The 115343-nt window shown below is 71.0% G+C and carries 90 protein-coding genes and 2 pseudogenes (2 of these 92 only partly in view); 45 read left to right on the top strand and 47 right to left on the bottom strand.

Going from position 1 to position 115343, the window contains the following annotated elements; all coding sequences use genetic code 11:
* The 6 genes from OHA21_RS30120 to OHA21_RS30095 form a co-directional block, all read left to right on the top strand.
* A protein-coding gene (locus OHA21_RS30120; protein ID WP_328460561.1) for a magnesium transporter CorA family protein crosses the window boundary here: on the top strand, window positions 1–133 show its 3' portion. Its footprint begins 866 nt before the window's first position; the window shows 133 of its 999 coding nt (coding positions 867–999); its start codon lies off the left edge, out of view; it ends in the stop codon at window positions 131–133.
* 25 nt (window positions 134–158) lie between these two features.
* Entirely contained in the window at window positions 159–3143 is a 2985-nt protein-coding gene (locus tag OHA21_RS30115; RefSeq protein WP_328460559.1) for an FtsX-like permease family protein, read from the top strand.
* Window positions 3140–6208, top strand: coding sequence for a hypothetical protein (locus OHA21_RS30110; RefSeq protein WP_328460557.1), 3069 nt, complete (start codon window positions 3140–3142; stop codon window positions 6206–6208). The genes OHA21_RS30115 and OHA21_RS30110 overlap by 4 nt, the downstream gene beginning before the upstream one ends.
* Window positions 6209–6226: 18 nt before the next feature.
* Window positions 6227–9235, top strand: coding sequence for an FtsX-like permease family protein (locus OHA21_RS30105; RefSeq protein ID WP_328460555.1), 3009 nt, complete (start codon window positions 6227–6229; stop codon window positions 9233–9235).
* Window positions 9232–12255, top strand: a complete 3024-nt coding sequence (locus OHA21_RS30100) for an FtsX-like permease family protein (RefSeq protein WP_328460553.1) — start codon at window positions 9232–9234, stop codon at window positions 12253–12255. The genes OHA21_RS30105 and OHA21_RS30100 overlap by 4 nt, the downstream gene beginning before the upstream one ends.
* Window positions 12256–12478: 223 nt before the next feature.
* A complete protein-coding gene (locus OHA21_RS30095; RefSeq protein ID WP_328460551.1) occupies window positions 12479–13132 on the top strand; it encodes an ABC transporter ATP-binding protein in 654 nt (217 codons plus the stop codon).
* 605 nt (window positions 13133–13737) lie between these two features.
* Here OHA21_RS30095 and OHA21_RS30090 read toward each other — a convergent pair.
* Complete coding sequence (locus OHA21_RS30090) at window positions 13738–14580, bottom strand: ABC transporter ATP-binding protein (protein WP_328460549.1); 843 nt, start codon at window positions 14578–14580, stop codon at window positions 13738–13740.
* A 47-nt stretch (window positions 14581–14627) separates the two neighbouring features.
* Here OHA21_RS30090 and OHA21_RS30085 point away from each other — a divergent pair, with 47 nt between their 5' ends.
* The 3 genes from OHA21_RS30085 (at window position 14628) to OHA21_RS30075 (ending at window position 19392) form a co-directional block, all read left to right on the top strand.
* On the top strand, window positions 14628–15566 hold the full coding sequence (locus OHA21_RS30085; RefSeq protein WP_328460547.1) for a ribose-phosphate diphosphokinase: 939 nt from the start codon (window positions 14628–14630) through the stop codon (window positions 15564–15566).
* 50 nt (window positions 15567–15616) lie between these two features.
* Window positions 15617–17647, top strand: a complete 2031-nt coding sequence (locus OHA21_RS30080) for a hybrid sensor histidine kinase/response regulator (protein WP_328460545.1) — start codon at window positions 15617–15619, stop codon at window positions 17645–17647.
* Between the two features lie 212 nt (window positions 17648–17859).
* On the top strand, window positions 17860–19392 hold the full coding sequence (locus OHA21_RS30075) for a serine/threonine-protein kinase (protein WP_328460543.1): 1533 nt from the start codon (window positions 17860–17862) through the stop codon (window positions 19390–19392).
* A 448-nt stretch (window positions 19393–19840) separates the two neighbouring features.
* Here the strand turns inward: OHA21_RS30075 and OHA21_RS30070 are convergent, their stop codons facing one another.
* Together OHA21_RS30070 and OHA21_RS30065 are read right to left on the bottom strand one after the other, a co-directional pair.
* Window positions 19841–20119 (bottom strand): PLD nuclease N-terminal domain-containing protein, encoded by a 279-nt coding sequence (locus OHA21_RS30070; protein WP_328460541.1) that lies wholly within the window; start codon window positions 20117–20119, stop codon window positions 19841–19843.
* Between the two features lie 252 nt (window positions 20120–20371).
* Window positions 20372–21154: an SGNH/GDSL hydrolase family protein gene (locus tag OHA21_RS30065; RefSeq protein ID WP_328460539.1), complete on the bottom strand. Its 783-nt coding sequence runs from the start codon at window positions 21152–21154 to the stop codon at window positions 20372–20374.
* Between the two features lie 239 nt (window positions 21155–21393).
* Between OHA21_RS30065 and OHA21_RS30060 the strand changes: the two genes are divergently transcribed.
* On the top strand, window positions 21394–21768 hold the full coding sequence (locus OHA21_RS30060; protein WP_328460537.1) for a hypothetical protein: 375 nt from the start codon (window positions 21394–21396) through the stop codon (window positions 21766–21768).
* Between the two features lie 159 nt (window positions 21769–21927).
* Here OHA21_RS30060 and OHA21_RS30055 read toward each other — a convergent pair whose 3' ends face one another.
* A complete protein-coding gene (locus OHA21_RS30055) occupies window positions 21928–22935 on the bottom strand; it encodes a LacI family DNA-binding transcriptional regulator (protein WP_328460535.1) in 1008 nt (335 codons plus the stop codon).
* 133 nt (window positions 22936–23068) lie between these two features.
* Between OHA21_RS30055 and OHA21_RS30050 the strand changes: the two genes are divergently transcribed.
* The 6 genes from OHA21_RS30050 (at window position 23069) to OHA21_RS30025 (ending at window position 30969) form a co-directional block, all read left to right on the top strand.
* Entirely contained in the window at window positions 23069–25024 is a 1956-nt protein-coding gene (locus OHA21_RS30050; RefSeq protein WP_328460533.1) for a beta-galactosidase, read from the top strand.
* On the top strand, window positions 25021–25878 hold the full coding sequence (locus OHA21_RS30045) for a carbohydrate ABC transporter permease (RefSeq protein ID WP_328460531.1): 858 nt from the start codon (window positions 25021–25023) through the stop codon (window positions 25876–25878). Before OHA21_RS30050 ends, OHA21_RS30045 begins: the two co-directional genes overlap by 4 nt.
* Window positions 25875–26702, top strand: a complete 828-nt coding sequence (locus OHA21_RS30040) for a carbohydrate ABC transporter permease (RefSeq protein WP_328460529.1) — start codon at window positions 25875–25877, stop codon at window positions 26700–26702. Before OHA21_RS30045 ends, OHA21_RS30040 begins: the two co-directional genes overlap by 4 nt.
* Before the next feature lie 20 nt (window positions 26703–26722).
* Window positions 26723–28048 carry an ABC transporter substrate-binding protein gene (locus OHA21_RS30035; protein WP_328460527.1) on the top strand — a complete coding sequence of 442 codons (1326 nt, stop codon included), beginning with the start codon at window positions 26723–26725 and terminating at the stop codon, window positions 28046–28048.
* Window positions 28045–30087 (top strand): alpha-galactosidase, encoded by a 2043-nt coding sequence (locus OHA21_RS30030; RefSeq protein WP_328460525.1) that lies wholly within the window; start codon window positions 28045–28047, stop codon window positions 30085–30087. The genes OHA21_RS30035 and OHA21_RS30030 overlap by 4 nt, the downstream gene beginning before the upstream one ends.
* Window positions 30088–30183: 96 nt before the next feature.
* The gene (locus tag OHA21_RS30025; protein ID WP_328460523.1) at window positions 30184–30969 is read left to right on the top strand and encodes a hypothetical protein; all 786 of its coding nucleotides are present in this window, start codon (window positions 30184–30186) and stop codon (window positions 30967–30969) included.
* A 932-nt stretch (window positions 30970–31901) separates the two neighbouring features.
* Here OHA21_RS30025 and OHA21_RS30020 read toward each other — a convergent pair.
* From OHA21_RS30020 to OHA21_RS30005, 4 genes are read right to left on the bottom strand one after another with little or no spacing between them, the layout of a single operon-like run.
* Window positions 31902–32165: a DUF6510 family protein gene (locus tag OHA21_RS30020; RefSeq protein WP_328460521.1), complete on the bottom strand. Its 264-nt coding sequence runs from the start codon at window positions 32163–32165 to the stop codon at window positions 31902–31904.
* Window positions 32166–32921: a ferredoxin reductase gene (locus OHA21_RS30015; RefSeq protein ID WP_328460519.1), complete on the bottom strand. Its 756-nt coding sequence runs from the start codon at window positions 32919–32921 to the stop codon at window positions 32166–32168. It abuts the gene before it with no gap.
* The gene (locus OHA21_RS30010; RefSeq protein ID WP_328460518.1) at window positions 32891–33490 is read right to left on the bottom strand and encodes a sulfite oxidase-like oxidoreductase; all 600 of its coding nucleotides are present in this window, start codon (window positions 33488–33490) and stop codon (window positions 32891–32893) included. Before OHA21_RS30010 ends, OHA21_RS30015 begins: the two co-directional genes overlap by 31 nt.
* A 31-nt stretch (window positions 33491–33521) precedes the next feature.
* Window positions 33522–35135: a S8 family serine peptidase gene (locus OHA21_RS30005; RefSeq protein WP_328460516.1), complete on the bottom strand. Its 1614-nt coding sequence runs from the start codon at window positions 35133–35135 to the stop codon at window positions 33522–33524.
* Between the two features lie 111 nt (window positions 35136–35246).
* Between OHA21_RS30005 and OHA21_RS30000 the strand changes: the two genes are divergently transcribed.
* The gene (locus OHA21_RS30000; RefSeq protein ID WP_328460514.1) at window positions 35247–35681 is read left to right on the top strand and encodes a nitroreductase family deazaflavin-dependent oxidoreductase; all 435 of its coding nucleotides are present in this window, start codon (window positions 35247–35249) and stop codon (window positions 35679–35681) included.
* A gap of 63 nt (window positions 35682–35744) precedes the next feature.
* Entirely contained in the window at window positions 35745–36875 is a 1131-nt protein-coding gene (locus tag OHA21_RS29995; RefSeq protein ID WP_328460512.1) for a DUF5925 domain-containing protein, read from the top strand.
* Here OHA21_RS29995 and OHA21_RS29990 read toward each other — a convergent pair whose 3' ends face one another.
* From OHA21_RS29990 to OHA21_RS29955, 8 genes are all read right to left on the bottom strand, one after another.
* On the bottom strand, window positions 36876–38810 hold the full coding sequence (locus tag OHA21_RS29990; protein WP_328460510.1) for a S8 family peptidase: 1935 nt from the start codon (window positions 38808–38810) through the stop codon (window positions 36876–36878).
* A 105-nt stretch (window positions 38811–38915) separates the two neighbouring features.
* Entirely contained in the window at window positions 38916–40334 is a 1419-nt protein-coding gene (locus OHA21_RS29985; protein ID WP_328460508.1) for a multicopper oxidase family protein, read from the bottom strand.
* Window positions 40331–40765 carry a hypothetical protein gene (locus OHA21_RS29980; protein WP_328460506.1) on the bottom strand — a complete coding sequence of 145 codons (435 nt, stop codon included), beginning with the start codon at window positions 40763–40765 and terminating at the stop codon, window positions 40331–40333. Before OHA21_RS29980 ends, OHA21_RS29985 begins: the two co-directional genes overlap by 4 nt.
* 160 nt (window positions 40766–40925) lie before the next feature.
* Complete coding sequence (locus OHA21_RS29975) at window positions 40926–41219, bottom strand: DUF1540 domain-containing protein (RefSeq protein ID WP_328460504.1); 294 nt, start codon at window positions 41217–41219, stop codon at window positions 40926–40928.
* Between the two features lie 315 nt (window positions 41220–41534).
* Window positions 41535–42728, bottom strand: a complete 1194-nt coding sequence (locus OHA21_RS29970; RefSeq protein ID WP_328460502.1) for an adenylosuccinate synthetase — start codon at window positions 42726–42728, stop codon at window positions 41535–41537.
* 28 nt (window positions 42729–42756) lie between these two features.
* On the bottom strand, window positions 42757–43716 hold the full coding sequence (locus tag OHA21_RS29965; protein ID WP_328460500.1) for a hypothetical protein: 960 nt from the start codon (window positions 43714–43716) through the stop codon (window positions 42757–42759).
* Window positions 43717–43727: 11 nt separating this feature from the next.
* Complete coding sequence (locus OHA21_RS29960; protein ID WP_328460498.1) at window positions 43728–44597, bottom strand: molecular chaperone DnaJ; 870 nt, start codon at window positions 44595–44597, stop codon at window positions 43728–43730.
* Between the two features lie 67 nt (window positions 44598–44664).
* Window positions 44665–45414: an NUDIX hydrolase gene (locus OHA21_RS29955; RefSeq protein ID WP_328460496.1), complete on the bottom strand. Its 750-nt coding sequence runs from the start codon at window positions 45412–45414 to the stop codon at window positions 44665–44667.
* Between the two features lie 371 nt (window positions 45415–45785).
* Between OHA21_RS29955 and OHA21_RS29950 the strand changes: the two genes are divergently transcribed.
* The gene (locus OHA21_RS29950) at window positions 45786–48923 is read left to right on the top strand and encodes a beta strand repeat-containing protein (protein WP_328460494.1); all 3138 of its coding nucleotides are present in this window, start codon (window positions 45786–45788) and stop codon (window positions 48921–48923) included.
* Between the two features lie 243 nt (window positions 48924–49166).
* A complete protein-coding gene (locus tag OHA21_RS29945; protein ID WP_328460492.1) occupies window positions 49167–50417 on the top strand; it encodes an IPT/TIG domain-containing protein in 1251 nt (416 codons plus the stop codon).
* 61 nt (window positions 50418–50478) lie between these two features.
* Here the strand turns inward: OHA21_RS29945 and OHA21_RS29940 are convergent, their stop codons facing one another.
* Both OHA21_RS29940 and OHA21_RS29935 read right to left on the bottom strand, forming a co-directional pair.
* On the bottom strand, window positions 50479–51123 hold the full coding sequence (locus OHA21_RS29940) for a hypothetical protein (protein ID WP_328460490.1): 645 nt from the start codon (window positions 51121–51123) through the stop codon (window positions 50479–50481).
* A gap of 67 nt (window positions 51124–51190) precedes the next feature.
* Window positions 51191–51502 carry a hypothetical protein gene (locus OHA21_RS29935; protein ID WP_328460488.1) on the bottom strand — a complete coding sequence of 104 codons (312 nt, stop codon included), beginning with the start codon at window positions 51500–51502 and terminating at the stop codon, window positions 51191–51193.
* Here OHA21_RS29935 and OHA21_RS29930 point away from each other — a divergent pair.
* Window positions 51489–51800 (top strand): hypothetical protein, encoded by a 312-nt coding sequence (locus tag OHA21_RS29930; RefSeq protein WP_328460486.1) that lies wholly within the window; start codon window positions 51489–51491, stop codon window positions 51798–51800. The two genes, OHA21_RS29935 and OHA21_RS29930, sit on opposite strands and share 14 nt — an antisense overlap.
* A 359-nt stretch (window positions 51801–52159) precedes the next feature.
* A complete protein-coding gene (locus OHA21_RS29925) occupies window positions 52160–54076 on the top strand; it encodes a S8 family peptidase (protein ID WP_328460485.1) in 1917 nt (638 codons plus the stop codon).
* 50 nt (window positions 54077–54126) lie between these two features.
* Here OHA21_RS29925 and OHA21_RS29920 read toward each other — a convergent pair whose 3' ends face one another.
* Window positions 54127–54852, bottom strand: coding sequence for a hypothetical protein (locus OHA21_RS29920; RefSeq protein WP_328460483.1), 726 nt, complete (start codon window positions 54850–54852; stop codon window positions 54127–54129).
* Window positions 54853–55204: 352 nt separating this feature from the next.
* Between OHA21_RS29920 and OHA21_RS29915 the strand changes: the two genes are divergently transcribed.
* On the top strand, window positions 55205–55477 hold the full coding sequence (locus tag OHA21_RS29915; RefSeq protein WP_328460481.1) for a hypothetical protein: 273 nt from the start codon (window positions 55205–55207) through the stop codon (window positions 55475–55477).
* Window positions 55478–56068: 591 nt separating this feature from the next.
* Here OHA21_RS29915 and OHA21_RS29910 read toward each other — a convergent pair.
* From OHA21_RS29910 to OHA21_RS29885, 6 genes are all read right to left on the bottom strand, one after another.
* Complete coding sequence (locus OHA21_RS29910; RefSeq protein WP_328460480.1) at window positions 56069–56833, bottom strand: class I SAM-dependent methyltransferase; 765 nt, start codon at window positions 56831–56833, stop codon at window positions 56069–56071.
* Window positions 56834–56913: 80 nt separating this feature from the next.
* Window positions 56914–58074: a VWA domain-containing protein gene (locus OHA21_RS29905; protein WP_328460479.1), complete on the bottom strand. Its 1161-nt coding sequence runs from the start codon at window positions 58072–58074 to the stop codon at window positions 56914–56916.
* A complete protein-coding gene (locus OHA21_RS29900) occupies window positions 58067–58234 on the bottom strand; it encodes a hypothetical protein (RefSeq protein WP_328460477.1) in 168 nt (55 codons plus the stop codon). The genes OHA21_RS29905 and OHA21_RS29900 overlap by 8 nt, the downstream gene beginning before the upstream one ends.
* Window positions 58231–60480 carry a DUF5682 family protein gene (locus OHA21_RS29895; protein WP_328460475.1) on the bottom strand — a complete coding sequence of 750 codons (2250 nt, stop codon included), beginning with the start codon at window positions 60478–60480 and terminating at the stop codon, window positions 58231–58233. The genes OHA21_RS29900 and OHA21_RS29895 overlap by 4 nt, the downstream gene beginning before the upstream one ends.
* Window positions 60473–61534 (bottom strand): ATP-binding protein, encoded by a 1062-nt coding sequence (locus OHA21_RS29890; RefSeq protein WP_328460473.1) that lies wholly within the window; start codon window positions 61532–61534, stop codon window positions 60473–60475. Before OHA21_RS29890 ends, OHA21_RS29895 begins: the two co-directional genes overlap by 8 nt.
* Window positions 61531–64587 (bottom strand): SWIM zinc finger family protein, encoded by a 3057-nt coding sequence (locus OHA21_RS29885; RefSeq protein ID WP_328460471.1) that lies wholly within the window; start codon window positions 64585–64587, stop codon window positions 61531–61533. The genes OHA21_RS29890 and OHA21_RS29885 overlap by 4 nt, the downstream gene beginning before the upstream one ends.
* 50 nt (window positions 64588–64637) lie before the next feature.
* Between OHA21_RS29885 and OHA21_RS29880 the strand changes: the two genes are divergently transcribed.
* Window positions 64638–65282 (top strand): NAD-dependent epimerase/dehydratase family protein, encoded by a 645-nt coding sequence (locus OHA21_RS29880; protein ID WP_328460469.1) that lies wholly within the window; start codon window positions 64638–64640, stop codon window positions 65280–65282.
* A 21-nt stretch (window positions 65283–65303) separates the two neighbouring features.
* On the opposite strand, the pseudogene OHA21_RS29875 reads toward OHA21_RS29880, so the two are convergent.
* Window positions 65304–66107 (bottom strand): annotated as a pseudogene (locus OHA21_RS29875) (EamA family transporter); the annotation flags it as partial.
* 78 nt (window positions 66108–66185) lie between these two features.
* On the opposite strand from OHA21_RS29875, the gene OHA21_RS29870 reads away from it, so the two are divergent.
* Entirely contained in the window at window positions 66186–66668 is a 483-nt protein-coding gene (locus OHA21_RS29870; RefSeq protein WP_328460467.1) for a MarR family winged helix-turn-helix transcriptional regulator, read from the top strand.
* On the opposite strand, the gene OHA21_RS29865 is transcribed toward OHA21_RS29870, so the two are convergent.
* Window positions 66655–67668, bottom strand: a complete 1014-nt coding sequence (locus OHA21_RS29865; RefSeq protein WP_328460465.1) for a glutathione S-transferase family protein — start codon at window positions 67666–67668, stop codon at window positions 66655–66657. The genes OHA21_RS29870 and OHA21_RS29865 overlap by 14 nt on opposite strands.
* Before the next feature lie 2412 nt (window positions 67669–70080).
* Entirely contained in the window at window positions 70081–70710 is a 630-nt protein-coding gene (locus tag OHA21_RS29860) for a hypothetical protein (RefSeq protein WP_328460463.1), read from the bottom strand.
* Between the two features lie 94 nt (window positions 70711–70804).
* On the opposite strand from OHA21_RS29860, the gene OHA21_RS29855 reads away from it, so the two are divergent.
* The 5 genes from OHA21_RS29855 to OHA21_RS29835 all read left to right on the top strand — a co-directional run bounded on the left by OHA21_RS29855 (window position 70805) and on the right by OHA21_RS29835 (window position 76264).
* A complete protein-coding gene (locus OHA21_RS29855) occupies window positions 70805–72898 on the top strand; it encodes a sensor histidine kinase (RefSeq protein ID WP_328460461.1) in 2094 nt (697 codons plus the stop codon).
* Window positions 72895–73542 (top strand): response regulator transcription factor, encoded by a 648-nt coding sequence (locus OHA21_RS29850; protein WP_328460459.1) that lies wholly within the window; start codon window positions 72895–72897, stop codon window positions 73540–73542. Before OHA21_RS29855 ends, OHA21_RS29850 begins: the two co-directional genes overlap by 4 nt.
* Before the next feature lie 190 nt (window positions 73543–73732).
* On the top strand, window positions 73733–74425 hold the full coding sequence (locus tag OHA21_RS29845; protein WP_328460457.1) for a response regulator transcription factor: 693 nt from the start codon (window positions 73733–73735) through the stop codon (window positions 74423–74425).
* Complete coding sequence (locus OHA21_RS29840) at window positions 74418–75764, top strand: sensor histidine kinase (RefSeq protein WP_328460455.1); 1347 nt, start codon at window positions 74418–74420, stop codon at window positions 75762–75764. The genes OHA21_RS29845 and OHA21_RS29840 overlap by 8 nt, the downstream gene beginning before the upstream one ends.
* A 35-nt stretch (window positions 75765–75799) precedes the next feature.
* Window positions 75800–76264 carry a hypothetical protein gene (locus OHA21_RS29835; protein WP_328460453.1) on the top strand — a complete coding sequence of 155 codons (465 nt, stop codon included), beginning with the start codon at window positions 75800–75802 and terminating at the stop codon, window positions 76262–76264.
* A gap of 9 nt (window positions 76265–76273) precedes the next feature.
* Here OHA21_RS29835 and OHA21_RS29830 read toward each other — a convergent pair whose 3' ends face one another.
* Together OHA21_RS29830 and OHA21_RS29825 are read right to left on the bottom strand one after the other, a co-directional pair.
* Window positions 76274–77044: a DUF5995 family protein gene (locus OHA21_RS29830; protein ID WP_328460451.1), complete on the bottom strand. Its 771-nt coding sequence runs from the start codon at window positions 77042–77044 to the stop codon at window positions 76274–76276.
* Between the two features lie 174 nt (window positions 77045–77218).
* Window positions 77219–80032, bottom strand: coding sequence for a helix-turn-helix transcriptional regulator (locus OHA21_RS29825; protein WP_328460449.1), 2814 nt, complete (start codon window positions 80030–80032; stop codon window positions 77219–77221).
* 177 nt (window positions 80033–80209) lie between these two features.
* Between OHA21_RS29825 and OHA21_RS29820 the strand changes: the two genes are divergently transcribed.
* The 4 genes from OHA21_RS29820 to OHA21_RS29805 all read left to right on the top strand — a co-directional run bounded on the left by OHA21_RS29820 (window position 80210) and on the right by OHA21_RS29805 (window position 87112).
* Window positions 80210–80818 (top strand): adenylate/guanylate cyclase domain-containing protein, encoded by a 609-nt coding sequence (locus tag OHA21_RS29820; RefSeq protein ID WP_328460447.1) that lies wholly within the window; start codon window positions 80210–80212, stop codon window positions 80816–80818.
* A 113-nt stretch (window positions 80819–80931) separates the two neighbouring features.
* Window positions 80932–83013: a DNA gyrase/topoisomerase IV subunit B gene (locus tag OHA21_RS29815; RefSeq protein ID WP_328460445.1), complete on the top strand. Its 2082-nt coding sequence runs from the start codon at window positions 80932–80934 to the stop codon at window positions 83011–83013.
* Window positions 83014–83027: 14 nt separating this feature from the next.
* Window positions 83028–85547, top strand: coding sequence for a DNA gyrase/topoisomerase IV subunit A (locus OHA21_RS29810; RefSeq protein ID WP_328460443.1), 2520 nt, complete (start codon window positions 83028–83030; stop codon window positions 85545–85547).
* Window positions 85548–85813: 266 nt separating this feature from the next.
* A complete protein-coding gene (locus tag OHA21_RS29805) occupies window positions 85814–87112 on the top strand; it encodes a BtrH N-terminal domain-containing protein (protein ID WP_328460441.1) in 1299 nt (432 codons plus the stop codon).
* A gap of 132 nt (window positions 87113–87244) precedes the next feature.
* On the opposite strand, the gene OHA21_RS29800 is transcribed toward OHA21_RS29805, so the two are convergent.
* From OHA21_RS29800 to OHA21_RS29790, 3 genes are all read right to left on the bottom strand, one after another.
* A complete protein-coding gene (locus OHA21_RS29800; RefSeq protein WP_328460439.1) occupies window positions 87245–87766 on the bottom strand; it encodes an RNA polymerase sigma factor in 522 nt (173 codons plus the stop codon).
* A gap of 158 nt (window positions 87767–87924) precedes the next feature.
* A complete protein-coding gene (locus OHA21_RS29795) occupies window positions 87925–88392 on the bottom strand; it encodes an SgcJ/EcaC family oxidoreductase (RefSeq protein WP_328460437.1) in 468 nt (155 codons plus the stop codon).
* A 113-nt stretch (window positions 88393–88505) separates the two neighbouring features.
* Complete coding sequence (locus tag OHA21_RS29790) at window positions 88506–88949, bottom strand: MarR family winged helix-turn-helix transcriptional regulator (protein WP_328460435.1); 444 nt, start codon at window positions 88947–88949, stop codon at window positions 88506–88508.
* A gap of 72 nt (window positions 88950–89021) precedes the next feature.
* Between OHA21_RS29790 and OHA21_RS29785 the strand changes: the two genes are divergently transcribed.
* A complete protein-coding gene (locus tag OHA21_RS29785; protein ID WP_328460433.1) occupies window positions 89022–89396 on the top strand; it encodes a cupin domain-containing protein in 375 nt (124 codons plus the stop codon).
* 399 nt (window positions 89397–89795) lie between these two features.
* On the opposite strand, the gene OHA21_RS29780 is transcribed toward OHA21_RS29785, so the two are convergent.
* Window positions 89796–90761: an aldo/keto reductase gene (locus OHA21_RS29780; protein WP_328460431.1), complete on the bottom strand. Its 966-nt coding sequence runs from the start codon at window positions 90759–90761 to the stop codon at window positions 89796–89798.
* Window positions 90762–90940: 179 nt separating this feature from the next.
* Here OHA21_RS29780 and OHA21_RS29775 point away from each other — a divergent pair, with 179 nt between their 5' ends.
* On the top strand, window positions 90941–91438 hold the full coding sequence (locus OHA21_RS29775; protein WP_328460429.1) for a hypothetical protein: 498 nt from the start codon (window positions 90941–90943) through the stop codon (window positions 91436–91438).
* 9 nt (window positions 91439–91447) lie between these two features.
* On the opposite strand, the gene OHA21_RS29770 is transcribed toward OHA21_RS29775, so the two are convergent.
* The 10 genes from OHA21_RS29770 to OHA21_RS29725 form a co-directional block, all read right to left on the bottom strand.
* Window positions 91448–91648 (bottom strand): hypothetical protein, encoded by a 201-nt coding sequence (locus OHA21_RS29770; protein WP_328460427.1) that lies wholly within the window; start codon window positions 91646–91648, stop codon window positions 91448–91450.
* A 54-nt stretch (window positions 91649–91702) separates the two neighbouring features.
* Window positions 91703–92509: a class I SAM-dependent methyltransferase gene (locus tag OHA21_RS29765; protein ID WP_328460425.1), complete on the bottom strand. Its 807-nt coding sequence runs from the start codon at window positions 92507–92509 to the stop codon at window positions 91703–91705.
* On the bottom strand, window positions 92506–93822 hold the full coding sequence (locus OHA21_RS29760) for a GH1 family beta-glucosidase (protein ID WP_328460423.1): 1317 nt from the start codon (window positions 93820–93822) through the stop codon (window positions 92506–92508). The genes OHA21_RS29765 and OHA21_RS29760 overlap by 4 nt, the downstream gene beginning before the upstream one ends.
* 61 nt (window positions 93823–93883) lie before the next feature.
* Window positions 93884–94867 (bottom strand): ABC transporter ATP-binding protein, encoded by a 984-nt coding sequence (locus tag OHA21_RS29755; RefSeq protein ID WP_328460421.1) that lies wholly within the window; start codon window positions 94865–94867, stop codon window positions 93884–93886.
* On the bottom strand, window positions 94864–95910 hold the full coding sequence (locus OHA21_RS29750; RefSeq protein WP_328460419.1) for an ABC transporter permease: 1047 nt from the start codon (window positions 95908–95910) through the stop codon (window positions 94864–94866). Before OHA21_RS29750 ends, OHA21_RS29755 begins: the two co-directional genes overlap by 4 nt.
* A gap of 3 nt (window positions 95911–95913) precedes the next feature.
* Window positions 95914–96894, bottom strand: a complete 981-nt coding sequence (locus tag OHA21_RS29745) for an ABC transporter permease (RefSeq protein WP_328460417.1) — start codon at window positions 96892–96894, stop codon at window positions 95914–95916.
* Complete coding sequence (locus tag OHA21_RS29740) at window positions 96891–97955, bottom strand: ABC transporter ATP-binding protein (protein WP_328460415.1); 1065 nt, start codon at window positions 97953–97955, stop codon at window positions 96891–96893. The genes OHA21_RS29745 and OHA21_RS29740 overlap by 4 nt, the downstream gene beginning before the upstream one ends.
* A gap of 64 nt (window positions 97956–98019) precedes the next feature.
* Window positions 98020–99705 (bottom strand): ABC transporter substrate-binding protein, encoded by a 1686-nt coding sequence (locus OHA21_RS29735; RefSeq protein WP_328460413.1) that lies wholly within the window; start codon window positions 99703–99705, stop codon window positions 98020–98022.
* Window positions 99706–99864: 159 nt separating this feature from the next.
* Window positions 99865–100866 (bottom strand): LacI family DNA-binding transcriptional regulator, encoded by a 1002-nt coding sequence (locus OHA21_RS29730; RefSeq protein WP_328460411.1) that lies wholly within the window; start codon window positions 100864–100866, stop codon window positions 99865–99867.
* A 115-nt stretch (window positions 100867–100981) separates the two neighbouring features.
* Window positions 100982–101839: an NAD-dependent protein deacetylase gene (locus OHA21_RS29725; RefSeq protein ID WP_328460409.1), complete on the bottom strand. Its 858-nt coding sequence runs from the start codon at window positions 101837–101839 to the stop codon at window positions 100982–100984.
* Between the two features lie 95 nt (window positions 101840–101934).
* On the opposite strand from OHA21_RS29725, the gene OHA21_RS29720 reads away from it, so the two are divergent.
* The 3 genes from OHA21_RS29720 (at window position 101935) to OHA21_RS29710 (ending at window position 104257) form a co-directional block, all read left to right on the top strand.
* Complete coding sequence (locus OHA21_RS29720) at window positions 101935–102339, top strand: hypothetical protein (RefSeq protein WP_328460406.1); 405 nt, start codon at window positions 101935–101937, stop codon at window positions 102337–102339.
* A gap of 82 nt (window positions 102340–102421) precedes the next feature.
* Window positions 102422–103111, top strand: coding sequence for a hypothetical protein (locus OHA21_RS29715; protein ID WP_328460404.1), 690 nt, complete (start codon window positions 102422–102424; stop codon window positions 103109–103111).
* Window positions 103112–103210: 99 nt separating this feature from the next.
* Entirely contained in the window at window positions 103211–104257 is a 1047-nt protein-coding gene (locus OHA21_RS29710; protein WP_328460402.1) for an App1 family protein, read from the top strand.
* A 4-nt stretch (window positions 104258–104261) separates the two neighbouring features.
* On the opposite strand, the gene OHA21_RS29705 is transcribed toward OHA21_RS29710, so the two are convergent.
* Window positions 104262–104423, bottom strand: coding sequence for a hypothetical protein (locus tag OHA21_RS29705; RefSeq protein WP_328460400.1), 162 nt, complete (start codon window positions 104421–104423; stop codon window positions 104262–104264).
* A gap of 17 nt (window positions 104424–104440) precedes the next feature.
* Between OHA21_RS29705 and OHA21_RS29700 the strand changes: the two genes are divergently transcribed.
* From OHA21_RS29700 to OHA21_RS29685, 4 genes are all read left to right on the top strand, one after another.
* Window positions 104441–105091: a hypothetical protein gene (locus OHA21_RS29700; protein ID WP_328460398.1), complete on the top strand. Its 651-nt coding sequence runs from the start codon at window positions 104441–104443 to the stop codon at window positions 105089–105091.
* Between the two features lie 42 nt (window positions 105092–105133).
* A complete protein-coding gene (locus OHA21_RS29695; RefSeq protein ID WP_328460396.1) occupies window positions 105134–107851 on the top strand; it encodes an ATP-binding protein in 2718 nt (905 codons plus the stop codon).
* 35 nt (window positions 107852–107886) lie between these two features.
* Window positions 107887–108447, top strand: a complete 561-nt coding sequence (locus OHA21_RS29690) for a YceI family protein (RefSeq protein WP_328460394.1) — start codon at window positions 107887–107889, stop codon at window positions 108445–108447.
* A 360-nt stretch (window positions 108448–108807) separates the two neighbouring features.
* Window positions 108808–109128, top strand: a complete 321-nt coding sequence (locus tag OHA21_RS29685) for a hypothetical protein (RefSeq protein WP_328460392.1) — start codon at window positions 108808–108810, stop codon at window positions 109126–109128.
* Between the two features lie 1247 nt (window positions 109129–110375).
* Here OHA21_RS29685 and OHA21_RS29680 read toward each other — a convergent pair.
* A pseudogene (locus tag OHA21_RS29680) lies at window positions 110376–111537 on the bottom strand (DEAD/DEAH box helicase); the annotation flags it as partial.
* Between the two features lie 245 nt (window positions 111538–111782).
* Here OHA21_RS29680 and OHA21_RS29675 point away from each other — a divergent pair.
* Entirely contained in the window at window positions 111783–112634 is an 852-nt protein-coding gene (locus tag OHA21_RS29675) for a sigma-70 family RNA polymerase sigma factor (protein ID WP_328460388.1), read from the top strand.
* A gap of 56 nt (window positions 112635–112690) precedes the next feature.
* On the opposite strand, the gene OHA21_RS29670 is transcribed toward OHA21_RS29675, so the two are convergent.
* Complete coding sequence (locus OHA21_RS29670) at window positions 112691–113206, bottom strand: hypothetical protein (protein ID WP_328460386.1); 516 nt, start codon at window positions 113204–113206, stop codon at window positions 112691–112693.
* A 173-nt stretch (window positions 113207–113379) separates the two neighbouring features.
* Here OHA21_RS29670 and OHA21_RS29665 point away from each other — a divergent pair, with 173 nt between their 5' ends.
* Window positions 113380–115343, top strand: the 5' portion of a protein-coding gene (locus tag OHA21_RS29665) for a HelD family protein (RefSeq protein WP_328460384.1). It continues 355 nt past the right edge of the window; the window shows 1964 of its 2319 coding nt (coding positions 1–1964); its start codon is at window positions 113380–113382; its stop codon lies beyond the right edge, outside the window.

Genomic DNA, 115343 nt, shown 5'->3' with positions numbered 1-115343 from the left:
CACCGGCTTCTTCGGGCAGAACCTGCCGTACCCCGGATACGACAACCGCTGGGGGTTCCTGGCGAGCAGTGTCCTCATTGTTACGTCCGCGATCGGTCTCTACGGGTATCTGAAACACCGCGGCTGGCTGTAACCTCCCTGCAAATCGGGGAGGGTGGATGCTTGCGCTCGTTCTCGGCGCGGTACGAGCCCGGACCGCGCAGGCGCTGACCATCATGGTGCTGACGGCGGTGGCCGCCGCGGTCGCGGCGGCCGGCCCCTGGTACGCCGCGGCCGCCACCGAGCGGGCCACCGCCGTCGACCTGGCGTCGGTGCAGGCCAAGCAGCGCGCGATCTCGGTCCGCCAGGGCGCCGACACCGGCGGCGACCTGCCGGGCGCGATCGAGCAGTTCACCAGGACGGTCCGCGACCGGCTGCCGCTCGCCCTCGACGAGCCGGTGTACGGCGGCGTGGTCCCGCTGAACGTGCACAGCGGGTCGACCGACGTGGTGATGCCGGCCGCCTACCGCGAGCAGTTCTGCGAACACGTACGCCTGGACGGACCCTGCCCCTCCGCTCCCGGCGAGGCCGCGATCAGCCAGGAGTCGGCGCTGCGGCTCGGGATCGGTCCCGGCGACCCGCTGGTGCTGCGCTCCACCTCCAACAGCGAGCCGGTCCGGTTGCGCGTCGTCGCCCGGTTCACGCTGCTGGAACCCGACAGCCTGTACTGGAACAACCCGATGTTCCGGGCCGACACCGGACTGGATCCGGCCTTCACACCGGCGGAGACGTTCACCCACAACCTGCTGCGGACGCCGACGCTGACCTACGACGCCAGCCTGCCCGCCGGGCTGCTCCGTGGCGAGGGCGGCTTCGACCTGCGGGACACCCTGCGCCGGGCCGACGAGTCGTTCACCGGCGACCGCCTGCGCCTGGTCACCAGCGCGGGGCCGCTGCTCGACTCGATGGCCCGGAACAGGTTCACGATCCGCGACGGCGTCACCGTCGCGGCGGTGCAGACCCTGATCCTCACCTGGTTCGCGATCGGGCTGGCCGGCCGGTACACCGGGCGCGACCGGCGGCCCGACGTGGCTCTGCTGAAGCTGCGCGGGGTCGGGCGGTTGCGTACGTTGCGGCTGGTCTGGGGTCAGCATCTGCTGCCGCTGCTGGTGGGCGCGCTGGCCGGGGCCCCGGTGGGCTATCTGCTGGCCAGGTGGCTGGCCGGTCCGGTGACCTTCGCGGCCGGGCAGCAGCAGGCGCTGCTGCTGTCCGCTGCGGCGGTGGCCGCGGTGCTGGTCGGTGGCCTGCTCGTGCTGGGTGCGGTGGAAGTGGCGGTGCTGCGGCGGCCGGTCCTCGAGCTGCTGCAACGGGCGTCCGGCGGCCGCGGCGACTGGTGGTCCGGGCTCGCCGACCTGGTCCTGATCGCGGTCGCCGTCGCGGCGGTCTACCAGGCGCGCACCGGCGGTCCGGACAGCGGGCTGGCGATGGCCGCGCCGGGACTGTTCGCGCTGGCCGTGGGCCTGCTGTTCGCCCGGCTGGTGAGCCGGGCGGCGGGCCGGGCCGGCAGCGCGGGGCTGCGGGCCGGACGGCTGCGGTTCGGCCTCACCGCCGTACGGGTGGCCCGGCAACCCGGCACCGACCGGGTCTTCGCCCTGATCGTGGTCGCGGTGGCGCTGTTCGTGACGGCGGCCGGCGCCTGGAACGGGGACCGGCTCGCCCGCGAGCAGCGCAGCACGGCCGAACTGGGCGCACAGCGTGTCCTCACCGTGCAGGCGCCGAACCGGACAGCTCTGGTGCACGCCGTGCGCACCGCTGATCCGGACGGGCGGCAGGCGATGGCCGTCGCGGTGGACACCGACAACACCCTGCCGGTGCTCGCGGTGGACAGCGCCCGGTATGCGGCGGTCACCGGCCAGCAGCCGATCCTGGCTGTGCCGGAGCGCCGGACGGGCGAGTTCCCGCTGGTCACCGGTGAGCGGCTGGCCGCCCGGGTGAGCAAGGCGGGCGACGGCACGGTGGCGCTCACGCTCTACCTGCAGCACGAGGCGACCGGGGCGCCGGTGATCGCACGGTTCGGGGTGATGCGACAGGGGGAGAGCACGGTCGTCGCGCGGGTGGCCGGGTGCACGGGCGCTCCGGGCTGCCGGGTGGTGCGCTGGGAATTGACCCGGCCGGTGGACGAGGTCCGGTCCGGGCCGCCGTCGTACGGAACCTCGGTCGGCGTACGGGCTCTCGACCAGCAGGACCCGCCGGCGCCGATCCTGACCACGGCCCAGCTCGGGGACATCGGCCGGTGGCGGACCGCCAACAACGGCGCGAGTCTGGACGTCTCCGCGGCCGACGGGGTCCTGCGGCTCGGCGGCGACCGGAACGCCACCGAGCTGCCGCAGATGGGTGTCGCGGCGTGGGCGGTGGACATCGAGCTGCCGTTGCCGGTGGTGCCGGTGGGCCCGCGGCCGGAGACATGGCGGCTCGACGATCCGTCGCTCTTCTCGTTCGGAGGCGGGACGATCCCGGTCCGGCCGGCCGGCGGGACGAGCGTGTTGCCGGTTCTCGGGCGGGTGGGCGTACTGGTGGATCTGGAAGCGACCCGGCGGCTGGCCGCGGAGGCCGACCCACCTGGTGATCTTCAGGTCTGGCTCGCCGCCGGCGCCCGGCCCGGCCTGGTCGGCGACCTGACCGCCGCGGGCCTCGACGTGATCTCGGACGAGTCGATCAGCCGGCGCTCCGCGGAGCTCGGTGACCAGGGCCCGGCCGCGGTCGCCCGGTTCGGGATGCTGGCCGGCGTGGCCGCGCTGCTGCTCGCGGCGGCCGCGGTCGCGGTGGCTGCCGCGGTCGACAAGGACACCCTGGCCGGGCAGTTCCGGGCGTTGCGCCGGCAGGGACTGCCGGCCCGGGCCGCGGTCGCCACCGGGTACGCCGGGGTCGCCGTCCCGGTCGCGGCCGGGCTGATCGGTGGCCTGCTGGCCGGATTGCTGGCCACGCCGCTGGTCGGGATCGAGCTGCCACCGTTCACCGACGGCTGGTCGGTGCTGCCGCCACCGGCCACGCTGAACGCCTCGACGCTCGCCGGGGCCGCCCTGGTGGCCGCGGTCGTGCTCGGCGTGACCGGGTGGCTCGCGGCCCTGCCGCTGGTCCGGCGGCTCCGCGGGGGTGACTCGTGATCTCGCTGGTGCTGGCCATGGTCTGGTCCCGGCGCGGGCAGGCCGTCACGCTCGCCCTGCTGGCGCTGCTCGCGGTCGCCTCGGCGGTGGCCGCGCCGGCCTACCTGGCCGCCGTGGACCGGGCCGTCGCGGCCGGGCAGATCGCCACCGCCGTCCCCGCCGAGCTCGGGCTCACGGTGAGCGCCCGCCAGAACGAACGCACGCAGGACGTGGTGGAAGGCCCCTCGGTCGACTTCACCGACGTGGCGGAGGCCCTGGTGCAGCTGCCCGGCTTCACCTACGTGAACTCGAGCGAGTACCCGACGGTCGGCATCGAGCCCGACAAGCAGTACGCCTCCCGCCTGGTGTTCCGTCAGAACGTCTGCGTGCACGTGCAGGTCCTGACCGGCCGCTGCCTGGCCGGCGAGGGCGACGTGCTCCTCGGTGAGCACACCGCGAAGCGGCTCGACCTGGCCGCCGGCGACCTGATCAAGCTGACCTCGGCGATCTACAACGCGGACCCGCGCGATCCCGGTTACATCCCGGACGGCATCCCCAAGGAACTCACCGTGGCAGGCACCTACCGGGCCGCGGACGCCGAGTCGGCGTACTGGGGGACGCACGGCTACTTCACCACGCTCTACGGGCTGGGGCCGGGCGAGCCGGTCTTCACCAACGCCGCCACCCTGCGCGCGATGGACCACGGCAACACCGAGCTGGCGATCGACGGCACCGCCGAGCCGGCCGCCCTGGACGCCGACCGTCTCGACGATCTGCGGGCCGGCCTGGACCGGCTGCGCACCACCTCGACACAGCTCGGCTCGTCCCTGCAGATCAGCACCGAGCTGCCCCGGCTGCTCGACCGGATCGACGCCGGGCGCGCCTCGGCCCAACTGCTGGTGCCGGTGCTCGCGGTGCCGCTGGTGCTGCTCGCCTGCTTCTGCATCTTCCTCGCGGTCGGCTATGGCGCGCAGGGCCGGCAGAGCGAGCTGGCCGCGGTCGCGCTGCGCGGTCCGCGCTGGTGGGTGCGCTGGTGGCTGGCGACCGGGGAGAGCCTGGTGGCCGTCGCGATCGGCGCGGTCGCCGGCTGCCTGGCCGGGCAACTGCTGGTCAACGCGGTGGCGGCGAACCGGTTCCCGGGCGTCGGCGTGGACCCCGGCTGGTCGTCCCTGCGATACGCGCCGGCCGCCGCCCTGGCCGCCCTGATCGCCGCCGTCGCGGCCCAGCGGCGTCCGCTGCTCAGCCCGGTCGTGACCCTGCTGCGGCGCACCCCGGTACGCGGCAACGCCCACCGGGCGATCTTCACCGAGGCGATCGTGGTGGTCCTGGCCGTGGTCGCCGGAATGCAGCTGTCCCTCTCCAACGGCTCGCTGACCGGCATCGGGCTCTTCGCCCCGGCGCTGCTGATCCTCGCGCTGGCCCTGCTCGCCGCCCGGGCCGTCCTGCCGATCGTCACCCGGTACGCCGCCCGCGCCCTGAGCCGTGGCCGGCCCGGAGTCGCGCTGGCCGGGTTCCAGCTGTCCCGGCGGCCCGGTGCGGAACGCCTCTTCGCGCTGCTCGTGGCCACGGTCGCGGTCGTCGGCTTCGCGGTGGCGGGGGTGGACGCCGCGGCGCGTGGCCGGGTGGTCGAGGCGGAGCTGGGCACCGGTGCTGACCGGGTGCTGACGGTGGCGCCGGTCTACCGTACGCAGCTGCTCGAGGCGGTGCGCCGGGCCGACCCCGAGGGGGCGTACGCGATGGCCGCGGTCCGCCTGCCCGACGGCGGGGCGAACCAACCGGGCGGTCTGGCCGTGGACTCCCAGCGGCTGGCCGCCGTCGCCACCTGGCCGGCCGGTTCGCCCGACGCCGGAGAGGTGGCGCGGGACCTGCGCCCGGCGGCTGCCGACCCGTTCGTGTTCAAGGGCGACGACATCAACGTCGTCGCCACCGGCAGCGGACTCCCGGAGGAGGGCAAGGGCATCCGGCTGAACCTCGCGCTCTCCTCGGTGACCGGACTCGGCGACACCCAGGTGCAGCTGGGCGAGGTGCGGGAGGGGCGGCAGACGTACCAGCAGCGGGTGGCGACCTGCCGGGACGGCTGCCGCCTCAACGGGATCGGCTTCACCGCGATCGGCACCGCCCTCGGCATCCGCGCGCGGATCGTGATCAACGAACTGGGGACGATCAACCCGGTGCGGCCGGTGCTCGCGCGGGACCAGCTGGCCGACCCCGGCCGGTGGCGGATGCCCGAGAACGGACGGCTGACGGCGGATCCCGGCGGGCTGCGGATCGACCTGGACGCCTCGGAGGGGCTTGCCGCGGGCACGTGGATGTATCCGTCCGGTACGCCGTACCCGCTGCCGGTGGCACACGCCGGCCGGCTGCCCACGGACCGTGTGGTGACCGGGCTGGACGCGAAGGACCTGGTGGTCGCGCCGGTCGCCGAGCTGCCCGCGGTGCCCCAGCTGGGGCGGTACGCCGTCCTCGCCGACCTGGAGTACACCGACCGGCTCTCGGTGGACGGCGGGCAGGCGCAGATACCGCAGGTGTGGCTCAACGCGGCGGCGCCGGACGACGTCCTGGACCGGTTCGCCGAGCAGGGCCTGACCGTGCTCGTCGACACCCGGTCCGCCCAGGTGGCACGGGCCCTGGACCATCAGGGTCCGGCGCTCGCGCTCTGGTTCCACCTGCTCGCCGGGGGTCTGGCGGTGCTGCTCGGAGCCGGTGCGCTGGTGCTCGCAGCTGCGGTGGACCGGTCCCGGCGGGTGGCGGACCTGGCCGCGTTGCGCGCTCAGGGGCTGAGCCGGGGCGCCGCTGACCGGGCCACGCTGTGGACGTACCCGGTGCTGGTCGTCTTCGCCGCCGTCGTGGGGCTAGCGGTGGCCGTGCTGGCGTGGGAGCTGACCGGCTGGGCGCTGCCGCTGGCCGGGCTCGAGCCGCCGGATCTGCCGTTGCCGACGCGACCGGGAGCCGATGCGCTGCTCGCCGCGGGCGCGGCGGTGCTGGCCGTGCTCGTCCTGGTGGCCCTGGCCACCGGCCGCAACCTCCGGGCGCGAGTGAACCGGTTAAGCACAGTTGTCCACAGGGGTCCCCGCGACCACCTGTGATCGCGTAACGTCCCGGGAATGTTCGCGCTCGTCCTCGGCGCGGTCCGGGCGCGGACCGCGCAGGTGCTGACGATCCTCGTGCTGGCCGCGCTCGCCACCGCGATCGTCGCCGCCGGCCCGTGGTATGGCTTTGCCGCGGCCGGGCGCGCCGCCGGCACCAACCTGGCCGGTGCGGAGTCCACCGAGCGTGTGGTGACGGTCCGGCAGAGCATCGACACGCAGGGCAAACCGCAGGCCGCGCTGGACCGGTTCGCCACCGGGGTGCGAGCCGGGCTCCGGGTCGAGCTGCGCGAGCCGGTCGTCGGGCTGACCGTGCCGCTGACCGTGCGGCAGGGGGCGAACACACTGGCCATGCCGATGGCGTACCGGGAAGGGTTCTGCGACCGCGTCCGGCTGGAGGGCCGGTGCCCCGCCCGCTCCGGTGAGGTGGCGATCAGCCAGGAGGCCGCCACCCGCCTCGGGCTGGCGCCGGGCGACACCGTGGAGATGCGCAGCTCCAACTTCAACGTGCCGCTGATGGCGCGGGTCGTCGCGAGCTACACCCTGGCCGACCCCGCGGGGGTGTATTGGAGCGCCACCCACTTCCGGGCCGAGTCCGGGCTGTCCCCGGCTTTCACCCCGGTGGACACATTCACCGCCCGGCAGCTGTGGGGCATCACGGCGGCCTACGACGGCGAGCTCCCGGCGGCGCTGATCCGTGGTGACGGTGGCTACGACCTGGCCGGTGAGCTGGCCCAGGCGGACGCCCGGCTCGGGACCAACCAGCTCCGGTTCGCCACCGCGGCCCGGCCCCTGCTGGAGACCATCGCCCGGGACCGGTCGACCATCCTCAGCGGCGTGCTGACCGCGGGTGTGCAGATGCTGCTGCTCACCTGGTTCGCCGTCGGCCTCGCCGGGTGGTACACCCTGCGCGACCGGCGGGCCGACGCCGCCCTGCTCAAGCTGCGTGGCGTCGCCCGGTCCGGCATGCTCCGGCTGGCGTGGGGTCAGCACCTGATCCCGCTGCTGTGCGGCGTGGTCATCGGGGCCGCGGCCGGCTATCTGCTGGCCGTCGCGCTGACCGGGCCGGTGACGGTCACCGCCGACCGGCAGCAGGCCCTGGTCTGGTCGGCCGGCGCGGTGGCCGCGTTGCTCCTCGGCTGCATGATCGTGCTGGCGGTGGTGGAGACCGTGGTGCTCGCCCGCCCGGTGTCGTCGCTGCTGCAGCGGGCGGTGACCGGGCGCGGCGACTGGCGGTCCGCCCTGGCCGACGTGCTGCTGCTCGTGGTCGCCGCCGCCGTGCTCTATCAGGCCCGGGCCGGTGGTCCGGCGGAAGGCCTCGCACCGGCCGCCTCGGCGTTGGCTGCACTGGCGCTCGCCCTGCTGGTGGCCCGGGTGCTGAGCCGGGCCGCGGGCCGGGCCGGTGGCGCCGCGCTGCGCTCCGGACGACTGCGGTTCGGCCTCACCGCCCTGCAGATCTCCCGCTCGGCCGGCACCGACCGGGTGTTCATGCTGGTCGTGGTGGCGGTCGCGCTGTTCATCACGTCCTTCGCCGGCTGGCGTGCCGAGCAGACCGCGCGGGCCGACCGCAGCGCGGCCGAGATGGGCGCGGTGCGGGTGCTCACCGTCGAGGGCGCTAACCGTACGGCGTTGCTGCACGCGGTCCGGCAGGCCGACCCCGGCGGCCGGGAAGCGATGGCCGCCGTGGTGAGCCGCGACATCGCCCAGCGGGTCCTCGAGGTCGACACCGCCCGGCTCGCCGCCCTGGCCACCTGGCGGCCGGAGTACGGTGCGGTCGCGGCCCTGCCCGCGGCGATGGCCGCGGACACCCGACCATCGCCACCCGTGGTCACCGGCGACCGGCTCACCGCCCGGGTCAGCCGCGACGGGGCCGAGCCGGTGGCCCTCAACCTGCTGCTGCAGCACGAAGCGACCGGAAACCGGGTCATCGCCGCGTTCGGGACTCTCGCGGCCGGGGCGCAGACCGTCGCCGCGCCGCTCACCGGCTGCGACGCCGCGCCCGGCTGCCGGATCGTGCGGTGGGAGGTGACCTCGCCGCCGGACGAGAGCGGCCGGGCCAAGGCGCCACCGGCCGGTGCCGCGGTGACGGTCCGGGAGGTGACCCAGTCCGGGTCGGACGCGCCGGTGCTGGACAGTGCAGCGCTCGGCGACGTGGCCCGGTGGCGGGCCGGCACGGCCGGTGCGGCCATGGACGTGACTGCCGGGGACGGTGCGCTGCACCTGGTGGGAGACGAGAACACGACCAATCTCAAGCAGATCAGCGGGGAGGCGTGGGCGGCCGACGCGCCCGTTCCGCTGCCGGTGGTGCTGGCGGGGGCGGCGATGGCCGACTGGCACTACGAGGATCCGGCACTTCAGGCGTACGGGTCGCCCGTACCGGTCCGGCTGACCGGCACGGTGACCGCCCTGCCGGTGGTCGGGCGCAGCGGCCTGATGGTGGATCTGGACGCCGTCCGGCGACTGGCCGCCGAGGCCGAGCCGGCGGGCGAGTTCCAGGTGTGGCTGGCGCCCGGCGCCCGGTCCGGCCTGGTCGCCGACCTGACCGCGGCGGGGCTGACGGTGACCGGCGACGAGACCGTCACCGACCGGGCCGACCGGCTCGGCGCGCAGGGGCCCGCGGCGGTGGTCCGGTTCGCGCTGCTGACCGGGACAGCGGCGCTGCTGCTGGCGGCCGCCGTGCTCGCGGTCGCCGCGGCGGTCGACCGGCGCTCGGTCAGCGCACGGCTGACGGCGCTGCGGCTCCAGGGCCTGCCGGTCCGGGTCGCGGTCGCCACCGGCTACGCGGGTACGGCCACCTTGATCATCGCCGGGCTGCTCTGCGGTCTGCTGGCCACGGTGCTGGCCGCCGGTCTCACCGGCAGCGCGGTCCCGGCGTTCACCGACGGGTGGCAGGTGCTCGCGGCGCCGTCCGCGCTGCCGCCGGTCGCCGTGCTCGTCGCGACCCTCGCCGCGTTCCTCCTGGTCGGCCTGGTCGGCTGGCTGTCCCTGCTGCCGATGATCCGCTCCCTGCGGGAGACCGGCCGATGACCTCCCTCGCTCTCGCCCTGGCGATGCTCTGGTCCCGGCGCGGGCAGGCCATCACGCTGGCCCTGCTGGCGATGCTCGCGGTGGCCTCCGCCGTGGCCGCCCCGGCCTACCTGCTCGCCGCCGACCGGGCGATCGCCGCCGGCCAGATCGCCACCGCGGCGCCCAGCGAGCTGAGCCTCGTGGTGCGCGGCGCCCGGGACGCCGAGGCCGAGGAGATGGCCGGTGGCACGTCGATCGACTTCACCGACGTCGGCCGGGCGCTGATCGACATGGACGGCTTCTCGTACGTGTACTCGACCGAGATGGCGACAGTCGGCCTGGAACGGACCAACATCTTCGCGTCCCGGCTGGTCTTCCGCCAGGACGTCTGCGCTCACGTCCGGGTCGTCGCGGGGCGCTGCCTGGCCGGCGAGGGCGATGTGCTGCTCGGCGAGCAGACCGCGAAACGGCTGGGCCTGACCGCCGGCGACGGGATCCGGCTGAGCGGCGCCCGGCTCAACGACGACCCGATCCCCAAGTGGGAGGCAGCCGCTGCCGCCAAGAGCCTGACGGTGGTCGGGATCTACCAGCCGGTCGAGCCCGCCGGCGCCTACTGGGGGACGCACGGTTACTTCATCAGCGGCCCGGACGTCGGGCCCGGCGAGCCGGTCTTCACCAACTCGATCACCCTGCCCGCGATGAAGCAGACCGTCACGATGATGGCGATCGACGGCATCGCCGCGCCGGGCACCTTCGACATCGACCGGCTCGACGACGTGCGGGCCGACCTGACCCGGGTGGAGGAGGTGTCCCGCGAGGTCGGCGCCATCCAGATCACCACCGGCATGCCGCACCTGTTCCAGCGCATCGAGGAGGGCCGCGACGAGGCCCGGCTGCTGGTCCCGGTCCTGGCCGTGCCGTTGGTGCTGCTCGCCTGCTTCAGCATCTACCTGACCGTCGGCCACGGCGCCGAGGCTCGGCAGAGCGAGCTGGCCGTCGTCGCCCTGCGCGGGACCCGCTGGTGGACCCGCTGGTGGCTGGCGACCGGGGAGAGCCTCGCCGCGGTGCTGGCCGGGGCCCTGGCCGGCTGCCTCGCCGGGCAGCTGATGGTGAACGCGGTGGCGGCGAGCCTGTTCCCGGGCGTCGGCGCCGACGCCGGCTGGACCTCCCTGCGGTATGCGCCGATTGCCGCCGCGGCCGCCCTCCTCGCCGCGGTCGCCGCCCTGCGCCGGCAGCTGTTCAGCCCAGTCACCACCCTTCTGCGGCGGACCCGGCCCGAGCGACGCCGGCTGCAGGCCACCGAGGCGGTCGTGGTGGTCCTGGCCGTCGTCGCGGGCGGCCAGCTGATCCTCTCCGACGGCTCGCTCACCGGCGTCGGCATGTTCGCGCCCGCCCTGCTCATGCTGGCGACCACACTGCTGATCGGCCACGCCCTGCTGCCCCTCGTCAGCCGGTACGCGGTCCGCGCCCTGCACCGCGGCCGGCTGGGAGTCGCGCTCGCCGGCCTCCAGCTCTCCCGCCGCCCCGGTGCGATCCGGCTCTTCGCGCTGCTGGCCGCCACCGCCGCGGTCGCCGGGTACGCGGTCTGCGCGGTGGACACCGCCGCCCGCGGCCGGGCCGTCCAGGCGGAGCTCGGCACCGGCGCCGACCGGGTGCTCACCCTCGAGGCGGTGCCCCGCCGCCGGCTGCTCGACGCGGTCCGTGCGGTCGACCCGCAGGGCGCCTACGCCATGGCGGTGAGCCAGCTGTACAGCGGCGGTCCCCGCCCGCTGGCCGGCCTGGCCGTGGACTCGCCCCGGCTCGCCGCGGTGGCGTCCTGGCCGCGCGACGCGCCGGACGCCGGCCGGGTCAGCGAGCGACTGCGCTTCACGGCCCCCGAGCGGCCGGAGTTCACCGGCGAGGACGTCGTGATCCGGGTGACGAGGGGCGACACCGGGTCCGACGTGGAACTGCGGCTCATCCTCGCGGTGTCGTCGCTGACCGGCCTGGGCGAGCGCATCGTGGAGTTCGGCGAGATCAGCGCGGGCACCCGGGACTACCGGCAGCGGTCGGCGATCTGCGTGGAAGGCTGCCGGGTCAGCGGGATCGGGATCGTCGGCGGGTCGACTTCCGAGGTCACCGGTCAGGTGGTGATCCACGAGGTGCGCGCCGCCGAACCGGCCGGGGACGCCGCCCCGATCCGGGTCACCGACCCGTCCCGCTGGTGGGCGTCGCAGCGCGGCCGGCTCGCCGCCGCCGCCGCCGCGAAGGACGGTCTCACCTTCGACGTCGCGGTCGCCTCCGGCTCCGGCGGCGCCGCGTGGCTCCGGCCGGTGAGCACACCGACGCCGGTGCCGATGGCGTACGCGGGGACGATGCCCGACGCCGGGGTGATCACCAGCCTGGGCGGCGACGCGGTGCCGGTCACCGCGGTCGCCGAACTGCCCGCCGTGCCCGCCCTCGGCCGCACCGGCACCCTGGTCGACCTGGAACTCGCCGACCGGCTCTCGGTGGACGAGGCGCGGGCCCAGCAACCGCAGGTGTGGCTCAACTCGGCGGCCCCCGCCGACATCGTCGAACGGCTCGGTGAGCAGGGGCTCACGGTCATCGCCGACACCTCGGCCGGGCAGGTCCGGGCCCGGCTGGACCGGCAGGGACCGGCCGTCGCCCTCTGGTTCCACGTGCTGGCCGGCGTGCTCACCGTCCTGCTCGGCGCCGGGGCGCTGGTGCTGACCATCGGGGTGCACCGGGCCCGGCGCGCCGAAGATCTGGCGGTGCTGCGGGCCCAGGGACTACGGCCGGGCCAGGCCGCGCAGGCCACCTTCTGGACGTACCCGGTGCTGGTGATCATCGCGGCGCTCGTGGGCCTGCTGGCCGGGGTGGCGGGCTGGCTGCTCACCGGGTGGGCGCTGCCCCTGTCCGGCTTGAAACCGCCCGACCTGCCGCTGCCCGGCCTGCCCCGGCTGCCGGTCCTGCTCGGCGTGGGCACCGCCGTCCTGCTGCTGTACCTGGGCGCAGCCCTCGCCGGCGACCGGGCTCTACGTCGGCGGGCGGTCAGATAGGCGTGGCGCCCGGGCCCTGCGACGGCGGGCGGTCATATAAGCATGGCGCTCGGGCCTGTGACGGCGGGCGGTCAGACAAGCGCGGCGCTCGGTCCTGCGCCGCCGGGCGGTCAGACAAGCGCGGCGCTCGGGTCCTGCGCCGCCGGGCGGTCAGTAAGACGTGGCGCCGGGCCCTGCACCGCCGGGCGATCAGATAGATTCCGGGCAACATTGAGGAGTGGCGATGCGGACGCTGACGTTGGACGGGGCCGACCTGGCATACGCGGGGAACGAGCCGGTGCTGCGCGGGATCACGGTGACGGCCCGGCCGGGTGAGCTGCTCGCGGTCACCGGCACCTCGGGCGCGGGCAAGACCACCCTGCTCAGCGCGATGGCCGGGATGCTGCCGCCGCGCATCGGGACGGTCGCGGTCGACGGCGAGCCGGTGGGGGACCGGGATCGTGCGGTCGCCCAGGGCGTCGTACTGATCCCGCAGGACAACGGGCTGGCCGCGATCCTCACCGCGGCCGAGAACATCGCGGTCGCGGTGATCGCCACCGGTGGTTCGCCGGCCGACGCCCGCCGGCGGACCGCCGAGGCGCTGGACGCCCTCGGCCTCTCCGGCCAGGCCAACCAGTTGATCGACGAGCTCTCCGGCGGCCAGCAGCAGCGTACGGCGATCGCCCGCGGGATCGCCCTGCACGGCAACGTGGTGCTCGCCGACGAGGTGACCAGCGAACTGGACGCGGCCAACCGCCAGCGCGTCCTGGAGCTGCTCCGCGCCGAGGCCACCCGCGGCGCCGCCGTCGTACTCGCCACCCACGACCCGGAGGCCGCTGCCACCTGCGACCGCGAACTGCACCTCGCCGACGGCGAAGCCGTCTGGGCCCGCCCGTAGCCCTCCAGGCCCGCCCGTAGCCCTCCAGCTGACCGCCACTGCTGCCTCCCAGCCTGGGAGACAGCACTGACCGTCAGCCGACCCACCCAGCTGACCGTGAGTGTCCCTTCGCAGCGCGCGAAGCAGCACTGGGCGTCAGCCGTCCAGTCCGGCTGACCGTGAGTGTTGCTTTGATGCGCGGGAGGCAGCGCTGGGCGTCAGCTGGTCTGTCCGGCTGACCGTGAGTGTCGCTTTGAAGCGTGGGAGGCAGCGCTGGGCGTCAGCTGGTCTGTCCGGCTGACCGTGAGTGTCGCTTTGATGCGCGGGAGGCAGCGCTGGGCGTCAGCTGGTCTGTCCGGCTGACCGTGAGTGTCGCTTTGAAGCGTGGGAGGCAGCGCTGGGCGTCAGCTGCTCTGTCCGGCTGACCGTGAGTGTCGCTTTGAAGCGCGCGAAGCAGCACTGGGCGTCAGCCCAGTGGGGGCGTGCGGCCTGGACGGCTGTAGGAAAGCCGGCACCGAGCGAAAGCCTGCATGGGCCCGGCGGCCGCCGGGCGGCCTTGAGTGGCACCCGGGCCGCGCGGTGCTCAGGGGACGGTGAAAATGCGGCGGGACGGGCTTGTCCCGTACTCAGACCGGGGTTTCTGCTCCTCCCGGCACCAGAGTGACCTCGCCGTCCACGTGCTGCACCGTGAACAGGGTGCCCGGCGGGTAGGAACCGAGCACGTCCGGCGGCAGCTGGACCGTGCCGTCCCCGGCGACCACCGCGAAATCCTGCCCGTCGCGCCCCTCGGCGCCGACGCGGCCGTCGCGGATGGTGACCGCGCGGCCCAGCCGGGCGCCCACCTCGTTGTCGTGCGTGACCACCACGATCGTGGTGTGGCGTTCCTCGTTCACCGTTTCGAGCGCGTCGAGCACCTCGTCGCGGCCCGCGGTGTCCAGCCGGCTGGTCGGCTCGTCGACCAGCAGGAGGCCGGGACCTGCGGCGATGCCGACCGCGAGGGCGGCGCGCTGGCGGCCGCCGGGGGTGAGGTCGGCGAGCCGGCGGCGGCCCTGGCCGGGGAGGCCGACCAGGTCGAGGATGCGGTCCGGGTCGTCGAGTTTGATGCCGCGAGTGTGTGCGGCGCGGCGCTGCGCCAGCCAGATGTTGCGGTGCAGCGAGGCGTACGGCAGCAGGTTGCGCGCGGCACCCTGCAGGACCACGCCGATCTCGGTGCCACGCAGCCGGGAGATCTCGCCGTCGGAGAGTTTGCCCATGTCGTAGGTGCCGACGTTGATCCGGCCGGCGGACGGCCGCATCAGGCCGGCGAGCAGGGCGATCAGCGTGGATTTGCCGGAGCCGGACGGGCCGACCAGGGCGAGCGTCTCGCCGGGCGCGATGGAGAGGTCGACGCCGGCGAGGGCGACCACGTCGCCGGCCTCGGCGCGGTAGATATGTACCACTCGCCGGCAGGCGACAGCCAGTCCGTTCATGACGCCCAAACTAATCAACGGGGGCCACTATGAATAGGGTGTTCCCCGTGCGTGACATCGCCGTTTTCACCGGATCTGCCCATCCCGAGCTGGCCGCCGAGATCTGCGAGCACCTCGCGGTGCCTCTGATGCCCACCCGGATCTCCCGGTTCGCCAACGACTGCATCGAGGTGCAGCTGCAGGGGAACTGCCGGGAGCGGGACGTTTTCCTGATCCAGCCGCTCGTCCCTCCGACCCAGGAGCACCTCGCTGAGCTGCTCTTCATGCTCGACGCCGCCCGGGGCGCGTCGGCCGGCCGGATCACCGTGGTCCTGCCGCATTACGCGTACGCCCGCAGCGACAAGAAGGACGCCCCGCGCATCTCGATCGGGGGACGTCTGGTCGCCGATCTGCTGACCACCGCCGGCGCCGACCGGGTGCTGGCGATGACCCTGCACTCGCCGCAGGTGCACGGGTTCTTCAGCATCCCGGTCGACCACCTGCACGCGCTGCGCGAGCTGGCCAACCACTTCCGCGGCTACGACCTGTCGAACACCGTCGTCGTCTCGCCGGACCTCGGCAACGCGAAGGAGGCCGCGGCGTTCGCCCGGATGCTCGGCATCGAGGTGGCGGCCGGCGCCAAGCAGCGGTACGCCGACGACAAGGTGGTGATCAGCTCGGTGATCGGTGAGGTCGCCGACCGGGACGTGATCGTGCTGGACGACGAGATCGCCAAGGGCAGCACGGTCTTCGAGCTGCTGGCCCGGCTCCGCGAGCGCAACGTCCGCAGCGTCCGGGTCGCCTGTACGCACGGCCTGTTCACCAACGACGCGGTGCAGCGGCTCTCCGCGGAGAAGGAGATCGAGGAGATCGTCTGCACGAACACCGTGCCGATCCCGAAGCGGAACCGCACCGACAAGCTGACCATCCTGTCGGTCGCGCCGGCTCTGGCCGAGGCGATGCGCCGGATCCACAACGGCGAGTCGGTAAGCGCCCTTTTCTCATAAAACGGCCTCATGAGGGGCGTCCAACGCGAATCATGTTTCGCATGGGTGTCATGGCTTACCCCCTCCGGTACGCGCTCGCCGACCTGGCCCTCGCTCTCAGCCGAGCGGCGGCGGACCCGGCCGAGGTCCGTTCTACGGCTGCCCGCGCCGCCGCCGACATGATCGGTGACGGCGCGGGCGTCCAACTGCTCCGTGACGACGGGATGTACGAGGAGATCTCGTACCACCACCTGGACGACGAACGCTCGGGTCTGCTGGCCCGGGCGCTCGACCGGACCGGCCAGTCACCCGACGACGAGTACTCGACCACGCTCGCGGCGAGTCGCCGCCCGATCGTGCTGGCCGGTGAGTCGGCGGCGGCGCTGAGCACCCCGGAGCACAGCATCACCGCCGCGGTGCTCTGCCCGGTGATCGTCGACAACACGTACTCCGGCTACCTGATCCTGACCCGGCACACCCCGGACGCCTTCTACTCCACGCCCGAGGTGGAGCTGGCCCGGGACATCGCCGGGGAAGTCTCGCTGGCGGTGTCGAGCGCCCGGGCGCAGGAACGGCTGCGCGCATCCGAGGAGCGGTACCGCCGGGTGCTCGAGACCATCCCGGAGGGTGTGCTCCAGCTCGACCCGGAGGGCGTCGCCACGTACGCGAACGAGCCGATCGGCGTGGTCCTGGGCATGCCCCGGGCCGAGCTGATCGGGGTGTCGCTGCGCGGCTTCCTCGACAACGTCGGCCAGAAGGAGCTGGACCGGCGGATCGCCGAGTGCCGGACCGGCCGGTCGACGGTCGGCGCCACCCGCCTGATGCGGGCCGACGGTTCCCGGCGCAGCGTGCGGATCAGCATGATGCCGGCCCTCGACGACCACGGCGAGTTCGCCGGCGTGCTCTGCATGATCACCGACACCACCGATCACATCGACGCCCGCGGCCTGAAGCGCCAGCTCGACCACCTGCGCCGGCTGGACAGCCTGGGCCAGTTGATCGGCGGTCTGTCGCACGACTTCAACAACCTGATGACCGTGGTGGCCGGCTCGGCCGACATGATCCTGACGACCTCCGAGGAGGACTCGCCGCATCAGCAGCTGGCCAAGGACATCCTGGACGCGGTCAACAAGGGGCGGACCCTGACCCACCAGCTGCTGGCGTTCGGCCGCAGCGAGGGCAACCGGCCCGAGGTGATCCCGATCCCGGACCTGCTCACCGACGTGCAGACGCTGTTCAGCCGGACCCTTGGCGAGCACATCGGTCTGGACCTGACGTTCGGGGCGGACGTGTGGCCGATCAAGGCCGAGCGCGGTCCGCTGGAGCAGGCGCTGGTCAACCTGGCCGCGAACGCCCGGGACGCGATGCTGCACGGCGGCATGCTCCGGGTGGCCGCCACGAACGAGGTGATCGAGCCGGGGCAGCTGGCCGAGGGCGCGCCCAACGGCAAGCTGGTGCACCTGGTGGTGACCGACACCGGCGTCGGGATGGACGACGAGACCCGCCGTCGCGCCCTGGAGCCGTTCTTCACCACCCGGCCGACCGCTGCCGGGCTGGGCCTGGCCACCACCGCCGGCATCGTGGCGAACCTGGGCGGGCACATCGAGCTGGAGTCGCAGCCGCGGATCGGTACGACCGTGCACATCTACCTGCCGGCCGCCGAGCAGCAGAAGGCGCCGTCCGGCGACCGCAAGGAGAAGTCGGCCGTGATCGGCCGGGTCCTGATCGTCGAGGACCAGCCGGACGTCGCCCAGCTGGTGCAGCGGCTGATCGCGCCGGCCGGGTACGAGATCACGGTGGCGACGGACGCGCTGATGGCGGTCACCCAGGTGGCCTCCGGCGCGCGGCCGGACCTGCTGATCACCGACGTGGTGATGCCGACGATGACCGGACCGGAGCTGGCCGGCGCGTTGCGTACGCATCAGCCGGATCTGCCGGTGCTCTTCATGTCGGGTTACACGGCGGCGTCGCTCGGCCCGCAGCTGCATCTGGACGACAACAGCATGCTGCTGGAGAAGCCGTTCACCCGGTCCACACTGCTGGGTGCGATCCGGTCGCTGTGTGGTCCGCAACCCGTGAACGACGGGACCAGAACCCAGTGACGGTAGGAGGCTGACTCGTACCGAAGGGTGCGAAACCGGGCCACGAAGCTTGCCAGCTGATACGGACAAACCGCAGTATTCCGGGGCATTGCCGTCATCGGAAGGACCGCGGAGTGACCCAGGATCCCACAGATAGCGGCCGTTGTGTGGGTAATTCGTACCTTTTGGAGAAAATAATCGGGCAGGGTGCCACCGGCACCGTCTGGCAGGGCGTGGAACGCTCCACGGGCGAGCCGGTGGCGATCAAGCTACTGCACGAGAGCCTGCTGCGGCAGCCGCGGCTGGTCACCCGGTTCGTGCAGGAGCGGACCATCCTGCTGATGCTGCGCCATCGGCACGTGGTCCGCGTCCGCGACCTGTTCAGCGTGGGCGAGAGCCTCGGCCTCGTGATGGACCTGGTCGACGGCGGCAGCCTGCGCGACCACCTGAACCGGGACGGCACGATGCCGCCCGCCGAGGCCGTCCGGCTGGCCGGGCAGGTCGCTGCCGCCCTGGCCGAGGCGCACGAACTCGGCATCATCCACCGCGACCTCAAGCCGGACAACATCCTGCTCTGCACCGAGGACGGACAGCTGCAGACCCGCCTTACCGACTTCGGCATCGCCCGGATCCTCAACCTGCCGAGCATGACCACGCCGAACGCGGTCGTCGGCACGCCGCACTACATGGCGCCGGAAGCGTTCCACGGCACCACGCCGAGCCCGGCCACCGACGTCTACGCCCTCGGCGTGCTGCTCTACGAACTCGTCTCCGGGGAGCCGCCGTACAGCAGCGACTCCATCCCGGACCTCATGCGCATGCACGCCGAAGGCAACCCGGAACGTCGCCCCGGCATCCCCGACGACCTCTGGCAACTCATCACGGCGTGCCTCGCGAGCAAGCCACGCCTGCGGCCCAGCGCCGCCGAACTCGTCACCGCCCTCAACGGCCTGGCCGCCGGCATCGGTGATGTGCCGGCCCTGCCCCTCCCGCCGCGCCCCAGCAGCCCGGGCCCCGACTCGCTGCCCGCCCGGGTGCCGCCACCGCGCCGCCGGGCGCTGCGCAACGACCCGCCGCGCAACCGCTGGATCCGTCCGGGCGCGACCGCCGCGGTGGTCGCCGGCACCATGCTCGCCTCCGGCATCGCCACCACGGCCTGGCATCTGGGCCGGACCCGCGAGGAGCCGCTCACGGTGATCGTCGCCCCCAGTGCGCCGCCGGCCGGTCCGTCAGCCGCGCCCCGGCGCGCCGCGTCGCAGCCTTCGGCCACCCGGCCTGCGCGGACACGCAAGGCCGCACGGGGAGTCGCGCTTCCCGCACCCAAACCCCATGCGGCGGTACGCGCTAAGCCCCCCGCCGCCACCCGGAACACGACCCGGTCGCCGCTGCCGGAGGCGAAGCCTTACGGGCCGTGGCAGTGCTCGCAGAACTTCGTTTTCGACGTGGCCACGCGTACCCCGCTCGGTCCCCGCCCATGCCACTCGGTCGGCCGCGACGTGCAGTTCCAGGCCTCGCTCACCGCACCGGCCGGCGGCCGTGGCCGCATCGAGGTCCGCCTCGAAGAGGCCCGGACCGGCCGCACCGTCGGCAGCCCGGCCACCTGCGCCGACCTCTCGTTCACCAGGGAATCCTTCACCCACGAGTGCGGCCCGGCGGGCGCGAGGCCGCTGCGCGGGCGCACCTACGCGGTCGTCATGTCCTACCGCTACGAGCGCGACGGCCGCACCGCCACCAACACGACGCGAGGCCGCCCCTTCACGTTCTGAACGACCCGGCGCCCGGATGGCGCCCGGCCCGCGCCCAGACGGCGGCCGGCGCGGCTGGCGGCTGGCCCGCGCCCAGACAGCGGCCGACCTGTGCCCGGATGGCGGCCGGCCCGGCGCCCGGATGGCGGCCGGCTTGCGCCCGGATGGCGGCCGGCCTGCGCTCGGATGGCGGCCGGCCCGGCGCCCGGATGGCGGCCGGCTTGCGCCCGGATGGCGGCCGGCCTGCGCTCGGATGGCGGCCGGCCCGGCGCCCGGATGGCGGCCGGCTTGCGCCCGGATGGCGGCCGGCCTGCGCTCGGATGGCGGCCGGCCCGGCGCCCGGATGGCGGCCGGCCTGCGCCCGGATGGCGGCTGGCTCGTGCCCAGACGGCGGCCGGCGCGGCTGGCGGCTGGCCCGCGCCCAGACAGCGGCCGACCTGCGCCCGGACGGCGCTGTGCCGGCGGCTCGTTAGCGGTGGCGGATCGTCTCGGCGAGTTGCCGGAGGAACTCCGGGTCGTCGTCGGGCCCGCACGGCCGCGGCGCCGCGTGGATGTCGCTCGCCGAGGTGGCCCGCCCGGCCCGGAACCAGGCGATCGCACCGGCCACCGGGCAGAGCAGGATGAGCACCGCCCAGGCACCGCGCGGGAACGAGCGAATCCGCGACCGGTCGGTGGCCAGGCAGTCGATCAACGCCACCACGCTGAGCGCGACGACGATCAGGAAGAGCAGCGTGTTCACTCGGGCCATAGCGCGAAATCCTGACGGCCCCCGGCAGCCTTCCCGGTCCGGCCGAGGTGCGACCGCGTTGCACCCCGGCTGACGCTCAGCGTTGCTTCCGGGTCTGGGAAGCAGCCGTGGGTGTCAGCTGGGTGGGTTGGCTGACGTTCAGTGTTGCTTCCGGGCCTGGGAAGCAGCTGTGGGTGTCGGCTGGGTGGGTTGGCTGACGCTCAGTGTTGCTTCCGGGTCTGCGAAGCAGCCCTGCGCGTCAGCCGGGTTGGGTCAGGCGGCGGAGCCGGTGAAGGCGGGCAGGTATCCGTTGGTGTAGCCGCTGCTGTTGGGGTGGTAGGAGTTCTGCGGCGGGATGATCGTCAGACCGTTGATGAACGGCCGGGACGTGCAGACCCCGCGCCCGGCGAACTCGTCACGCACGTCGGAGTAGACGAATCCGGCGGCCTCGGCGCGCTGCTTGATCATGGCGTCCAGGGCTTCCGCTCCGCTGTTCAGGGATCGGCGCTTGGCGATGCTCATCTCGCAGAGGACCGACGACGTGCCGAAGAGCAGCGGGTAGTTCAGCACGACCACCCGGGCGTCGGGCGCCTTGGCACGGATCGCCCGGTAGGTGGCGTCCAGCTTCGCGGGCAGGGTGTTGCTGACGTACGCCTTCCCCTCGTTCACCTTGGCGGCGCACGCCGAGTCGCTGGAGGTCAGGCAGGTGATGACGGTCGGCGCGAAGCCGGCGTCGTTGCCGCCGATCGTGATGCTGACCAGGTCGGCGCCGCTGCGCATGGCCGGTACCTGGGTGTCGAGGACGTCGTCGGTGGTGGCGCCGCCGCAGGCCAGGAACTGGAACGACGCCGGGCTGTTCCGGCTGGCCCACTGGGCGGCATAACTGTAGTTGCTGCGCAGGCAGCTCCCGGACTGGCCGGGCGCGCCGACACCGCTGGAGTACGAGTCGCCGAGAGCGACGTAGTCGATGGTGCTCGCCGCCTGGGCGGGTGCGGCGATGGCGAGGCTCAACAGGGTCGAGGTGACGAGAGTGGCTAGGACGTGGGCCGTTCTCATCGATGGCCTCCGATATCCACGTGGGGATCTGGGGCCGAAGCGCTTCGGTTACCGCACAGTAAGTCAGCGTCCCGAGAAAAGGAATCCGGTGACATTCCTGTTACAGGGTAGTAACATGCATCGATGTGACCTGGGCTTATCACAAAGGGTCATGTTACGTGCGCAATCCGCATCTATCTCTCATCGGCTGTCGAGCCGATCTTCAGCGTGTTTCCAGATCAGCGGATTACCGTCGCACCATGGAAGAGAACCGAGCCCGCCGGGTGGTCCGTGAACTGCGCGACCGCAACGTGTTCGCCCATCTGAAACTTCCGCGCGCCGGCGTCACGCAGTACGGGATCCGGGTCGTCCTGGCCGACGGCCGCGAGGCAGTCTGGGACAACGACGGCACCGCCGGACTCGAGGCGCAGGTCATGCGGGACGGCGTCCTGGTCGGTTTCGTCCCGCAGATCCCCGGCTCGGAGAACTTCGGCGAGCAGCAGATCATCGATGCGATCGCCACCGCCGACTACGACCAGCCGATCGGCCGCTCCGCGCCGCCGGCCGTGCGCCGCCCGGTCCCGCCTCCGCCGCCGCCCAGCCTGGCCCAGCGCCTGCGCAGCTTCCGGGGCTGACGTCCGCCGCAACGGACCGAGGGCCGAGGGCGGAGCGGGAGGAAAGCGGACGAAGGTCGAGCGAAGGGAAAGCGGACGAAGGCTGAGCGAAAGGAAGAGGAAGAAGGCCGGGGAGGCGGAAGAAGGCCGGGGAGACAGCGCAGGAAGCGCCGCGCCCGCTCAGGCGGAGTCGCGCCAGACGATCGGGGTCGGCAGCATCTGGCCGCCCTGCTCCAGCGTCTCCCCGTTCAGCTGTCGCAGCACCAGCTGCGCCGCGCACGACCCCAGCTCCTTTGCCGGCTGGTGCACCGTGGAGAGCTGCGGCTGGCACCGCACCGCCCAGGTGCTGTCGTCGAACCCGACCACGCCGACGTCACCGGGTACGCTGCGCCCGGCTTCCCGCAGGGCCTCCAGCGCACCCGCCGCGATCGCGTCCGACGCGGCGAAGACCCCGTCGACGGCGGGGTCGGCGGCGAGCAGCGCCCGCATGCCCTTGACCCCTGATCCGTAGTCGTAGAGCGGCACCTCGGCGACCAGGGCGGGGTCGTACGCCGTACCGAGAGCGGTTTTGAATCCGGTGAGCCGGTCGATCCCGGAGTCCCGGTCGAGCGCCGCCGCGATCATGCCGATCCGCTTGCGGCCGCCGGCCAGCAGGCGGGCGGTGATCGCCCGGGCCGAGCCCACGTTGTCTATCCCGACGAACGGCAGGTTGAGTTCCGGCGGGTGGCCGACGAACGCGGCCGGCAGCGACAGGTCAGAGATCACCTTGATGATCGGGTCCCGGGTGCGGGCCGACACCACGATGGCGCCGTCCACGAAGCCGCCGCTGAGATAGCGGGCGACCCGCTCGGTGTCGCGCGCCGACTCGACGACCAGGCTGACCATCTGGTGGTCGGCGAGGGAGAGCGCGGCGTTGGCGCCGAGCATGATCGAGCCGATGTTGGGGTCGTCGAGGAAGAGCGAGTGCGGCTCGAGCGCGACGAACGCGACCGCCTGTGACCTGCGCATCTTCAGGGCGCGTGCCGCGTTGTTCGGCACGTAGCCGACCTCGGTGATCGCCGCCTCGATCGCCGCTCGGGCCTCGGCGGAAACGTACCCACCGTTCAGCACGCGGCTCACGGTGCCGCGGGAGACGCCCGCGGCGGCCGCGATGTCGTGCACGGTGGCGCGCTTGTGAGGCCGGGACATGAGATCACAGTAACGCTGCCGGTATTGACCACGTGGCCGGGCAGTCCTACTGTGTGCACGTTCACACATTCGTAACCCACGTCACAAAGCACGGAAATGTGTGCACGTGCACAGGTCCGTGACCAGGAGTTTCATGAACAACGGGATCAGCCTCGGCTGCGACTACAACCCGGAACAGTGGTCGCCCGATGTATGGCGCGAGGATGTCGCGCTGATGCGCCGGGCCGGCGTCGACCTGGTGGCCGTCAACATCTTCGGCTGGTCGAACCTGGAGCCGGGCCCCGGCCGGTACCACTTCGACGACCTGGACGAGGTCGTCGGCCTGCTGCACGACAACGGCATCCGGGTGAACCTCGGCACCGGCACCTCGTCGCCGCCGCCCTGGCTCAGCACCCTCTACCCGGAGATCCTGCCGGCCGCGGCCGACGGCACGGTCCGCTTCCCGGGTGGGCGGCAGGCCTGGTGCCCGAGCTCGCCGGTGTTCCGGGACCGGGCGTACGAGCTGGTGGACCGGGTCGGCCAGCGATACGGCAACCACCCGGCGGTGGCGCTCTGGCACGTCTCCAACGAGCTGGGCTGCCACAACGCGCTCTGCTACTGCGAGGCCAGCGCGGAGGCGTTCCGGGACTGGCTGCGCAACCGCTACCGCAAGATCGAGACGCTGAACGAGGCGTGGGGGACGTCGTTCTGGAGCCAGCGGTACGGCGACTGGGCGGAGATCCAGCCGCCCCGGCTCGCGCTCTCGCTGCGCAACCCGGCGCAGATCATCGACTTCCACCGGTTCAGCTCGGACGAGCTGCTCAGTTACTACCGGGGCGAAGCGGCCATCCTGCGCCGCCACTCGAAGACACCCGTCACCACGAACTTCATGGTCACCGCGCACATCCGCAACCTGGACTACTGGTCCTGGGCGCCGGAGATGGACGTGGTGGCGAACGACCACTACCTGGACCACCGGCTCGGTGACCCGGTCGCCGAGCTCTCCTTCGCCGCCGACCTGACCCGCGGGCTGGCCGGGGGAGCGCCCTGGATGCTCATGGAGCAGTCGGCCGGCGCGGTGAACTGGCAGCCGCACAACCTGACCAAGGCGCCGGGGGAGATGCTGCGCAACTCGCTCACCCACGTGGCCCGCGGCGCCGACTCGATCTGCTTCTTCCAGTGGCGGGCGTCCGCGCAGGGCGCCGAGAAGTTCCACTCGGCGCTGCTGCCGCACGCCGGCACCGACACCGTCGCCTGGCGGGAGGTGCTGCGGCTCTCCGAGACCCTGGACCGGATCGGCGAGGTGGCCGGCACCCGGGTGTCCGCCGACGTCGCCCTGCTCTTCAGTTGGGAGTCGTGGTGGTCGGCCGAGGGCGAGGCCCGGCCATCACAGGCGGTGCGCTACCTCGACCAGGTGCACGCCGCGTACAAGGCGTTGCGCGAACTCGGCGTGACGGCCGACGTAGTCTCCCCGGACGCCGACCTCAGCAGTTACCGGCTCGTCGTGGTGCCCTGCCTCTACATGGTCAGCGACCCGGCCGCCGAGCGGATCACCGACTACGTGAACGCCGGCGGAAACCTGCTGGTCACGTTCTTCTCCGGAATCGTCGACGAGCGGGACCGGATCCGGCTCGGCGGTTATCCCGGCGCGTTCCGGGAGGTGCTCGGCATACACGGCGAGGAGTTCGCGCCGTTGCTGCCCGGCCACGAAGTCACCCTCAGCAACGGCATGACGGGAACGCTCTGGACTGAGCGACTGCGCACGACGACAGCGGAGACGATCGCCACCTACACCGACGGGCCGCTGCCCGGCGTCCCGGCGATCACCCGCAACCAGTACGGCGACGGACAGGCCTGGTACGTGGCGACTGCGCTCGACCTGCGCGAGGTCCTGGCGACGGCGACCCGGGACGCCGGAATCCCGAGCGCCGGCGACAAGAACGTGGAGGTGGTCCGCCGCACCGGCGACGGCCGCAGCTACATGTTCGTCATCAACCACGGCACGGAGCCGGCCGAGATCGCCGCCACCGGGACCGATCTGGTCACCGGCGAACCGGTCCGCGGCCTCCTCAAACTCCAAGGCGGCGGCGTGAGCGTGATCAAAGAATGAAAAAGGCCCTGATCTTCTTCATCGCGCCGTTCGGTGTGCTGTTCACGGCCTTCTACCTGGTCCCGATCGGGTACGCGATCAAGCAGTCCCTCTACAAGGTGGAGCGCACCGGAACGTTCGGCCCGGCCCGGGAGGTCTTCGGCGGTCTGGCCCAATACCAGCGCGTCTTCACCGACGGCCCGTTCTGGGAGTCGATCGGCCGGGTGCTGCTCTTCGGCATCGTCCAGGTCCCGGTCATGCTCGGCCTCGCGCTGATCCTGGCGCTGCTGCTCGACTCCGGGCTGGTCAAGGGCCGGCGCTTCTTCCGGCTGGCGTTCTTCGTCCCGTACGCGGTGCCCGGCGTCATCGCCGCCATCATGTGGGGCTTCCTCTACTCGCCGAACCTGTCCCCGTTCACCTCGGTGACCAGCAGCGTCGACCTGCTCTCCGCGGACCTGGTGCTCTGGTCCATGGCGAACGTCGTGACCTGGGTCTACGTCGGCTACAACATGCTGATCATCTACTCGGCGCTGCTGGCCGTCCCGACCGAGGTCTACGAGGCGGCGCGGATCGACGGCGCCGGCCAGTTCCGGACCGCGTGGTCGATCAAGATCCCGCTGGTGATGCCGGCGATCGTGCTGACCACGGTCTTCTCGATCATCGGAACGCTCCAGCTGCTGGCCGAGCCGCAGGTGTTCCGCGCCTTCAGCTCCGCGGTGTCCAGCACCTACACCCCGAACCTGACCGTCTACTCCACCTCGTCCATCCCGAACTTCAACCTGGCCGCGGCGTTCTCGGTGGTCCTGGCCCTGGCCACGTGCCTGCTCTCGTTCGCGTTCCTGAAGATGACCCAGCGTCGGGGAGGCGAGCAGTGAAGAACCGCATCCTGCCCATGCTGATCATGGGGGCGGGCACCCTCTACTTCCTGGTTCCGATCTGGTGGCTGGTGGTCGGCGCGTCGAAGACCCGCAGTCAGTTCTCCAGCACCGAGCCGCTCTGGTTCGCCGACTTCGCGCTCTTCGACAACCTGGGTGAGCTCTTCGCGTACCGGGACGGGGTCTTCCTTCGGTGGCTGGGCAACAGCATCGTCTACACCGGCGGTGCGGCCCTGCTCGGCACGCTGCTGGCCGCCATGTGCGGCTACGCGCTGGCGAAGTACCGCTTCCCGGGACGGGAAGCGATCTTCAATGTGGTGCTCAGCGGCGTGCTGGTCCCGGCCACCGCGCTCGCCCTGCCGCTCTTCCTGATCTTCAGCCAGTTCGAGGCGACCAACACCTTCTGGTCGGTCTTCCTGCCCAGCCTGGTCAACCCGTTCGGCGTCTACCTGGCCCGGATCTACGCCACCGCGAGCGTGCCGGACGAGCTGCTCGAGGCGGCCCGGCTGGACGGCTCCGGCGAGATCCGGACGTTCTTCCAGGTCTCCGCCAAGCTGATGTTCCCGGCCCTGGTGACGATCTTCCTGTTCCACTTCGTCGCGGTCTGGAACAACTTCCTGCTCCCGCTGATCATGCTCGGCGAGGAGCGGCTCTTCCCGGTGACGCTCGGCCTCTACTCCTGGAACACCCAGGTCAACCAGGTCCCCGAGCTGCGCATGTTGGTGATCGTCGGCGCGCTCGTCTCGATCGTCCCGCTGGTGTTCGCGTTCCTGCTGCTCCAGCGCTTCTGGCGCAACGGCCTCGGTGCCGGCGCCGTCAAATAACCCGAGAAAGGATTCCCCCGATGCGTTCGCGTTCGCTCAGCCTCGTATTGATATCCGCGCTCGCCCTGTCCGCATGCTCGTCCGGCGGCGAGAGCGACGGCAGCGGCGATCAAGCAGCAGCCAGCTGCGCACCCTCGTCCGGGCCGGTCACGCTGAACTACACCACCTGGATCCCCGGGATCGAGAACGTGGTGAAGGCCTGGAACGACAAGAACCCGAACATCCAGGTCAAGGTGCAGACCGGCCCGAACGGCAACGGCGGCACCTACCAGAACTTCTTCAACCAGCTGAAGGCCGGCAACGCCCCCGACCTGGGCCACATCGAGTACGACGCGCTGCCCAGCTTCCGGGTGCAGGACGGCCTGACCAACCTGGCCGACTGCTCGGAGGTCGTCGCCGCGAAGGACCAGTTCGTCGACTGGACCTGGGGCCAGGTCACCTTCGGCGAGGAGAACTCGGTGTACGGCATCCCGCAGGACGCCGGCCCGATGGCGCTCTTCTACCGCAAGGACCTGTTCGAGAAGAACGGCATCCCGGTGCCGACCACCTGGGAGGAGTACGCCGCGGCGGCGGAGAAGGTGAAGGCCGCCGGCGGCTTCATCACCAACTTCTCGCAGAGCGACATCAACCAGTTCGCCGGTCTGGCCTGGCAGGCCGGTGGCCGCTGGTTCAAGAACGACGGCAACCAGTGGACCGTGAGCATGGCCGACGAGAACACCAAGAAGGTGGCCGACTACTGGCAGGGCCTGATCGACAAGAAGCTGGTCTCGGCCGTGCCGCCGTGGACCACCGAGTGGGACAACGCGTACAACACCAGCAAGGCGTGGACCTGGGTGTCCGCGGTGTGGGGCGCCAACTCGATCATGTCCGGCGCGCCGGACACGTCCGGCAAGTGGGCGGTCGCCCCGATGCCGCAGTGGGCCTCCGGTCAGACCGTCGCCGGTAACTGGGGCGGCTCGTCGACCGCGGTCTTCAAGGGCTCGAAGCACCCGTACGAGGCGGCCAAGTTCGCGCTCTGGCTGAACACCTCCGAGGAGGCGCTGACCCTGCTCAACAAGGAGGCGCAGCTCTACCCGGCGACCAAGGCCGGCGCCTCGCTGCCGGCGCTCTCCGAGGGAGTCGAGTTCTACGGCGGCCAGAAGATCTACGATGTCTTCGCGCAGGCCTCCACCCAGGTCGCGCCCGACTTCGTCTGGGGCCCGACGATGACCTCCACCTACGCCAGCGCCTCCGACGGCTTCAAGAAGGCCGTCTCCGGCAGCGGCACGCTGACCGACGCGCTCACGGCCGCCCAGGCGGCGACGATCGAGAACCTCAAGTCGCAGTCGATTCCGGTCGCCGAGTGACCGTGCTCCACCTGCGCGCCGCGGGCACCAGCCTTGTGCTGGACGCCCGCGGCGCTGCCGTTCCCACCATCCTGCACTGGGGCGCTGACCTGGGCGAGATCCCGCTTCCCGAGGTCGCCGACGCCCTTGTACCGGCGGTGCCGCCGAGCTCGATCGACGTACCGTTGCGGTTGTCTCTTCTGCCCTCCCTCTTCGAGGGATGGACCGGGCGGCCTTCGCTGTCCGCCGCGCCGGCAGCCGCCTTCCAGCTGGTCAGCGCTCATTCTCAAGACAACACAGCATCGGTACGGGCGACGAGCTCGGATTCCGCGCAAGAGGTGATCACGGAGTTGGAGATGTCCGCCGAGGGCGTCCTCCGGATCCGGCACCGCCTGATCAATAACGGTCCGGCAGCCCTCGACCTGTCCGCCCTCGACGTCCTGCTCCCGATCCCCGCCGACGCCGCCGAGCTTCTCGACTTCAGCGGGCTCTGGTCACACGAACGGCAACCGCAGCGCGCCCCGCTGCGGCACGGCGTGTGGAGCCGGGAGAGCCGGCACGGCCGTCCCGGGCACGACGACGCGTTCCTGATGATGGCCGGCGAGCCCGGTTTCGGCTTCCGGAGCGGCCGGGTCTGGGCCGTCCATCTGGCCTGGAGCGGCGACAAGCGGATCTGGGCGGAACGCTCCGCGCTCGGCTACGGCGTCCTCGGCGCCGGCGAGCTGCTCGCACCCGGCGAGATCAAACTGGCGCCGGGCGAGTCGTACACCACGCCATGGCTGGTTGCGGTCTTCTCGGACGCCGGCATCGACGGCCTCTCCGACCGCCTGCACCCGTGGATCCGTTCCCGGTCCTCGCTGCGCCACCCCCGGCCGGTCGTGCTGAACACCTGGGAGGCCGTCTACTTCGACCAGGATCTTTCCCTGCTCAGCGATCTCGTCGACGCCGCCGCCGACGTCGGGGTGGAGCGGTTCGTGCTGGACGACGGCTGGTTCACCGGCCGCCGCGACGACAAGCGGGCCCTCGGCGACTGGTACGTCGACCCCGACGTCTGGCCGGACGGCCTGCACCCGCTGATCTCTCGCGTCCAAGCGAAAGGCATGGACTTCGGCCTCTGGGTCGAACCCGAGATGATCAGCCCGGACTCGTCGCTGGCCGAGGAACACCCCGACTGGATCCTCGACCACGGCCCGACCTGGCGCTGGCAGCGGGTCCTCGACCTGAGCGTGCCCGGCGCCTACGACTACCTGCTCGAACGCCTGACCGCGCTGCTCACCGAGTACCCGATCGCGTTCCTGAAGTGGGATCACAACCGGGACCTGCTGGTCCCCGGCGTCTCGCACCGGCAGACCACCGCCCTGTACCGGCTGCTCACCGAACTGCGGGCAGCCTTCCCGCACCTGGAGATCGAGAGCTGCGCCTCCGGCGGCGCCCGGATCGACCTCGGCATCCTCGACCTGGTCGACCGGTTCTGGACCTCGGACACCAACGACCCACTGGATCGCCAGCGGATCCAGCGCTGGACCGGCGTGCTGATCCCGCCCGAATACCTCGGCGGTCACCTGGGCGCGGCCACCGCACACGTCACCGGCCGCACCTCGGCGCTCGGCTTCCGGCTGGCCACTGCTCTGTTCGGCAGCGCCGGCATCGAGTGGAACCTGACCGCTGCCACGCCCGCCGAGCGCACCCGGATGGCCGCGTGGATCACCGAGTACAAACGACTCCGCCCGCTGCTGCACTCCGGCCGCGTCGTCCGGGCCGGCGACCACCTGCACGGCGTCGTCGCCCAGGACCGCTCGCAGGCGCTCTACGCCCTGGTCGCGATCGGTTCGCCGAGCACCGCGCTGCCCGCGCCGGTCCGGTTCCCCGGCCTCGCCCCCGACCGCCGCTACACGGTCCGCCCGATCGGTACCCCGCCCAAGGTGGTGCAGGACGCCCCACCCGCCTGGCTGGCCGCCGGTTCGGTCACGCTCCCCGGCCGGGTGCTGTCCGAAGTGGGCCTGCCGATGCCGTTACTCGCACCGGAGCAGGCCCTCCTGCTCGACATCGAGGTCTGTTGATCACCGGGGCAGCGAACGTCGGGACGGTACGGTAGCGTCTGCGGCCCGGACGTCATCGCGGCGTCCCGGTCGCAACCCTCGGGGGAGGAACTACCGTTGCGTGTGAAACACCTGATCACTGTCGCCGGCGTCCTGATCGCCACCGTCCTGGCCGGCTCACCGGCACAGGCCGCGCCGAAGCCGAAGGCGGTGACGATGACGTTCTCCGCGTCGCCGGCCGGCGTCGCGCCCGGCGCGCAGGTCGTCCTGTCCGGCAAGGCCGCGCGGGGCGCCAAGGGCAATGCCGGCATCGTCGATCTCTATTTCCGCAAGGACAACGTCCGGAACTACTCCCGGATCGGGTCGGTCCGTGCCACCGCTGCCGGGAAGTTCTCCCGCACGGTGAAGGCGACTTTCTCCGGCACCTACAAGGCCGTCTACCGCGGCAACAGCAAGCGCAAGCCGGCCACCCGGTTCGACGGGCTGGCCGTGTACAAGACCACTACCACCACCGAGACGGTGTGGTCGCACGAGTCCGGTGAGGTCGACTGCCTGGCGCCGAAGCCGAACGCCTGCCAGGTCGTCTCCGACGACATCACGATCGCGGACGGGCCGCTGATGGTCCACTTCACCAAGGGCTGCGACCAGCCCAAGAGCGGTGCCGCGGTGGCGTTCACCGACTCGCCCACCAACACCCGGCCCGACGGCGCGGCCTACCCGGCCAGTCCGGGGTGGCGCCTCTTCCCGTACGGGGTCGGCCCGGCCGACTTCGACCTGGCGCCGGACGTGACCCACGGGCACTTCTTCATCAACGTGAACAGCAGTGCCTACTACCCGGGCCCGGGCATGTGCCGGTTCTCGTTCACCGCGACGCAGGAGATCACCACCACGACCCGGATCTGAGGGTGCCGGCTGGTCCGCTCCAGCGGACCAGCCGTCGCCGGCTTTCCGGGGCCGCGGGCATCCGCAGCATGGGTGAGCGATGTGACGCTGCCGGCCGATCATGCTGGTGACAACGCGAGCGCGCGGCTGAGGCCGCTGTTTCGGCCCGTTCGATCACTCAGCCGTCCACCAGCGTCGTCTCCCGGACGGGAAGACAGCACCACCGCGCGGCCGACCGATCAACCGAGCCCGAAACCCGGCCCCAGCCGCCCGGCAGCGACGTCACCCTCTCAGCCGAAGCCGTCCGCCGGCCCCAACTCCCAGCCGGCGCTCGTGAGACGGCCTTTGGTGCCACCCGGCTGGGAGTTACGGCTGCTCGGTGGCTCACCACCCCACGCCACCGAGCCACCCACCGCCCGCCGGCACGCTTCCGGGCTGGTCGCGGAGACGGGAAGCGACCCCGAGCGACAGACGGATCGGGTTTCGCCCGGTCGTACCGAGACGGTGCCGAGCGGCGGACGGACCTGGACTACGAAACGCGTCCAGAGGGCTTTTCGGCATCGGGGTCTCGCCGTCGGTCCGGAGTCAGCGGCCGTCCGCCGCCCGCCTCGATCGCGAGATATGCCGGGTGGGCCGGCCGGGTCGCGGTGCAGGCACGCACGCCGCCGCGGCCTGCGCTTCCGCCTGGAGCGCGTCAGCCCGCCCTCCCTTTCGTTCCAGCATGACCCGCACTGCCGGCTGAGCACCGTTCGCCCGACGACCGGCGCTCTCCAGCGAGAGACCTTCCGGGTAACGGCCACACCCACAGCGTGTGTACCTACACCCGCCACGGATGTGCCGGCATTCGGGAACCCCTATGTCTCCGGGCCGCCGGGCACTCGTCTGGTCGACGGCTACCTCACCGACACAGCTCTCTCCACCAACCGCAGCCGGACCCTGACCGCGGAAGGTGTCTAGATCTCGTCCTGCAGGGAGAGCTCCAGGCGGGTGGCGCCGGTCAGGCAGAGGAAGACGCGGTCAGGGGTGCGGACCAGGCGAAGGACCACGTCCTCGCAGTGCGGGCAGCGGCCGACCAGACCGGGGGCCGGCTCCCACACGCGCAGGGTGGCCACCGCGCCGGCGTGGCCGCAGCCGGCGCAGGTGAACACCGCCGTGGTCACGTCACCGGCGAAGACCTCGCGAAGGTCACCGGCGAGCGCATTCCCGTCGAGTTCCATTCAGGCACCTCCGAATCGCTCCGTGCGGATCCGTTTCGGGTCGTGCCCGAGCGCGACCAGAATGTCCGCGGCCGTCTCGACGAACGATGTGGGACCGCAGACGAAGCAGTCCGGCTGGAAGTCCGGCGGCCAGCCGTGCGAGTTGACGGCGGCCACGTCGATCCGCTTCGGCGGGACCGGTGACCCCTCCGGCGCCTTCCGGGTGTAGACGAAGTGCACGTCCAGGCCGGGGTCGTCGCGTACCCGCCGGCGCAGTTCGTCAGCGAAGCAGACGTCCTCCGGCGTGCGTACCGAATAGATCAGCCGGAACGGCTGGCGTCCGCGCGCCAGGCCGCGGGCCCGGATCATCGCCATCAGCGGCACCACCCCGGAGCCGCCGGCGATCAGCAGGACCGGCGCCGGCTGCTTCTCGCGCCAGACGAACCAGCCACCCACCGGGCCGCGCAGTTCGATCTGGTCACCCTTCGCCACCACGTCGGCGAGGTACGGCGACACCTCGCCGTCCTCCAGCCGCTGGATCGTCAGCTCGACCTGCCCGCCGTCGTCCGACGGCCACGCCGAGGCGATCGAGTAGCTGCGCTGGGCGGTGTACCCGTCCTCGGCGGTCAGCCGGACGTCGACGTGCTGGCCGGGCAGGTGTCCGGGCCAGTCCGGCACGTCGAGCACCAGCGTGCGCGCCGAACTCGTCTCCTGGCGGGTGTCGACCACGGTCGCCACCCGCCAGGTCAGTCTCCGTGGTACCGCTGCTCTGACCATGGGTCCCCATACATGTGGTAGCCGGCGGCCTCCCAGAAGCCGGGCTCGTCCTCGGGCATCATCCGCAGCCCGTTGACCCACTTCGCCGACTTCCAGAAGTACAGGTGCGGGATGAGCAGACGGGCGGGCCCGCCGTGCTCCGGGTGCAGCGGCTCGCCGTCGAACTCGTACGCGATCCAGGCCTTGCCGTCGAGCAGATCCTCGACCGGCACGTTGGTGGTGTAGCCACCGACGCTGTGCGCCATCGCGTAGTCGGCCGCGCTCTCCACGTCCTCGAAGAGCGTGTCCAGCGAGACACCCTTCCAGCCGGTGCCGAGCTTGGACCACTTGGTCACGCAGTGGATGTCGACCGTGATCTCCTCGGCCGGCAGCGCGGTGAACTCGTCCCAGTTCCACGAGTGCTTCTCACCGGTCTCGGTGACGATCGAGAAGCTCCACCGGTCCAGCGGGATCCGCGGGGTCGGCCCGGCGGAGAGCACCGGGAAATCGTGCGTCAGGTACTGGCCGGGCGGCAGGTCGGGCGACGAGTCACGCCGTCGCCCGCCGAAGCCGCGGGAGATGATGCCCATGAGGAATGAGTAAACCTCACTACGCGCGGGTTCAGGCCTTCACCGTGCCGCTGGTCACGCCCTGAATCGCCTTCGTGCTCACCAGGACGACCCGGTACGTTCCGCCCTTCACCAGCTTTGTCACCTTACGGCTGCTGGTCGCGGAGTAGGTGCGTACGGTCGTCCACTTCTTCTTCGTGTAGCGCTGCACCGACAGCTTCTGCTTGGCCGCGCCGGTCACCTTGACCGTGATCGCGCCGGCGCCGGAGCGGGCTGCCGTGACCTTGGCCCGCACCGTGTAGCCGCTGGTGGCCGAGGCGCCCGCTACCAGGAGGCGGGCCTGGAAACTGCCGGTCGCGGTGCGGACCAGGGTGTACCGGCCGCCGGCGTCGGTCTTCACCGTGGAGCAGCGCCAGGCCGCGCCGGCGACCGAGACGCAGAGCGACCCGGCCCGGTTGGCCAGCCGTGCGCCGGCCGAGGACGCGGTGAAGGTGGTGCTGGTTCGCGTGCCGTAGGAGACCACCTTCGTACGGACGTTGCTGACCACGGTCTGGCCGAGCGAGGCGAGCGCGGCGGCGACGTCGAGGCGCCCGTTGCCGTAGTCCCGGTCGAAGCCGGTAGCGCCCAGGTCCTTCGCGGTCCGCTCCAGCGCCTGCTCGATCTGGTCCGGGGTCGACGCCGGCCGGTACGCCTTGACCAGCGCGGCCGCCGCGGCGACGTGCGGTGCGGCCATCGAGGTGCCGCTCATCGAGGCGTATCCGCTGCGCCGCAGGGCGGTCGGGTAGGTGTTCAGGATGTCGCTGCCCGGGGCGGCGAGGTCGACGTAGTTGCCGGCGTTGGAGAAGTAGGCGTACTTGTCGGCCGAGTCGGTCGCCGCCACCGCGATGACGCCCGGGTCCGCGGCCGGGTAGCTGACCGGGCTGCCCTTGGTCCGCTCGTTGCCGGCCGCCGCGACCACGGTGACGCCCTTGCTGCGGGCGTACGCGATCGCGGTGGTCACCGCGCCGAGCTGGTCGTGCGAGCCCAGCGACATGTTGATCACCTGGGCGCCGTGGTCGGTGGCCCAGACGATGCCCTCGGCGGTGTCCGACATGAGGCCGCTGCCGGTGGCGTCGAGCGTCTTGACCGGCAGGATCTTCACGTCCGGGGCGATGCCGGCGACGCCGACCCCGTTGCCGGTCTTCGCGGCGATCGTGCCGGCCACGTGGGTGCCGTGCCCGTTCCGGTCGGTGTTCCCGCCGGCCCGGCCGGCGATCGTGTCGTACCCGGTGAGGACCTTGCCGGCCAGGTCGGGGTGGCTGCCGTCGACGCCGGTGTCGATCACCGCGACGGTGATGCCGGCGCCGGTGGACGTTCGCCAGGCCTCGGTCGTACGGATCTTGGTGAGATCCCACTGCGAGCTGCGGTACGGGTCCGAGCCGGCCGGTACGCCGATCGCGCGGACCGGGACGTCGGTCTCCACGCTGATGACGTTCGCCGCCCAGGCGGTCCCGACGCTGCCGGAGGTCTCGTGCACGGTGAAGACCGGCCGGCCCTCGCCGTCGAGCGTCGTGACGACCACCCGGCCCGGCCCGGCCTCGCTCGCCTGGCCGGCGGTGGGCGCCGCGAACACGCCCAGGCCCGCCGCCGTGGTCACCGCGAGGGTGCTGGTGAGAAGTCGCCGCACTGCCCTGTCCTCCGCTCGTCGATCCGGGGTCCTTCGGCAAAGGTCCGGCGGGCGGAGTGCGTTGCGGGCAGGGAACGGTAGCGGTCCGGGTGCGGTCGTAGACTCGGGATCATGCCGTTGACTGGTGAGTACGCGCCCAGCACGTCCGACTGGGCACGCAAGCAGGCGGAGAAGTACGAGGCGACTGATGGCGCCGAGGCGAACACCATCATGGATCGGCCGATCATCGTGCTGACGAGCGTCGGGGCGAAGACCGGCCAGTTGCGCAAGACCGCCCTGATGAGGGTGGAGCACGAGGGGGAGTACGCGGTCGTCGGATCACTCGGCGGCGCCCCGAAGAACCCGGTCTGGGTCTACAACATCCGCAAGAACCCGCACGTCGAGCTCCAGGACGGTGGGGAGAAGCACGACTACACGGTCCGGGAGGTCACCGGCGAGGAGCGGGCGATCTGGTGGGAGCGGTCAGTCGCCGCCTACCCGCCGTACGCGGAGTACCAGACCAAGACCGACCGGTTGATCCCCGTGTTCGTCCTCACACGCCGCTGAGTGACGCACTCTACGGTGGGAAAACGGGATGCCGATCGGCCGGTCGGCCCGGATCATGGAACGATGCGCGTACCGCACCAGTCCGTGGACCGGGCCGCCGGCCGTCCGGCCGAGCCGGCCGGGTTTTCGCTGCCGCTGGCGGGTTCCGTCGATGACGACGACCGGCTGGTGGACGTCGTCGACCTGCTGGCCCTCGACGCGTTCGTCACCGGCCGCGAGCCGTTCGGGCGGACCAAGTTCCTGGAGAACCTGCGGGCCGAGGCGCCGCTGACCATCCCGGGCGCCCGGCTGGTCCGCGAGGCCAAGGACGACGACGGGCACGGCCGGCTCAGCGTCGGCGAGGGCTGGTCGCTGCACGTCACCCGGTGGAAGCAGAGCCGGCGGGCCCGGGTCGAGGTCACCGCGATCAGCGCTGACCTGGCCGATCAGGTGCTCGCCGAGGTGGTCGCGGACGCCTGCGACGAGCCGGAGCCGGTGGCCGACAGCGTGCCGATCGGTTTCTGGCATCAGGGGCCGCACGGGCCGCGGCGTACCGAGCGGGAGATCGGCGCCACGCCGTGGGCCGAGATCCGCAGCAACTACGCCGGGCCGGTCGCCGACACCCTCGAGCGGCTCATGACGCTCGACGGTTCCGCGGTCAACGGCCGGCTCCTGCTGCTGCACGGCGAGCCGGGCACCGGCAAGACGACCGCCCTGCGGGCCCTCGCGCAGCAGTGGCGGGCCTGGTGCCAGGTCGACTGCGTGCTCGACCCGGAGCGGCTCTTCGCCGACCCGGCGTACCTGATGAATGTGGCTCTGGGCAGCGACGACGGCACCCAGAAGTGGCGGCTGCTGATGCTGGAGGACTGCGACGAGCTGATCCGCGGCGAGGCCAAGTCGAGCGCCGGGCAGGCGCTGTCCCGGCTGCTCAACCTCACCGACGGTCTGCTCGGGCAGGGCCGCAACGCGCTCATCGCGATCACCACGAACGAGGACCTGTCCGCGCTGCACCCCGCCGTGATCCGGCCCGGCCGGTGCCTGGCCAGCATCGAGGTGGGCCGCTTGTCGTACGCGGAGTCGGTCTCCTGGCTGGGCTCGTCCGCCGGGGTCGGGCCGGACGGCGCCACCCTCGCCGAGCTCTACGCCCTCAAGACCGGCGCCGCACCGGTGACCGTCCCGAAGCAGGAGTCGCCGATCGGCGGTATGTACCTCTGATCAGGCCCGGACTGTTCCGCTGGTGACACCCTGCACGGCGGCCGTGCCGGCCACCACCACCCGGTACCTCCCGCCGGCGGCCAGGCCGGTCACCTTGCGACTGGTGACTGCGGCGTACGTCTTCGCGGTCTTCCATTTGCCGCCGGTGTAGCGCTGGACCGTCACCTTCTGTCCGGTGGCCCCGGTGACGCGGACGGTCAGCGTGCCCTTACCGGCGCGGGCCACGGCCACCGTCGCCTTCACGGTGTAGATCGCGATGTCCGACGCCGCCGTGTTGGTGCTGGTGGCGGCCGCGGCCAACCGGACCCGGAAGGCGCCGGTGGCCTTCCTGGTGTAGGTGTACGTGCCCGCCGTGGTGGTGGTGGCCGGAGTGCAGGTCCACCTGCCTCCGACGGCCGAGTAGCAGACCGACACAGGCTGGGCCGCCCACGCCGTTCCGCCCGCAGCGACCGTGAACACCGTCCTGGTCGTCATCCCGTAGCCGACCTGTTTGGTGGACACGTTCGCGGTGACCACCGGGCGGGTCGGGGCGGGCGTCGGTGTCGGCGTCGGTGTTGGCTTTGGCGTCGGGCTGCTGGTGGGCGTCGGGCTGGTCGGTTCCGCGGTCGGCGGCTCCGTAGTCGGCTGGGTCGTCGGCTCCGTGGTCACCGTCGGCTCCGGCGCGCTGGTCACCGGCGGCGCGGTCGTCGGCGCGCTGCTGGCCGGCGGTGCGGTCGTCGGCGCGCTGCTCTCCGGCACGGAAGTGACCGGCGGGGACGTGGGCGCGACGGCCTCGAGCGCCCCCGCCGCGTCAACCCGCCCGTAGCCGTAGTCCACATCCTTGCCCGGCGCGCCCCGGTCCACCGCGGAGCTGGTCAGCGCACTCTCCACCTGGTCCGGCGTGATGCCCGGCCGGCTCGCGACCAGCAGCGCGGCCACGGCCGATACGTGCGGCGCCGCCATCGAGGTGCCGTTGTAGTACGCGTAACCGCCCTGCGGCACAGTGCTCAGAATGCCGCTGCCCGGCGCCGCGACGTCCACGTAATTACCGGCGTTGGAGTAGCTCGCGACGATGTCGGCCGAGTCGGTGGCGGCCACCCCGATCACGCCCGCGTCGGCGGCCGGATAGTTCGTCGGGCTACCCTGCGCACGGCTGTTCCCGGCCGAGGCGACCACCACCACGTTCCGGCTGCGGGCGTAGTCGATCGCAGTCGACACCGCCCCGGTCTGCGTCGTCGAGCCCAGCGACATGTTGATCACCTGGGCGCCGTGGTCGGCGGCCCAGACGACGCCCTCGGCGAAGTCGGAGGTCCAGCCCCGGTTGTCGGCGCCGAGAACCTTCACCGGCAGGATCCGGGCGTCCGGGGCGACGGACGCGACGCCCGTACCGTTGCCGGTGAGCGCCGCGATGGTGCCGGCGACGTGGGTGCCGTGCCCGTTCTCGTCGGTGGTGCCGCCGGGCGCGTCGGTGATCGCGTTGTATCCGGGCAGCACCTGCCCGATCAGGTCCGGGTGGGTGTCGTCCACCCCGCTGTCGACGACGGCGACGGTCACGCCGGCGCCGGTCGACCGCTGCCAGGCCTCCGGGACCCGCATGGTGTCCAGGTCCCATTGCGCCGAGCGCTGCGGGTCGGAGCCGGCGGCCTCGACCACGGCGTCGACCTCGACGCCCACGGCGTTCCTCGCCTGTTGCGCGGTACGGACGAGGCCGGCGGCGTCGTCCCGGTCAGTGGCCTCTTGAACGGTGACGACCGGACGGCCGTCGAGGTCCAGCGTGGTGCTGACCACCCGGGCCGGCCGGGCGGGGGAGATCACGGCCGGCAGCATCTCGTCCGGGCTCGCCGACAGCCCGTAGGTGACCGGTGCCCAGTCCGCGGTGCCGGCGGGTAGGGCGAGGGCGCCCACGCCCGCGACCGTCAGCGCCGCCAGTGCGCCCGCGATGTATCCGCGCCTCATCCCGTCCACCTCTCACCGGAAGGCGGCGCCACCCGGCCCCGCATCGGCAACTGTGGGCAGGGAGAAGTGCGGTCGTGGACGAGATCGGGTGCGGCTTCGGTGCGGTCACTCGGGCACGTTGCCGGCGTCGCCGCCGACCCGGTACGGCGTACTCACGCCGGCGTACGCCAGATGCGCGGTCAACCCCTCCGGGACGTGCTCGAGGTTGTGGCAGTGGTCGGCCCAGATCCCGGGGTTGTCGGCGACGAAGGCGATCTCGTACCGGTCGCCGTCGGCCACGTCCAGCGAGTCGATCCACCACGGGCTGCCGGTCGCGGCCACCCCGTTGCGGCTGAGCACCACGGCGTGGTGGCCGTGCAGGTGCATCGGGTGGACCTCGCCGCTGACGTTGCGGATGGTCATCCGGACCACGTCGCCGGTGCGGACCATGAACATCGGGACGTCCGGGAAGAGCCGGCCGTTCACCGTCCACCACATGCCGGGCATCCCGTCGAGGAAGCCGATCCGCTGGCCGATCCGGTAATCGAAGACGCGGGTGGCCGTCTGGGGGTCGAAGTCGATCGGCGCGGGTGACCCGTACGCCAGAAGGTCGACCAGCTCGCGCGGCTCGGCGGAGGCCGCCCCCGATCCGATGGCGGCGCCGCCGCCGACATCGACCCGGCCCGGCGCGGCGAGTTCCAGATCGACCCGGCCGCCCGCGGTGACCAGGACCGCCCGGCCGGTGATCGGCGTAGGCCGGTGCACGTCGCGCCCGTCCACCGCCACCACCCGGTACGCGGTGCTCGCCCAGACCCGGATCGGCCCGGCATCCGTGTTGATCACCCGGAGTCGTCCGACGCCGACCGGCAGCTCCGAGACGCCCGGCTTCCCGTTGATCGTCCGGCGGCCCTGATAGGTGTGAACCTGGACGACCCGGTCCCGTGGTCCGGGATTGATCACCAGCGCGCCGAACAGTCCACCCCGGACCTGCTCGTGCGAGACCTGGTGGGAGTGGTACCAGTAGGTGCCCGCGTCCCGGGCGACGAACCTGTACACGTGACTACGGCCGGGAGCGACCGCGTCCTGGGTGATGCCGGCGACGCCGTCCTCGCCGTTCGGCACGTCGACGCCGTGCCAGTGCAGGGTCACCCCGGCCGGCACCGACTCGTTGACCAGCTTCACCTGGACCAGGTCGCCCTGCCGAGCGCGGATCTCCGGGCCGGGGGAGGAGCCGTTGATCGTGTACGCGTCACCGTCCTGCCGGGCGGTGAGGGTGACGTCGACCGCGGGTGGTCCGGACGGGCCGCGCAGATCCGCGACGCTGATCCCACCGGTGTGCTGGTGATCGACCGCCGGGCCGCCGCCGTAGTCGGGTTGTCCCATGGCGGCCATGTCGTAGGTGCCGGGGACCAGGCTGTCGTACCAGAACCAGCCGAGCGGCCCGAGCACGGCGAGGGCCGCCACCGTGGCGATGGCGGCCCTGGTCCGGGTGCTGGCGCCGGCGGTCCTCGTCCGGGTGCTGGCGCTGGCGGTCCGGGTACTCAAGAGACAGTGGCCGGCTGGGCCGGAGCCGGGGTGCCGGCCTCGCGGGCCTTGCGGGCGGCGACGCCGGCGACCCCGGCCAGCGCGAACGCGTTGACCCCGTGCAGCAGGCCGAGAAGCGGGGCCGCGAAGCCGGCGAAGGCCAGGACGACCTGCAGGACGGTCACGCCGAGGGTGATTGCGGCCCACTTGATGCCGCCCGGGATCCGGGCGAAGAACGAGACGATCAGCAGGACCAGGGCCAGCAACGGCATGACCAGTACGCCGATCTGCCCGTGCAGGACGTGCGCCCAGTTGCTCTCGGAGTTCTTGTCCAGGACGGTGCCCGAGTCGAGGTCGTTGAGGACCAGGAACCAGGCGCCGGCGATGACGGCGGCCTGGACGACGACGCCGATCGAGATGAGCATGGCGAGAATGCGATAAGCAGTACGCACCGGACTTTTCCCCCTTCGTGCCGGACCACCTCAGCATCGGTCCGCGGCGACGGGGCAGGCAATACGCCCGGAAGCGTATTTCCTGGTAGGACGTACGGCGTACGCAACGGGCCCGCCACCTCACGGGGAAGGTGGCGGGCCCGGAAGAATCGCTGGCGACTCAGCCCTTCGAATACGTCAGGCAGTCGGCCTTGTCGGCGGAGGCGCCCACGGTGATCGCCGGGGCCCGGCACTCCAGGTTCTCGTTGTACGTGCAGTCGGCGCGCTTGCAGGCGCCGACCTGTGCGGTGGCCACGCCCATGCCGCCCTGCTCGCCGGAGTTGATGAAGGTGTCGCACTCGGCGGTCTGCATGCTGCCGATGGTGATCGCGAAGGCGGTACAGCCGTCGTGGTTGTACCCGCATTCGGCGACGGTACAGGTCTGCACGCGGGGCATGTTCATCATCTGCGTCACGGTTACCAGCTCCCCTGATGGTTATTGGCCTCGTGCCGACCATAACCCCGTTCCAGGCTCGTTTCCACTTATCCAATTGATGTTGTCATAAAGATTCATCTCATTAGGTAAGGCTTACTTTCGAGCCGTTAGGTAAGGCAGCCCTAACAATTCATGACCATTCTTTGAAGATCGAAAACCGCCGCTGGGCCGAGTTTACGGGGCTTTTGTCCGCTCGTGTCCGGTTTCTCGAGTGGCTGCGATTGGATCTCGGTTTCTGGCTCTTTTCGGAGGGTAACGCTATTTGTTGCCCGGAGGTAATCCGGTTCGAATTAGTCACGTAAATGCGCGGTGGCGCTTGTCCCGGGTGGTCGGGCCGTGCGACTCGAGGACCACCGGCGCATTCAGGAGATCGGAGATCTCGGCGGCCCAGTCGTCCGGGCGGTAGAGGGATTCCGGGCGGGCCCGCAGCAGCCGCCGGCCGATCCGCTCCTGGTAATCCAGATCGCGGGGCGGGCCGGGAACGATCCGGTCCCAGGACTCGCCGTCGACCCGGTAGGACGGGCAGATCCGTAGATCGGGGCACCGGTCCGGGACGTCCAGGTGGGTCACCGCGAGCGCGTCGACGCCGCCGGTCACCTCCATGGCGTACCGGTGGGCGACGGCATCGAAGTGGCCGGTCCGGAAGGCGCCCTGCCAGGCGTCGCGGCCGTTGTGCGCCTCGGGCAGGTCCAGCTCGGGTGCCTCGGTGACGAACGGGCCGGGGCCGTGCCGGGTGGTGTAGGTGCGGACCACCCCGAGCCTGCGGAACGCGGGGCAGAGCGCGGCGACATTGTCGAAGGTGGTCGTCGACCAGGTGGTGTGCGGATGCCAGCCGTGCCACTCGTCGAGCAGGACACCCTGGGCGCCCTCGAAGACGCACGGACCCTCGGCGAGCAGGCGGTCGGTGTGGTCGTCGTGGACGATGCGGACTGTTCGGGCGAAGGCGGTGAACGCGTCGACCACGTCGTCGAGCGGGAACTCGCAGTCGCCGAGGGCGTCGCGGACAGCCGCTAGGCGGCGCCGCAGACGACCCGGCCGGAGGGTGTCGGCGATCCTGGGGGCATCGGGAGCGCGTAGGGCGTACGCCATCGTTTCTCCGATGCCCATGCCGCACGTACCGTGACGTCGCGTTGCCCTGTTTCGTTGATTCGCGGCGCGATGCCACGGAGTGGCGAGCAGGGCGTCCCCATCCACCGTGAGCAGGTGAAAGGGGTTGCCCAACGCCTTCGCCTCGGCGGCCAGCGCGAGCGGATCGACCACGCAGAAGCGGGTGAGATGAGTCGGGACGCCACGCAGCGTGCCGGAGCCGAACTGGGCGAAGGTGTGGTGCCGGCCGTCCTCGGTGATCACGTTGTGCGCGGCCTGCGCGCCGCCGTTGAACCTGATGACCGCGCTGATCTCCCGTTCGGCGCAGAGCGCGTCGACGACCGTGCCCTTGCCGGCGTCACCGTAACCGAGATCAACGACCGCGACGTGCTCGCCGCTCACAGCCGGCGGCTCCCTTCGGCGAGGCGCTTCACAGCCGCTGGTTGCCGCTGGGGCCGGCGGTGATCTCGAAGGGCGCGTCGCGGACCACCGGGTTGCGCGGCAGCCTGGCCAGCGCCCGGCCGACCGAACCACCCGCCACCGAACCGACGTCGGACAGATCGGCGATGCCCTCGTCCAGATCGATGGCGTCCTCGCCGAGACCGACCGTCAGCGCGATCGTCTCGCACACCGCGTCCAGATCGTCGAGTTCCAGCACGTTCTGGCCGAGCAGCGACTTCCAGCGGGCCAGCACCTCCTTGTCGCCGCCCCAGCCGGCCGCGGTCGGCAGAATGTAATAGACGTCGAACTTGCGCTGCAGCTCGTGCAGGATGTCCTCAGTGGCGATCTTCCTCGGCAGTTCATCTCCGATGACCGCCTTGACCTCGCCCGGCTTCACCCACGGGTACGGCATCTCGTCGCCGATGATGAACAGATAACCGCGCCGGCCCCGGTTGATCATCGAGTCGAGGATCGTGTGCCGGGCCATGAAATAGAGCGCCAGTTCGTAGGACTCGCGCTTCTGCCCGCCACCGCCGCCCTCCAGGACGATATTGGCGAGGTCGTCGTCCATCCGGTTGTCCGACTCGAACTGCCCGATCTGCAGCGGCGCCCGGTCACAGGTGGCATCCCCGATCGCGCCGAACATCAGCTGCGGATCGATCGCATAGTTCTTCCTGGTCAGCAGGCCCAGCAATTGCGGCAGTTTGGTCTGCAGGACCCGCGGCACGTTACCCATCGATCCGGTCACGTCGAAAAGGACGGCGATCGGCGTACTGAACGGGTGCTCATCGGAATCCCGGCTCTCCCGCATGAAAACACCCTGCGGATCAAGATCGGGATGCACCGTACGGGCGCCGCCGTCGCTGTAGGCGAAAGCGCTCTGCCCACGGGCGGCCCGGTAGTCGGCCGCCGCGGTGTAGACATCAGTTGACCAGCGTCCGCTTCCCATTTGCGTCCTCCTCAGATCTCGTCCAGTTGAGCCAGCAGCGCCCAGGCGTCCGTGGTCCGCCGGTAGGCGAACCTGCGCAGCGGCGCGGGCATCTTGTCCCCGAGCAGCCGGGTGATCAGGCCGTTGGCCATGTAGATGTCGGTGGCGGGCGTAGCGGTCCGGTCGTGCAGCACCTCCGGCGGGTAGGCGGATTTCCACGCCTTCACTATCGCCTGCGGTCGATCCCCGGAATAGCACCAATCGACCAGAGTCAGCCCCCGGAACTCGGGGTGGATCAGCACGTGCGGCTCCAGAACCGCCCCGTGGATCACGCCCGCGCGGTGCGCCCAGCCGAGCGCGACAAGCAGTTTGCGCCAGATCCAAATGCCGTCCGCCAGGCTGCCTATCTGCTGGATCGGCCGCATGCCGTGCTGCCGCCGGAGCACGTTGACCGTCCGCCTTTTCCGGTCCCGGTCCTCGAAGGTGAAGGTGTCGAGGAGCCGTGGAGCGTAGGCCCGGAATTTCGGATGGCCGTTTTCGCGGAGGGTGCGCAGGGCGGTGGCTTCCGCCCGCATCAGATCGTTGTCGGCGGGGTCGCGGGGCACTTTCAGGAGGGCGTCGCCGTCTTTCTCATAGAAGTCCGCGATGTCGCCTCGGTGCAGTCGGCTGTTCCCCGGCCGGCTCGCGCTTTGCTTCCGGTTCGCTCCCGCCTCCGCGTACAACGCGGAGAGCTTGGCGAAGGCCTGCGTCGCGGTCGCGCTTTGCGCCGCGCTCACGGTGTCCGGGTGGACCACCTTCACCCATTTCCGGTACGTCTTCGCGCGGCCGCTGTCGTCCGTTGTGAGTTCGCTGAACCGCCGAGCCGCCATGATCCGCGGAACCGCCTCGTCGAAGGTGATCATCTGCCCCGCCGCCTCCAGGACCTCCGGTGGCGCCCCCGATAGTGCTTCGGCCGTCTCTGCGTTTCGGTCATCTCACCCGGTCCTCCCTGGTAGGCCTCAGCAGAGCCGGATGCAGCAGCCGCGCATCCCCGGCCCGGTAGAGCTTCGCCCTCGGCCCACCCCGCTCCCCACCACGCGCCGTGGTGTGCCCGGTCCCCTCCACAAAGCCCGGCACGCTCAGCACTTTGCGGTGAAAGTTGCCGGCGTGCAGCTCCTCGCCCCAGACCGCGGCGTAGACGTTCCGCAGCTCGCTGACCGTGAACTCGGGGTCGGTGAAGGCCGTGGCGAGCGGGGTGTACTCGAGCTTGGAGCGGGCCCGCTCAAGCCCGTCGGCCAGCACGTCGTCGTGGTCGAACGCCAGGTCCTTGGCCTCGTCCACCGGCACCCAGTAGGCCCTCGCCGCATCGCTGCCGGCCGTGGGCTCAGGAAGTCGCGGCGCGAACGCCAGGTAGGCGACGGAGACGACGCGCATCCTGGGATCACGGTCGGGGTTGCCGTAGGTCTTGAGCTGCTCGAGGTGGACGCGGTCGAGCTGTCCCTGCCCAGGGGTCAGGCCGGTCTCCTCAGCGAATTCTCGCAGGGCGGCATCGTCGAGGGTCTCCTCGCGCACGAAGCCGCCGGGGAGGGCGCGCTGCCCGGCGAAGGGCGGCGCGCCGCGCTCGACGAGCAGCACGCAGAGCTTCCCGTCTCGGATGGTCAGCGCGACGACGTCGACAGTGACCGCGACAGAGGGATATTTCGCGGGGTCGTAACCCGCCAGGAAGTTCGCCTCGTCCATCCTGCCCGCCTAACTGCTCAGGTATTTCTCGTTGTGAGTAGGACTCAATCTGAGATGAACCTAGCCACGGGGTGGATCCTTGTCAATGCGGCGGGCCGGGGAAGTTCGGATGTCACACTCCGCAGCCGTTTCACTCGGATCCGCGCCTATCTGGCGTTATGGCTGCCACCCCGGGTGATGTCCGGATCTGGCAGTCCGCGGCGCCGCCTGCTACGAGGAATGTCTGACATATGAGGATCTTTCTGAGTCTTACCTGTTGAATCACCACGAATCGTTACGCTTCCGGCGAGACGGCCCGCGACGGTTCGCCGAGCGCCCGGGCCCTACCGAATCCAGCGACGCGGCCTTAAGGGCCCGTAGGAGGACCTCGCATGCGTAAGTCCAAAACCAAAGCCCGGCTGGCACGTGCCGGGCTGGCGACAGGGGTGGTGGGGGCCTCCCTGCTCGTCGCGCCAGGCGCAGCTGCAGCAGCTGCGCTCACCAGCATCACGCCCAACAACGGCCCAGCCGGCCTAACCGTGACCGTCACCGCATCGAACACGACCGGTAACACCACGTCGTTTGCCGGCACAACGCCGGCGATGCTCCTGGGCACTGGTGGGGCGAGCGCCACCTGCCCAGCCTCGCCGAGCAGCCCTCCGGCTGGGTTCTATGCGGCGACCTCTCCGACCAAGACCGGCGCTGGCACCGCGACATTCGTCATTCCGCCGGAAGTGCGCGTGCCAACCGGTGGTACTCCAGTGGCCTACCGAGCTTGCGTTTACAACGACACCTACCTGGTGGACGACGATCCGGCCAACATCTTCACCGTCAAACCGACATTCTCGGCCATCAGCCACACCTCGGGTCCGGCTGGGCTCACGCTCACCGTCACCACATCTGCGTCGACCGGGAACAACACGTCGTTCGCTGGAACGACGCCCGCATTGCTGTTGCGCGCTCCCGGCACTGCGACCGCTTGTCCGGCAAACGCGTCCAGCCCGCCGGCTGGCTTCACCGCAGCCACGTCGCCCTCCAAGGTCGGGGCGAATTCAGCGACCTTCGTTGTTCCGACAACCCTGAAAGTGGAGGGTGGCAACGCGCCCTCTACCTATCGGCTGTGCGTCTACAACGACACCAACAAGTTGATCGAGGATCCGGCGCACACCTTCACGGTGACGCCGGCGCTCAACCCGGCAGGTGGCCCGAGCGGGACCACGGTCACTGTCGAGGCTCCGGTTGCCAACGCCTTCGCCGGGGGCACGCCGGCCGCCATTTTCACTACGGCGTCTTCGTGCCCGACGAATTACAGCACGACGGCTGCGTCCGGCCAGACCGTGGGTGCTGCGACCAGCCCCACCAAGGTGGACAACAACACCGCCACCTTCAACGTGCCGACCACGTTCGCCCTCTCGTCGACCGCGTTGTCGCGAGCGGTCAACCTGTGCGTCTATGTCGGCAGCGCTGCCGACAGCGCGCTCGCGGTGGCCACTCCGCAGCCGTTCCTCGTGACTCCGAACGTCACGACCAACCCCACCACGGGTGCGGCCGGTAACACCAACAACATCACGTTCAGCGTGCCCACCGCCACCGGGGTGTTCACTGCCGCCCCAGCGGTGCGGTTCAGCGCCAATGGCTGTGCCGCCACCTACGGCACTTCCAGCGGCCCCGAGGCGACGAGCGAAGCACGTACCTCGAACACCGTGGCGACGGGTGTCATTCCGGCTGCGGCTCGAGCGACCGCCGCCAGCACCCCTTACTCGGTGTGTGCTTACGCCGGAACTGCTTCGGATTCCGCCCTGATCGGTGTCAGCGCGAACGCGTACACCGCGACGGTGCCGTCTCCCACACTGAGCGCCACCATTGGCAAGGCTGAGGGCGGCAACGGCATCACCGCCACGTCCACCAGCAACTTCCTTCTTGGTGTGACCACCCCAGGCGTCACCTTCACCGCCGGTGAGCGATGCCCGGAACGCTACAACCCAATCACGGACGTGAACCGAGCGTCGCCTTCGGCCCGGCGACTCGCAAACAACCGTATGGCCATCACGGTTCCTGATCTGCGACCGCTGGTGAACTCGGAGCCCACGCCATACACGATGTGCGTCTACGACAGCACCAACACGAGCACAAGCGTCGTTGTTGCAGCGGCGACCTACACCGCCGCGACGGTGCAGACCCTCGACGCCGTTTCGCCCGGCTCGGGATCGTCGCTCGGTGGCACTGAGATCGTGGTGACGGGCACGAATTTCCCGACCACCGCCAACTCCATCACCGCGACGCTCGGTGGTGAACCGCTGCTGAACGTCACGCCGGTCGACACGACCAAGTTCACCGCGACCACGCCGATGCATGTCGCCGAAGACGACGTCTCCCTCGTCGTGACGACCTTCGCCGGCACGGCGACCGCGTCCAATGCGTTCGACTATCAGGACACCATCGAGTCGACGCCGAACACCGCGCCGAACACCCTTGCGAGCATCGACCTTACGGTCAAGGGCGTCGGTTTCGGAGACGGGGAGGACTTCGACGGCACCCTGGGCGGTGCACACATCTACCTCACCCGCGGAGTCTACGACCCGACCGACACCGGTAGTGGCCGTAAAGTTAATGGCCCTGTTTCTGAGTGTGGCGACGTTCTCGTCATCAGCGACACGGAACTCGTCTGTAATTTGCGACTGAATCGACGCCTCAACGCGACAGGAAACATCGCCCGCTCCGCGCTCACGCTGACTCCTGCATTGACGGTCGTTACCGGAAGCCGTGTTCTTACCTCTGGGACCGACATTTTCTCGGCAAGTGATGTTGGCAAGCCGATCGCCCAGATTTCGGGCGCGGCGAATGCGATCCCGGCTGGTGCTGTTATCACTGATGTAGTCACGGCGAAGATTGCAGTGATCTCCAAGAACATCGGCGGTGCTGGCGGTTCGGACGTTGTTGCGGTGGTTGGTGCGCCATCGACAGCGGTGGAGACTAATTCAACCGTCGACACGAATACCGACAACACGCTTGTCGCTGATGCGCTTGTCTTCACGTCTGCTGACATCGGCAGTCTGGTTGTGGGGCCGGGTCTCACCGCAGGAGCGACCATCCTGGCGGTGAGCGGTAACACCGCCACAATCTCAGCAAATACAACTGCCACCGCTAGCAACCAGGCGTTCACCATCGTGGCGCCGAGCGGTGTTGTTCGTGCGAACGCAACCATCGACACCAGCAACGACGACACACTTTCGGCCGACGTGGGCACCTTCTCCAGTGCCGACGTCGGAGCTACGATCATCGGCGGCGGAGGCATTGCCGCCGACACGGTCATCACGGCTGTTAATACCGATGGCTCCGAGGCCACAATTTCCCAAGCATCCTCGGGTGGTGGAGTGAGCAATGTCAAAGCAGTAATCATCTCGCCTCTCCCCGTTCCAGCTGGCGCCTACTCGCTGACCTACGTCAGTGACGGTGACGTCGGAGCAACAGGCGCTGGCTACAGCCAGAGCGTCGTTTCCAACGCATCTACCTTCACGGTGACCAAGTAGATCCCCGGCTCTAGATCAGGTGCGATAACTTAATTGCGGCGACCCGGAACCGAACGGTTCCGGGTCGTTGCTGCATTCATGCCAAAACGGGCGGGTGAGCCAATTTCACTTATCTTCATCAGTCTCCAAAATATCGTCCTATGGCGGAGTTAGGCTGCTGGACGAGACGGCCCGCCGACGACTCTCTGCCGGGCCCCGTTATCCGACCCAAACGGTCCATTGAAAGGCCGTAGGAGGATCTGCATGAACAAGTCCCAAAGAAGCGCTCGCCGGCGGATGGCGCGTGTCTTTTCGGCGGTGAGCGCCGTGGCGGCTGTGGCGGCCGTCGGCGTTACCGCTGCCCCGGCGTATGCGGCTTCGGTGCCGATGACGCTGAGCATGACTTCCGGCCCGAATGGAGGCGGCAATTCGGTTACCGCCACGGCGACTCCGACCACGGCGGTCCCGACGCCCTTCCCGGAGAGCGAAGACCCTCTGGTGGTGCAGTTCCAGTTCTACAGCGCGGCCGCGCCGGCCAACGCGTCGTGCGGCGCGACATATCGCACGCCTGCCGCAATCGCGGCGACCGCCGGAGTCAACACTGCCGGCATTAAGGACTCACCCAGTGTGAAGCGCGTGTCCGCCACCAAGATCGCGTTTGCGGTACCGGAAGATCTGCTGCTCCAGACCGGTCAGACGACCTCCAGGTGGAATGTGTGCGTCTACGACCAGGCGGACACCACTGAGGGTGAGTTGCTCGCCACCGGGACGTACAGTCTTGCGGTCCGCCCGGTGATTACCAGCGTCAATCCGATCAGCAGTCCTGCTCTCGGCGGTCAGACCATCACCGTCTTGGGTGAGGGTTTCTCGACCGTCGCCAACGCGACGACTGCGACCGTGGGTGGCTCGGCGCTGACCAACATCAAGGTGGCCTCGAACGGTCGGAGCTTCACCGCCACGACGCCGCCACGTTCGGCGGAGGACGAGCTGGCGGTGGTCGTGTCGACCGTGGGCGGTGTCGTCAACAGTCTCGACCCTGACAACAACGGCGTGGTGGCGGATGATGGCGACCCCGCGACCCCCGATGAGTCGATCTACTTCGAATACACCAACGGTGTCACGATCACGCCGAACACCTCGCCGGCGGATAAGACGGTGGACATCGACGTTCGTGGTGTCGGCTTCCAGCAGTTGCGCTTCGACGCCGATGGGGCCGCGGTAGACGACACCGCGCACGTGTTCCTCGTCCAGGGCACCTACACGAAGGCCACCAACCGCGGTGTTCAGGAGTGCGGCGACGTCCTGGTCATTGACGACACTGAGCTCATCTGCTCGGTGGATCTCTCTGCCGACCGGCTCGATCCCACCGACCACAGCCAGACCGTCAGCGGTGGGGTTCTGGAAGGCACCTATACCGTGACCGTGGTGAACAACGGCGACCCGGCCGTGGCGGACGCCGATCTCAAGCAGACGATCGTCAGCAGCGGCGCGACCTTCACCGTCGCCCCGTACTGATCCAGTTCGGATTAGCAGCGGCCCGGAGCCTTCGCTCCGGGCCGTTTGTGTTCGTTGTCTGTCAGGTCAGCTTCGTCCACTCCCTGTTCACGGCCACGACGCTTCGCTCCTTCGATGGCCGGCCGTCTTTCTTCACTGCCACCGTATACACGCTCTTGGCGGCGCTCACCCGCCAGCAAATCAACAGCGTCGACCGTTCCTTGGCCGGCACGCTTCGGCTCAGCCGGATCTTCTGGGTGCAGCTCACCTCGCCGATCTTCTCGTGATCGTCGGTGACCCAGGCAAGCTCCTTCTGCCCGGTCAGATCGTGCCGCGAGGAATAGAGGCGGCGCAGTTCGCCGTGGTCGTCCTTGTCCACCGTGGCGTTCAGTTCGGACTCGGGCACCTGCCATCCGCCGGCCTGCGGTAGCAAGGGGTGCGAGATCGGCCTGGTCTGCTTGGCGGCTGTTTCCCGTACGCGGCGGATCCGTTCCTCCTGCGAACGAGGCCGAGCGGTGTCCTCTCCCCGCGACGAGGAAAGCGACGAGGAGACCGGCGAGGAGGAGATCGAGGCCGACGACACGCCGGACTCTGCATCGAGAGTCACCAGCGGCGCTGACTGGCGTACGGTCTCGTCCGTTCTAAGGGTGATGGCTGCGGCGGCGCCAGTTCCGAGCACAGCCAGCGTGGCGACCCCGATGATTGCTTTTGACCGGCGGTTACGCATGTTTGACCTTTCCGGCTAATAAAGAGGGCCGCGGTGACTCGGAAGAGTCCCGCGGCCGTCGTGTGTTTCAGCCCAGCTTCATCCATTCCTTTTGCAGGGCGGCGACCGTCTTCTCCTCCGACGGCCGGCCCTCCTTCGTCACCGCTACGGTGACCACGCTCTTCGCCTCCGACGTACGCCAGCAGAGCAGCATGCTCGGCCGCTCCGTGGGTTTGGTGTCGTTGCTGAACCGGAACCGCTGCGTGCAGCTGGCGTCGCCGACCTTGTGACCCTTGTCCGCGGCCCAGAGCATTTCGCGCTGGCCGGTGAGGTCGTACTTGGCTGACACCACGCGCAGGGTTTCGCCGTCGCGCAGCGTACCGGTGTTGGTGACGCTCACCGGCCCGGTCGCGCCCGGCTTCGGCTTCGGAATGTTCGGCCGCTTCAACGTGATGCCTGCCTTCGCGGCCGCGGCCCGGGCGGCCGCGATCTCCTCGTCGACCGACTGGCTCTTCGAAGGTTTCGGCTTCGATGCCTTCCCAGCAGCCGCGGCGGTAGGTGCGGCAGACGCTGCGGCCGGCGACGGTGAACTGGCGGGAGCCGACGCCGATGCCGCTGTCGAGCTCACGGCCACATCCGGCGATGCTGCAGCGGATACCGACGGGGCCAGGGCGACCGGCTGCGGAACATCAGCCTGATCGGTGTCGCCCGTGTTGACGGCGAGCAGTGTCACGGCGACTGCCGCGACCCCGGCGGCTCCCGCGGCCACCGCATACCTGCGCCGGTTACGAGGCGCGGCTGGTTCGATCTGTTCGCTGTTGGCCATGCCATTTCCTTCAGGGTTTCGACTTGGCGCTTCCCCACGACTCTCGCGGGGTCATGTCCAGCCCCTCATGTTTCCAAAGATCAGGACAAACTGGGTCGAATCCAGCAACCTCCCAGGTTCGTGGCAGATCGAGCACCGTGCTACCAACGCGCACCGGTCTGACTACTGCCGCCACACCCGCCCCCTCCGAATCTGGTTCCCGTAGGCAATTACGTGAGGGGACGTAGTTTGATGAAGGCTCAGATCATCCGTAAGTTCGCCGTCGGCACCGTCGCGGCCGGCGCTCTCGCCGCTGTCGGCGTTTTGGCTCTGCCGGTCGGCTCGGCGGGTTGGGAGCCTGTCACCTACGGTTTGACCGCCAGCCCGGCGGAGTTGGTGCCGGCGACGGTGTCGGTGGAGAAGCCGGCGCGGATCGTGACGACCACGGTCGGTAAGGACGGCCGGCCGGTGATCACGGTTCGTGAGGCCACCGACCGGGATACCGCGGCCGAGATGGTCGCGGAGGGGCAGGACGCCGAGGACGCGGTCAGTGTCGAGGTGGACGCCCCGATGTACACCATGGGTGTCCCGACCGGTTCGGACCCCAGCCGCAGCAAGCAGTGGGACTTCGCGAAGCTGAAGATCGCCGAGGCGTGGAAGAAGTCGACCGGCGAAGGCGTCACCGTCGCGGTGATCGACACCGGCGTGGACGTCAAGCACCCGGATCTGGCCGGCAACGTGCTGCCCGGCTACGACGCGATCGCGAACAAGGCCGGCACCAGCAGTGACGGCAACGGGCACGGCACCCACGTGGCCGGCACCATCGCCGCGGTCACCGGTAACAACGTCGGGATCTCCGCGGTCGCGCCGGACACCAAGATCCTGCCGGTCAAGGCGCTCGGCGCGAACGGCAGCGGCAACATGTCGGACGCCGCCGAAGGCATCATCTGGGCCGCCGACCACGGCGCCCAGGTGATCAACATGTCGCTCGGGTCCACCACGAAGGTCACCGCGGTGACCAACGCGATCAACTACGCGCGCAGCAAGGGTGTCACCGTGGTCGCCGCGGCCGGCAACAGCCGCAGCTCCGGCAGCCCGACCTCGTACCCGGCCGCGGACGCCGGGGTGATCGCGGTCGCCGCGACCGACAGCAACGACAAGTACGGCTCCTACTCCAACGCCGGCAGCTACGTCGACGTCGCCGCGCCGGGTAGCAGCATCATGAGCACCTATCCGACCGCGCTGGGCTCGTACAAGTCCATGAACGGCACCTCGATGGCGTCGCCGCACATCGCGGCGGTCGCCGCGCTGCTCAAGGCCGCCAACCCGGCGCTGACGCCGGACCAGATCGAGGCCGCGATGGAGCAGACCGCGGTCGACCTGGGCGCCAAGGGCTTCGACAAGGACTACGGCAACGGCCGCGTCGACCCGGTCGCCGCCCTGGCCAAGGTCGCCCCGGCACCCACCACCGCCCCGACCACCGCCCCGACCACGGCACCCACCACCGCCCCGACCACGGCACCGACCACCGCTCCGACCACCAGCGCTCCCACCACGAGCGCCCCGACCACCAGCGCCCCGGTCACCACGGCGCCGACCACCGCTCCGACCACGGCTCCGACCACCAGCGCCCCGGTCAAGACCGCGCCGGTGATCACTGTCGCCTCCAGCGCGCCCGAGGTCGCGTACGGAAAGAACTCCGTCACCACCTTCACGCTGAAGGCGAACGGCAAGGCCCTGGCGAAGCAGCCTGTCTCGGTCGTCATCACCGAGGCCGGTGGCGAGGTGCAGCGCACCGAGGCCAAGACCACGGCGGCCGGCACCGTCGTGGTGACCCGGGCGGCGAAGGCCGCCTACCAGGTCTACGTCGAGGTTGCGGAGTCGAACACGACCGCGGCCGCGACCTCGGCTACGGTCAGCTACAACGTGCGGGCCACGGTGGGCGCCGTCCGTAGCGGCACCCGGATCATGACGGTCACCATCGCCGGCGTCGACGGGCAGACCGCGGACGTCCAGCAGTACAAGTCGGGTTCGTGGCAGTCCGTCGCGACCTACGAGGCCAAGTCGAGCGTCCGGGTCGGCAACCTGACCCGCGGCCAGAAGTACCGCGTAGTCGTACCGGACAGCGCCTCGATTCTGGGCGCCACCAGCCCGACCGTGACCGCCTGATCAAGTAGACGGGCGCGGCAACTCCGAGGAGTTGCCGCGCCCGCGGCGTTTCAGCTGAGCTTCGCCCATTCCTGGCCGATGATCTTGACACTTTCCGCGGTCGGCGCCGATCCCTGCGGAATCATCGCCATGGTCACCACGCTGCGTGCCTTCGAGGTGCGCCAGCACAGCAGCATCGTCGGCCGCTGTCCGGCCGACGCGCCGGACGCGAGCCGGACTTCGTCGGTGCAGCGCACTCCACTGCCGGCCGGCTGGCCCTCGTCACCGGCGAGCAGCATCTCGCGCTCGCCGGTCAGATCGCGCCGGGCGCTCACGATGCGTATCGTTCCATTGTCCAGCGCCTCGGTCCGCTCGGTCACGCCACCCTGCGCTTGCGCGGCAAAACCGCTGCTCCGCGGGGTCGCACCCGATGTGGGCTGTTGCGCGGCGTCCGGCGCCGGGCTCACTGTGGGTGCCGGGCTGACCTCCACCGGCTGCGCCGCCTTAGGAGATTTCGGCGTACGCGTGACCGAAGCGTCAACGCTTGGCCCCGCAGTCGGCGTGGCTGATGCCGAGGCGGTCAGCGGAGCGAGGGCTGCGGGTTCCGGCAGACTCGGTTGCTCCGAGTTCATCAGTTGAGTGCCTAGGAAACCCAGTCCGGCCAGCACCGCAGCCGCACCGGTCAGGCCGACGATCGCCTGCTTGCGCCGTCGGTCGCGGCGTTGCGGCGTGGTGGCTGCCGCCGAGGCGTACAGGCCGCCTTCGGGCTCGGGATCCTGATGTTCGTCGTTGGCCATGTCACCGTCCTCCGGTTTTGCGGGCAACCTTCATGCTTGCAAAGACAGGTACATACCGGGCCGAAATCGGCGAATGCGTCACATTGGTCACTCCGGAAACCCGGCACTGTCGGAAGGTGGTCAGTCGCCTCGGTTGATATTCACCTGCGCAGGCCGGACACCCGATCGGTGGTCATCGAAGCGCCTCCGGCGGGCGGTCGGTGTCACCCGGAGAAGGAAGGCGCCGCCGCGGCGGTTGACCGGTGCAGAATGCACGCGCAATGTGATGGGCACACGGGTGCGATGGCGGCGGACCCGGAGCCCCTCCGTCGTGCCCGGTCCATGCGGAAGGGGGCCCCGTGCGGCACAGTGCATGCGGACAACCCAGCGGCCGGCGATGACCGCACCCGGCACCCCGGCGGACCCCTCGGACCACTCGGCTCACGAACCCGAACGCCCGTCCTGGAACTGCCACATCTGCGGCCGCCCATGGCCGTGCGACCCGGCCCGCGAACGCCTGACCGCCAAGCTGGGCCGTGTCGACCTCGCCGTCCTGATGTGGAACCACCTCGAGGAAGCCGCCCGCGACATGCCGAAGGCCCCGGCCTCAGAGCTGTTCGACCGCTTCCTCCGCTGGACCGACTAACCTCCCCGCGCCGCATCGCATCGCATCGGCCGCGCCGCACCGCACGCATCGGTCGCGCCGCGCGCCGCACCGGCCGCGTCACAGCACTGGCCGCACCGGTCGCGCCGCATAGCACCGGCAGTGCCGCACCGGCACCGCACCGGGCGTCGCGCGGCACCGCACCGCGCTACGGCCGCTGCGCGGCGCCACAGCTCTTAACGGCCGGCAGTGTGCTTCCGCCCGGGTGCCGTCGCGTGAATCTTGGGCTCGCGACCACACTCCGGGGTAGCAGATGACCCAAGATCTTCGGTGCGGGCGCCACCGCGGTAGATCTTGTGCCATCAGCCACATCCGGGTGTGGCCGATCACCCAAGATCCAATGCGGTTCCGCGGTCGCAACCGGGTGCGCCGGCGGAGAAGCGCTCAAAATCTGAAGCCACGCGGCTGCCGCGATCAAGGCCCGGAGCGGCGCGGCCTGCCGCGCTCAGGGTTTGGAGCGGCGTGGCTCGCTACGGTCAAAGTTTGGAGCGGCGTGGCTTGCTGCGGTCAGGATCTGGATCGGCGTGGCCTGCCGCGACCAGGGCGTGGAACCACGCGACTGCCGCGACCAGGTCAGCGGAGGGCAGCCACCGCTGCGTCGGTGCCACCCCGCCAGATGACGCCCGCCTCGCTATAGCCGGCGGAGCGCAGCGCGTCGACGTGCCAGGCGGCCGGCGGTAGCCATTCCTGGTCGTGGTCCTTGGCCGGGTAGATCCGCGCCCGTTCGACGGCCTTAGCCGCGAGCTGTTCGTCGGCGGCGACGCGGGCCCACCACTCCGGCCAGGAGGTGGATGCGCCGGTCGCGTACCGGGCCTCGCGCTTGACTCGCGCGTGGTCGCGCAGCTTGCCGGAGAGAATCGGCAGGCTTTCCTCCGGCATGTGGTCGGCGTTGGCGAAGATGCCGCCGGGGCGCAGGACCTCGCGGATCTCCGCGTAGAGCGCGCTCACCCGCTCGGCCGGCAGCCAGTGCAGAGCGGTGGCGGTCAGCACCGCGTCGAAGGAGGCCTCGGCCGGCAGCTTTGCCCGCCAGCCCGGGTCGCCCAGGTCCGCGTCGATGACGGTGGCGCGGTCGCGCAATGACGAACCCGCGATGGTCAGCAGCACCGGGTCCTGGTCGAGGACTGTTACCTCGGCCCCGGGGAATCGGGCCAGCGTCCGCAGCGTGATGGTGCCGGTGCCGCCGGCGAGGTCGAGCAGCCGCGGCGGTCGGCCCTCGGTGACGGCCGCGACGGCGTCGAGCATGGCCGCGAACCGGTGCTCCCGGTCCGGCATGAATGCTTCCTGCTGGCGGTCCCAGCTCTCCTGCCAGATCTCCGGGTCGTTCAAGTAAGCAGTCATAGCCCATACGGTAGTTACTTCCCGCATCGCGCGACACCCCCAGTCCGAGATCCGGACCAGCCGCCGCCCGGAGGTGCCGATCAGCGGCCGGTGGTTGCCTCCTGAACGGTGAGCCGTTCGGCGAAGGCCTTCAGGTCGCGCCGCTCGATGGCCGCCGCCATCAGATCAGGGAAGGCGTCCGGCGTGCACGCGAAAGCCGGAACCCCCAGCGCCGCGAGCGCCGCGGCGTTCTCATGGTCGTAGGCAGGCGCGCCCTCATCGGATAGCGCCAACAGCACCACGACCTGGACGCCGGCCGCCGTCATCTCGGCCACCCGGCGCAGCATCTCCTCCCGGACACCACCCTCGTACAGATCGCTGATCAGCACGAAAATGCTGTCCCGCGGCCGCGTGATCAGTTGCTGGCTGTACGCGATAGCCCGGTTGATGTCCGTCCCACCGCCGAGCTGCGTACCGAAAAGCACCTCGACCGGATCGCTGAGCTGCTCGGTCAGATCCACCACCGCGGTGTCGAACACGACGAGCGAGGTGCGCAGCGACCGCATCGACGCGAGGACCGCGGCGAACACCCCGGAGAACACCACCGAGGCTGCCATCGACCCGGACTGGTCGACGCAGAGCACCACGTCCCGCTGCACCGAGGTGGTACGCCGCCCGTACCCGACCAGCCGCTCCGGGATCACCGTGCGGTGCTCGGCCTGGTAGTGCTTGAGGTTGGCGCGGATCGTCCGGTCCCAGTCGATGTCCGCGTGCCGGGGCCGGCTGATCCGGGCGGCCCGGTTCAGCGCACCGGTCACGGCGGCCCGGGTTTTCTGCTCGATCCGGCGTTCCAGCTGCTCGACGACCGTGCGGACCACCTGGCGGGCGGTCTGGCGGGCCTTGTCGGGCATCACCCGGTTCAGTGAGAGCAGCGTGCCGACGAGGTGGACGTCGGGTTCCACCGCGGTGAGCATCTCCGGCTCCAGGAGCAGCCGGGTGAGGTCCAGCCGCTCGATCGCGTCGGACTGCATGACCTGCACGACCGTACTCGGGAAGTACTCCCGGATGTCACCGAGCCAGCGCGCCACTTTCGGCGCCGAACTGCCCAGCCCTGCGGAGCGCTTGTCCGAGGAGGAGCCGTCGTCGTAGAGGGCGGCGAGTGCGGCGTCCATCGCCCCGTCCCGGCCGGCTGCCGAGCCGAGCGACTCCTCGGCCGCGCCGCCGAGCACCAGCCGCCATCGGCGCCCGCGTTCGTCACTCATTGACACGCTGCCGGGCGGGACTGCTGAAGAGGATCTGCGGGCCGGCGGCCGCTCGTGGCTTGTCGTCCAGAGGCTCGTCCTCCGGCGGGCTGCTGAACCACACGTCGGGCACCGGCGGGCGGCGCTCTTCGACGGCACGTTGGGTCTGCTTCTCGTTCATGTCTCCTCCGAGGAAGTCGTCGAAAGCGGGGGAATCGTGGAAAGCGAGGGGATCGTTGGGAGCGGCGGAATTGCCGAAAGCTCGCGGCCGAGCAGGGCGCCCAAAACAGGTAGCACCGTTGCTGCCCGCTCCGGATCAACCGTTGCGACCGCCTGTCCACCGCCTGGGCGAGCGCCGGCCACCCGTTCGCCGATGGCGCGCCGTTCCCCGGCGTCGAACCCGCCGAACGTGCGCCGCAACAGGGGCAGCACGTCGTCGAACGCGTCCGCCGGAATGTCCGCCAGCCAGTCGTCGACCAGCGCGAGCAGGGCGTCGTCGTGCACGAGCAGCAGCGCGCCTCCGGAGAGAAAGCCTTCCACCCAGGCGGCGCCGTGGGCGGGCGGGGTGCCCACAGTAAGCGGCAGCCGCAACCGGCGGCGCACCTCGGCGGCGTCCAGCCGGCCCGCGTCCAGCAGCAGCCGGGTCAGCCGGCCGGCCGGCAAGCCGTGCAGGTCGGGCCGGGTGGCCAGCGACTCGATCGTGGTCAGCCACAGCTCCCGCAGCCTCTCGTCGGCGAGCAGGCCGACCGCCTGGTGCACGCCGTCCATCCCGTCGCGCAACTGTTTCGCCGCGGCGTCGGAGAGGGAGCCGGCCGCCGACGGCAGCCCGGCACAGATCCGGCCGAGCAGGCCTGCGGTCACGGTGGCCAGACCAGCCACATCGGTACGCCGGACATCGCCGTACCGAAGAGTACGAGCCAGAGCCGGAACGGCCGCCATCAGGTGGTGCACATCCGCGTCGAGCGCCGCCCGGGTGTCCAGAGCCGCGAGCACCGCCGGATAAGCCTCCGCCAGATCCGCCAGCAGACAGGTCTCCACCAGCGCGGTCACCTCGGCGAGGGTGCTCGCGGCCCGGGCCCGCTGGACCACCCGGGCAGTAGCCGCCGCGACCACCGTCGTACCCCACATGCTGCCCTCGACGAGCCGCACAGCGAACTCCGGCTGCCAGAGGATCCGCCACTCCTCCCGGAACGTCCCGGTGCTCCGCCGGGCCGTGCGCTCACCCCACGGCACGTCCAGGGTGCGCAGCCGGTGCAGCAGCCGGCTGCGGCGCAGATCGGTGTCCCGGCGCAGATCCAGATCCACGGTGCGTTCGGTGGCCTCCGGCTTGAGACGCACCGAGCGTTGCTGGGCGGCCAGATCCCGGGCCAGCGGGACGGCCGGCATCTCGTCGGGCACCGCACCCAGCCGTTCCCCGACGACCAGGCGCCGGGAGATCAGCTCGGTGCGCAGCGGCTCGCCGTCGCACATCACCGCCTCGGCGGCCTCGGTGACCTCGGCCAGCCCGGCGAGCGGCCGGCCCCGCATCGTGGCGAGGGTTTCGGCGAGCCGGGTCGCCTCGATGACGTGTGCCGACGACGTCGGTACGCCCTCCGCCCGCAGAACCCCCGCCGCATCCACCAGCCACCGCGGCACCACCTCGTCAGCGGACGTGAACAGGTGGTGATACCAGCCCGGCGACCGTACCCCCGCGCCGTAACCCGACCAGGACGCCAACCGCCCGTACGTCCACGGCACCCAGGTGATCGCCGCCTTCCCTTTGCGGCGGCCCTTGAGCAGCGCGGTGTCCTCCTTGACCGCCACTTTGCGGGCGAGCGCCGGCACGTGCCAGGCCCCGCACACCACCGCGATGTTGTCGTGCCGGCGCCGCTCCTCCCGCAGCACCGTCCGCATGTACGCCTCCCGGACCAGATCCTCCGGATCCTCCGGCGCGGTCTCCCGGATGGCGGTCATCGCCTCCGCGATCGCCTCGAAGACCGGCACACCCCGGTGCTCGACGACGTCCTCCCACCAGCGCTCCGGATCGTCGTACCCGGCTGCGGCAGCCAGCTCGCCGATGGGATCGACCGGCCGCCGGGGCGGCTCGTCAGGCGGCGCGACCTCCGGGTCGGGAGCAATGCGATACGCGTACGGAAGGTCGAAGAACCGCACCGGCACCTCGTGCCGGACCGCCCAGCTGATCGCCTGCCATTCCGGCGAGAAGACGGCGAACGGCCAGAACGCGGCCCGGCCCGGATCGTCCACCGCATACCCGAGCAGCGCCACCGGCGGCTGCAGACCCTCGTCCACCACCCAGCGCACCAGGTCGTCGGCTTCCGGCGGGCCCTCGATCAGCAGCACGTCCGGCGGATCCGCCTCCAGCGCGCGAACCACTGCCCGGGCCGAGCCGGGACCGTGGTGCCGGATGCCGTAGAGCCGTTCAGGCATCGCGCGCGGCCCGGTAGAAGTCGAGCCAGCCGTCCCGCTCGCGAACGACGGTCTCCAGGTATTCCCGCCAGACGACCCCGTCGGAGACCGGGTCCTTGACCACGGCACCGAGGATCCCGGCAGCCACGTCGCCCGGGTGCAGCGTGCCGTCGCCGAAGTGCGCGGCGAGCGCCATCCCGTTGGTGATCACCGAGATGGCCTCGGCGGTGGAGAGCGTGCCGGTGGGGGACTTCAGCTTGGTACGCCCGTCCTCGGTCATCCCGCTCCGCAGCTCGCGGAACACGGTGACGACCCGGCGGATCTCGTCGAGCGCGGCCGGCACCTCCGGCAGATCCAGCGACCGGCCGAGCTGGGCGACCCGACGGGCCACGATCTCCACCTCGTCGTCGGCGCTGGCCGGCACCGGAAGCACCACCGTGTTGAACCGGCGGCGCAGCGCGCTGGACAGCTCGTTGACCCCGCGGTCCCGGTCGTTGGCGGTGGCGATCAGGTTGAAGCCGCGCTGGGCCTGCACCTCGGTGTTCAGCTCCGAGCACGGCAGCGTCTTCTCGGAGAGAATGGTGATCAGGGCGTCCTGCACGTCGGACGGCACCCGGGTGAGCTCCTCGAGCCGGGCGATCGAGCCGGTCTGCATGGCCCGCATCACCGGGCTCGGCACGAGGGCGGCGTCGGTCGGTCCCTCGGCGAGCAGGCGGGCGTAGTTCCACCCGTACCGGATCGCCTCCTCTGCGGTGCCCGCCGTGCCCTGCACCAGCAGTGTCGAGTCACCGGAGATCGCCGCCGCGAGGTGCTCGGAGACCCAGGTCTTCGCGGTGCCGGGCACGCCGAGCAGCAGCAGCGCCCGGTCGGTGGCCAGGGTGGCGACCGCGACCTCCATGAGCCGGCGGGGCCCCACGTACTTCGGGGAGATCTTCGCGCCGTCGCCCAGCAGATAGGTGACCACGGCCTGTGGCGACAGGCGCCAGCCCGGCGGTCGCGGCCGGTCGTCGGCGTCGGCTAGCAGGGCCAGTTCCTCGGCGTACTGATCCTCGGCGTGCGGTCGCAGTGCGGTCACAGAAGCTCCTGAAGCATTTCGTGGCGGAAGGTGAGGGTGCGGGCCAGGTCGGCCACCGGCCGCACCCGGGTCGGGTCGACGAGCTGGTCCAGCTGGGCGGCGAGCCGCCCGGCCAGATCCGCATACGCCGGGGGCATGGCCAGCGCGGCGGTCCGGCACAGCTCGCCGAGCTGCCAGGTGTGCCGATCGGTACGCGCCCGCGCCGCGACCGTCTCCAGCACAGCGGCCGCGAGATGGTCCGGCCACGGGCCGGGGTGCAGAGCGAGGAGCCGGTGTGCGGAACCGTCCTCCGCCCGCAATGCTTCGGCGGCGAGCCGGGCCAGCCGATCCGGTGGCAGCACCAGGTGCAGATCCCAGCGCACCGCTTCCCGCAGTGTGCCGGAGTCGCTGTCGAGCAGCGCAACCGCCCAGGCGATGTTGCGCTGCGTGACGGCCGCCTTGGCCCAGCCGTGCAGCAGCGGGGTGGCCCAGTCGTGGTTGCGGGCGAGCGCCAGATAGCCGGCCGGGTCCAGGTCGGTCCAGGTCTCCAGCGGCGTGCCCGCCACGACTTCCTCCAGAAGCCAGGCGCCGGCCCCGATCCCACGCATGGGCGCGGCACCGACCCCGTCGCGCCGCAACGCCGGATCCAGCTCCTCCGGCGGCTCGACAAGAAGCCGAACCGGCCCGGCCTGCGAGCCCGGCCCGGCAACTGCGGGAGGCCGGGCCTGCGCGCCCGGCCCGGCAGGGGAGGAGGGCGGCTTGGCCTGCGAGTCAGGCCCAGCGAGAGAGAACGGCCCGCCGGTCAGGCGGACTGCAGCATGCGCCCGCGAGGCCATCCGCTTGCCGAGCTCCGCACCCGGCAGGTGACGAAGCAGATCGAGGGCCTCCTCCCGCACCTCCTTCCGGCGATCATCGAGAGCAGCCTCCAACAGCGGCTCATCCCGAAGCGACAGCCCGGTGACGAAAGTGCCGAGATAGCGGACCCGATTCTCCGAGGACTCCGTTTTCCACAAGCCCTCCACAAGCTCCCGGGCCTGATCCGGATCAGTACGCCGAAGCGAGGCCACATGACTGAGCCGCTCACCGGTCGTGGCGGTCTGCCAGTCGGCCACGGTCACCGGGAGGGTCTCGTCGAGCAGCCAGCGCCAGTCACCGCGCTGCCCGGCCAGCCAAGCGCCGCGCCGCCCGGCCACCTGGGCCAGCTCAGTGCGAATCGCCGTGTTGCGCCGGCCGGCATCGAGAAGGGCCGGCAGCATGGCCGGCGGCACCAGCCCACCGCGGGCAGCGGCCGCACCCAGCCATTGCGCGAGCAGCTCCTGCTCGAGATGGCTGCCCCCGGGTGCGCCCCCACCGAGGATCCGGGCCAGCCGAGCGGCCGCGACCGGCGGCAGAAGGCCGTCGGTCTCAGCGGGCGCCGCGGGAACAGGCTCCCGCCCACGCTCCGGGACCACACCGGCCCGACGGCAGGTCAAGGCAACGGCCGCGGCCTCGAGCAGCGCACCCGCGGCATTGTGCGTGGGCGGGAAGGCCGAGCCGGTCGGCGAAGGTGACGGCGCGAGATCAGCCTCCGCAGGCGAGCCGGAGCCGGGCAGCGCAGGAGCAGGCGGGCCGGAGCCGGGAAGCGCAGGAGCAGGCGAGCCGGAGCCGGGAAGCGCAGGAGAGGCCGCGCCGAGCTCGACCGTAAGCGAGCCGACCCGAACCGACCGGCCGGACCAGGGCCGCCGCCCAGTCCCGACCAGGGCAGCAGCCAGCAGTTCCGCAGGCAACTCCGGATCACGCCGCCCCGGCGCCGCAGGAACCGCTGCACCGGCCGGCACGAACGACCCGTCCACCCACGCTGCCAACGGCCGCAACCCGGCCGGCGACCACTCCGCCGCCACCGTCGCGGGCGCGGCTCCCGCAGCGGCAAGCAGCCACCACGGCTCCCGGTGACCCGGCGCGATCGGCAAGGCAGCGCCAAAACCGTCTACCAGGTAACCGCCCACCCCGGGAACCGCGTCGGCGAGAAGCACGGGTCCGTCGTACCGCCATGGCTCTGCGGCCAGGATCGATGCCCAGCCGGAGAGGGCCGCCGAGATCGGCCCGGCGCCATCAGGCGAGCCGAACGGCTCGGCCGCGGAGACGCGCTCGGCGACGAGCGCGCGCAGCGGCGCGGAGCCGGGATAGAAGCAGAGGTCGCCGCGGAACTCGGTGCCCGGCACCAGATCGGCGGCGAGTGACTGGCCGGGCGCGGCGAACGACAGCACCAGCGCGAACCGGCCGGTCGCGGAACCGCGCAGCCAGGTGCGCCGGGTGGTCAGCGCGCCGTCGTCGGAGTCGATCCGGCCGAGGACCTGCCAGCGGTCGGACACCCGTGGGCCGGCCAGCACGTCTTCGGTGGAGGTGGGAAAGCCGATCCGGGAGCGCACCGTCGCGGCCAGGGCTGGGTCGAGCGCGTCCAGCCGGGAGTGGGCGGTGACCAGCAGCCGGAGCATCGCCAGCTCGCCGAGGACCCGGTCGGCCCACTGCGGGCCGATGCCGGCGACGCCACCGAGCCGGCGGAGCGCGCCGGCCGCACCGGGCGCCTGCGCGTCGACCAGCCGGGCCGCCATCGGCTCGAACGCCTGCCGGCCGGCCCGGGCGAACCCGGCCAGCCCCTGCTCGACCTGGTCGTCGAGCCAGCGGCGCAACTCGCTCATCCCGCCGGCCACCCGCTCGGCCCGCTCCTGCGCCCGTTTCGCCGCGGCGACCGGATCCGGTGTGGAGGCCGCGCGTGGCTTGGCCCGGGCCGCCCGCGCGGCCTGCCAGCCGGAGGCGAACTCGGGCGCCGGACCAGCGTCCACCCCGGCCGCAGCCCAGCGCAGCAGCAGCCCGAGCACGTGTTTACAAGGGATCTTGCGACTTGGGCAGGAACATTTGAACGCCGGCCCGGACAGATCAGCCGCGACCTGATAGCTGCGGCAGACTCCCCAGAGGATGTCGCCGAGCTGCCCGGACGCGGAGAACTGACCGGTGACGCCCCGCGCATTCCGCAGCGAACCCGCGTCGGGTGCGAGAGCCTCGACCTGGGCGATGGACCATCGTTCAACTTCCACGGTGAGACCCTAGGCCGGGGGTACGACGTTTTCGGGCCGGAGGAGCGGGCATGCGCGTGATCGTCTTCGGGGCGACCGGGATGGTGGGTCAGGGTGTCCTGCGGGAGAGCCTGCTCGCCCCCGACGTGACCGAGGTGCTGGTGGTGACCCGTTCACCGACGGGGATCAAACACCCGAAACTGCACGAGGTCACGCTCGCCGACTTCACCGATCTGTCCCCGATCGAGGGACAGCTACCGGGGTACGACGCCTGCTTCTACTGCCTCGGCGTCTCCTCGGTCGGTCTGGACGAGGCCGCCTACACGCGGGTCTCCTACGACTTCCCGATGGCAGCCGCCCGCACGCTGGCGCGGCTGAACCCGGACCTGACCTTCATCTACGTCTCCGGCGCCGGCACCGACGCGAACGGCCGGCTCATGTGGGCACGCGTCAAGGGCCGCACCGAGAACGAGATCATGGAGCTCTTCCCGAACGGCTACGCCTTTCGTCCCGGTTTCATCCAGCCGACCCAGGGCGTCCGTTCCAAGACCGGCTGGTACAACACCGCTTACTCGTTCACCGCACCGCTGGTCCCGGTCCTGCGGCGGGTCGTCCCGAAGCACATCGTCACCACCGACGAGCTCGGCCGGGCCATGCTGCGCGCCGCCCGAACCGGCTTCGCGAACCGGGTGGTCACCAGCGCGGACATGCACTGACTGACCCCACAGCACGGCACCGAAGGCCAGCAGCATCCCGGCCAGCTGCACCGGCGTCAGCGACTGGTCCAGCGCGGCCCACCCGACCAGGGTCGCGGTCACCGGTGAGAGCTGGGCGAGCAGCGAGACCTTCGCCGCGGGCAGACGTTCCAGACCACGGAACCAGATCGTGTACGCCAGCGCGGTCCCGATCAGCGACAGGTAGGCGTACCCGGTCAGATTTGTCATGGAGAGCGACCCCGGCACTCCCTCGACCATCAATGTGACCGGGATCAGAAGGAGCCCGCCGGCGGTGAGTTGCCACCCGGTGGCGGTGAGCAGCGAGACCGAGGGGCGGCCCCAGCGCTTGGTGAGGACCAGGCCGAGCGCCATCGAGGCGGCGCCGGCCAGGCCGGCAAGCACGCCGATCGCATCCAGGCGGGCGCTTGCGGTGAGCACGGCGAGTCCGACACCGATGGCGCCGAGAAGACCCGCGATCACGGTACGCACAGCCACGCGCTCGGTCAGCAGAAGCACACTCAGCCCGGCGACGAGCAGGGGCTGAACCGCGCCGAGGACCGCTGCCATGCCGCCGGGCAACCGATAGGCCGTGACGAACAGCAACGCGAAGAAGATGCCGATGTTGAGGGCCCCGAGCACCGCGGACTTCCACCACCAGGCGCCGCGGGGCAGCTCACGAGTGATCGCGAGCAGAAGCAACCCGGCCGGCAGAGCGCGCAGGAGACCCGCGAGCAGGGGCCGGCCCGGCGGGAGGAATTCGGTCGTCACCGCGTACGTCGTCCCCCACACGGCGGGGGTGAGCGCCGTGACCAGCAGGACCCGCATGGCGAACTCCCTCGATAGAAAGTATCTCGATGTAAAGATACCTCTTGTCGAGAAGTTTGTCATCGAGATAATGGGGTGATGAGCGACGGCGTGGATCGGATCCTCGAGCAGTGGGCACGCGAGCGCCCCGACCTGGACACCGAGGCGATGGGCGTGTTCGGCCGGATCTACCGGCTGTCACGGTTGGCCGGCGACGCGGTCGAGAAGGCGTATGCGGCGTACGGCATCGGCCGCCCCGAGTTCGACGTGCTCGCCACGCTGCGCCGCTCCGGCGAGCCGTTCCAGCTCTCCCCGGGCGCGCTCGCCGCCTCGATGATGCTGAGCACCGGCGGCACCACCGCTCGCCTGGACCGCCTGGAGAAGGCCGGCCTGGTGGCCCGCTCGCCCGCGCCCGACGACCGGCGCGGCGTCCTGGTCCGCCTCACCCCGAAGGGCCGGCACCTTGCCGACGAGGCGGTCGCCGCCGGCCTCGCCGAACAGCAACGCCTGCTCGATCACCTGCCGGCGGCGAGGCGGACCCAGCTCAACGACCTGCTCCGGGAGCTGCTCAACGATCGCTGACAGCGCGGTGCTGCGGCGGGACAGTCTCGGCCGCCGACGGCGGCGAGGGCGGCGTCCCGTCGCCGAACGGGCGACCGCCCAGCTCCGCCCGCCCGTGCGGCGTCAGCCAGCCGCTGAGGTCCGGCCCGGCCGGCACGATCCCGGTGGGATTGATGTCCCGGTGAACCTCGTAATAATGCTGCTTGATGTGCACGAAATCGATCGTGTCACCGAAGCCGGGCGTCTGGAAAAGGTCACGCGCGTAGGCCCACAACACCGGCATCTCGCTGAGCTTCGACCGATTGCATTTGAAGTGATTGTGGTAGACGGCATCGAACCGGACCAGCGTCGTGAACAGCCGGACATCCGCCTCGGTGATTGTGTCCCCGACCAGATAGCGCTGCCCTTCCAGGCGTGCTGACAGCCAGTCCAGCCGCTCGAACAACCGCGAATAGGCCGATTCATAGGCTTCCTGAGACCCCGCGAACCCGGCCCGGTAAACACCGTTGTTGACGTCTTTATAAACCACCTGATTGACCGCGTCGATCTCTTCACGCAGCTCTGTCGGATAAAGCCGCGGCGCTCCGTCCCGGTGATATTTCGCCCACTCCAGCGACAGATCAATGGTGATCTGCGCGAAGTCATTGGTGACAACCTGCCCGCTCGGCACGTCCACGATCGCCGGAACGGTGATTCCCTTGTCATAGTCCGGGAACCGCGCGAGAAACGCCTCCTGCAGCCGCTCGATCCCCAGAACCGGATCCCGCCCACCCGGATCCAGATCAAACGTCCAGCTCCGCTCATCATGCGTCGGCCCGGCCACCCCCATCGACAGCACATCCTCCAGCCCGAGCAGCCGCCGCACGATGATCGCCCGATTCGCCCACGGACAGGCCCGGCTCACCACCAGCCGATACCGCCCCGCTTCCACGGGATAACCATCGCGCCCGTCAGCAGTGATCCGGGTCCCGATATAACGCTGATCACGGGCGAACTCACCCGACGGATTCACGTAAGCCATCCCTCCCTCTTACCCCCGAAAATCAAGATCCATATGCGTACGCCTACGCAAAGTCCCCGCCCACCCACGCGACCACCAGCCCACTCCAGGCCGCCCGGCCCCCGCCGGGCTCACCCTCGGGTCGGCCACCACCCACTCCACCCCATCCACGGACCTTCCGTTAGCACCCGCTTCCCGGCCCTTTCTCCGGCTCCTCCACCACCGCGGTCCCTTCTTTTGGCTCCGTCCCCTCCACCGTCCGTTTCTTTCGGCTCCGCCGCCACCCACCGTCCCTCTGCCGGCTTCGCCGCCACCCACCGTCCCTCTGCCGGCTTCGCCGCCACCCACCGTCCCTCTGCCGGCTTCGCCGCCACCCACCGTCCCTCTGCCGGCTTCGCCGCCACCCACCGTCCCTCTGCCGGCTTCGCCGCCACCCACCGTCCCTCTGCCGGCTCCGCCACCACCCGCCGTCCCTTCTATCGGCTCCGCCGTTACCGCAGTGCATTTTCCGATTCGTCGCCACCGCAGTCCCATTCCTTCCGACTTCGCCGCCGCCGTGCCATTCCCTTGCTCTGCCGATTTCGTGATCCTGTTGTCTCCGCCCGTTAACATCCTTGTTTCTGTGCCCCCGTTTCCTGCCTCCTGTTCCGGCTTTGGTTTCACCGCTTCGCTGACCCGGTAGCGTCTCGCCTATGCCGCTGTCCGGCCGGTCCGCCACTTTCGCCGGTTTCAACCTCGCCTTAACAATGTGGCACGATCGTTCACAGCGGCCCGCCCGCCACTCGGCCGACGCAACTTGCCTAGCAAATATTGCAAATAAGTCCGCGGTTTGAAATCTGTATTGGCATGATCGAATACTGACCGGAGGGGTCGTTCGTGGCGGATAATTGGAGCATGCGGCAGATGCAATTCTTCTCCTCGGCCGAATTGGCCACAATGCGTGACCGGACCGCATCGCGTCGCTATTCCCCTGAGCGCGAGGCGTTCCGCCGCGAGCATGAGCGCCACCGTGTTTGGGGCCTCGCCCGCCGCCACGCCGACCGTCTCCGCCACGCCCGCAGCCGCCCCAGCGAGCCCGCGGCCGAGCCCGCCGACAATCCACGAGAAGAAGCTCAACCGGCAAGAGCCGCTGAACCGTGTTCGCCCCATCCGGGCGCTGCCGAACCGTGCTCGCCCAGCCCGAGCGCTGCCGAAGCCTGGCCGCCCAGCCCGAGCGCTGCCGAACCCTGTTCGCTCAGTCGGAGCGCTGGGGAACCGTGTCCGCCCAGCTTAAGCGCGGCCGAACCGTGTTCGCCCAGCCGGAGCACTGGTGAACCGTGTTTGCTCAGCCCAAGCACTGGCGGACCGCCCTTGCCGGAATGGAACTACTCCGAAAATCCTTTCCCTGGCTGCTTCGCAACGGCCGAACCGCCGACCCCACCCTCCCGCCCCTCGCTCGCGCGCACGACTTCTGCGCCTGCGTCGTCGGGGCGGATTACCGCTGAGGCTCGTTCGCGTCGGGCGGCTCCTTCGAAGCCCGCTCCCGAGGCGGCCTCCTCGACGCAGTTGTCGCCGTCGGCGGTTGCGGGTGTAGGCAAGCGGGCCAGAGTGATCGATGGCGAACCGCTCAAACATTGCGAAACCTTGGCAAATGAGGACGAATGTGGCACTTCGAGAGGTCACCTAGTAGTTCAGGATTGGCTGGCTCGGCCTCGTCGCGGAATTCCTGGCTGCATGCTGCCTGCTCCGAAGATTTCGCAGGAACTGCATTCCTGGATCCGCGACATCGGTTCGGAGGAGGGCGGGCGAGGACCTCCGAATTCGTCGGGCGCCAAGCGGCGCCACGGCCGAACCGCCGGGCTGGACGGTGTGGTGGCCTGGATGCAAGCACTGCGCGCGTGGCGAACTGGTTGCGGCACTGCGCGCGGTGGGCCGGGTGCAGCGCTGCGCGTGTGGTTGCCGGGTGCAGCGCTGCGCGTGTGGTGGGCGGAGTGCAGCACTGCGCGCGGGTAGGCGGAGTGCAGCACTGCGCGCGAGTGGGCTGGGCACAGCACTGCGCGGCGTAGATGGCCGGATACAGCACTGCGCGCCAGCCGGGGTGGCCGGCTGGCGCGCGGTGTTGGTTGGACCGTGGCGGGCTGCATAAGCCCGGCGGTCGCGTTGTGGGCCGAGACGGCGCTGGTGGCGGCGTTGTAGCCGGGGACGGTGGAAATTGGGCGGGACGGCGCTGACCCGTACCTTGCGGTGGGAAGGTCGCCCTCTGCGGAGGGCGACCGATTAGCAGGTCCGGTCGGGGCCGGCGATGAACGCACGAACCTCGGCTGGTTGTGGCGGCCGGACGGCGCGCCGGTGAACAGGGTTGATCGGTGGCGGTGGCGGTGGCGGTGGCGGTGGCCGGGTGGCCAGTCGCCGGCGAGCAAGGTTGTTGCGGTGGGCGGGTGGCGGACCTGGTGGTCAGTCGCGGGCGCCGGTGAGGTGGGGGCGGAGGGCGAGCAGCACGCCCAGGGCGGCGTAGCCGATCAGGAGGTGGGTGGCGCCTACGAAGCGGCCCACCGTGGCGCCGAAGATGCCCATCGCGGGGAGGGTGATGAAGACCCAGCTTTCGGCGATGAGGGGGTACCAGCGGGCCAGGCCCTGCCAGCGGGCGGCGAAGGCGATCTTCACGCCGATGATGAACATGCCGAGCATGGAGAGGGGCCAGAAGACGTCCAGGATGGCCAGCCACAGGTCGTCGCGGAAGGCGGGGAAGGCGCCGTGCAGGGCGCTCCACAGGGTGGCCAGGCTGAGGAGGACCAGTTCTACCCGGAGCATGCCGCGGGCGAGGCGGGTGGTGCCGGTGGCACCGGTGCGCAGCTGGACCATGACCAGGGCCATCAGGGAGAACTGTACGGGCAGCGCGCCCAGATCGATGATCGTGATCTCGGTCGGGTCGGTGGTCTGCGGGTTGAACATGAAGTAGGTGGCCGACCAGAGGGCGGCACCGGCCGCTACGGCCCAGCCGGTGCGGCGAACGGCCTTCGTGCTGATCGCGGGCCGGGTCCGGTCGTCGTTGCGGGCCGGGGCCGGCGTGGTGCTGATGCTCATTTTCGTTCCTCCCGAGGTGTTTCGACGGGGAGAACTTTGGTCGGGACGCGTCCCGGGCGGGCAGGGCCGCGCGCCACCGAACGTGTCCCCGCTGATGTCCCGGGTGACCCGGGACATCCGCCCAGCGACCGCGGGACAGCAGGGCTGCGAATATGGGCGCGTGAAGAAGGCGATGATCGTGGTGCTCGCGGTGTCGGTCGGGTCCCTGATCGGCGCCTCGCTGCTCGACCTGCAGGTGCCTTCGGCGCATCGCGAGACGATCGAGTCCGACCCGGCGTGGATGGCGGGAATCCCCGGGCTGGGCCTGGCCATCCCCGGGGCGTTGCTGATGCTGCGGATGCCGCGACACCCGATCGCGTGGCTGCTCAGCCTCGCCGGCGTGCACTGGTGCCTGGACGCCGCCGCGGCGAGCTGGCTGGGTTACGCCACCTGGTTCGATCTGCCGGGCGCCTCGGCGGCCTTCTACATCTATCAGCGGCTCGGCGCCGCGCTGATGGTCTGGGTTCCGCTGCTGCTGCTGATCTATCCGAGTGGCCGGTTGCCGGACGGCCGGTGGCGGATCTTCGCTTACGCGAGCCTCGCGCTGACCAGCCTGATGCCGGTGGTTCACCTGTTCATCCCGGCGGCCAGTGCGCAGGAGCGGGCCGGCACGCCGATGCCCGAGCCGTTCGCCGGGCTGAACCTCGACCCGACCTCGTTCCCGCTGCCGGAGGGCTGGTGGGTCGCGATCATGCAGCTGTCGTTCGTGGCCCTGCCGCTCGGGATGCTCGCGCCGGTCGCCGTGGTCGTCCACCGATACCGGCGGGTGGTCGGCGAGGACCGGCTGCGGATGCGCTGGCTACTCTGGGCGGCGATCGTCAACCTGCTGGTGGTGGCCGGGGTGCTTGCCCTGCCGGAGCTCTCCGCGGTCGCGCTCGGCCCCACCGTCGGCTTCACCGGCGCGGTGGTGGCCATCGCGATCGCCCGGCCCACCCTGCTCGACGTCGACCGGCTGCTCGGCGGCACCGTCCTGTACTCCGCGATGGCCGTGACCGTGCTGGTCGTGGACGCGTGCGTGCTCGGCGTGACCGGTCTGCTGCTCGGCCAGAGCCTGCCCGAACGCGACGCCGCCGTGGTCGCGCTGCTGCTGGTCACGGCCGGGTACGGGCCGCTGCGACACCGGCTGTGGCTGCTCGTCCGGCGGTTGGTGCTGGGCCGGCGCGACGATCCGTACCGGGTGGTCGCCGGGCTCGCCGAACAGCTGGAGCGGTCCACCTCCCCGGAGGACGAGCTGCTCGCGGTCGCGCGGACGGTCGCCGAGGCGTTCCGTTCGCCGTACGTGTCGGTCGAGGTGGACCAGCCCGGCGGCGCCAAGGTGATCGCCACCGTGGGCACGTTGCACGGGGCCGCCACCACGCTGCCGATCACCTATCGTGGCGAGCCGGTGGGCCGGGTCGTGCTGCCCGCCAACGGTCCCCGGGTCGCGCTCTCCAAGCGCGACGAGCGGCTGCTCGGCGACGTGGTGCGGCAGGCCGCGATCGCCGCACGCTCCGCGCACCTGGTGCGGGAGCTGCAGCGCGGCCGGGAACTGATCGTGGCGGCCCGCGAGGAGGAGCGCCGCCGCCTGCGCCGCGATCTGCATGACGGGCTCGGACCGACGCTCGGTGGGGTCGCGCTGCGCATCGACACCGCCCGCAACCTGGCCGCCAAGAACCCGCAGGAGGCGGACCGGCTGCTGAAGCAGGCGCGCGAGGACGCCGGTGCGGCGGTTGCGGATGTACGCCGGCTCGTGCACGACCTGCGACCACCGGCTCTGGACGACGTGGGCCTGCTCGGCGCGGTCCGGCAGCAGGCGTCCCGGCTCCGGGCGCCCGGTCTGACCGTGACGGTCGACGGCGGTGACGGGCTGGAGCAGTTGCCGGCGGCGGTGGAGGTGGCGGCGTACCGGATCGCCTCGGAAGCCCTGGCGAACGTGGCCCGGCATGCCGCCGCGACCACCTGCCAGGTCCGCCTGGACGTCACCGGCGGTGAGCTCGTCGTCGAGGTCACCGACGACGGCGTCGGCATCCCGTCCGGGACACCGACCGGGGTCGGCCTGGTCTCGCTCCGGGAACGGGCCGCTGAGCTGGGCGGGGAGTGCCGGATAGAGTGCCCCGGCGACCGGGGAACCGTGGTCCGGGCGCGGCTACCCATGGGAGTGCTGAAGTGACCGACCCGATTCGCGTTCTCGTCGCCGACGACCATCCGATCTTCCGGGACGGGCTGGCCATGCTGCTCGCCACGGTCGACGGCATCGAGGTTGTCGGCACCGCCGCGGACGGTGTCGAGGCGGTCGCCGCGGCCGGCCGTCTGCGGCCCGACGTCGTGGTGATGGACGTGCAGATGCCCCGGCTCAACGGCGTCGAGGCCACCCGCCGGCTGGCTGCCGACGCGCCCGGCGTCGGGGTGCTGGTGCTGACCATGTCCGAGGACGACGGCACGGTCTTCGCCGCGGTCCGGGCCGGCGCCCGCGGCTACCTGGTGAAGGGCGCCGAGCAGGAGGAGATCGTCCGGGCGATCACCACGGTGGCGGCTGGTGGGGCGGTCTTCGGCGCCACCCTGGCTCAGCGCATCGCGGAGTTCTTCGCCGCTGGGCCGCCCGCGCCGACCGAGGCGTTCCCGCAGCTCACGGCCCGGGAACGGGAGATCCTCGAGCTGCTCGCGGCGGGCCGCTCGAACGCGCAGATCGCCGCCGCTCTCTACCTGTCGCCGAAGACGGTCCGCAACAACGTCTCGAACGTCTTCACGAAACTGCAGGTGGCGGACCGGGCCGAGGCGATCGTTCGGGCCCGGGAGGCGGGACTGGGCCGCTGAGCCGGTTTGGGTGGGCGAGGCATCCCCCCGTGTGCGACGCCTCGCCCGGCTCATGGTGCGACGGGGTTGCCGGTCGGGCGGGACAGGGTGTCCGGCAGCGCCTTGAAACGTCTTTATAGCACGCGATGGAAAGCGCTTTCCGATATTTGGGAGCGTTCCCGGCCTGGCGCGGGTGCTCGGGACCGGCATGATGGCAGCCGTGACTGAGCCCCCGAAGGGACTGGTCCTCGTCGTCGAGGACGAACGGCCGATCGCCGACCTGGTGCGGCTCTACTTGAGCCGGGAGGGTTTCGGCGTGCAGGTCGAGCACGACGGAGTCGCCGGGCTGGCCGCCGCGCGACGACTGCGCCCGGTCGCCTGCATCCTCGACATCGCCCTGCCCGGCCTGGACGGCACCGAGGTCTGCCGGCGGATGCGGGCCGAGGGCGACTGGACGCCGGTGATCTTCCTGACCGCGCGGGACGACGAAGTGGACCGGATCCTCGGGCTGGAGCTGGGCGGCGACGACTACGTCACCAAGCCGTTCAGCCCGCGCGAGCTGGTCACCCGGGTCAAGGCGCTGCTGCGGCGGGCGTCGGGGCCACCCGCCGAACAGGTACGCACACTCGGGCCGGTGACCCTCGACCCGGGCCGGCGGCTGGTGACCGTCGGAGGTGCGCCGCTGATCCTGACGGCGACCGAGTTCGACCTGCTCGCCCATCTGCTGGGCCGGCCCGGGCGGGTGTTCACCCGGGAGGAGCTGCTGGCCGCGGTCTGGGGGTACGCGTCACACGCCGGCACCCGTACCGTCGATGTGCACGTGGCGCAGGTCCGGGCCAAGCTGGGCGACGCCGCCACGGTGATAAGGACGGTCCGCGGCGTCGGGTACTCGGCTGATGCGTGACTTCTTCCGCACCCTGACCGGGCGCGCTGTGCTGGTCACCGCCGCCACCGCGGTGGTCGCCGTGATCGTCACCGCGCTGGTGGCCGTACCAGTGGCGGTCCGCTCGGTGAACACCCAGATCCGCGCCGAGCTGATGGACAAGACCGCGCTCGCGGTGGAGCTACTGGCCGACGAGCGGCCGGCCGCCCGGGAGCGGATCGCCCGCCGGCTGCGCCAGGACGACATCGAGATCTACCTGATCCGGCGCGGGATCGCCGACCGGGCGGGCCTGCCCGAGCGGGTGGTGCAGCGGGTCGCCGGCGGAACCGTGATCGACATGCGGGGACCGGTGGACGGGCGTTCCTCGTTCATCGCCGGGCGACCGCTCTCCGGCCGGAACAGCGGGGTGGTCCTGACCAAGGCGGCCTCGTCCGGCGTGGCGGTACGCGTACTGAGCAGCATCTGGGTCGCACTGCTGGCCGGCCTGCTGGGCGGGATCCTGGCCGGCGCCCTGCTGGCCCGCTTCGTCACCCGGCCGCTCGCACTCGCCGCCGCCGCGGCCGGCCGGCTCTCCACCGGCGACCGGTCAGTCCGGATCGCCCGCCGGGGCCCGGCCGAGGCGGTCCGGCTCGCCGACGCGATCAACCAGCTCGCCTCGGACCTGCAGATCAGCGAGGGGCGGGAACGGGACTTCCTGCTGTCGGTGTCGCACGAGTTGCGTACGCCGCTGGCCACGCTCCGGGGGTACGCGGAGGCCCTCGCCGACGGGGTGATCACGGGGGAGGGGACCGAGCAGGCCGGCGCCACCATGCTCGGCGAGGCCGACCGGCTGGACCGGCTGATCTCCGACCTGCTGGTGCTCGCCCGGCTGGAAGCCGCCGACCTGCCCCTCGACGTGGTCCCGATCGACCTGGTCGAACTGGTCCGGGAGGCCGGCCAGGCGTGGACGGCCCGGTGCGGGCCGGACGGACCCCGCCTCGTCCTGGAGCTCCCCGGCGAACCGGTCATGGTGGACACCGACCCGGGCCGGATCCGGCAGGTGCTGGACGGCCTCTGCGAGAACGCGCTGCGGGTGGTCCCGGCCGGCGCGCCGCTGGTGCTGGCGGTCCGTGCCGGAGGCATCGTCGAGGTACGCGACGGAGGTCCGGGGTTCACCGACGACGACCTGGCAGTGGCCTTCGACCGGGGTGAGCTGAACCGGCGTTACCGCGGTGTCCGGGCGGTCGGCAGCGGGCTGGGTCTGGCTCTGGCCGCCCGGCTGGTGGGGCGGCTCGGTGGTGGGATCACCGCGGGACACGCTCCCGAGGGTGGGGCGATGTTCACCGTGGAGCTTCCTTACCGGACCCGAACAATCGCCTGACAGCGTTCGAGCAGCGGGGGGCCAGGATTCCGGGCATGACTCGTACCCGTACCCGAATCGCTCTGATCGTCGCCGGCGTCTCCACCGCCCTCGCTCTCGCGGCCTGTGGCGCCGTGCCCCAGGCTGATTCGCTGGACGCCGTCGATGCGGAGCTCGTGGCGTTCGAGGAAGCCGCGGGCCACTCCCAGGACGTCCGCCCGGGGGCCGTCCGAAAGCAGCTGCGCAAGAACACCCTGCACGGTGAGATGACGGTGCAGGCGAAGGACGGCGTACGCACCGTCGTGGTGCAGCGCGGCAAGATCACCGCGGTGACCGACGCGGGCGTCACCGTCGAATCCACCGACGGTTTCGACCTGACCTGGACCTACGGCGACCCGCTACGGGTGGTCAAGGACCGCGAGCCGGCCGACAAGGCCGCGCTCACCACCGGCGCCGAGGTCGGCCTCGGTGGCGTGCGCGACGGTGCCGTGACGAAGGCCCGCCTGATCATCCTGAAGTGATGGAGCCGGTTACTGCAGGAAGTCGGCGAACGGCGACAGCAGCAGCTTGCCCAGGCCGGTGGCGGTCTTGTCGAGGCGGCGGCGCTCCTTGTCCAGCGCGATCAGGTCGTGCCGGATCGCCCAGACCTTCTGCGCGTTGCGCCACGCGACGTTCCGCGTGTACTCCACCATCTCGCCCTGCCACCAGTCGTCCAGGTCGCCGTTCATCGTGTCGATGAGCAGCTGCCACCGGTCCAGGTAGCCGCGGCGCAGGCCCGGGATCTCCTCCGCGAAGATGTCGTTGACCTGCAGGTAGTCGTGGTGCTGGTCGCTGCCGTCGATGGGGTCGCTGCCCAGGTGGTCGAAGGTGGTGACCAGTGCGAACGGCAGGTCGAAGTTGATGTGCGCGTTCACCCCGGCGACCGCGGACGGCAGCGGGCGGGCGTCCGGCCCGGGAACGCGGCAGAACAGGCCGGCCCAGACACCGGGACAGGCCGGGCTGGCCTCGGTCCAGTAGCGCAGCGCGTCGAAGTAGCGCGCCGCGAACTCCACATCCAGCCGGGACAGGAACGCCGGGTCCTTGAACTTGCCGGCGTAGAGACGCTCCAGCACGTTCTCGGTGATGGTCAGGTACAGCTTGTTGAAGTCGGCCAGCGGGTTGCTGTGCAGCAGCGGCGGCACACGGCACAGGACTTCCTGCAGCTGGGCGAGCTGATCGACCACGGCGGGCACGTCGTCGGGGTGCTGTTGCAGGATGTCGTGCATCTCCTGCTGCACCGGGCCCCAGATGGGCTGGGTCATCGGATCCTCCACGGGTGATGCAGAAATGCGGAGGGCCCCCAGCACCGCCCGGCGGCGTCAACCACCGGGCGGTGCTCCCCCGTGCGCATCACCCTTCCATCGAGGCTGCGCCGGGGGATCGGTAGAACGACGTATTCCTCGTACGTATGTCACGCCGAGGTAACGATTGCCTGGTCAGGCCGCTGTTAGATAGACGCGACTTGCTTGCACGCGAGTACGCACCTGCAGCTTGTCGAAGATATGTCCCAAATGGACGCCGACCGTCCGCTCACTGATGAAGAGCTTCGCACCGATCTCCCGGTTGGTCAGCCCCTCCGCGACCGCGGCCAGCACCTCGCGCTCGCGCCCGGTCAGCACCGCCAGCTCGTCGGTGACCTCCTCCGGCAAGGTCATCTCGACCGTCGGCGTGTCGTCGGCCAGCGAGACCCGGAACCGCTGGGCGACCCCGCGGATCTCGTTCGCGAACGGGCGGGCGCCCATCGCGGTCGCGGTCTCATACGCCGCGCGCAGCCCGGCGACCGCCGTGGTCCGGCGCGACTTGCGGTGCAACGAGGCCTCGGCGTGGCGCAGCCGGGCATACGCCGCCGGGTACGGCTGCTGACGCCGGTCCCAGATGGCGGCGGCCCGGGCCCACGGCGCCGGATCGTGCCGGTTCTCGATCCGGCTGAGCTCGGCGGCACACAGGTCGAGGTAGGCGTCCACCACCCCGCGGGCCGCCCCGGCATTGTTCACGCCGTCGGCGAGCCGGTCCCGGACCGTCTTCAGCCGGCGGATCGCCGCGGGATCGACCGGTTTTCCGGCGACGTGCGCCTCCGCCTCGGCGCGCAGGCCGTGCCAGGCCAGCACGCCGAGCAGCACCAGATCGTCCGAGCGGGTCTCGGTCAGACCGCGCTGCACCGCGGCCCTCGCGTCGGCGTGCTCGCCCAGCCACATCGCCAGGCCGGCGCGCAGGGTCAGCATCGGCAGCACGTGCCGCGCGCCGCCGCCGGCCAGCAGGGTGGCCACCGCGTCCAGGTCCCGGCGGGCGTTGTCCACCTCGCCGAAACCGACCCACAGCTGCGAGCGGGAGAGCAGCAGCTCCACCGCGTCGGCCCCGGACGGGCGGTGCCGCATCGCGGTTTCCAGAACCGCGTCCGCCTCGGCCCACTGACCGACCCGGAACAGTCCTTTCGCGGCGATCGCCAGCAGCCGGGTCTGGTAGGTGCGGCCCACGTTCAGCGAGGCCAGCCGCTCGGCGCCGCGGCGGGCGACCAGCACGCCCTCCTCGATGTTGTTCAGCGGGCCGGTGAGCAGCTCGGCGAGGTGCAGATAGGCCACGCCCAGGTCGTCCGGGTGGCCGGAGCGCTCGGCGATCTCCACGGCGTGCCGGATCACGGCCAGGCCGGCATCCGGGTCCTCGCGGAAGGCGGAGCTGAAACCGAGCGCGGCACTGGCCCGCACCAGGTCGGCGGTGGAGCCGTCGACGGCGGCCAGGTCCAGGGCCTCGCGGGCGCGCTCGTTGGCGTCCGCATAGCGCCCCAGGTGCAACAACAACTCGGCGAGGGACGCGGCGGCTGCCGCGCGCTGCGACGAGGTGCAGTCGGCTGCTTCGAGGGCGCGCTCGTACTCCGTCTCGGCGGGGGCCGACCGGCCGGCGGCGGCCAGGTAGCGGGCCCGGCGCAGGTGGATCTCGCATTGCCCGGGCGCGTCGCTGCGCTTGGCCAGCTCCTCCAGCCGGGCCAGCGCCAGCAGGTGCTCGCCGCACTGGTTGGCCGACTCCGCGGCGTGGCCGAGCAGCTCGGTGCGCTCCGGATCCTCATCGGTGGTGATCTGCAGCGCGATGGTCCAGTAGCGGTGGGCCTCGGCGAACCCGTACAGCGCCTCAGCGGCGCGGGCCGCGGCGATCACCGGAGGAAGAGCCCGAGACGGTACGCCGGCGCGCTGCCAATGGAACGCCAGGCGGGCATGATCCGGCTCGCCGCCGGCCGACTCCAGAGCCTCCGCGTACCGCCGGTGCAGGGCGGTGGCCTCGGCGGGCAGCACCTCCTGCTCGAGGATCTCGGCGACCAGGCGGTGCCGCAGGCGGTAACCGTCGCCGTCGCCGGCCACGAACCGGTGCGCCACCGCGGCCCGCACCGCCTCGAGCAGCTGGTCCTCGGGCAGCGGGACCACTCGGGACAGCACGGCGTGGTCCACCGGCTCCACCCCGGCGGCCAGCGCGTGCACCACGGCGTGCGCGTTGGCGGGCAACTCGTCCACCCGGGACAGGAAGATCTCGCGCAGCGTGTCGGACAGCTCCACCCGGCCGTCGCGCAGGTCACGGGCCAGTTCCTCGGCGACGAACGGGTTGCCGCCACTGCGTTTGTAGACCCGCTCCGCATCCTCGACGGCGACGTCGGTGCCGACGATCGAGGAGACCAGCTCGCGGGTGTGATCCTGGTTCAGCGGGGCGAGGTCGACGACCCGCACCGAACGCAATCGGCGCAGCTCGGCGAGCACGCGGCGAAGCGGGTGGGTGCCGTGCAGCGCCTCGGCCCGGATCGCGGCGAGCACCGAGATGCGCACGTCACCGAGGCCGGCGAGCAGGTAGAGCAGCAGCTGACGGGTGCTGCGGTCGGCCCACTGCAGATCGTCGAGGACGAGCAGCAGCCGCTGGTCACCGGCGATCGCGCGCAGCTCGTGCGAGACCCGGTCGAGCAGGGCGCCGGCGTCGTCGGCCGCCGCGGCCGGGGGCGCGCTGCTGCTGCCGTGCCGCCGCAGCGCCTGCAGCACCGGGTGCAGCGGCGAGGCGTCGCCGATGTCCAAACAGGTGCCGGAGAGCACGGCGAAGCCCGTACCGCCCAGGGCTTCGGCGGTTTCGCGCAGCAAGCGGCTCTTGCCGACGCCGCTCTCCCCGGTCACGAACACCGCAGCTGTTCCACCGGGACCGACGTCGCGCAGGTAGGACTGGACATCGGCCAGCGTGCCGGTGCGCCCGACAAGCGGCCCGTCCTCCCCTTCGCTGGCCATGACCGGCAGCCTAATGCGAATCGGCCTACCACGTTGTCGTCGGTTCGGACTGTTCTGCGTCACAAAAATGACGGGTGGCGATGCTGTCAGAGATACGTCGTTCTGCGGATCCGCCGCTTGTCCTGGGCTGGCACCGTTCTCCCGGTCAACGCATTGATCTGGGGGAGCGTGAGACACATGACCATCATCACCATGGCCGATCAGGAGCGGCGCCAGGACGTGACCGTGCTGTTCATCGACATCGTCGGCTTCACCGCTCTGGTGGACCGGCTGGACTGTGCGGACGTCCGTGCCCTGCAACGCGACTACTTCTCCACGGTGGCGGCCGTGGTGCGCGAGTGCGGCGGGATCGTCGAGAAGTACGTCGGTGACGCGGTGATGGCGGTCTTCGGCGCCGACGTGGACGGCTTCGGGCCGGAAGCGGCCGCGGCGGCGGTCCGGGCGGGCCTGTCGGTCCAGGAGGCGTTGAGGGGGCGCCTCCTGGCCGGCAGGTTCCCGGTCCGCACCCGGGTCGGGCTCGCCACCGGCGAGGTGATCGTCGACACCATGGCGGCGTTCGACGGCGGTTACGGGATGATCAGCGGCAGCGTGGTGAGCACGGCTGCCCGGTTGCAGGCGTACGCGCCGCACGACACCGTGGTGGTCTGCTCGGCCACCCGGGAGGTCACCGACGAGCTGATCGCGTACCAGGAACTGCCGCCGGTCTCGGTGCCCGGCAAGCCGTACCCGCTCGACCTCTGGCGGGCCCTGCAGCCGCAGCTGGCGCCACTCGCCATCGCGGCGTAGCACACCTTATAGTGATCTTTGTCCGGTTTTCGGCCACTGGGTGGTCTAGACCTGGCTCGCCTGGGGCAGAAGTGTCGTAGGCGCCGGGTAGGCTCGCGCCGACCTGACCACCCATGGCCCATCAGGAGTGCCGCCTCGTGACCGCACAGCCAGAGACCTTGTACGGGGCTGACGACCTCACGCACCTGGAAGGGCTGGACGCCGTCCGGAAACGCCCCGGGATGTACATCGGGTCGACGGACAGCCGGGGCATCAACCACCTCGCCAACGAGATCATCGACAACTCGACCGACGAGGGCGTCGGCGGGCACGCGACCAAGGTGTCGGTGATCCTGCACGCCGACGGCTCGGTCCAGGTCGACGACGACGGCCGGGGCATCCCGACCGACGTGCACGCCAAGTCCGGGCTCAGCGGCGTCGAGCTGGTGCTGACCCGCCTGCACGCCGGCGGCAAGTTCGGCGGCTCCGGCTACAAGACCTCCGGCGGCCTGCACGGCGTCGGCGCCTCCGCCGTCAATGCGCTCGCCCTGCGCTTCGACGTCACTGTGAAGCGGGACGGCAAGGTCCACGAGATCTCGTTCCAGCGCGGCCTGCCGGGCATCTTCGACGGCCCCGGGCCGGACGCGTCGTTCAGCCGCGAGCCGGGCCTGCGGGTGGTCCGCCGGATGAAGCGGGGCGAGCCGTCCGGCACCTCGATCCGGTATTGGTACGACGCCCGCTACTTCGAGGCCGGCGCCCGCCTCGACGTCGACGCCGTCCGCACCAAGCTGCGCAACACCGCCTTCCTGGTCCCCGGCGTGCAGTACACACTGTTCGACGCGGCCGCCGAGGAGCCGGTCACCGAGACCTTCCACTACCCGAACGGGCTCACCGACATGGTCGAGTTCCTCACCCCGGCCGGTGACAAGCCGGTCTCCGGGGTGCTGGTGGTCACCGGCGAGGGGACGTACAAGGAGAACGCCGCCGACGCCAACGGCGTCATGCAGTCCAACGTGGTGCGGCAGGCCCAGGTCGAGATCGCCTTCCGCTGGGGTACGGGGTATGAGCGGACCGTCGAGTGCTTCACCAACACGATCCGCAACGTGCATGGCGGCACCCACCGCAAGGGCTTCGAGCGGGCCATGGTGCGGGCGCTCACCGAGGCCATCCGTAACGCCCGTGGGCTGCTCAAGCCCAAGGAGGAGCCGCCGGTTCTGGATGACTTCCTGGAGGGCATGACCGCGGTCATCCACGTCCGGGTGCCGGAGCCGCAGTTCACCTCGCAGACCAAGGACGAACTGTCCACGGCCGGGATCACCCGGGTCATGCAGGGGCTCGTCGAGGCATATCTGAAGGAGTGGATCGACGGGCGGCGCACCAAGGCCGAGGCCCGCACGGTTCTGCAGAAGGTGGTGGACGCGGCCCGCGTGCGGCTCACCCAGAAACAGCAGAAGGACGCGGCGCGCCGCAAGACCGCGCTCGAGGGCGCGTCGATGCCGGCCAAGCTGGTCGACTGCCGGGCGATCGGGATCGACCGGTCCGAGCTGTTCATCGTCGAGGGTGACTCGGCGCTCGGCACCGCCCGGATGGCCCGCTCCTCGGAGTACCAGGCGCTCCTCCCGATCCGCGGCAAGATCCTGAACGTGCAGAAGGCCAGCCTGCAGCAGGTGCTCGACAACGCCGAGTGCTCGGCGATCGTGCAGGTCCTCGGCGCCGGCTCCGGCCGCACCTTCGAGATCGGCAACATGCGGTACGGCCGGGTAATGATCATGGCCGACGCGGATGTCGACGGCTCGCACATCCGGACCCTGCTGATCACGCTGTTCGCCAAGTACATGCGGCCGGTCATCGAGCACGGCCGACTCTTCGCCGCGATGCCGCCATTGCACAAGGTGGTCACCAAGGGCCGCAACTCGGAGACCCTCTTCACCTACACCCAGCAGGAGATGGAGAGCACCGTCGCGCGCATCGAGCGGGACGGCCGGCAGGTCCAGAAACCGGTGCCCCGATTCAAGGGTCTCGGCGAGATGGACGCCGACGAGCTCTGGGAGACCACGATGAACCCGGCCGCGCGGACCGTGCGGCGGATCACCATCGAGGACGCCGAACGCGCCGAGGCGACCCTCGAGCTGCTGATGGGTGAGCGGGTCGAACCCCGGAAGAACTGGTTGATCGAGGCCGCCGGCCGGATCGACCAAGAGACGATCGACGCCTGAGAGGTTCGCTACCAATGGCACGCCGCAAATCCGAGAACCGCGTCGACCTGTCCGCGTTCGACCAGGCCGGCGCCCGGGTCATCGACAACCCGCTCAGCACCGAGGTGGAGGACTCCTACCTGGAGTACGCATACTCGGTGATCCACTCCCGGGCGCTGCCGGATGCGCGGGACGGTCTCAAGCCGGTGCACCGGCGGATCCTGTGGTCGATGTCCGAGCAGGGGCACCGGCCGGACCGGGCATATGTGAAGTCCGCCCGGGTGGTCGGCGACGTGATGGGTAAGTACCACCCGCACGGCGACGTCGCGATCTATGACGCCCTGGTCCGGCTCGCCCAGGACTTCTCGCTGAACACCCCGCTCATCGACGGGCACGGCAACTTCGGCTCACCCGACGACGGGCCGGCCGCCGCGCGGTACACCGAGGCCCGGATGTCGCGTGAGGCGATGCTGCTGGTCGGCGAGCTGGGCGAGGGCACGGTCGACTTCAAGCCCACCTATGACGGCTCCGAGCAGGAGCCCAAGGTGCTGCCGGCGGCGTTCCCCAACCTGCTGGTCAACGGCACGTCCGGGATCGCGGTCGGGATGGCGACCAACATGATCCCGCACAACCTGGGCGAGGTGGTCGCGGCCGCCCGGCACCTGATCACCCACCCGGAGGCCGATCTCGACGCCCTGATGCGGTTCGTGCCGGGTCCCGACCTGCCCACCGGCGGTCAGGTCCTCGGGCTCGATGAGGTGCGCCGGGCGTACGAGACGGGACGTGGCGTCGTGCGCGTCCGCGCCCGGGCACAGACCGGCCCGCTCGAGGGTGGCCGCGGCCGTCAGGCGATCACGGTGACCGAGCTGCCCTACGGCGTCGGCACCGAGAAGATCATCGAGGCGATCACCGACGAGGTGAAGGGCAAGCTGATCAGCTCCGGCCCGCGCCGGGGCCAGCGGCAGGCAGCCCGCCTGCAGGGCATCGCCGACGTCAAGGACCTCACCGACCGCGAGCACGGCACCCGGCTGGTGATCGAGTGCAAGGTCGGCGTCAACCCGCAGGCGCTGCTCGCCGACCTTTACCGTCTGACCCCGCTGGAGAGCTCGTTCGGCATCAACAACCTGGTGCTGGTCGACGGGCAGCCGCGGACCCTCGGGCTCAAGGCGCTGCTCGAGGTCTTCGTCCAGCACCGCTACGAGGTCGTCACCCGGCGCACCGAGTATCGCCGCACCAAGCGGGCCGACCGTCTGCACCTGGTCGACGGCCTGCTGATCGCCCTGATCGACATCGACCGGGTGGTCGCGATCATCCGGGCCAGCGACGACGCCGCCTCGGCCAAGACCGGCCTGATGGCGGAGTTCGGGCTCTCCGACATCCAGGCGACCTACATTCTGGACACCCCGCTGCGGCGGCTCACCCGGTTCGACCGGATCGAGCTGGAGACCGAGCAGGAGCGGCTGCGCAACGAGATCGCCGAGCTGAGCCGGATCCTCGACAACGAGGACGTGCTCAAGCAGGTCGTCTCCGACGAGCTGGCCGAGGTCGCCGCCGAGTTCGGCCGGCCCCGGCACACCACGCTGATCGACGGCGACCTCAAGGAGGTGCTGGCCGCCTCGGTGCCGGCCGGCCCGCTCGAGGTGGCCGACGACCCCTGCCAGGTGATCCTCTCGGCGACCGGACTGATCGCCCGGACCGCGGCGGAGAGCGAGGAGTCGACCGAGGCGCGCCGGCGCAGCGGCCGGGTCAAACACGACGCGGTACGAGCGGTGATCCACTCCACCGCGCGCGGCCGGATCCTGCTGGTCACCAACCGGGGCCGGGCGTTCAAGACCGACGTCCTGCCGCTGCCGGTGCTGCCCGAGCAGTCCGGCACGGTCTCGCTCCGCGGCGGCATGTCCGCCTCCGAGCTGGTGCCGCTGGAGAAGGGCGAACGGGTGATCGGCCTGGCGCCGCTGACGGCCGAGGGGTCGCCGGGCATCGCGATGGGCACCAAGTTCGGCGTGGTGAAGGTGTGCGCGCCGGAGTGGCCGGTCCGGTCGGACGAGTTCGAGGTGATCACCCTCAAGGAGGGCGACGAGGTTCTGCAGGCCACCTGGCTGACCGACGGGGCTGAGGCGCTGGTCTTCGTCACGTCCGATGCGTCCCTGCTGCGGTTCCCGGCGAAACTGGTCCGTCCGCAGGGCCTCAAGGGCGGCGGTATGGCCGGGGTCAGCCTCTCCTCGGGCGCTGAGGTGATCTCGTTCAACGCGGTCTCCACCTCGGATTCCGTGCACGGGGAGCCGATGGTCGTCACCTCCACCGGCACCCAGGTCAAGGTTTCGCCGTTCGCGTCGTACCCGGCGAAGGGCCGGGCCACCGGCGGGGTGCGGGTGCAACGGTTCCTCAAGGGCGAGTCGCGGCTGACGGTCGCCTGGGTCGGTCCACGGCCGGTCGGCGCCAGCAACACCGGCGATCCGGTCGAGCTGCCCGAGCCGGATGCGCGCCGGGACGGCTCCGGCAACGCTGTGATCATGGGACCGCAGCTGATCGGGCACCTGATCGAGCGGGACTGAGGCCGTACGGGACCGGCTAGGATGCTGCTGGGCGGTCCCGTAACGCCCTACCCCTGACCGGTGGCCCACACCCGCCGGCTGCGCGGGGCGAAGGTGGTCACCATGCCGTCGCGGGATTGCTGGGCACGCCGGGTTTCCGGCTGGTCCCCGCCGGTGGGTTGCCTGCCGGTGTGGGGCGGGCACGCCTGTCGACGATCCAGGCGGTTGGCCGCGTTGCCGGGTGTGGGCGGGTGGCGTGGCGACGACCGCCGGCAGGGCAGACGACCATGACCACGCATCGGAATCTGAAACGACTGGTCCGCGAACGCGCGGCGCGTACCGGGGAGTCCTACACCACCGCGCGCCGCAACATCCTTGGCCGCCGCGGCCTGGTGCCGGGCTACGGCGCCTTCGGCGGGGGCGAGCACCACGAGAGCACGTTGCTCGCCCACCTGCTCCGGCAGGCGGGGCACCGCGCCCCGCACACCGGTGAGCCCTACAGCGAGGCGACCCTGTGCGGGCTGGCCGGCGGAGTCGGCTTCCTGTACGCGGTCTTCGCCTACACCGGCCTCCCGCCGATCCTCACGATCGTCGCCCAGCATCACCCCGAGCCGTGGGCGCAGGCGGCACTCGACCGGCTCAAGATCGGGTACGAGGTACGGCACAACACCGCCCCCGGCCCGGCCCGCCGTGACCTGGACGCCACGATCGACGCCGGCCGGCCGATGCTCTGCACCGTCGGGCGGGGTGGCCTGCCCTGGCATCAGCCGGCGAACGCCCTCGACACCGACCCGTACCAGGTGGTGGTGGCCGGCCGCGACGGCGACCACTACCTCGTCGACGATCTGACCGACATTCCGCACGCGGTCCCGGCCGAGGTGTTCGTCGCCGCCTGGTCCGCGCACCGCAAGGGCCGGCACGAGCGGCTGGTGGTGTCCGCGCCGGACGGGCCGGTCGATCTCGCGGCCGGGATGCGGGCCGCGATCGGCACCACCGTGGCGCATCTGACCGGACCGGTGCTCGGCAACGCGTTCGACGTGAACATGGGCTTCTCCGGGATGGCCCGCCTGGCCGCTGACCTGCGTGACGAACAGACGAAACGCGGCTGGGCCCGCCGGTTCGCCGAGCCGGGCGCGCTGGCTTTCGCATTGTTGCGGCTCTACGAGTGCCTCGAGCTGCAGTACACGGCGCCGGCCGGCACCCGCCCGCTGTACGCCGACTTCCTCGACGAGGCGGCCGGGGTTCTCGGTGAGCCGCGGATCGGCCGGGCCGCCGCGCTGTTCCGCACCTCGGGCGAGCAGTGGGCGGCCGTGGCCGAGGAAGCCCTGGCCGGCTGCGGCCCGGCCGCCGAGATCTTGGAACGGCGCCTGTTCGCGCAGCTGACGGGAGCACCACTGCCACCACCGCCGACCCCAGCCGATCTGAGCGGTCCCGGACCTGGCACGGACCGCGCTGAGGCAGGGCCCGGCGCCGGCCGCGCCGAGACCGGCTCAGGCAACCCCCGTGAGCTGCTGAGCCGTCTCGCCGACCACGTCGAAGCCGCCCTGTCCGCCGAGAAGGCCGCAGTCCACCTCCTGCAGACCTGACCTCAGTCCCTCTTGGCGTACCGATCCAACCGCGGATCATCCGCCGGGATCTGGCGCAGACCGGCCAGGAGCTGACGCACCTCGTCGTCATCACCGAACGTGTCGGTCTGCGCCCAGGCCCCCGGCAGCGCTTCATAGGCGAGCCGATCCTGATCCTCCGGCCACGGCTCCCCAATCCCGCTGGTCAGTAGCGGTCACCGTCCGTGCCCGCACGGCCAGCGTGCCGCGCGAGCAACCCAGCACCGTCGCCGCTTCCGCCGGGGACAAACCGTCCCAGGCCAGGAGCATCAGTAGCTCACGGTCCTCTTCGGGCAGTTGGGCCAGCGCGTGCCGTACCGCCGATCCCGGATCGTGCCCGGCCGTCACGAGATCGTCCGGCCGGACCGCGTCGACGAGCCGGTCGTGCAGCGCATCCCGGCGCCGATCCGACCGGCGCACGTTCGCGCTGACCCGCCGCGCCACACCGAGCAGCCACGGCAACGCCGCCTCCGGCACCTCGTCCAGCCGCCGCCAGGCAACCACGAACGTCTCCGCGACGACCTCGTCCGCCTGCTCCTCGGTCACCCTCCGCCGCGCATAGCGCAGCACTGCAGCGGCATGATCACGCCACAGCCGATTGAACTCTTCCTCTTGCGGCGAACTCCGCGCCACCATCGCCCTCCCCGTCGCAGACAGCTCCGACCAGGAAGGTGTCCGGCCTCCTGAAAATCATTACTTCATTCCGGGTACGCGTGACGAAAAGTCCCCGCTCTACCGCGCGAGGCGCTGCCCACTTGCGGCCCCAGCGCGACCGCCGGGAAACGGCAGGTGGCTCAGGCCACGGTGACCCCGTCGTCGGCGAGCGGTTGCAGGGCGGCCGTGTGCCGTTGGGTCTCCTCGGGCCGGCCGTGATACTGCGCCGGGGTGTTCTGGAACAGCAGAATCCGCCAACCTTCCGGCTGCCTCTCGGCGAGCACGGTCTGGATGGTGTGCCGCTCCGGGCTCAACTCTTTCCGCCCCGGCGGAACCATCCCCGCGATGGCCCGCAGCAGCACGGCCCCGGCGCCCACCGGCCGAACCTCCTCGACCCGGGCCACATAGGACGCCGTCGGATGGTCCGCGAAGATCGGCCGCAGGTGCCCGGCGGCCTGTGCTCCCCGCACCTGGCTGCCGTCGAACCCGACCATGACGCCGTCATCGGCGAACAGCTTCCCGAACCCGTCCGCGTCCCGCTCGTTCCAGGCGGTCAGCAACAACCGGTACAGCTCCCGCACTGCGGGCTCAGCGGCGCGCACAGTCATGACTGTCACCCTAAGCCAGAGCCGGCCCGCGCGGCTGTCCCGGCGGCCGGGCCCGTTCAGCGCGGCTGTCCGGGCGGGCAGGGCCCGGTCAGCGCGGCTCTCCGGGCGGCGGCTTACCAGGTGGGGCGGACGCGGCCCGGCGTGGCCAGCCGGCCGAGTGCGGCGCGCAGCGCGGCGAGCTGACCCGGCTCCAGCGTCTCGGCCCAGGGGCGCAGCGTGGATTCGGCGGCTGCGTCGGCGGCCCGGGTGCAGGCGATGCCCTTCGCGGTCAGCACGAGCAGCCGCGCGCGGGCGTCGGCGGGGTGGGGGAGGCGTTCGACGTACCCCTTGCGCACCAGTTCGTCGGCCATCTGGCTGGCCGCCTGCTTGGTGATCTCCAGGTGTTCGGCCAGTTCGCTGACGGTGGCCCCGGTTCCGGAAAGCCGCACGAAGGCGAACCCGTGTGCTGGTCGCAGATCGGTGAAGCCGTTTGCGCGTACCCCGGCATCTATTCCGTCGACAAGCGCGCGTGCCGCGCTCAGAAGGAGCACCGGGAGGTCTTGAAGATCGTCACGCACGGAAAGAGTTTGACACATCGGTAAAGCTGCTTGACTATTTGGTCAAGCAGCTTGACTAATCGAGGAGATGCAATGCCGATCTATCGCAGTGCCGACGCCGTGCAGCACCGGCTGCACGGGACGGTCTTTCATGCCTTCGCGTCGCCGTCCACCGGCAGCCGGGAGCTCTGCACCTGGCGGATCGAGATCGCCGCCGGCACGGCCGGCGTGCCCCACCGGGTCGGCCGCGACGAGGTGCTGATCCTCGCCGCCGGCCGGCTGTCCGCCACTGTGGACGGCGTGACCGGCCGGCTCACACCCGGCGACGTGCTGGTCGTCCCGGCGGGAAGCGAGTTCCGCGCCGACAACGAGGGCCCGGACGCGGCCGAGGCTTGGGTGACGACCAGCGCCGGCTTCGAGGCCACCCTCCCGGACGGCACCACGCTCACCCCACCCTGGACCCTCTGACCCCGGCTGACCGCCAGCGCTGCTTCCCAAGCGCCGAAGCAAACCTCACGGTCAGCCGGAACGTCCAGCTGACTGCGAGCGCTCCTTCCCGAGCGCCGAAGCGACCGTGGCGGTCAGCTGGAAGCCCCGGCTGACGGTGAGTGCTGCTTCGCGGGCGGGGAAGCGACCGTGGCGGTCAGCTGGAAGCCGCGGCTGACGGTGAGTGCTGCTTCGCGGGCGGGGAAGCGACTGTGGCGGTCAGCTGGAAGTCCCGGCTGACGGTGAGTGCTGCTTCGCGGGCGGGGAAGCGACTGTGGCGGTCAGCTGGAAGTCCCGGCTGACGTTGAGTGCTGCTTCGCGGGCGGGGAAGCGACCGTGGCGGTCAGCCGGGGGAACCGGCTGACCGCCAGGACTGAAGGGTCAGCTGAGCTCGAGGGCGCGGACGGCCTGCAGTTCGGCCGGGGTCAGCGGGCCGCGGGCCTCAGCGGCGAGGCAGTCGGCCAGTTCGGCGCGGTTCTTCACGCCCAGGACGACGGTTGCGACGCCGGGGACGCTCAGCGCGTACCGATGGGCCAGCGAAGCCGCGCTCTCGCCGAACTCGGCGGCCAGCTTGCGGAACGGCGCCGCCCGGCTGAAGTCGACCGCCGCCGGATGGCGCGGGTCGAGTTCGCGGTCGAGCGCGTCGGTGAGCGACCCGGCCGCCACCGCGCGGATGCCGATCACCGCCACGTCGTTGCTGGTAGCGGCCTTGATGATCTCGTCGTTGGCCGGCCGCACCGAGGGGTCGAAGCCCCACAGGTCGCCGTTGGAGTCCAGCGCGTTGACCACGACCTGCGCAGCCGCGGGCCGGGGCGCCGATCCGAGCGCGGCGATCACCGAGTCGGGCCGGCCGACCGCGGTGATGCCCCAGGCCCGGATCAGGCCTTCGGCGCGCAGCTTCTCGAACTCGCCGATCACCTCGTCGCGGTACACGTTCCACCGGACCACGTCGGCCGGGTTCGCCGAACCGTCCTGCGCCCCGATGTGGGTGTGCAGCAGGAACAGGTCGAGGTGGTCGCGCCCGAGCAGGCCGAGGCTGTTGTGCAGACTTTCCCGGATGCGGGTCGGCGCGGACGAGACCTGATTGTCGGGCAGCTGCACCTTGGACGTGATCAACACGTCCGGCGCCGGGCGGGCCCGCAGCGCTTCACCGGCCGCCCGCTCCGCCTCGAAGTCGTCGCCGTAACTGGGCGCCAGATCCAGCATGGTGATGCCCGCGTCGATCGCGGCGTGGACCGTCGCGACCGCCTCCGCACGGTCCGTGCTGCCCCACACCCCGGCGATGCCACCGCCACCCAGAGTCAGCGCGCTGACCCGGCCGAGCTGTCCGAAGTTCCTGGTTTCCATGGTGGTCCTCCCCGCTGTTCCCGGCTCTTCGACATCGACCGTAGGACCTGGAGCGCGCTCCAGCTCAAGTCCTGGATTCCATTCGGCGTGCCGTCGGCCCGCGGGTGTCCAGCAGGTGAATAATCCGTGCTCTCGCGGGGCCGGAACAGCGAAGATGACGCCGGCGGGAAGGGGGAGCCGTGGACGTCGTGGCGCAGTGGGTGAGCACTGAGTGGACCAGACTTTCCCGCGGCGGCAAGGCTGCGGCGCGCCGCAACGCGGCTCCCGTGGGGTTCCGCCTGCCCGCGCTGCGCGCCGGCGTCGTGCACGAGGTCCTGATGGCGGAGGGTAACGGTTTCGAGCCGGTGGAGTCGCTGGGCAGCGAGCCGGCGGAGCGCGAGGCGAGCCTGGCCCGTTGCGGTCTGCGTCTGGTCAGAGCAGACCGGAGGGTACGGGTGGAGCTCGTCCCCGCCCGAAGCGGCGCCCCCTCACGGGATCATCGCCCGTCGGGGGTCTGGCTGGGTCCGGGGGAGTGGCTGCGCTGGCAGGTGAACTACCGGGTGAACTGGCCGCTGGTCCAGGGTGGACGACCGGCCTACCGCCAGGACACGCTCAACCTGGCGGTCGGCCCGGTGCATCCGGAGCTCTTCTTCGGTACGCCCACGTGGCACGTCGACGAGCGGGCGTTCCTGCGCTAGAAGAACGAGCTACTTGCTCGGCTCCGGAACGTCGCAGGTGATCTTCGGGTTGACGCCCATCCAGTTGAGCGGACCGGCGGCCACGGTGACGATGACCGTGCCGGCCTCGGCGCAGCTGGCGTCGCCGTCGCTCTTGAAGTAGCCGCGTTCGAAGGCGGCGACCACGCCGAGTACGAGCCAGATGACGATTATGACGGCACCGATACGCATCGGGGACCTCCTCTGCCGGGGGATGCGCGGCAGGTACCCGGTAGCGGCTGATCTTTAAACAGCGCGGGCCTGGAGGGTGTACGTGTGCGGCAGCCGCTCCGGCCGCTCGATCAGTTGGAACTCGCCGCCGCCGATCCGGCGCATCTTCCCGGGCAGGGCGTCCCACGGCACCGACTGATGCTCCTCGAGCCCGGTGATCACCAGCCCGGCGTCCAGGACCGCAGTGATGATCTCGCCGAGCCCGTGGTTCCACTCGTGCGTCACGTTGTGCTGGAACTCGTGCTCGGTCGACACATAGGTGCCGGGTTCGTCGTAGACCTGCGGGTGGGGCAGCTCGAAGTACGGCTCGGACAGCATGAGGTTGTCGTCGAGCGTCCAGAGCATCGGGTGCCCCTCGCGGATGAACAGCCGCCCGCCCGGCGCCAGCAGCGACGCCACGGTCCGCGCCCACCGGTTGATGTCCGGCAGCCAGCCGAGCGCGCCGATCCCCGTGTAGACCAGGTCGAACTCGCCGTCCAGAACGTCACGGGCGGCATAAACGTCGCTCTGCACGAACGGGACGCCGGCGCCGGCCCGGGCCGCGATGTCGCGGGCCTGCTCCAGCGAGGCGCCGGAGAAGTCCAGGCCGGTCATCGTGGCGCCGAGCCGGGCCAGCGAGATCGTGTCGGTGCCGATGTGGCACTGCAGGTGCACGCCGCGCAGCCCGGCGACGTCGCCGAGCCGCGGCAGGTCGAACCGGACCACCTCACTGAGGTACGCCGGGTCGGCCACGAAATCCTCGACGTGATAGTCCGGGGAGCCGGCGTGTGCGGGCGCCCGCTCGTCCCAGTTGGCCCGGTTCACGTCGAGGTAGTCGGTCATGGCGTGGAGAGTATGCGATCCCGGAACCACAGCGCGCTCTGTTTAGGCGTACGCGTCTGGGTCTCGTAATCCACGTGCACCAGGCCGAACCGTTTCGCATAGCCCTCGGCCCACTCGAAGTTGTCCATGAGCGACCAGGCGAAATAGCCGCGCACGTCCGCGCCCCGGGCGCGGGCGGCGAAGACCGCGTCGATGTGGGCCTTGAGGTACGCGGTCCGCTCCGCATCGGCGACGAAACCGGACGGATCCGGATGATCGTCGAAGACCGCGCCGTTCTCGGTGACCGCGAGCGGGAACCCGTAGTCGTGGTGCAGGCGCAGCAGCAGCGTGGTGAACCGGTCCGGGGTGATCGGCCAGCCCAGCGCGGTCCGCGGCGCGTCCGGCATGACCTCGCGGATCACCGGCCGGCCGAGCGCGTCGACGGTGTTGCCGTCGAGGTCGGTGCCGGCGAAGTTCTGTCCGAAGTAGAAGTTAACCCCGAGCAGGTCGAACGGCGCTGAGATGATCTCCATGTCACCGTCGCGGACCGGCAGGGTGTGGCCGCGCGCCGCCAGGTCCTCGACCACGTCGGCGGGGTAGCGGCCGTGCTTGAGCGGGTCGAGGAAGATCCGGGCCACGTTCCCGTCGGCCCGCCAGGCGGCGGCCACGTCGATCGGGTCGTCCGAGTTCGGGGTGGCCGTACCGATGTTGAGCGCGATGCTCACCGTGTTGTCCGGCGTCTTGATCTGCCGGGCCACCAGGCCGTGGCCGAGCAGCAGGTGGTGGGTGGCGGCGACGGCCGCCCCGAAGTCGCGCCGGCCGGGGGCGTGCACGCCGTGCTCGTACCCGAGGTAGGCCACGCACCACGGCTCGTTGACCGTGGTCCAGTTGCGGACCCGGTCCTGCAGGCGGTCGTGGACCAGCATCGAGAAGTCGGCGAACCGGTACGCGGTGTCCCGGTGCGGCCAGCCACCGGCGTCCTCGAGTTCCTGCGGCATGTCCCAGTGGTAGAGCGTGAGCCACGGGTCGATGCCGGCGGCCAGCAGCTCGTCCACGAGCCGGTCGTAGAAGTCCAGCCCGGCCTGGTTCGCCGGGCCGCGCCCGCCGGGTTGCACCCGGGTCCAGGAGACCGAGAACCGGTACGCGTCCACGCCCAGACTTTTGATCAGCTGAACGTCGTCGGGCATCCGGTGGTAGTGGTCGCAGGCCACGTCCCCGTTCTCGCCGACCACGGTGTGCGCGAACGTGTCCCAGATGGACGGTGTCCGCCCGTCTTCCGCGGCCGCGCCCTCGATCTGATAGGCCGAGGTGGCCACGCCCCACGTGAAAGTCATCGAAAGCTCTCCAGAAGACATGGTGAGGGCCGGTCCCGACGGCATGGGACCGGCCCTCTGCTCAGTTCGGCTCGTGCAGCCAGCAGGCGACCGTGCGATCGCCGCGGGCGGGCACCAGCACCGGGATCTTGTCCGGGCAGGGCTCGAACGCCTTGGGACACCGCGGGTGGAACGAGCAGCCGCTCGGCATGCCCTTCAGGTCCGGCGGCGATCCCGGGATGCCGGCGAGTTCCCGGCGTGGCCCGCGCAGGGCCGGGAACGATCCGAGCAACCCCGCCGAGTACGGGTGCAGCGCATCCTGGTAGATCGAGGAAGCCGGCGCCTCCTCGACGATCCGGCCGCCGTACATGATCGCGATCCGGTTCGAGAACTCGACCAGCAGCGACAGGTCATGGGTGATGAAGATGACCGAGAAGCCGAGCCGTTCCCGCAGCTCGATGAGCTGGCCCAGAATCTGCCGCTGCATCACCACGTCGAGCGCGGTGGTCGGCTCGTCCATGATGACCACCTGCGGCTGCAGGATCAGCGCCATGCCGATCATCACGCGCTGCCGCATGCCGCCGGACAGCTGGTGCGGGTACGCGTCCATCCGGTCCGGAGCGATCCCGACGAGCTTCAGCATCTCCCGCGCCCGGGCGTTGCGGCTGTGCTCGCTCATCTTCGGGTCGTGTGCCCGCAGCACGTCGGTGAGCTGGGTGGAGATCTTGTGCACCGGGTTCAGCGAGTTCATCGCGCCCTGGAACACGATGGCGGTCTCGTTCCACCGGAACTGGCGGAGCTGGGTGTCGGTCAGGCCCAGGACGTCGTACGGCTCCCCGGAGGGAGGGTGGTAGATGACCTCGCCGCCGGTGATCACGCCGGGTGGGGGCAGCAGCCGGGTCATGCCGTACGCGAGGGTGGACTTGCCGGACCCGCTCTCGCCGGCCAGGCCCAGCACCTCGCCGCGGTGCAGCGTCAGGTTGACGTCGCGGACCGCGCGGACCGCCTGGTCGCCCAGCCCGTACCCGACGTTCAGATTGCGGATCTCGATAACGGGCTCGCTCACGCCACCGGCTCCTTTTCCTTACGAACCACCGGTGTGGCGGCGTTACTACTGCTCAGCACCGGCGTGAACCCGATGCGCATCCGGACGGTCTGCCCGCTCGTCGTCTTGATCTTGGTCTTACCGGCACTGCGCAGCCGCGGGCTGACGAACTCGTCGATGCCGAAGTTGATCAGCGAGAGCGCGGTGCCGAGGAACGCGATGGCCAGACCGGCCGGCACGAACCACCACCAGGCCTCCTGGGCGAGCGCCTGCTGGCCCTGCGCCCAGAACAGGATGGTGCCCCAGTTCCAGGTGGTGGCCGAGGTGACGCCGATGAAGGCCAGGGTGATCTCGGAGAGCACCGCGAAGATGACCGTGCCGACGAAGCCGGAGGCGATCACGGCGGTCAGGTTCGGCAGCAGCTCGAACCCGATCACCCGCCAGGTCCGCTCACCGCTGGCCCGGGACGCCTCGACGAAGTCGCGCCGGCGCAGCGACAGCGTCTGCGCCCGCAGCACCCGGGCGTTCCACGACCACGAGGTCAGGCCGATGACCAGCGCGATCAGCCAGTCCTCGGCGCTCTCCAGGGTGGACGTGATGATGATGATCAGCGGCAGGGCCGGGATCACCAGGAAGACGTTGGAGAGCGCGGAGAGCACCTCGTCGGTCTTACCGCCGACGTATCCGGCGGTCACCCCGATGATGACCGAGAGCACGGTCGCCACGATGCCGGCGAAGAAGCCGACGAAGATGACGCTGCGGGTGCCGACCAGCAGCTGGCTGAACACGTCCTGGCCCAGGTGGGTGGTGCCCAGCCAGTGCTCGCCGGAGGGCGGCTGGACCAGGTCGTTGCCGCGGGCGCTCGGGTCGTACGGGGCGACCCACGGGCCGATGATCGCGACGAGCAGGTAGATCGCCAGGATGATCAGGCCGGTCGCCGCCTTGCGGTTGGACACGAACCGGAACCGCTGCCGCTTGGCCTTGGCCGGCTTGCCGGTCTCCGGCTGCGCCATCGCGCCCTGCTCCGGGATGACCTGCTCGATGCTCGAGGTGGGGATCGTCATAGGTCAGCCCTCCTTGCGGGTGCGCGGGTCGAGGAGCAGGTAGGCGATGTCCGCCAGCAGGTTCGCGACCAGCACCGAGATCGTGATGATCAGGAAGACGCCCTGCATGAGCGGGTAGTCCTGAGCGCCCAGGGCCTGGAAGAGCTGGAACCCGACGCCCGGGTAGGAGAAGACAATCTCCACCAGCAGGGTGCCGCCGACGATGAACCCGAGCGACAGCGCGAAGCCGGAGACGTTGGGCAGCAACGCGTTGCGCGCCGCGTAGCTCATCGCCACCCGGCGGTCGGGGAGGCCCTTGGCGTGCGCGACGGTGATGTAGTCCTCCGACGAGACGGTCACCATCATGTTCCGCATGCTGAGGATCCAGCCGCTGACCGAGGAGATCAGGATGGTCAGGGCCGGCAGCAGGCTGTGCTGGATCGCGCTCGGGATGAAGTACTGGTCCCAGGCCGGCACCAGGCCGCTGTCGAAGCCGCCCGACGACGGGAAGAAGCTGTCCGGCCCGGTGAGCAGGTAGATCGCGATGATCCCGAGCCAGAAGTACGGCACCGAGGAGAAGAACGTCGTCACCGGCAGCAGACCGTCGGTCCAGGAACCCCGCCGCCAGCCGGCCAGGATGCCCAGGCCGGTGCCGAGGAAGAAGCTGATGATCGTGGTGATGCCGACCAGCAGCAGCGTCCACGGAAGGCTGTTGCTGATCACCTCGGAGACCGGCGTCGGGAAGAAGGTGAACGACAGACCCAGGTCACCGGAGAACAGCTGCTTCCAGTAGCTGACGTACTCCTGCCAGAGACTGGCGTCGCGGTCCAGGCCGAACAGGACGTACAGCGAGTCGATCGCCTGGCTGCTGAGCTGACCCTGGAACTTGGTCACCAGCGCCTGCACCGGGTCGCCCGGCACCATCCGGGGAATGAAGAAGTTGAGCGTGATCGCGGCCCACGCGGTGAACAGGTAGAAGGCGAGGCGCTGCAGGAAGTACTTCACTTCGCCACCTCGGTCTTCTCCGCCTGGTCGTAGAGCCAGCAGGCAGCCCAGTGACCGGGCACGTCGCCGATCTCCAACGGGACCGGGACCTCGGTCGAGCAACGCGCGAACGCCATCGGGCACCGCGGGTGGAAGCGACATCCGCTGGGTGGGTGGATCAGGCTGGGCGGCTCGCCGTTGCCGCGGTCCTCGCCTTCGGCATCGGACGCGCCGGTGAGCCGGTCCGGGTCCGGCGCCGAGTCGATCAGAAGACGGGTGTACGGGTGAGCGGGCGACTGGGTGACCGTCTCGCTGTCGCCGCCCTCGACCATCCGGCCGGCGTACATCACCATCGTCTCGTCGGCGAAGTACCGAGCCGACGCGATGTCGTGGGTGATGTAGAGGATCGCCAGGTTGAGGCGTTCCTTGAGGTCCCGCAGCAGGTTGAGGATGCCGAGCCGGATGGAGACGTCCAGCATGGACACCGGCTCGTCGGCGAGCAGCGCCTCCGGCTCGGCGCCGAGTGCCCGGGCGATCGCCACACGCTGCCGCTGACCGCCGGACAACTCGTGCGGGAACTTATCCAGGTAGCGCTCCGGCGGGGTGAGCGAGACCCGTTCGAGCAACGCGTGCAGCGACTGCTCGAGGTCGGCGTCGGACTTCCCGGCATTGCCGTGGATCTTCAGCGCCCGGGTCAGGTGGTACCGGATGGTGTGCACCGGGTTCAGTGAGGCGAACGGGTCCTGGAAGATCATCTGAACCCGGGCGCAGTAGCTGCGGAACGCCGAGCCCGATTTGACCTTCGTCGACTCGCCGTGCAGCCGGATGTCGCCGCCGGTACGGGGATAGAGCTGGGCGAGCAGGCGAGCCACCGTGGACTTGCCCGAGCCCGATTCACCGACCAGGGCGACTACCTGACCGCGGCGGAGGGTGAGGTTCACGTCGTCGACGGCGTGAACCGCGTCGTGCCGGTGGGAGAAGAGGTCGCGCAGTCGCCGGCGGACGGGGAAGTGCTTGGTCAGGCCGATCGCCTCGAGCACCACCTCGTCGGCCGGCGCCTTGGCGTCCGGGATCGACGTCATGCCGGGTTCCTTTTGTACAGGCGGAAGGCGGGCGCCCCGGTGGCCCGGGGCGCCCGCGCGGCGATCAGGAGTTGGCGGGCTGCAGCTTCAGGACCACCTGCAGCGCGGCGGCCTGGGTCGGCTGCAGCGGTGCGTACGAGTCCTGGTCCGAGGGCCAGCCGACCCAGTTCTTGGTGCTGTACGCACCACCGACGTTGTCCGATCCGACCGGCAGCATCGGCGCCTGCTCCACGAAGATCTTCTGGAGCGTGGCGAGCGCGGCGGTACGGGCCGCGTCGTCGGTGGCGTTCGAGTACGCCTTCAGCGCCGCGGTCGCCTCCGGGCTCTTGAACCGGCCGAAGTTGCCCTGCTGAGCGGCGGTGCCGATCGGCTTCATCAGGTCGCCGTCCATCACCGTCTGGTAGATGTCGAACGGCGTCGAGCCACCGTTCGTCCACCGCATGCTGGCCTCGAAGTCGCCCTTCTGGACGTTGGCGTCCCAGACGTTCTGGTTCGGCTTCTCCACCGTCGCGGCGATGCCGATCTCGGCCAGGTTGCTCTTGATGATCTCGAGCGAGGTCTGGTAGTCCGACCACGGCGCCGGGTCGCTGAGCTTGATGGTGACCGGCTTGCCGGACTTGTCCTTCAGCGTGGTGCCCTCCAGCTTGTAGCCGGAATCGGCCAGCAGCTTCTTGGCGCCCTCGACGTCGACGGTGAAGGTCTTGCCCTTGTACTCCTCGGCGATGTACGCGTCACCCGCGCCCTCGGGCAGGCCGGTGACGCTCTTGATCTCCGGGTGGAAGTAGCTGGCCTCGGCCTGCACGAAGATGTCGTTGCGGTTGATCACCATGTTCATGGCGCGGCGCAGGGCCGGGTCGTCGAACGGCTTCACCGTGGTGTTGATGTACAGGCCGTGGATGCCCAGCACGCCCGGCGCCCAGACCTTGTAGTGCTCCGGGTCCTTGGCGACGAAGGTCTGCTGGTAGTTCGGGATGAAGACGAAGCTCCACTCCGCCTGGCCGTTCGCCAGCGCCGTGGCCTGCGCGTTGTTGTCCGCGTAGGAGGTGTAGCGCAGCTCCTTGACCTTCGGCGGATCCTGCCAGTAACCGCTCTCTCGAACGGCGAGCGTGATCGCCTGCTGGCTCCACGACTTCAAGGTGTACGGGCCACTGCCGACCGGCTCCTTGATCGGGTCGGTGGCCGGGTCCGAGATCTTCGACCAGATGTGCTTCGGCACGATCGGGGTCTGCCCGATGACCTTGTGGTGCGTGGTGAACTGCGACGTCCTGAAGGTCATCTTCACCTTGTTGCCGTCGGCCGTGATCTGGTCGTACGGAATGGCGAAGCTGTTGAGCGCCGCGTTGTCCTTGAGCATGGTGTGGGTGAACACCACGTCGTCGGCGGTCAGCTTCTGACCGTCCGACCAGGTGGCGTTGTCCCGGATGACCAGGTCGACGGTCTTGTAGTCGGCGGACCACTTGATCTCGCTGGCCAGCCACGGGGTCAGCGGGTCGGCCGGCTTGGTGTTGTTCCACTGGCCGAGGGGCTCGAAGATCATCCAGCGGTAGCCGAGCGACGTGCCGGCGGCGGTGTTGACGAACGGGTTGTTGCTCTCCGTCACCGTGCCGTTGGGCATGCCGATCGACAGGAAGTCGGCCGTCTTGCCGGCGTTCGCGTTCTTGTTGTCGTTCGGCGAGTCACCGCACGCGGCGAGTCCGCCCGTGGCGAGCACGCCCGCCAGGGCGACCGCGAACAGTTTCCTTCTCTGCATCGCAAATACTCCTCGGGGTCAAACGCGGTTTTCACAGGTGAGAGGGGTGCCCGAAGGGCGTGCGGTACCGCGCGACCGGCCAATGGCCGGCCACGGGGTCTCGCCGGGTACGGGTGTCGAGCCCGGGGTGCGGATCGCACCCGGGGTCAGCACATGGGGTCAGGAAGAGGTCGAGGCGCGGACGGTGAAGGTGGCCGGGATGATCGTCGGCCGGGTCGGCAGCGGGGTGCCGTCGAAGTGGGCGAGCAGCGTACGGGCGGCGGCCTCGCCCATCTCCCGCATGGGCTGGTGGACCGTGGTCAGCGGCGGCTGGGTGTGCGCCGCCAGCGGGATGTCGTCGAAGCCGACGACCGCGACGTCCTCCGGGATGCGGCGTCCCGAGTCGAGGACCGCCTGCATGGCGCCGGTCGCGGAGATGTCGTTGTGGCAGAAGACGGCGTCGAAGTCGACCCCGGCCTCGATCGCCTGCCGGACCTGGTCGACGCCGGCGGCGAAGGTGAAGTCACCGAGCAGCAGGCGCTCCCCGGGAACCGGGTGTCCCGCTTCGGCGTAGACCGAGGTGAAGCCGTCCGTGCGCTGCTGGGTGCAGCCGAAGCGGGACGGCCCGGTGATCACGAGCGGCTTGTGGCGCCCGATCTCCAGCAGGTGCCGGGCCGCCGAGGCGGCGCCGGTGTGGTTGGTGGTGCCCACGCTCGGGATCTGGCCGTCCACCTGGTCGCGGTCGTCGATCAGCACCATGGGCAGGCCGCGGGCGTGCAGAGTGGCGATGTAGTCGAAGGTGCCCTCCGGCTCGATGACCAGGAGCCCGTCGAAGGATTTTGCGGCGACCTGCGCGCTGAACTGGCGCATCGAGTCGGCCCCGCGGTTGCAGGTGAACAGCAACAGGCCGTACTCCTCGGCCTCCAGCACATCCACCGCCCCCTGCACGACCTCGCCCATCCAGGGCCAGGTGAGCGAGGGGACCAGCATGCCGATCACCCGGGTGCGCCCGCGGGCCAGATTGACCGCCCGGGCGCTCGGCACGTAGCCGAGCTCGTCGATGACCGCACGAACCCGGGCGGCCGTCGTCTCGTCGAGTTCGCCCTTGCCGTTCAGCACCCGGGACACGGTGGTCTTACTGACCTTGGCCCGGGCCGCCACATCGGCGATGGTGATCGGCACAGCTCCTCCGGGGTGTGACTACGCGGTTGCGTCGGCGTTTCGGAACCGGTTTCGGTACCGGTTTCGGCAGTCAACCCCAGTGAGGGCGGTCACGTCAATGTGCCAAGAGATCTATTTAGATTTCGAGACGGTAACCATGACGTTCCGCCGACTGCGCCAGGTTGGGCAAAACCACTCCCAACGGGGCATCGATCATGAGATCGGCATAGGGCTCGCCGCGGGACACACCGCGGTTCACGATCGCCACCCGGATCCCCTCCCGGACCGCCCGCAGCACGAACCTCCGGCCGGACATCACGGTCAAGGAAGACCCCAGAACCAGCAGCGTACGAGCGGACTCCACCAGCGCGAACGACTCCGCCACCCGGTCCGCGGGGACGGTCTCGCCGAAATAGACGACGTCCGGCTTCAGCACCCCGTCGCAGGACCGGCAGGCCACCACGGCGAATCCGGCCAGCTCGGCGTCGTCCAGTTCCACGTCGCCGTCCGGGTTGATTGACGCGGCCACCGCCGAGAAGCCCGGGTTCGCCGCGGTCAGCCGGTGCTCGAGCTCGGCCCGGGCGGACCTTTCACCGCAGTCCAGGCAGACGATCCGGGCCAGGTTGCCGTGCAGCTCCACCACGTCGCGCGCGCCGGCTGCCTGGTGCAGCCCGTCCACGTTCTGGGTGATCACGCCGGTCAGCGCGCCGAGCCGTTGCCAGCGGGCCACCGCCAGATGCCCGTCGTTGGGCCGGGCGTCGCCGATCGTCCGCCAGCCCAGGTGGCTGCGCGCCCAGTACCGGCGGCGGGCCACCGGGTCCGAGGTGAAGGTCTGGTACGTCATCGGCGTACCCTGCCGGGCCGAGCCGGACGGCCCGCGGTAGTCCGGGATCCCGGAGTCGGTGGACAGACCCGCACCGCTCAGGATCACCACGTCGCCCTCGGCCAGCCAGCTGTCCAGCCGCGCGACCTGCTCCACCACCTCGAGGTTCATGCACCCATCGTCCCTCGGACGGGTGACCGGCGACGACATCCGTCGGGTGGGCGTGACGAAGACGAGCGGTGCGCGTACCCCTCTGCACTAGTAGGTTGAAATCTGTGATCGCGGCGGCGCAGCAGACGCCCCGTCCCTGGGACGGGCGCCGGGTGCTGCGGTTCCTCACCAGCCTCGCGATGCTCGCGCTCGCCGTGACCCTGCGCCTGCCCGGCCCGGCGTCCCCCGCCGCGCCCGTCGATCTCTCCTCCGCTGCGCCCCCTGCGGCTTCCGTGACCGCCGGCCCCGCGCCGGACGCCTCAGCGACCACCCCCGGGGCCGCCGAGACGTCTGCCGACGCCGGGTCAGCGGCACGCTCGGCCGGCCGGGAGCAGGAGGCCACCGAGCCCGCGTCGCCCGTCGCGGCCGATGACACGGCCGCGACCGCCGCGGCGCCGCGGCTGCTGCCGGCCGGCGAGACCCCGCAGCACGCCGGCCCCCGCGCACCCCCGGCCGCCTGACCTCCGCGCGGGCCAAGGGGGCCCGCCCGGATCCCGTCGGCCGCTGTTGATCCATTACTGGGGGTGTTCCATGGATTCCGCATTGCAGACGTTCGTTGGCGCGGTGCCGCAGGCGGCCGCGATCTGGTTGATCATCCTGCTCGTTCTCGCCGTCGCGGTCGCCACCGCGAAGGTGCCCCGGGGCCTGGTGTCCGCCGTGCGCAAGCCGGAGGAGAACCAGTACGCCGCGGACCTGGAGTCCGCGGCGGCCCAGGCGGCCGAGACCGCCGGCCGCCGGCGCGCCGAGTGGCTCGCCGCGCAGGAAGCGGTCGACGCGGCCTGGACGGCGTACGAGGAGGCGGACGAGATGGCCCGCCGCATCTCCGCCGCCACCGCCTACCCGCTGATGAGCCGCCGCCGCAAGCCGGGGGAGAACGTCGACCGGCAGCGCTACCTGCACCGCGCCGCCACCCGCCTGTGCCGCACTCACGACCTGTCCATCGCCCAGCTCAACGACGTGTACGCGCACCGCGGCTGGAACCCGCGCCTGCACCCGGTCCAGCAGGAGGCCGAGCTGCGCAACGCGGCCCGGACGTACCGGCTGGAGGCGTACCAGCGGGCCGTCGCCGCGGAACGCGACGCCTGGCGGGGCGCCGAGGCCGCCGCCGAAGCAGTCCGGGACCTGCGCGCCGAGGCGGCCGCCGCCCGGCTCCGGGACCCGGCCGCCGAACCCATCGACCAGCATTGGTGGTCCGAGCAGTGGACACCGGCCGAACTTCCGGCAGCGGCGTGATGTCCAACCCGGACCCCGCCCCGGTTCCTGATTCGCGGTAACAACAGCCGGGTAACGTGGCCGAGCGGACGGGCGGTACGTCAACCTGATTTGGAGGCGATGGTGACCGTTACTCCCGCAGGTGCGAGCCCGCCTGACGTTCGGATCCACCGTGCGGCCCGGGTCGAGGACGCGATGCACGAGTTCATCGAGCGCCGGCTGCGGTCCCGGGGCTGGAAGCCGTACATCACTGCGTACACCGGCTACGGAGCGCCCGGCTGGGCGCGGGTGATGGGACGCGTGCTGCTCGCCCGTCCCGGCCTGGTCCGCAAACGCCGGGAGAAGGTTCGCGGCTGGCGCAGCTTCACCACCACCCCGGCCAGCAACGCGGTGGTCCGCATCGAGATCGGCGGCACCGTCACCGAGGCCCGGACCGACCGCAGCGGCTACCTGGACTGCCGCGTCAAGGGCGACCTCGACCCCGGCTGGGGCAGCGCGAAGCTGAGCACCGAGGGCAACGTCCCGGTGGACGCGCCGATCCGGGTGCTCGACCCGGCGGTCAAGTTCGGGGTGATCTCCGACATCGACGACACGGTCATGGTCACTGCGCTGCCGCGTCCCCTGCTCGCCGCGTGGAACACGTTCGTCCTCGACGAGCACGCCCGGACAGCGGTGCCCGGCATGGCGGTCCTCTACGAACGACTGGTGAACGCGAACCCCGGCGCGCCGGTCGTCTACCTCTCCACCGGCGCGTGGAACGTGGCGCCGACGCTGACCCGGTTCCTCAGCCGGCACCTGTACCCGGCCGGCCCGATCCTGCTCACCGACTGGGGTCCCACCCCGGACCGCTGGTTCCGCAGCGGGCAGGAGCACAAGCGCAAGTCACTGCGCCGGCTGGCCGAGGAGTTCCCGGACGTCAAGTGGCTGCTGATCGGCGACGACGGGCAGCACGACCAGGAGATCTACTCGGAGTTCGCGCGTACCCACCCGGAGAACGTGGCGGCCGTGGCGATCCGCCGGCTGTCACCCACCCAGGCGGTGCTGGCCGGCGCCATCCCCGGCCCGTCGGAGAACGCCGAGGTGGTGCCGTCCGGCGGCAAGATCTGGTTCGCCGCACCGGACGGCGCCGGTCTGTGGTCGGTGCTGCGCGACACCGAGTTGGTGTGAGCGGTCACTCCTTCTTGTCGGTAGCCTCGGCGACGCGCTCGTGCAGCCTGCTCCGGATCTCGTCCGGTGTGTACGCCCGGCGCCGCCGCTCCGACCGGGCGATCACCACGCCCGTCGCCGCGACGCCCGCCAGCCCTGCCAGTCCCGCTACCTTCCACCAACGCATCAGCTGAGGATAGACACGTGGTTGCCGAACTCAGCCTCGACGAGGCGATAGATCTGACGCGTACGGGTGATATCTGGATCTTCCGGGGGCGCTCCGGACCGGACCGTGCCATCCAGACCCTCACCAACAGTCCGGTGAACCATGTCGGGATGTCCCTGGTGATCGAGGACATGCCGCCGCTGATGTGGCACGCCGAGCTGGGCAAATCACTTCCGGACATGTGGTCCGGCAGTTTCCAGCGCGGCGTCCAGCTGCACGACCTGCGCGACGCGGTCACGGTGTGGGCCCGCCGTTACGGTCAGCGCGGCTGGCTGCGCCAGCTCGACCCGGGCGCCACCCGGGCCATGGAGGACAAGGCACTCAAGACGGTCGCCCGCCTCGACGGTACGCCGTTCCCGTCCACCTCCCAGCTGGCCTGGCGCTGGCTGCGCGGCCGGGTGCCGCAGATCCGCCTGCCCTGGCAGCAGGGCGAGGTCAGCGAGGCCACCCTGGAGAAGGCGTTCTGCGCCGAGGTGGTCGCGGTGACCTACGAGGACATGGGTCTGCTGCCGCGCGGCCGCAAGGCGAACTGGTACGACCCGGGCCGTTTCTGGTCCGGCGACGAGCTCGAGCTGTGCCCGGGCTACACCCTGGGCGAGGAGATCACGGTACGCGTACCCGACGCATGAACCGACTGCCCGGATCGCCGGCCGAGGCGGACAATCCTCGGCATGGGGACGCACCTGGTGGCCCGCGTGGCCGAAGTGGTCGCGCTGGACCGGCTGCGCGCTGACGCCTGCGCCGGGCGGGGTGCGGTCGTGCTGCTGACCGGCGAGGCCGGGATAGGCAAGACAGCCGTCGTCGAGGAGGCCGTCGCCCGGGCGTCCGCGGCCGGCGCCACCGTGCTGACCGGCCGCGCCGACCCGGACGAGGGCGCACCCGCGTTCTGGCCCTGGCTACGCCTGCTCGACTGCGGCCTGCCCGGGCTCACCCCCGACCTGCTCACCGCCGCCGACACCGGGGAGTCACCGGCGACCGCCCGGTTCCGCGCGATGCAGGCCACCGTCCGCGCCCTGCGCGCCGCCGCATCAGAGGTGGACGGCGGTCTGGTGCTGGTGCTGGAGGACCTGCACTGGGCCGACCCCGGTTCGCTCACCCTGCTGGCCACCCTGTCCCGGGACGTGTCCGACGCCCCGCTCCTGGTCGTCGCCACCGCCCGCACCCTGGACACCGACCTGCCCGGCGCCGAGCTCCTCGCGCTACCGCCCTGGGATGCCGCGACCGTGGCCACCTTCCTGGCGCAGCAGGCGGGCGGTCCGGTGTACGCGTCGTGGCCGCCGGTGGTGCACCGGCTCGGCGGCGGCAACCCGCTCCACACCCGGGAGCTGGCCCGCCTGCTCACCGGGTCCGGCGCCCTGCATCGCCCGGCCGCCGCCGTCGACCTGCCGGACGGCCTGCTGCGCCTGGTCGGCCGCCGGACCGCCGCGCTCGGCCCGGCCTGCCGCGAGCTGCTCGGCCTGGCCGCGGCCATGGGTACGGACATCGACGTGCTCCTGCTGACCCGGATCGCCGACACTGCGGTGGAACCGCTGCTGGCCGAGGCCATCGAGGCCGGCGTGCTGGTCGAGGACCCGTGGGCGCCGGCCCGGCTCCGGTTCGCCCACGAGCTGGTCCGCGACGCCCGGTACGCCGAGCTGAGCCGCGCCGAGCGGGTCGGCGCCCACCGCCGGATCGCCGAGGCCCTCGCCGGGTCCGGAGCGTCCGCGGGAGACACCGCCCGGCACCGGGTGCGCACGGTGGTGGACGACGAGTCGCGCGCTCTCGCCCGGACCGCCTGCTCGGCCGCCGCGCAGGACGCCCTCCGCCGGCTGGACCACCGGGCCGCGGCGAACTGGTTCGGACAGGCCCTCGACCTGTACCCCGGCGACCACTGGCTGCGGCTCGCCCGCGCCGAGGCGGCCTGCCGGGACGGCCGGCTGACGGTCGCGGTCGCCGACTGCACGACCGTCCTCGACCACGCGGAGGCCACCGGCCGGCCGGATCTGGCCGCCGCCGCGGCCCTGGTCGTCCGCGGTTTCGGCGGCCAGGTGGCCGCGGTCGTGCTGCGCCTCTGCGAACGGGCGCTGGCACTCTCCGAGCACACCGGCGCGGACGTCGCCCGCGCCGAACTGCTCGCCCACCAGGCGTTCCTGCTCGTCGAGACCGGACAGCAGCGCCGGGCCGAACCGATCAGCCGGCAGGCGATGGCACTCGCCGAGGCCACCGGAGACCCGCAGGCCATGGCAGCCGCGGTGCACGCCCGGCACGAGGTGCTCGACCTGGCCGCCGACGCCGACGAAATCCTCGATCTGGCCCGGCGCAGCTGCGACCTGGCCGCCGAGGGCAGCCGGGTGGAGGCCGAACTGTGGGGCCGGCTCTGGCGCCTCGACGCCTCGCTCACCATCGGTGACCTGCCCGGCTACGACGCCGAGACGACCGCGCTCGCCGATCTCGCCGAGCGGATCGGCTGGCCGGTCGCCCGCTGGCATCTGCTGCGGGCGCGCGCGGCCCGGCTCCTGCTCAGCGGCCGGACCGAGGCGGCGAGCGAGACCGCGGCGGAGGCGTTCGCGCTGGCCGGAACGTTCGAGGACCAGCCGGTCGGTGAGCTCTACGCCGCTTTCCGTGCCTGCCTCGCGGTGTTCACCGGCTACGTCCCGGACTGGCCGGGTGGCCTGGGCGCGGCGCTCGCCAGGTTCGGTTCCGAACCGATCGCGGTGGCCCAGATCGGCCGGCTCGCGATGCTCGGCGGCGACCGCGTCATCGGTGCCGACTGCGTGTACCGCCTGCGCGGAATGCTGCCCGACCTCCCGCCGGACAGCCGGCGTGGCTTCGTGGTGATCACCGCAGGGGAGATCGGCGTCTGGCTCGACGACCTCGATCTGGCCGCCGACGCCTACGCCCGCACGCTGCCGTTCGCCCACCGCTACCTGAACACAATGACCGCCTGCCACGGCGCCTTCGCCCGGCCGCTCGGCAGCATCGCCGCCGCCCTCGGCGACCGGGCGGCCGCCGAGCGACATCACACCAGCGCGATCGAGATGGAGGACCGGATCGGCGCCGCGCCTTTCGCGGCACAAGCCCGTTTGGCGTACGCGCAAACGCTCCGAGACCTCGACCCCCGCCGAACCCGGACGCTCGCAGCCGAGGCCCTCACCATCGCACGCCGGCTCGGTCTTCGCGCGGTCGCCGAAGCGGCCGCCGAACTGACCCGCGACGACCTGACCGCCCGGGAGCGCGAGATCGTCACCCTGGCCGCGGACGGCCTGCCGAACCGTGAGATCGCCGGTCGGCTGCACATCTCCGAGCGGACCGTCGAGACCCACGTCCGCAACGCCCTGGCGAAATTCGGCCTCGCCAACCGCACCCAGCTGGCCGCCCGGATGCGTGCCGGAAGTCAGTACCAGCACTGAGGTCCCCGGCCGCGCATCGCCGCAGGCTGAGGCACATGACAATCCTGAACATCGTCCGCGCCGGCACCTACCGCATCGACCCGGCCCGCTCGGCGTGCCGGTTCACCGCCACCCACGTCCTGGGCCTGAAACCGGTGACCGGCACCATGGCCGTGACCGGCGGCACCGTCTCCGTGGCCGCCGACCCGGAACGCTCCATCGCCTCCGCCGAACTGGACGCCACCTCGTTCACCACCGACGACCCACGGCGCGACCGCGACGTACGCGGCAAGCGCTTCCTGGCCGCCGACACCCACCCCGAGATCGGTTTCCGCAGCACCCGCTGCCGCCGAACCGCCGACGGCTGGCAGCTGACCGGCGTCCTCGCCGTCCGCGGCGGCTCCTGCGAGGTGACCCTCGACCTGGTCGCCGCCGAGGCCGCCGACGACGGCTACCGCTTCGTCGTCGCCTGCGTCGTCGACCGCGTGGCCGCCGGCGTCACCGCCGGCCGCCTGATCATCGGCCGCCAGGTCCACATCAACCTGGACATCCACGCCGTCCCGGTGCCGGCGCCGGCCCACTCCCACCCCGAAGCCCACCCCGCCGCCAGACACTGACGCCGCCGCCACCCCACCCGCCCACCAGCCCCGGCCCCGCCGTCCCGCCGTTCCCCGTCCCGCTGTCCCGCCGACCCGCCGACCCGCTGACCAGCTGACCCGCTGACCAGCTGACCCGCTGACCAGCTGACCCGCACAGCCCATCAGCCCGCTGGCAGCCACCGCCATCAACCCGCGCCAGCAAGAGCTCACTCCGGCCAGCCGCCGCCCAGACAGGCATCCTCTCGCGCTTCACCTGTGCCAACGGCGGCTCGTGGTGGCCGGCCGCCGTGTAGACGGGTTTCAGGTCTCGGGTTACGGGCGTGAGCGGCGGCTCGTGGTGGCCGGCCGCCTTGCAGGCGGGTTTCAGGCTCGGGTTACGTGCGTGAGCGGCGGCTCGTGGTGGCCGGCCGCCTTGCAGGCGGGTTTCAGGCCTCGGGTTACGTGCGCGAGCGGCGGCTCGCTCCGGCCAGCCGCCGCGCAGGCGGGTTTCAGGTCTCGGGTTACGGGCGTGAGCGGCGGCTCGTGGTGGCCGGCCGCCGTGCAGGCGGGTTTCAGGTCTCGGGTTACGTGCGTGAGCGGCGGCTCGTGGTGGCCGGCCGCCGTGCAGGCGGGTTTCAGGCCTCGGGTTACATGCGTGATTGGCGGCTCGCTCCGGCCAGCCGCCGTGCAGTCAGGTATCAGCAGCGGTCGGTTGCATGAGCCGGCGGCCACTCACCTGCGCCCAATACCACTTGGCTCTCGCGTGCGACCAATGCCACAGCTTAGTTGATCTTGATGGCTGAGATGCCGGGGCCGAGCACGCCCGACCCGGCAAGGTCAACTTGTGCCGAAGTGTGGATCTTCCCGGCTGGTTCTCAAGGCTGTTCATGCACTCCTTAAACAGCTGTGAGAGCCAGCCGGATCGCGGCCACTGCCACGCCGGCCGGTTGATCATCAAGCTGGGGCGCAATCCCTGGTCAAGGGTGCCCGGTCGCACCCGGGGGACTCAAGATCAATTTCGGCTGAGTGACATTGCGGCGCGGTCAGCCGTCGCGTAGGCAGGTAATGGCCGTCGGATTGCCTACGCCACGCCACGCTACGCCTGGCCTGGCCCGGGGACGGTTGCGCAGCTGGCCACGGCCTGGCCTGCCGGGAGGATCATCACGGAGCCAGCGACGGCTGGCCTCGAGGATCGTCACGGAGCCGGCGACGGCCTGGCCTGGAGGATTGGCACGCAGACGGCGCCGGCCTGGCCTGGCCTGGCGGCGGTCGCGCACGAGGCGAGGCTGGCGGGGGATGGGGCCGGCTCCGCGATCGTTCTACTGAGTGTCGCCGGATCGCGGAGCGGGCCGGACGTCAGCGACTGGAGCGGCGGCCGCCTGTTCGAGCGGAGAAGGCGGCGGCACCGGCGCTGGGGGAGGCGGGGCGCTGCTGGGGCGTACCCGGGCGGTGTGCTGAAGCGGAACCCCGGGCCTGGCCGGCGCCTGTCGGCTGGCCGGATGCCCTCCGGCGGCCGCCTCCGAAGCCGGCGCCCTTGTTGCGGGCGGCGTCGCCACCACGCCGCTGGTCCGCACCTGCGTCAGCAGCCCGGCTCGCTCCGCCGGCCACGTCTCCACCGCGACCGCCCCCGCCGGCGCGCTGACCTGCGCTGGTCCGGGAACCGGGGCTACCGGCGCGTGAACCCGCGCCATCGGCGTCGCGTCCGCCGCGGCCCCCGATCGAGCCGGAGGCGGCAGCACTGTCGCCACGTTTCTGGACCGCGGCCGGAGCATTCTGGGCCGCGGCCCGGCCGCGGCGGCGCCTCGCGGAGCGGGACCGGCCGCCCGGCGCCTCCGCGGCGTCGGCCGAGCCCGCAGCCGAAGCCGAAGCCGAGCCGGAGCGCGAGGTCGAGGCCGCCCGGGACGATGGGGTCGAGGCGGCCCGGGACGATGAGGTTGTGGGTGCGGAAGCGGCGGACGGGGCGACGAAGGAACGCTCGCCCGGTGCGAGTTCGGCGAGCAGGGCGTCACCAGGGCGGACGCGCTGGGTGAGTGGGCGGATGCCGGCCTTGCGGGCCAGGTCGCGCACGTCGGCCTGCTGGTCGTCGGTCATCAGGGTGATCACGGTGCCGCGGGCGCCGGCCCGGGCGGTGCGGCCGGAGCGGTGCAGGTACGCCTTGTGCTCGACCGGCGGGTCGGCGTGCACGACCAGTGTCACGTCGTCGACGTGGATGCCGCGGGCCGCGATGTCGGTGGCGACCAGGGTCTCGGCCGTGCCGTCGGAGAAGGCCGACAGGTTGCGGTTGCGCGCGTTCTGCGCCAGGTTGCCGTGCAGTTCGACCGCCGGGACGCCGGCCTGGACCAGCTGCCGGGTGAGCACCTTGGCGCGCCGCTTGGTGCGGGTGAACACCACTGACCGGCCGGGCGCGGCGAGCAGGTCGACCAGGACGCCGAAGCGGTCGTCGTGCTGGACGTGCAGCACGTGGTGGTCCATCTCGACCGGCGCCTGCGCGGCCGCGTCGACGTGGTGGGTGACCGGCTTGCGCATGAACCGCTGGACGAGGATGTCGACCCCGTTGTCCAGGGTGGCCGAGAACAGCAGCCGCTGGCCGCCGGCCGGGGTCTGCGACAGCAGCCGCCGCACCACCGGGAGGAAGCCCAGGTCGGCCATGTGGTCGGCCTCGTCGAGCACGGTGATCTCCACCGACTCCAGCGAGGCGTGCCCGTTGCGGATGTGGTCGTCGAGCCGGCCCGGGCAGGCGACCAGCACGTCCACGCCGGCCTGCAGGGCCTTGATCTGCGGGTTCGCCCCGACGCCGCCGAAGACCACGAGGGTGCGCAGCCCGGCCGCGTCGGCGAGCGGGCGCAGCGTGGCCTCGATCTGGGTGGCGAGCTCGCGGGTGGGCGCGAGGATCAGCGCACGCGGGCGACCTGGGCGGGCCCGGCGCGGGTTCGCGGCCAGGCGGGTCACCAGGGGCAGCACGAAGGCGTACGTCTTACCGGAACCGGTCCGTCCCCGGCCGAGCACGTCGCGGCCGGCCAGCGAGTCGGGCAGGGTGGCTGCCTGGATCGGGAACGGGGTGGTGATCCCGAGCTCGGTCAGTGCCGTGGTGAGAGCGGCGGGCACGCCGAGCTCGGTGAAGGTTGTCATAAAGGTGGGAACTCCAACGTCGTCGAGGTCGTCCTGCCCGGCGCTGACCAGGTTGCCGGTCGCGGCGCGTGGTGGTCGATCCGAGGGCGGCCCGAGCAAGACGTGGCGAGCCGCTTAGATCATTGTACCGGGCACACTCTGCAACCACCTCGCACCCGAAGGCGAACCGGTCGGCACTCAGCGCGCCTCATCTTTTTCCTCAGCGCCGGGCTTCCCCAACCCGGCAGGGCCTGAGGAGACCCCTGATGACCGGTGAAGTACCCCCTGTTGAGCGGCGTCGCGAGGACATCGTACGAGCGAACATGCCTCTCGTCGGGCACCTGGTCCGGGAGATGCTGGCCCGGGTCCCCGCACACGTGAACCGTGACGACCTGCTCTCGGCCGGCTATGCCGCCCTGGTGGCCGCCGCCCGTGGTTTCGACCCGGAGCGGGGTGTCCCGTTCCCCCGGTTCGCCGCCGCCCGGGTCCGCGGCGCCCTGCTCGACGAGTTGCGTGGTCTGGACTGGGCCAGCCGCTCGGTGCGCCAGCGGGCTCGCCGCACCGACTCGGCCCGCGAGGAGCTGATGGCCGAGCTGGGCCGGACGCCGACCGTGCAGGAGGTGGCGGAGCGGCTCGGCTGCACCGTCGAGGACATCGAGCACTCCGAGGACGACGTGCACCGCGCGACGGTGTTCAGTCTGCAGGGGTTCGCCACCGCGACCGCCGACGACATCGTCACCGAGCCGGGCGCCGGGCCGGAGGAGATGCTGCTGCGCCGGGAGCGGTTCGGGTACCTGCGGCACGCCGTCGAGGCTCTGCCGGACCGCCTGCGGGTGGTGGTGGAGGGCTACTTCTTCGCCGAGCGCCCGATGGCCGAGATCGCCGCCGGTCTGGGGGTCAGCGAGTCGCGGGTGTCGCAGCTGCGCGCCGAGGCCTTGATCCTGCTGCGGGACGGTCTGAACGCGCACCTGGACCCGGCCATGGCGGCGCAGAACCCGCCGAAGGAGGGCTGCGTGGCCCGGCGGCGTGCCGCGTACTACGACAAGATCGCCAGCCGCGGCACTCTGCGTACCCGGCTGGAACTGACCGGCCCGGACGGCCTGCCGGTCGCCGCCTAGACACCTCGGGTGAATCGGGGCCCGCCGCGGTTCGCGGCGGGCCCCAAAAAACTGCGTCAGGCGTTGGCGCAGGTGCCGGCCTTCTTCTGGGCCGCGATCGCCTTGTCGGCGCCCAGCTTGTAGAGGGCCAGGCCCTCCTTGGCGGGCTCCAGCTTCCAGGCGTCGCCCTCGTAGACCATCGTGTAGGACTGCGCCGCGACGAGCTGCTTCGCGATCACGATGGCCTTGTCGGTGCCCTCCATCCGGGCGCTGGTCAGCTGGATCGCCAGGCCCTTGCGGGAGCAGGCCTGGTTGAGCTTGACGTAGTCGTCCTTGCTGATCGACTGCTTGCCGGCAGTGGTGTACATCTCCCACGCCCCGGCGAAGTCGCCACCACTGAACCGGTCGAAGACCGTCTGCGCGGCGTTCTTGGCGCCGTCGAGGGTCTTCTGCTCGGGGCCGCCCTGAGCGGCGGCGGCGGCGTTGCCGGCCGGCTCTTCGGCGTCGTCGGAGCAGGCGGAGGCGAAGGTGATCGTGGCAGCAGCGGTGAGGGCTACCGCGGTGAACCGTCGGTACGGGTGGTTGTAGTTCATGACCCGGTTAATGAGGGTGAGGGGGTGCGCGTAACGGCTGCGGCGTGTCGATGACGGATTGCTGACAGTCGCACCGCGGGCCGTAACTCGCCGGCCTTCCGCTATTCTGGTCGTTTGCCAAATGCGTTAGGGCAAACGAAAAAGGCAACCATGAAATGGTTGCCAGCGCCGGAATGATAGCACGAAAAGGGGCGACTTTGTCAAGCTCGGACGCCGACGTCGAATACGAGCAGGCGTACTTGACCACGCTCTACCAGCGGCTGGATCAATTGCGTGAGCAGGCCGACAGCCGTCTGCGCGCGATCCTGCTGGAGGCCGGTGGCACTCCACAGGGCCGCACCCAGCGCGAGGCCACCCGCAGCCACTATGCGGAGCAGCTGGCCCAGTTCAATTCCGTCGAGAACGGACTCTGCTTCGGGCGGCTCGACTTCTCGGCCGCCAGTCCTCGCTATATCGGCCGGATCGGACTTTTCGCTGAGGACCGGGATCAGGATCCACTTCTGGTGGACTGGCGGGCGCCCGCCGCCCGGCCCTTCTACCTCGCCACCGCGGTCAGCCCGGACGGGGTGACCCGGCGGCGGCACCTGCGGACCCGGGGGCGGGTGCTGACCGGCATCGACGACGAGACCCTCGACATCGAGGCCGGTGACGGCTCCGGCCGGGAGGACGTGACCGGCGAGGCGGCGCTGCTGTCGGCGCTGACCGCCAACCGCACCGGGCGGATGCGCGACATCGTCGAGACCATCCAGGCCGAGCAGGACGAGGTGATCCGTTCCGGCCTGCCGGGGGTTCTGGTCGTGCAGGGCGGGCCGGGCACCGGGAAGACCGCGGTGGCGCTGCACCGCGCGGCGTACCTGCTGTACACGTACCGGGAGCAGCTCACGCGTACCGGTGTGCTGATCCTCGGTCCGAACACCACCTTCCTGCGCTACATCTCCCAGGTCCTGCCCTCGCTGGCGGAGACCGGGGTGCTGCTCGCCACCCTCGGCGACATGTTCCCCGGAGTCCGCGCCCGGGCCGTGGAGCCGCCGGCGACCGCCGCGCTCAAGGGCTCGCTGCACATGCTCGACGTGCTGGACAACGCGGTCGCCGACCGGCAGACCGTGCCGGACGAGTTCGTCGAGGTCGATCACGACGGCTACCCGCTGCGGATCGAGCGGGCCGTGCTCGAGGACGCCCGTGCCGCGGCCCGCCGCACCGAGCGCCCGCACAACGTGGCCCGGCAGGTCTTCGTGACCGAGGCGATCCACCAGCTCTCCCTGCAGATCGCCGAGCGGATCGGCGCCGACCCGCTGGGCGGGGACAACCTGCTCTCCGAGGCCGACCTCGCCGAGACCCGGCGGGAGCTGCGCGAGGACATCGACGTGCAGCGGGCGCTCTTCGAGTTCTGGCCGGTGCTCACCCCGCGCCAGGTGCTGCGTGACCTGCTCAGCGACGACGGCCGGCTGGAGTCGGCCGGCTGCACGCCCGCGGAGCGTGAGCTGCTGCTGCGCGAGCGGGAGGCGGGCTGGACGCCGGCCGACGTGCCGCTGCTCGACGAGCTCGCCGAGCTGCTCGGCGTCGACGACACCCTCAAGGTGCGTGAGCAGCAGCGTCAGCGCAAGGCCGCGATCGAGTACGCGGAAGGCGTCCTGGAGATCGTCGAGGGTTCCCGCTCGCTGGACTTCGAGGACGAGGGCGCCGAGCGGGACGAGGTCCTGTCCGCGCTCGATGTGGTCGACGCGGGCGCTTTCGTCGAGCGGCACGAGGTGCTCGACACGCGTACGGCGGCGGAGCGGGCCGCCACCGACCGCAGCTGGGTCTTCGGCCACGTGATCGTGGACGAGGCGCAGGAGTTGTCGCCGATGGCCTGGCGCCTGCTGATGCGCCGCTGCCCGAGCCGGTCGATGACCGCGGTCGGCGACGTGGCGCAGACCTCGGAGCTGGCCGGCACGACCACCTGGGAGCAGGTCTTCGAGCCCTATGTGGCGCAGCGCTGGCGGCTGGTCGAGCTGAGCGTCAACTACCGCACCCCGGCCGAGGTGATGGCGGTCGCGGCCGACGTGCTGGCCGCGGTCGATCCCGCGCTGCGGCCGCCGCGGTCGGTGCGTTCGGCCGGCGTGACGCCGTGGGCGCGCCGGGTGCCGGCCGGCACGCT

This window comes from Actinoplanes sp. NBC_00393 (assembly GCF_036053395.1).
Taxonomy (GTDB): Bacteria; Actinomycetota; Actinomycetes; order Mycobacteriales; family Micromonosporaceae; genus Actinoplanes.
Note: the sequence above shows the minus strand (reverse complement) of the source record. Positions and strands in the feature narration are given on the sequence as shown.

What these genes read in the sequence shown, in the direction of transcription:
- OHA21_RS29785 (WP_328460433.1), top strand. Translation starts at nt 89,022, where the DNA reads ATGCCGATCTATCGCAGTGCCGACGCCGTGCAGCACCGGCTGCACGGG.
- OHA21_RS29725 (WP_328460409.1), bottom strand. Translation starts at nt 101,839, where the DNA reads ATGAACCTCGAGGTGGTGGAGCAGGTCGCGCGGCTGGACAGCTGGCTG.
- OHA21_RS30060 (WP_328460537.1), top strand. Translation starts at nt 21,394, where the DNA reads ATGGAAGAGAACCGAGCCCGCCGGGTGGTCCGTGAACTGCGCGACCGC.
- OHA21_RS29835 (WP_328460453.1), top strand. Translation starts at nt 75,800, where the DNA reads ATGACTCGTACCCGTACCCGAATCGCTCTGATCGTCGCCGGCGTCTCC.
- OHA21_RS30000 (WP_328460514.1), top strand. Translation starts at nt 35,247, where the DNA reads ATGCCGTTGACTGGTGAGTACGCGCCCAGCACGTCCGACTGGGCACGC.
- OHA21_RS29845 (WP_328460457.1), top strand. Translation starts at nt 73,733, where the DNA reads ATGGCAGCCGTGACTGAGCCCCCGAAGGGACTGGTCCTCGTCGTCGAG.
- OHA21_RS30055 (WP_328460535.1), bottom strand. Translation starts at nt 22,935, where the DNA reads ATGTCCCGGCCTCACAAGCGCGCCACCGTGCACGACATCGCGGCCGCC.
- OHA21_RS30115 (WP_328460559.1), top strand. Translation starts at nt 159, where the DNA reads ATGCTTGCGCTCGTTCTCGGCGCGGTACGAGCCCGGACCGCGCAGGCG.
- OHA21_RS29865 (WP_328460465.1), bottom strand. Translation starts at nt 67,668, where the DNA reads ATGGCTTACGTGAATCCGTCGGGTGAGTTCGCCCGTGATCAGCGTTAT.
- OHA21_RS30050 (WP_328460533.1), top strand. Translation starts at nt 23,069, where the DNA reads ATGAACAACGGGATCAGCCTCGGCTGCGACTACAACCCGGAACAGTGG.
- OHA21_RS30100 (WP_328460553.1), top strand. Translation starts at nt 9,232, where the DNA reads ATGACCTCCCTCGCTCTCGCCCTGGCGATGCTCTGGTCCCGGCGCGGG.
- OHA21_RS30090 (WP_328460549.1), bottom strand. Translation starts at nt 14,580, where the DNA reads ATGAACGGACTGGCTGTCGCCTGCCGGCGAGTGGTACATATCTACCGC.
- OHA21_RS29770 (WP_328460427.1), bottom strand. Translation starts at nt 91,648, where the DNA reads ATGCGTATCGGTGCCGTCATAATCGTCATCTGGCTCGTACTCGGCGTG.
- OHA21_RS29815 (WP_328460445.1), top strand. Translation starts at nt 80,932, where the DNA reads ATGGCCCATCAGGAGTGCCGCCTCGTGACCGCACAGCCAGAGACCTTG.
- OHA21_RS29880 (WP_328460469.1), top strand. Translation starts at nt 64,638, where the DNA reads ATGCGCGTGATCGTCTTCGGGGCGACCGGGATGGTGGGTCAGGGTGTC.
- OHA21_RS29920 (WP_328460483.1), bottom strand. Translation starts at nt 54,852, where the DNA reads ATGGCCAACGACGAACATCAGGATCCCGAGCCCGAAGGCGGCCTGTAC.
- OHA21_RS29675 (WP_328460388.1), top strand. Translation starts at nt 111,783, where the DNA reads ATGACCGGTGAAGTACCCCCTGTTGAGCGGCGTCGCGAGGACATCGTA.
- OHA21_RS30070 (WP_328460541.1), bottom strand. Translation starts at nt 20,119, where the DNA reads ATGGCCCGAGTGAACACGCTGCTCTTCCTGATCGTCGTCGCGCTCAGC.
- OHA21_RS29910 (WP_328460480.1), bottom strand. Translation starts at nt 56,833, where the DNA reads ATGACTGCTTACTTGAACGACCCGGAGATCTGGCAGGAGAGCTGGGAC.
- OHA21_RS29955 (WP_328460496.1), bottom strand. Translation starts at nt 45,414, where the DNA reads ATGGACGAGGCGAACTTCCTGGCGGGTTACGACCCCGCGAAATATCCC.
- OHA21_RS29750 (WP_328460419.1), bottom strand. Translation starts at nt 95,910, where the DNA reads ATGACGATCCCCACCTCGAGCATCGAGCAGGTCATCCCGGAGCAGGGC.
- OHA21_RS29820 (WP_328460447.1), top strand. Translation starts at nt 80,210, where the DNA reads ATGACCATCATCACCATGGCCGATCAGGAGCGGCGCCAGGACGTGACC.
- OHA21_RS29780 (WP_328460431.1), bottom strand. Translation starts at nt 90,761, where the DNA reads ATGGAAACCAGGAACTTCGGACAGCTCGGCCGGGTCAGCGCGCTGACT.
- OHA21_RS29805 (WP_328460441.1), top strand. Translation starts at nt 85,814, where the DNA reads ATGACCACGCATCGGAATCTGAAACGACTGGTCCGCGAACGCGCGGCG.
- OHA21_RS30105 (WP_328460555.1), top strand. Translation starts at nt 6,227, where the DNA reads ATGTTCGCGCTCGTCCTCGGCGCGGTCCGGGCGCGGACCGCGCAGGTG.
- OHA21_RS29740 (WP_328460415.1), bottom strand. Translation starts at nt 97,955, where the DNA reads ATGACGTCGATCCCGGACGCCAAGGCGCCGGCCGACGAGGTGGTGCTC.
- OHA21_RS30010 (WP_328460518.1), bottom strand. Translation starts at nt 33,490, where the DNA reads ATGGGCATCATCTCCCGCGGCTTCGGCGGGCGACGGCGTGACTCGTCG.
- OHA21_RS29710 (WP_328460402.1), top strand. Translation starts at nt 103,211, where the DNA reads ATGGTGACCGTTACTCCCGCAGGTGCGAGCCCGCCTGACGTTCGGATC.
- OHA21_RS29990 (WP_328460510.1), bottom strand. Translation starts at nt 38,810, where the DNA reads ATGAGGCGCGGATACATCGCGGGCGCACTGGCGGCGCTGACGGTCGCG.
- OHA21_RS29855 (WP_328460461.1), top strand. Translation starts at nt 70,805, where the DNA reads ATGTCCCGGGTGACCCGGGACATCCGCCCAGCGACCGCGGGACAGCAG.
- OHA21_RS30095 (WP_328460551.1), top strand. Translation starts at nt 12,479, where the DNA reads ATGCGGACGCTGACGTTGGACGGGGCCGACCTGGCATACGCGGGGAAC.
- OHA21_RS29895 (WP_328460475.1), bottom strand. Translation starts at nt 60,480, where the DNA reads ATGCCTGAACGGCTCTACGGCATCCGGCACCACGGTCCCGGCTCGGCC.
- OHA21_RS29925 (WP_328460485.1), top strand. Translation starts at nt 52,160, where the DNA reads ATGAAGGCTCAGATCATCCGTAAGTTCGCCGTCGGCACCGTCGCGGCC.
- OHA21_RS29795 (WP_328460437.1), bottom strand. Translation starts at nt 88,392, where the DNA reads ATGACTGTGCGCGCCGCTGAGCCCGCAGTGCGGGAGCTGTACCGGTTG.
- OHA21_RS29940 (WP_328460490.1), bottom strand. Translation starts at nt 51,123, where the DNA reads ATGCGTAACCGCCGGTCAAAAGCAATCATCGGGGTCGCCACGCTGGCT.
- OHA21_RS30035 (WP_328460527.1), top strand. Translation starts at nt 26,723, where the DNA reads ATGCGTTCGCGTTCGCTCAGCCTCGTATTGATATCCGCGCTCGCCCTG.
- OHA21_RS29810 (WP_328460443.1), top strand. Translation starts at nt 83,028, where the DNA reads ATGGCACGCCGCAAATCCGAGAACCGCGTCGACCTGTCCGCGTTCGAC.
- OHA21_RS29840 (WP_328460455.1), top strand. Translation starts at nt 74,418, where the DNA reads ATGCGTGACTTCTTCCGCACCCTGACCGGGCGCGCTGTGCTGGTCACC.
- OHA21_RS29950 (WP_328460494.1), top strand. Translation starts at nt 45,786, where the DNA reads ATGCGTAAGTCCAAAACCAAAGCCCGGCTGGCACGTGCCGGGCTGGCG.
- OHA21_RS30080 (WP_328460545.1), top strand. Translation starts at nt 15,617, where the DNA reads ATGGCTTACCCCCTCCGGTACGCGCTCGCCGACCTGGCCCTCGCTCTC.
- OHA21_RS29960 (WP_328460498.1), bottom strand. Translation starts at nt 44,597, where the DNA reads ATGATCACCTTCGACGAGGCGGTTCCGCGGATCATGGCGGCTCGGCGG.
- OHA21_RS29860 (WP_328460463.1), bottom strand. Translation starts at nt 70,710, where the DNA reads ATGAGCATCAGCACCACGCCGGCCCCGGCCCGCAACGACGACCGGACC.
- OHA21_RS29825 (WP_328460449.1), bottom strand. Translation starts at nt 80,032, where the DNA reads ATGGCCAGCGAAGGGGAGGACGGGCCGCTTGTCGGGCGCACCGGCACG.
- OHA21_RS29900 (WP_328460477.1), bottom strand. Translation starts at nt 58,234, where the DNA reads ATGAACGAGAAGCAGACCCAACGTGCCGTCGAAGAGCGCCGCCCGCCG.
- OHA21_RS29870 (WP_328460467.1), top strand. Translation starts at nt 66,186, where the DNA reads ATGAGCGACGGCGTGGATCGGATCCTCGAGCAGTGGGCACGCGAGCGC.
- OHA21_RS29670 (WP_328460386.1), bottom strand. Translation starts at nt 113,206, where the DNA reads ATGAACTACAACCACCCGTACCGACGGTTCACCGCGGTAGCCCTCACC.
- OHA21_RS29690 (WP_328460394.1), top strand. Translation starts at nt 107,887, where the DNA reads ATGACAATCCTGAACATCGTCCGCGCCGGCACCTACCGCATCGACCCG.
- OHA21_RS29905 (WP_328460479.1), bottom strand. Translation starts at nt 58,074, where the DNA reads ATGAGTGACGAACGCGGGCGCCGATGGCGGCTGGTGCTCGGCGGCGCG.
- OHA21_RS30020 (WP_328460521.1), bottom strand. Translation starts at nt 32,165, where the DNA reads ATGGAACTCGACGGGAATGCGCTCGCCGGTGACCTTCGCGAGGTCTTC.
- OHA21_RS29830 (WP_328460451.1), bottom strand. Translation starts at nt 77,044, where the DNA reads ATGACCCAGCCCATCTGGGGCCCGGTGCAGCAGGAGATGCACGACATC.
- OHA21_RS29760 (WP_328460423.1), bottom strand. Translation starts at nt 93,822, where the DNA reads ATGACTTTCACGTGGGGCGTGGCCACCTCGGCCTATCAGATCGAGGGC.
- OHA21_RS29705 (WP_328460400.1), bottom strand. Translation starts at nt 104,423, where the DNA reads ATGCGTTGGTGGAAGGTAGCGGGACTGGCAGGGCTGGCGGGCGTCGCG.
- OHA21_RS29765 (WP_328460425.1), bottom strand. Translation starts at nt 92,509, where the DNA reads ATGACCGACTACCTCGACGTGAACCGGGCCAACTGGGACGAGCGGGCG.
- OHA21_RS30045 (WP_328460531.1), top strand. Translation starts at nt 25,021, where the DNA reads ATGAAAAAGGCCCTGATCTTCTTCATCGCGCCGTTCGGTGTGCTGTTC.
- OHA21_RS29695 (WP_328460396.1), top strand. Translation starts at nt 105,134, where the DNA reads ATGGGGACGCACCTGGTGGCCCGCGTGGCCGAAGTGGTCGCGCTGGAC.
- OHA21_RS30015 (WP_328460519.1), bottom strand. Translation starts at nt 32,921, where the DNA reads ATGGTCAGAGCAGCGGTACCACGGAGACTGACCTGGCGGGTGGCGACC.
- OHA21_RS30065 (WP_328460539.1), bottom strand. Translation starts at nt 21,154, where the DNA reads ATGAGAACGGCCCACGTCCTAGCCACTCTCGTCACCTCGACCCTGTTG.
- OHA21_RS29945 (WP_328460492.1), top strand. Translation starts at nt 49,167, where the DNA reads ATGAACAAGTCCCAAAGAAGCGCTCGCCGGCGGATGGCGCGTGTCTTT.
- OHA21_RS29965 (WP_328460500.1), bottom strand. Translation starts at nt 43,716, where the DNA reads ATGGGAAGCGGACGCTGGTCAACTGATGTCTACACCGCGGCGGCCGAC.
- OHA21_RS29995 (WP_328460512.1), top strand. Translation starts at nt 35,745, where the DNA reads ATGCGCGTACCGCACCAGTCCGTGGACCGGGCCGCCGGCCGTCCGGCC.
- OHA21_RS29735 (WP_328460413.1), bottom strand. Translation starts at nt 99,705, where the DNA reads ATGCAGAGAAGGAAACTGTTCGCGGTCGCCCTGGCGGGCGTGCTCGCC.
- OHA21_RS29915 (WP_328460481.1), top strand. Translation starts at nt 55,205, where the DNA reads ATGCGGACAACCCAGCGGCCGGCGATGACCGCACCCGGCACCCCGGCG.
- OHA21_RS29800 (WP_328460439.1), bottom strand. Translation starts at nt 87,766, where the DNA reads ATGGTGGCGCGGAGTTCGCCGCAAGAGGAAGAGTTCAATCGGCTGTGG.